Origin of the sequence: Haloarcula terrestris, from assembly GCF_031624315.1 — an archaeon.
Lineage (GTDB): Archaea > Halobacteriota > Halobacteria > Halobacteriales > Haloarculaceae > Haloarcula > Haloarcula terrestris.
The window spans coordinates 1-82366 of sequence record NZ_JAMQOM010000011.1 but is presented as its reverse complement, the minus strand read 5'-3'; the positions used below and the strand labels follow the sequence as shown (position 1 = coordinate 82366).

At 59.0% G+C, this 82366-nt stretch carries 86 protein-coding genes, 1 tRNA gene and 4 pseudogenes; 46 read left to right on the top strand and 45 right to left on the bottom strand.

The annotated features are described in order from the left end of the window. The 4 genes and pseudogenes from NDI54_RS18445 to NDI54_RS18430 all read left to right on the top strand — a co-directional run. A pseudogene (locus NDI54_RS18445) lies at positions 1-95 on the top strand (IS5/IS1182 family transposase); the annotation flags it as partial. 183 nt (positions 96-278) lie between these two features. Then, positions 279-572 (top strand): hypothetical protein, encoded by a 294-nt coding sequence (locus NDI54_RS18440; RefSeq protein WP_138246840.1) that lies wholly within the window; start codon positions 279-281, stop codon positions 570-572. Positions 573-643: 71 nt separating this feature from the next. Further along, positions 644-1318 (top strand): MarR family transcriptional regulator, encoded by a 675-nt coding sequence (locus tag NDI54_RS18435; protein ID WP_138246839.1) that lies wholly within the window; start codon positions 644-646, stop codon positions 1316-1318. 203 nt (positions 1319-1521) lie between these two features. Next, complete coding sequence (locus NDI54_RS18430) at positions 1522-1845, top strand: hypothetical protein (protein WP_138246838.1); 324 nt, start codon at positions 1522-1524, stop codon at positions 1843-1845. Positions 1846-2207: 362 nt separating this feature from the next. Here NDI54_RS18430 and NDI54_RS18425 read toward each other — a convergent pair whose 3' ends face one another. The 5 genes from NDI54_RS18425 to NDI54_RS18405 form a co-directional block, all read right to left on the bottom strand. After that, positions 2208-3485 (bottom strand): Cdc6/Cdc18 family protein, encoded by a 1278-nt coding sequence (locus tag NDI54_RS18425; protein ID WP_121571058.1) that lies wholly within the window; start codon positions 3483-3485, stop codon positions 2208-2210. Between the two features lie 1186 nt (positions 3486-4671). Continuing rightward, on the bottom strand, positions 4672-6837 hold the full coding sequence (locus NDI54_RS18420) for a type B DNA-directed DNA polymerase (RefSeq protein ID WP_310897869.1): 2166 nt from the start codon (positions 6835-6837) through the stop codon (positions 4672-4674). 2 nt (positions 6838-6839) lie between these two features. Beyond that, the gene (locus tag NDI54_RS18415; protein ID WP_136718530.1) at positions 6840-7145 is read right to left on the bottom strand and encodes a hypothetical protein; all 306 of its coding nucleotides are present in this window, start codon (positions 7143-7145) and stop codon (positions 6840-6842) included. A gap of 2 nt (positions 7146-7147) precedes the next feature. Next, entirely contained in the window at positions 7148-8092 is a 945-nt protein-coding gene (locus tag NDI54_RS18410) for a hypothetical protein (protein WP_406600206.1), read from the bottom strand. A gap of 230 nt (positions 8093-8322) precedes the next feature. Next, positions 8323-9402: a hypothetical protein gene (locus NDI54_RS18405; RefSeq protein WP_310897868.1), complete on the bottom strand. Its 1080-nt coding sequence runs from the start codon at positions 9400-9402 to the stop codon at positions 8323-8325. Between NDI54_RS18405 and NDI54_RS18400 the strand changes: the two genes are divergently transcribed. Continuing rightward, complete coding sequence (locus NDI54_RS18400; protein WP_310897867.1) at positions 9377-10066, top strand: SOS response-associated peptidase; 690 nt, start codon at positions 9377-9379, stop codon at positions 10064-10066. The genes NDI54_RS18405 and NDI54_RS18400 overlap by 26 nt on opposite strands. Before the next feature lie 15 nt (positions 10067-10081). Here NDI54_RS18400 and NDI54_RS18395 read toward each other — a convergent pair whose 3' ends face one another. Then, positions 10082-11110 (bottom strand): Cdc6/Cdc18 family protein, encoded by a 1029-nt coding sequence (locus tag NDI54_RS18395; RefSeq protein WP_310897866.1) that lies wholly within the window; start codon positions 11108-11110, stop codon positions 10082-10084. A 671-nt stretch (positions 11111-11781) separates the two neighbouring features. On the opposite strand from NDI54_RS18395, the gene NDI54_RS18390 reads away from it, so the two are divergent. The 6 genes from NDI54_RS18390 (at position 11782) to NDI54_RS18365 (ending at position 22652) form a co-directional block, all read left to right on the top strand. Continuing rightward, on the top strand, positions 11782-15066 hold the full coding sequence (locus NDI54_RS18390) for an Eco57I restriction-modification methylase domain-containing protein (RefSeq protein WP_310897865.1): 3285 nt from the start codon (positions 11782-11784) through the stop codon (positions 15064-15066). Between the two features lie 319 nt (positions 15067-15385). Continuing rightward, a complete protein-coding gene (locus NDI54_RS18385; protein ID WP_310897864.1) occupies positions 15386-16168 on the top strand; it encodes a hypothetical protein in 783 nt (260 codons plus the stop codon). A 153-nt stretch (positions 16169-16321) separates the two neighbouring features. Next, positions 16322-18907, top strand: a complete 2586-nt coding sequence (locus NDI54_RS18380) for a PD-(D/E)XK nuclease family protein (protein ID WP_310897863.1) — start codon at positions 16322-16324, stop codon at positions 18905-18907. After that, positions 18904-21753, top strand: coding sequence for a UvrD-helicase domain-containing protein (locus tag NDI54_RS18375; protein ID WP_310897862.1), 2850 nt, complete (start codon positions 18904-18906; stop codon positions 21751-21753). The genes NDI54_RS18380 and NDI54_RS18375 overlap by 4 nt, the downstream gene beginning before the upstream one ends. Positions 21754-21790: 37 nt before the next feature. Then, positions 21791-22225, top strand: coding sequence for a TRAM domain-containing protein (locus NDI54_RS21475; protein WP_406600205.1), 435 nt, complete (start codon positions 21791-21793; stop codon positions 22223-22225). A gap of 154 nt (positions 22226-22379) precedes the next feature. Continuing rightward, positions 22380-22652 (top strand): hypothetical protein, encoded by a 273-nt coding sequence (locus NDI54_RS18365; RefSeq protein WP_092635495.1) that lies wholly within the window; start codon positions 22380-22382, stop codon positions 22650-22652. A 76-nt stretch (positions 22653-22728) separates the two neighbouring features. On the opposite strand, the gene NDI54_RS18360 is transcribed toward NDI54_RS18365, so the two are convergent. Beyond that, positions 22729-23424, bottom strand: a complete 696-nt coding sequence (locus NDI54_RS18360; protein ID WP_310897860.1) for a hypothetical protein — start codon at positions 23422-23424, stop codon at positions 22729-22731. Continuing rightward, a complete protein-coding gene (locus NDI54_RS18355; protein ID WP_310897859.1) occupies positions 23421-24095 on the bottom strand; it encodes a helix-turn-helix domain-containing protein in 675 nt (224 codons plus the stop codon). Before NDI54_RS18355 ends, NDI54_RS18360 begins: the two co-directional genes overlap by 4 nt. Positions 24096-24588: 493 nt before the next feature. On the opposite strand from NDI54_RS18355, the gene NDI54_RS18350 reads away from it, so the two are divergent. The 7 genes from NDI54_RS18350 (at position 24589) to phaC (ending at position 30769) form a co-directional block, all read left to right on the top strand. After that, complete coding sequence (locus tag NDI54_RS18350; protein ID WP_310897858.1) at positions 24589-25461, top strand: ParA family protein; 873 nt, start codon at positions 24589-24591, stop codon at positions 25459-25461. Then, positions 25454-25939 carry a hypothetical protein gene (locus NDI54_RS18345; protein WP_310897857.1) on the top strand — a complete coding sequence of 162 codons (486 nt, stop codon included), beginning with the start codon at positions 25454-25456 and terminating at the stop codon, positions 25937-25939. The genes NDI54_RS18350 and NDI54_RS18345 overlap by 8 nt, the downstream gene beginning before the upstream one ends. Before the next feature lie 427 nt (positions 25940-26366). Then, positions 26367-26948 (top strand): DUF7342 family protein, encoded by a 582-nt coding sequence (locus tag NDI54_RS18340; RefSeq protein WP_142980819.1) that lies wholly within the window; start codon positions 26367-26369, stop codon positions 26946-26948. A 3-nt stretch (positions 26949-26951) separates the two neighbouring features. Next, positions 26952-27410: a hypothetical protein gene (locus NDI54_RS18335; protein ID WP_142980818.1), complete on the top strand. Its 459-nt coding sequence runs from the start codon at positions 26952-26954 to the stop codon at positions 27408-27410. Beyond that, positions 27407-28642, top strand: coding sequence for a tyrosine-type recombinase/integrase (locus NDI54_RS18330; protein ID WP_310897856.1), 1236 nt, complete (start codon positions 27407-27409; stop codon positions 28640-28642). Before NDI54_RS18335 ends, NDI54_RS18330 begins: the two co-directional genes overlap by 4 nt. A 139-nt stretch (positions 28643-28781) precedes the next feature. Next, on the top strand, positions 28782-29420 hold the full coding sequence (locus tag NDI54_RS18325; RefSeq protein ID WP_310897855.1) for a MaoC/PaaZ C-terminal domain-containing protein: 639 nt from the start codon (positions 28782-28784) through the stop codon (positions 29418-29420). A 26-nt stretch (positions 29421-29446) separates the two neighbouring features. Continuing rightward, entirely contained in the window at positions 29447-30769 is a 1323-nt protein-coding gene (gene phaC / locus NDI54_RS18320) for a class III poly(R)-hydroxyalkanoic acid synthase subunit PhaC (protein ID WP_310897854.1), read from the top strand. Positions 30770-30825: 56 nt separating this feature from the next. Here the strand turns inward: phaC and NDI54_RS18315 are convergent, their stop codons facing one another. From NDI54_RS18315 to NDI54_RS18305, 3 genes are all read right to left on the bottom strand, one after another. After that, positions 30826-31416, bottom strand: a complete 591-nt coding sequence (locus tag NDI54_RS18315; protein WP_310897853.1) for a cupredoxin domain-containing protein — start codon at positions 31414-31416, stop codon at positions 30826-30828. Between the two features lie 9 nt (positions 31417-31425). Beyond that, positions 31426-31794: an SHOCT domain-containing protein gene (locus NDI54_RS18310; protein WP_119712874.1), complete on the bottom strand. Its 369-nt coding sequence runs from the start codon at positions 31792-31794 to the stop codon at positions 31426-31428. 126 nt (positions 31795-31920) lie between these two features. After that, positions 31921-32142: a hypothetical protein gene (locus NDI54_RS18305; RefSeq protein WP_277524742.1), complete on the bottom strand. Its 222-nt coding sequence runs from the start codon at positions 32140-32142 to the stop codon at positions 31921-31923. A 502-nt stretch (positions 32143-32644) separates the two neighbouring features. On the opposite strand from NDI54_RS18305, the gene NDI54_RS18300 reads away from it, so the two are divergent. From NDI54_RS18300 to NDI54_RS18290, 3 genes are read left to right on the top strand one after another with little or no spacing between them, the layout of a single operon-like run. Next, positions 32645-33370, top strand: coding sequence for an ABC transporter ATP-binding protein (locus NDI54_RS18300; RefSeq protein ID WP_277524741.1), 726 nt, complete (start codon positions 32645-32647; stop codon positions 33368-33370). Next, the gene (locus NDI54_RS18295; RefSeq protein WP_119712877.1) at positions 33363-34100 is read left to right on the top strand and encodes an ABC transporter permease; all 738 of its coding nucleotides are present in this window, start codon (positions 33363-33365) and stop codon (positions 34098-34100) included. The genes NDI54_RS18300 and NDI54_RS18295 overlap by 8 nt, the downstream gene beginning before the upstream one ends. Further along, complete coding sequence (locus NDI54_RS18290; RefSeq protein WP_310897852.1) at positions 34097-34849, top strand: ABC transporter permease; 753 nt, start codon at positions 34097-34099, stop codon at positions 34847-34849. Before NDI54_RS18295 ends, NDI54_RS18290 begins: the two co-directional genes overlap by 4 nt. Before the next feature lie 78 nt (positions 34850-34927). Here NDI54_RS18290 and NDI54_RS18285 read toward each other — a convergent pair whose 3' ends face one another. The 6 genes from NDI54_RS18285 to NDI54_RS18260 form a co-directional block, all read right to left on the bottom strand. Continuing rightward, on the bottom strand, positions 34928-35677 hold the full coding sequence (locus NDI54_RS18285; protein WP_115819538.1) for a plastocyanin/azurin family copper-binding protein: 750 nt from the start codon (positions 35675-35677) through the stop codon (positions 34928-34930). 19 nt (positions 35678-35696) lie between these two features. Then, positions 35697-36005, bottom strand: coding sequence for a thioredoxin family protein (locus tag NDI54_RS18280; protein WP_310897851.1), 309 nt, complete (start codon positions 36003-36005; stop codon positions 35697-35699). A 123-nt stretch (positions 36006-36128) separates the two neighbouring features. Next, complete coding sequence (locus NDI54_RS18275; RefSeq protein WP_310897850.1) at positions 36129-36482, bottom strand: SHOCT domain-containing protein; 354 nt, start codon at positions 36480-36482, stop codon at positions 36129-36131. Between the two features lie 3 nt (positions 36483-36485). Next, a complete protein-coding gene (locus NDI54_RS18270; protein WP_310897849.1) occupies positions 36486-36902 on the bottom strand; it encodes a DUF302 domain-containing protein in 417 nt (138 codons plus the stop codon). A gap of 95 nt (positions 36903-36997) precedes the next feature. After that, positions 36998-37351: an SHOCT domain-containing protein gene (locus NDI54_RS18265; protein ID WP_310897848.1), complete on the bottom strand. Its 354-nt coding sequence runs from the start codon at positions 37349-37351 to the stop codon at positions 36998-37000. Between the two features lie 57 nt (positions 37352-37408). After that, a complete protein-coding gene (locus tag NDI54_RS18260; RefSeq protein WP_310897847.1) occupies positions 37409-37705 on the bottom strand; it encodes a hypothetical protein in 297 nt (98 codons plus the stop codon). A 325-nt stretch (positions 37706-38030) separates the two neighbouring features. Here NDI54_RS18260 and NDI54_RS18255 point away from each other — a divergent pair, with 325 nt between their 5' ends. Next, on the top strand, positions 38031-38774 hold the full coding sequence (locus NDI54_RS18255; protein ID WP_310897846.1) for a DUF4396 domain-containing protein: 744 nt from the start codon (positions 38031-38033) through the stop codon (positions 38772-38774). Positions 38775-38849: 75 nt separating this feature from the next. Here the strand turns inward: NDI54_RS18255 and NDI54_RS18250 are convergent, their stop codons facing one another. Continuing rightward, complete coding sequence (locus NDI54_RS18250; RefSeq protein WP_345784927.1) at positions 38850-39455, bottom strand: helix-turn-helix transcriptional regulator; 606 nt, start codon at positions 39453-39455, stop codon at positions 38850-38852. A gap of 334 nt (positions 39456-39789) precedes the next feature. Between NDI54_RS18250 and NDI54_RS18245 the strand changes: the two genes are divergently transcribed. Further along, on the top strand, positions 39790-40290 hold the full coding sequence (locus NDI54_RS18245) for a CBS domain-containing protein (protein ID WP_310897844.1): 501 nt from the start codon (positions 39790-39792) through the stop codon (positions 40288-40290). A gap of 35 nt (positions 40291-40325) precedes the next feature. Here the strand turns inward: NDI54_RS18245 and NDI54_RS18240 are convergent, their stop codons facing one another. Further along, positions 40326-41720 (bottom strand): permease, encoded by a 1395-nt coding sequence (locus NDI54_RS18240; protein ID WP_310897843.1) that lies wholly within the window; start codon positions 41718-41720, stop codon positions 40326-40328. Between the two features lie 322 nt (positions 41721-42042). Here NDI54_RS18240 and NDI54_RS18235 point away from each other — a divergent pair, with 322 nt between their 5' ends. Together NDI54_RS18235 and NDI54_RS18230 are read left to right on the top strand one after the other, a co-directional pair. After that, positions 42043-42342 (top strand): hypothetical protein, encoded by a 300-nt coding sequence (locus NDI54_RS18235; RefSeq protein ID WP_310897842.1) that lies wholly within the window; start codon positions 42043-42045, stop codon positions 42340-42342. 16 nt (positions 42343-42358) lie between these two features. Beyond that, positions 42359-43258 carry a universal stress protein gene (locus tag NDI54_RS18230; RefSeq protein WP_310897841.1) on the top strand — a complete coding sequence of 300 codons (900 nt, stop codon included), beginning with the start codon at positions 42359-42361 and terminating at the stop codon, positions 43256-43258. Between the two features lie 12 nt (positions 43259-43270). Here NDI54_RS18230 and NDI54_RS18225 read toward each other — a convergent pair whose 3' ends face one another. Genes NDI54_RS18225 through NDI54_RS18215 form a run of 3 tightly spaced genes read right to left on the bottom strand, consistent with a single transcriptional unit; the run spans position 43271 to position 44190 of the window. Further along, complete coding sequence (locus NDI54_RS18225) at positions 43271-43546, bottom strand: DUF7521 family protein (RefSeq protein WP_115819528.1); 276 nt, start codon at positions 43544-43546, stop codon at positions 43271-43273. A 3-nt stretch (positions 43547-43549) separates the two neighbouring features. Further along, entirely contained in the window at positions 43550-43837 is a 288-nt protein-coding gene (locus tag NDI54_RS18220) for a DUF7521 family protein (RefSeq protein WP_049983676.1), read from the bottom strand. Between the two features lie 2 nt (positions 43838-43839). Next, positions 43840-44190 (bottom strand): ArsR/SmtB family transcription factor, encoded by a 351-nt coding sequence (locus NDI54_RS18215; protein ID WP_220619862.1) that lies wholly within the window; start codon positions 44188-44190, stop codon positions 43840-43842. 116 nt (positions 44191-44306) lie between these two features. Between NDI54_RS18215 and NDI54_RS18210 the strand changes: the two genes are divergently transcribed. After that, positions 44307-44954, top strand: a complete 648-nt coding sequence (locus tag NDI54_RS18210) for a cupredoxin domain-containing protein (protein WP_310897840.1) — start codon at positions 44307-44309, stop codon at positions 44952-44954. 60 nt (positions 44955-45014) lie between these two features. Then, entirely contained in the window at positions 45015-45440 is a 426-nt protein-coding gene (locus NDI54_RS18205) for a hypothetical protein (RefSeq protein ID WP_310897839.1), read from the top strand. Here NDI54_RS18205 and NDI54_RS18200 read toward each other — a convergent pair. Next, a complete protein-coding gene (locus NDI54_RS18200) occupies positions 45433-45966 on the bottom strand; it encodes a hypothetical protein (protein WP_310897838.1) in 534 nt (177 codons plus the stop codon). The two genes, NDI54_RS18205 and NDI54_RS18200, sit on opposite strands and share 8 nt — an antisense overlap. 209 nt (positions 45967-46175) lie before the next feature. On the opposite strand from NDI54_RS18200, the gene NDI54_RS18195 reads away from it, so the two are divergent. The 5 genes and pseudogenes from NDI54_RS18195 to NDI54_RS18175 all read left to right on the top strand — a co-directional run bounded on the left by NDI54_RS18195 (position 46176) and on the right by NDI54_RS18175 (position 52342). Further along, positions 46176-46844 (top strand): S16 family serine protease, encoded by a 669-nt coding sequence (locus NDI54_RS18195; protein ID WP_310897837.1) that lies wholly within the window; start codon positions 46176-46178, stop codon positions 46842-46844. Positions 46845-46945: 101 nt separating this feature from the next. Then, positions 46946-49723, top strand: a complete 2778-nt coding sequence (gene acnA, locus NDI54_RS18190; RefSeq protein ID WP_310897836.1) for an aconitate hydratase AcnA — start codon at positions 46946-46948, stop codon at positions 49721-49723. 113 nt (positions 49724-49836) lie between these two features. Then, positions 49837-51006 (top strand): NAD(P)/FAD-dependent oxidoreductase, encoded by a 1170-nt coding sequence (locus NDI54_RS18185; protein ID WP_277524700.1) that lies wholly within the window; start codon positions 49837-49839, stop codon positions 51004-51006. Positions 51007-51101: 95 nt separating this feature from the next. Continuing rightward, a pseudogene (locus tag NDI54_RS18180) lies at positions 51102-51655 on the top strand (DoxX family membrane protein). Positions 51656-51661: 6 nt separating this feature from the next. After that, on the top strand, positions 51662-52342 hold the full coding sequence (locus tag NDI54_RS18175; RefSeq protein ID WP_199519517.1) for a methyltransferase family protein: 681 nt from the start codon (positions 51662-51664) through the stop codon (positions 52340-52342). A gap of 170 nt (positions 52343-52512) precedes the next feature. Here the strand turns inward: NDI54_RS18175 and NDI54_RS18170 are convergent, their stop codons facing one another. After that, the gene (locus NDI54_RS18170; RefSeq protein ID WP_115819522.1) at positions 52513-53847 is read right to left on the bottom strand and encodes a permease; all 1335 of its coding nucleotides are present in this window, start codon (positions 53845-53847) and stop codon (positions 52513-52515) included. Positions 53848-54028: 181 nt separating this feature from the next. Between NDI54_RS18170 and NDI54_RS18165 the strand changes: the two genes are divergently transcribed. The 4 genes from NDI54_RS18165 (at position 54029) to NDI54_RS18150 (ending at position 56585) form a co-directional block, all read left to right on the top strand. Continuing rightward, positions 54029-54328, top strand: a complete 300-nt coding sequence (locus NDI54_RS18165; RefSeq protein ID WP_310897835.1) for a hypothetical protein — start codon at positions 54029-54031, stop codon at positions 54326-54328. Continuing rightward, entirely contained in the window at positions 54325-54624 is a 300-nt protein-coding gene (locus NDI54_RS18160) for a hypothetical protein (protein WP_310897834.1), read from the top strand. Before NDI54_RS18165 ends, NDI54_RS18160 begins: the two co-directional genes overlap by 4 nt. Positions 54625-54716: 92 nt before the next feature. Then, positions 54717-56015, top strand: a complete 1299-nt coding sequence (locus tag NDI54_RS18155) for an APC family permease (RefSeq protein ID WP_310897833.1) — start codon at positions 54717-54719, stop codon at positions 56013-56015. A 57-nt stretch (positions 56016-56072) separates the two neighbouring features. Continuing rightward, complete coding sequence (locus NDI54_RS18150) at positions 56073-56585, top strand: metal-dependent hydrolase (protein WP_310897832.1); 513 nt, start codon at positions 56073-56075, stop codon at positions 56583-56585. Between the two features lie 23 nt (positions 56586-56608). Here NDI54_RS18150 and NDI54_RS18145 read toward each other — a convergent pair whose 3' ends face one another. The 7 genes from NDI54_RS18145 to NDI54_RS18115 form a co-directional block, all read right to left on the bottom strand. Then, complete coding sequence (locus NDI54_RS18145) at positions 56609-56989, bottom strand: plastocyanin/azurin family copper-binding protein (protein WP_310897831.1); 381 nt, start codon at positions 56987-56989, stop codon at positions 56609-56611. A 41-nt stretch (positions 56990-57030) separates the two neighbouring features. After that, a complete protein-coding gene (locus tag NDI54_RS18140) occupies positions 57031-57735 on the bottom strand; it encodes a DUF1405 domain-containing protein (RefSeq protein ID WP_310897830.1) in 705 nt (234 codons plus the stop codon). Between the two features lie 13 nt (positions 57736-57748). Further along, positions 57749-58207: a hypothetical protein gene (locus NDI54_RS18135; RefSeq protein ID WP_310897829.1), complete on the bottom strand. Its 459-nt coding sequence runs from the start codon at positions 58205-58207 to the stop codon at positions 57749-57751. 2 nt (positions 58208-58209) lie between these two features. Further along, positions 58210-59211 carry a DUF63 family protein gene (locus NDI54_RS18130; RefSeq protein ID WP_115819515.1) on the bottom strand — a complete coding sequence of 334 codons (1002 nt, stop codon included), beginning with the start codon at positions 59209-59211 and terminating at the stop codon, positions 58210-58212. After that, positions 59208-59432, bottom strand: a complete 225-nt coding sequence (locus NDI54_RS18125) for a DUF7123 family protein (protein WP_049983691.1) — start codon at positions 59430-59432, stop codon at positions 59208-59210. Before NDI54_RS18125 ends, NDI54_RS18130 begins: the two co-directional genes overlap by 4 nt. Positions 59433-59452: 20 nt before the next feature. Next, entirely contained in the window at positions 59453-62059 is a 2607-nt protein-coding gene (locus tag NDI54_RS18120; protein WP_115819514.1) for a heavy metal translocating P-type ATPase, read from the bottom strand. 160 nt (positions 62060-62219) lie between these two features. Beyond that, a complete protein-coding gene (locus tag NDI54_RS18115; RefSeq protein WP_115819513.1) occupies positions 62220-62810 on the bottom strand; it encodes an AsnC family transcriptional regulator in 591 nt (196 codons plus the stop codon). Positions 62811-62942: 132 nt separating this feature from the next. On the opposite strand from NDI54_RS18115, the gene NDI54_RS18110 reads away from it, so the two are divergent. The 4 genes from NDI54_RS18110 (at position 62943) to NDI54_RS18095 (ending at position 67356) form a co-directional block, all read left to right on the top strand. Continuing rightward, positions 62943-63140, top strand: coding sequence for a heavy-metal-associated domain-containing protein (locus NDI54_RS18110; RefSeq protein ID WP_115819795.1), 198 nt, complete (start codon positions 62943-62945; stop codon positions 63138-63140). A 123-nt stretch (positions 63141-63263) separates the two neighbouring features. Further along, positions 63264-65636 carry a copper-translocating P-type ATPase gene (locus NDI54_RS18105; RefSeq protein WP_115819512.1) on the top strand — a complete coding sequence of 791 codons (2373 nt, stop codon included), beginning with the start codon at positions 63264-63266 and terminating at the stop codon, positions 65634-65636. Between the two features lie 5 nt (positions 65637-65641). Next, positions 65642-66259, top strand: a complete 618-nt coding sequence (locus tag NDI54_RS18100; protein WP_092893792.1) for a methyltransferase family protein — start codon at positions 65642-65644, stop codon at positions 66257-66259. Continuing rightward, the gene (locus NDI54_RS18095; protein WP_058365807.1) at positions 66256-67356 is read left to right on the top strand and encodes a succinylglutamate desuccinylase/aspartoacylase family protein; all 1101 of its coding nucleotides are present in this window, start codon (positions 66256-66258) and stop codon (positions 67354-67356) included. Before NDI54_RS18100 ends, NDI54_RS18095 begins: the two co-directional genes overlap by 4 nt. A gap of 259 nt (positions 67357-67615) precedes the next feature. Here NDI54_RS18095 and NDI54_RS18090 read toward each other — a convergent pair whose 3' ends face one another. From NDI54_RS18090 to NDI54_RS18075, 4 genes are all read right to left on the bottom strand, one after another. Further along, complete coding sequence (locus tag NDI54_RS18090; protein ID WP_080508370.1) at positions 67616-68251, bottom strand: adenylate kinase; 636 nt, start codon at positions 68249-68251, stop codon at positions 67616-67618. A gap of 59 nt (positions 68252-68310) precedes the next feature. Further along, positions 68311-68811 carry a CBS domain-containing protein gene (locus NDI54_RS18085; RefSeq protein ID WP_058365806.1) on the bottom strand — a complete coding sequence of 167 codons (501 nt, stop codon included), beginning with the start codon at positions 68809-68811 and terminating at the stop codon, positions 68311-68313. Positions 68812-68990: 179 nt separating this feature from the next. Then, the gene (locus NDI54_RS18080; RefSeq protein WP_119713009.1) at positions 68991-69719 is read right to left on the bottom strand and encodes an SDR family NAD(P)-dependent oxidoreductase; all 729 of its coding nucleotides are present in this window, start codon (positions 69717-69719) and stop codon (positions 68991-68993) included. A gap of 72 nt (positions 69720-69791) precedes the next feature. Further along, the gene (locus NDI54_RS18075; RefSeq protein WP_177213397.1) at positions 69792-71264 is read right to left on the bottom strand and encodes an ABC1 kinase family protein; all 1473 of its coding nucleotides are present in this window, start codon (positions 71262-71264) and stop codon (positions 69792-69794) included. A 415-nt stretch (positions 71265-71679) separates the two neighbouring features. Here NDI54_RS18075 and NDI54_RS18070 point away from each other — a divergent pair, with 415 nt between their 5' ends. Then, a complete protein-coding gene (locus NDI54_RS18070) occupies positions 71680-72000 on the top strand; it encodes a YHS domain-containing protein (RefSeq protein ID WP_119712794.1) in 321 nt (106 codons plus the stop codon). 4 nt (positions 72001-72004) lie between these two features. On the opposite strand, the gene NDI54_RS18065 is transcribed toward NDI54_RS18070, so the two are convergent. Together NDI54_RS18065 and NDI54_RS18060 are read right to left on the bottom strand one after the other, a co-directional pair. Further along, positions 72005-72937: an alpha/beta fold hydrolase gene (locus tag NDI54_RS18065; protein WP_119712795.1), complete on the bottom strand. Its 933-nt coding sequence runs from the start codon at positions 72935-72937 to the stop codon at positions 72005-72007. Between the two features lie 133 nt (positions 72938-73070). Next, entirely contained in the window at positions 73071-73346 is a 276-nt protein-coding gene (locus tag NDI54_RS18060; protein ID WP_119712796.1) for a hypothetical protein, read from the bottom strand. Between the two features lie 336 nt (positions 73347-73682). On the opposite strand from NDI54_RS18060, the gene NDI54_RS18055 reads away from it, so the two are divergent. Next, complete coding sequence (locus NDI54_RS18055; RefSeq protein ID WP_119712797.1) at positions 73683-74366, top strand: NAD(P)-dependent oxidoreductase; 684 nt, start codon at positions 73683-73685, stop codon at positions 74364-74366. A gap of 55 nt (positions 74367-74421) precedes the next feature. On the opposite strand, the gene NDI54_RS18050 is transcribed toward NDI54_RS18055, so the two are convergent. After that, positions 74422-74697 carry a DUF7521 family protein gene (locus NDI54_RS18050; RefSeq protein ID WP_310897828.1) on the bottom strand — a complete coding sequence of 92 codons (276 nt, stop codon included), beginning with the start codon at positions 74695-74697 and terminating at the stop codon, positions 74422-74424. Positions 74698-74700: 3 nt separating this feature from the next. Continuing rightward, the gene (locus NDI54_RS18045) at positions 74701-75051 is read right to left on the bottom strand and encodes an ArsR/SmtB family transcription factor (RefSeq protein ID WP_144927678.1); all 351 of its coding nucleotides are present in this window, start codon (positions 75049-75051) and stop codon (positions 74701-74703) included. A gap of 111 nt (positions 75052-75162) precedes the next feature. On the opposite strand from NDI54_RS18045, the gene NDI54_RS18040 reads away from it, so the two are divergent. Together NDI54_RS18040 and NDI54_RS18035 are read left to right on the top strand one after the other, a co-directional pair. After that, positions 75163-75729, top strand: a complete 567-nt coding sequence (locus NDI54_RS18040) for a DoxX family protein (RefSeq protein ID WP_220581175.1) — start codon at positions 75163-75165, stop codon at positions 75727-75729. Between the two features lie 30 nt (positions 75730-75759). Further along, on the top strand, positions 75760-76149 hold the full coding sequence (locus NDI54_RS18035) for an SHOCT domain-containing protein (protein ID WP_220581174.1): 390 nt from the start codon (positions 75760-75762) through the stop codon (positions 76147-76149). 118 nt (positions 76150-76267) lie between these two features. Here the strand turns inward: NDI54_RS18035 and NDI54_RS18030 are convergent. Beyond that, positions 76268-76547 (bottom strand): annotated as a pseudogene (locus NDI54_RS18030) (PadR family transcriptional regulator). A 361-nt stretch (positions 76548-76908) separates the two neighbouring features. Between NDI54_RS18030 and NDI54_RS18025 the strand changes: the two are divergent. Beyond that, entirely contained in the window at positions 76909-79284 is a 2376-nt protein-coding gene (locus NDI54_RS18025; RefSeq protein ID WP_310897827.1) for a heavy metal translocating P-type ATPase, read from the top strand. A 63-nt stretch (positions 79285-79347) separates the two neighbouring features. Here NDI54_RS18025 and NDI54_RS18020 read toward each other — a convergent pair whose 3' ends face one another. The 4 genes from NDI54_RS18020 to NDI54_RS18005 all read right to left on the bottom strand — a co-directional run bounded on the left by NDI54_RS18020 (position 79348) and on the right by NDI54_RS18005 (position 81460). Continuing rightward, positions 79348-79530 carry a hypothetical protein gene (locus NDI54_RS18020; protein ID WP_227262400.1) on the bottom strand — a complete coding sequence of 61 codons (183 nt, stop codon included), beginning with the start codon at positions 79528-79530 and terminating at the stop codon, positions 79348-79350. Between the two features lie 55 nt (positions 79531-79585). Then, on the bottom strand, positions 79586-80446 hold the full coding sequence (locus tag NDI54_RS18015) for a hypothetical protein (protein WP_310897826.1): 861 nt from the start codon (positions 80444-80446) through the stop codon (positions 79586-79588). A 479-nt stretch (positions 80447-80925) separates the two neighbouring features. Further along, the gene (locus NDI54_RS18010; RefSeq protein ID WP_310897825.1) at positions 80926-81345 is read right to left on the bottom strand and encodes a hypothetical protein; all 420 of its coding nucleotides are present in this window, start codon (positions 81343-81345) and stop codon (positions 80926-80928) included. Between the two features lie 40 nt (positions 81346-81385). Further along, positions 81386-81460: transfer RNA gene (locus NDI54_RS18005), tRNA-Glu, on the bottom strand. A 98-nt stretch (positions 81461-81558) separates the two neighbouring features. Here NDI54_RS18005 and NDI54_RS18000 point away from each other — a divergent pair. Then, a complete protein-coding gene (locus NDI54_RS18000; RefSeq protein WP_310897824.1) occupies positions 81559-82122 on the top strand; it encodes a plastocyanin/azurin family copper-binding protein in 564 nt (187 codons plus the stop codon). 138 nt (positions 82123-82260) lie between these two features. Here NDI54_RS18000 and NDI54_RS17995 read toward each other — a convergent pair. Continuing rightward, a pseudogene (locus NDI54_RS17995) lies at positions 82261-82366 on the bottom strand (IS5/IS1182 family transposase); the annotation flags it as partial.

The following is an 82366-nucleotide window of genomic DNA, read 5'->3' as shown; positions in this document are numbered from 1 at the left end:
GTGCCGTGCGTGCGCGAAGCTGGTGGCTCGAATTCCGTGAAATCATCCTCAAAGCCACCGTCTACAACCTTCGTCGGAGCGTCCGATATCCGTGAAATCCAGCGCAGTGTATCGAAACTACAGAGCCTATTTTTTGTTTTGAGGATGCGCGAGTGGTGGAGTTCGGAAACACACGGTCGTGCCACGACCGAGACGGACGTTCGAATCGTCCCTCGCGCACTCGGAGTACAGCTGTCGAACATCTGGCCCGTGAGACGCCCCTCAACGGAGATGAAAATATGGCAGTATCCAATACCACCGACCCAGAATCGACGACAATTGCCGTCGTGACGATTCGAATCCCCTGCGGCGCAGATAGGGACCTCGTCACTGACGCTGAGAAGCGTCTCTCGCGGCCCGAAACTATCGATGACGTCACGATTGACGAATTGGATAGTATCGAGCCACAGCTGTCGGCAACACTCATTACCGTCGAAATTACGGTCCGGTGGACTACGGCGATTGGCGAGGAGGAGATTAGAGACAGACTGGCTGGTGTCTCGGGACTTGAGTCAGTCAGACGGATTGCATAGGCCGTTCAGAACGGCATAGCCGAAAGTGTAGTAATCTATTTGACTGTTACCATAATATTGGTAATTATTAGATGTACGAACCGTTTGATGAGACTGCTGCTAGAGTGTTGCTCGCAGTCAATCCTGGGGATTCGATCCGAACGGTAGCCCAACATCTCCACATCCCCTACGAAACGGTTCGACAAGCAGTCAATCAACTAGAGGATGCAGGGTATCTTCGATATGATGACGGACTGTTCGTGACCGACGATCGCGTCCGTAATGCGGCACAAGACCTGCTGGCCACGAGTGGCGGCGTGAACCCACCGTCCATCGAAGAGGCGTACGTACTCCCACAGTTCGGTGACTGGCCGTTCGCGTTCACGCGGATCGACGCCGTCTACGTGTGGACTCAGGGCGGCTACCAAGTCGGTCGCGAGCCCGACGACTACCCGCTCTTTCTTGCTGTCCGTGAGAAGGACGTCGACGCCTGGCAGCGTTTTTTCGAACAATTTGGAATCCCAACAGGATTTGAGCGTCGACCGGAGGACTCGTTTGAAGGCCCTCTCCAAATCGTCCTCGACGAGCGTTCCGTGCTCAACCCCGACCACGTCGAAGGATATCCAGTCATCTCTCGGCTCGAGACGATAGCGTTCATGCAGGAGCATTATGCGACGTTTCAGTCAGCACTCGCTATGCTCGATCGCATGTACGACGATCTCGATCTCGACGTTTCCTACCGTGAGTCAGAAAGAGAATGGTCGTGAGTTTCACAGCACCAATTGCGTTCTCGACCTCCGCTACGGTGAGGTTTAATTGATTGCCGTTGGTTTGACATCGACAGCGCCCCCGGTTGCTATTTGTGAATAGTTTGCTATTCATACTCTTCAGCCCGCGACGAGCCGATACCTGATTAACCAACAAATCTATGCCGATACGCGCTTTGTTGGTTAACACGAGGCGACCGCTGATGTCCTACGAGCCACCGACGCCGCCGGCGGAACTCCCGACAGACCTCGTCAATACGCTCAACGAGTCCTCTTCTGAGCAGCTCCAGCACGTTGCCCGCTACGCTGAAGAGCTAGCTGAGCACAAAGCTCGCGAGGCACGTCTCGAAGATGACTCAGATGAAAACGAGATTGAAGAACGCCCCGACGATCTTCCGGACGACGTCCCGGCGAAGGCCACGATCACGATCAAGGAGATTAACGACAACCGCTACTACTACTGGCAGTGGCGAGAAGGCGAAAAAGTTCGTTCCCAGTATAAAGGCCCCGTCAGTCCCGACGAATAGACGGTAGTGAACTGGGGCCGGGGTGTGTCGAGCGAAATTAGTAGCGTAGCAGAGGACACCCCCCAGAATGTGAATGGGTTCAACCCACCCCACACCCCTCAGTGTGAATGGGTCCGGTCAGCCCAGACAGGTAAAACGCGAAGAGAAGATACCCACCCCACGTTTCCGTCGTAACTGGAGGTCCATAGAAGGAATGCGGCCACAGTTGAGGGGATCACACCCCCCACGTTTCCGTCGTTTCCTCACCCGGCCAAAGTCGATTAGTGGAAGTAGAAGACGACCTCGGATCACCCACCCCACGTGCCCGACGTGTCGAGAGATACACTCGTGACCAGGGGTGTGGTCAGCGACCGAAACGGGAGCTAGGCCAAGTCCTCCAACCGGCTGTCCCGAAGGACAGATTTCAACACGATACCCGTGTCCTGAACCAACCGATGTTCGAGATAACTGCCTTCACCCCGGCCACCACCGGTCCGAGTTGATTCAACGACACCGAGGAACGCCTGCTCTTTCAACAGCTCATAGACGCGGTGCTCGCTGAGAGTCTTCGCATCGGCCTTCTCTGTCGTCGCTTGATACCGTTCGTAAATCCGGTTGGTAGAGAATCCATCCTCGTTCGGATTCTCTTCGGTGAGCAGCGCGAGCGAATAGAGGATGAATTTGACCTGGGTCGTCGATCCACGGAGAAGCTCCTCGAACCGATCGATTTCAGCCCACTCCTGAGCATCACGAACGTGTTCCTCAACGACTGTGTCGACGTTTTCTCGTTCGGCTAGTTCGCCGGCGTGACGAAGAATTTCGATGGCCTTTCTGGCGTCACCGTGTTCTTGAGCGGCTAGTGCCGCCGTCAGCGGGATCACATCATCCGAGAGAACGCCATCGTGGAACGCGTCCCGTCGGTGCTTCATAATCTCGCGCAGTTGATTCGCATCGTAGGGCTGGAAGACGAACTCCTCCTCGCGAAGACTCGACTTGACGCGTTCGTTCAGCTGGTCGCGATACTCGATCTTGTTGCTGACGGCGATGACGCCCAGGTGGCAATCCGCTTTCCCCGATTCGCGAGCCCGCGAGAGCTGCATAAGAATATCATCGTCATCGAGTCGGTCCACCTCGTCGAGAATGATGATGACTGACTCGTAGGCAGTATCCAGAATCTCCCAGAGATAGTCGTAGTATTCACCGCTGCCAATCCCTGCGCGTGGAATATCGAAGTCAGTCTCGTCCGTCTCGTTGAGTGAACGAGTTACCGTCCTCGCGACGCGTGTCTGTGTGTTGTGCTGCGCACAGTCGACGTAGACCGTGCCGACGGACACACCGTTCGACTCCGCGGCTCGCCGTGCTCGCTCGGTGACGTGACGGGCAACGAGCGACTTCCCGGTTCCCGTTTTGCCGTAAATAATCACGTTGTTGGGTGGATCACCACGAACGATCGGCCTGAGTTCAGCAGCAACGGCCTTGATCTCGCCATCCCGGCCGACGATACGGCCGCTTTCAGGGACGTGGCCAACCTTCAGCAGTTCCTTTCGAGCGAAAATATTGGCTCGGTCGGGATCGTCTTCATCAAAGTCAAAGAGAGGATCGTCAGCGGGATCCTCGTAGCGGCCGTCGAAGTCAGAGAGTTGGGACGGTTCCTCAGCCATCAATATCAGACATCGCGGATGGGACCTACTTAATGATTTGGCTACCTCGACCAGAGTGTAAATCGGGCTATGGTCGTCTTCTGATGTTTTGTCGCTGGCGTATCATCCTCACAAAGAGTCGAGTCGGTCCCGAGTGAAATCGGATTCGGAGCGAGAGTTACCGACGCAGACCGGCACCCCCAATCCAGAGTGAAAACGCCAGACTGGAGCGGGTTTGACACACCCCCGGTCAAGAGTGAATAGCCCTCCACCCGGTGAGCAAAGTACTTGGTTGAGACGACACCCCCCGTCCAGAGTGTATCTCCCGGACCGTGTAATCAATCATTTCTATGAGAGGATACATCGGCACTGGGCGTCTGACGCACGGCAGACACCCCTCGTCCAGAGTGAAAGCGCCGGTGTGACGAGCTGGAGTGGAGTGTGAACCTCGAGTGAGGGTGACGAGCGTTCATCGGCACCCCCTGTCAAGAGTGAAGACGCAGGTCAGATCTCCAGCCGAAGCAAAGCAGGGTACAATCGGAACTGTCGGGATTGAGTATCTTGATTCCGATTGATGAGGGAGATCGGGAGATACCAATCCCGATTTCGGCTTTGATGCCGGTTCGCTGGTTGGCGAATAGTCAGAATGACGATTGTTCCTTCAACGTCTCATAATACGCGGACGATGGAATCGAACCCCCACACCCCTCGTCCAGAGTGAAACGCTACGAGAGTACCTCGGTTGACCCGGCGGAAACCACACGACGAGTTGGCTGGGAAGTGCCGAAATCACAAGACGTGAGACGAGTATCCCTCGAACAGCAGTCGTCACACAGTCGAAGACCCTCCAAACATACCAACTTGCATAGTATTACCTAGAAGTTTTATTACTACCTACCTCCTACCACTCTCCAAGTGCATTCAGCACAGGGAAGAGGACGAAGGCGGCATTCGTCCGGATGGTTTCGAACCGCTACTCGTGTTTGCTGTTCCATTTCTTCCGTGTTCTCTCGTCTCAGGCAGTCTTACCGTGATTCTTGTTGAGCTTCTCCCACGAGAACCCCCGTTTCCCGTGGACCTCACCCCACTCTCTTGATTGGTTTTCACTCTGGACGAGGGGTGTGTGGGCGAAGTATTCTCTCCAGGTCCGTTCCGTGTCTCCACTCAGCATTAACCAACAAACCTCCCGATACTTCGATAGTGTTGGTTAACTTCTTCCAATCTCAGTGAAGGCGGTCAAGTCCGTTTCCCGAATTTCCGCGATCTCGCGTTGAATCTCCGTCCGATCCCAGCCAAGCGGTGACAGCACACTCTCGACAGCTCTGACGAGTTGTGTCTCGTAGTACGACGCATCGTACGACTCTACCTCTTCGTGGGCCAACGCGACCCGCTCTCGCGAGCTCTTCTCGTCGTTGACGACCACGTACTCGATGTCCTGTCCCGGGTGGATAGCGAGGTCCTGGTTCCGAGCCCGCTTCAGCGCCGCCACGTTCTGCGTGTTCTGCGTGTATCCTTCCAGCGGCTTGGAGACACGATTCCGTTCGACGAGCTGCTCGACCGGCACCGTCCCAGCGTGGAGGCGCTTGATTGCGTCCTGGAGACAGTCGAGTACGGTGTCCGGAGATTGAGTCGCATCGAGACGGTCGAGACAGTCCCGCTGGACGTCCTCGATGAACGGCGGGGTTGAGCGCTGCCGGGCTTCGATGCCTCTGACCTTGAAGTCGTCGTCGCCGGCGACCTTGCCGAAGTACTTCGTCAGCGCGCCGGCGTCGCTCTCGCGCTGCGGGACGAACGCCACCCAGTCGTACTGAGCTTCGTGTTCGAGCCGAATCTCGACGCGTTCCGTGATCTCCGTCGCGAGCGTCTCGAAGTCCTCGCGGTCCTCGTCGTCGACGTCGGGGTCCGGGGTCACCCAGATGGAGTCGACGATGCCGTGGACGACCCGCCAGCCGCCAGCTTCCAGTCGCTGTTTCGCCGTCAGCAGAATTTCGCGAGCGAACGCGTTGATCGCCTCGTGGCACTCGATGCGACCGAACTTCGCGTTGCTGAACCCCTGATAGCCGAAGCAGGCGACGAGGATCCACTTCAGCGCTCCCGACCGTCCCTCGAGTTCCGCCAGCCGGTCCTCGTCGGGGTCGTCCCGTTCCTTCTCGCGACGGATGGCCGCCTTGATCTCGTCGCGAGCGTCGATGATCGGCTGTAGCACGTCGACGAGGTAGCCCCGGTCGTCGCAGATCGAGTATCCGAGGCCGGGGACGTCGTCGCGGTCGCTGTGGCAGCTACACCGGATGACGTCCGGCGAGACGTTCCGGGTACAGATGATGTTCGGATACAACGAGGAGAAGTCGAGTTCGTGGACGTTCTCGTGGAGGCCGACCTCGGGTGCGAAGATGAAGCCGCCGCGGTCGGCGTCGTGGAGCGTCCCCATTGGCTTGTAGAACTCGTGGCGCCACGAGTTCCACGGCACGAGGACACCGCGGTCGTGGGCCTCACAGATCTGGATGGCAGTGAGGACGTTCCCGATCGACGCCCACGCGAGCTCCTGGACGGGCTTGTTCGAGCGCGACACGAGGTCGAGGACGCCCTCGAGGTTCGTCTCCCCGTAGAAGAACGTGTTCGATTCGTCGATGATCGCCCGGCCGGGCACGTTGTACCGTGCCGGCGAGTGGCCGACGCGACCATAGCTCGAGTACGTCGACCGGCTCGCGAGCTGCTGGTAGTCGACGTCCGGCCACCGACTCAGCGAGAAGTCGTCGACGCCGGCGTCCGTCGCCATCTCGTACAGGGTCGGGACGATCTCGCTCGTCGAGCAGACCAGGACGTCCGGATCGTGCGCGTCGAGCGCCCTCTGGACGGCGGTCAGGAGATCCGTCGGCGAGCCGGTAACAGTATCGCCGGCGACGGTCAGCTCGCCGTAGACGTCGTTGCTCGTTTCGGTCACCGGGACGCTGAGCCGGAGCGTCGACAGCTCGCTCGCCGGCATCGGATCGGCGCCGGTCTCCAGACAGTACCGGAACTCTCGCGAGAAGTCCACGTTGAAACAGGCGAGATCCCCGACTGGATAGGCCGACAGTTGACGCGCTTGCCGGGCGAGTGGGGTGACGCGGTCGATGTGGGCGACGTCGACGGCGAGAACGGCCTCCTCGTCTCGTCGAAAGCCGGGGCGTCGCGCAACCATCTCGGTCGCGACGACATCCGGGTGCTGGTCGTACACCGACTGGAGTGTCGTGAGGTCGAGGTCGGCATCAGGGTCGCGAGCGGCGACGTAGAAGCGTGGGGTGTAGTCATCGCGCTCGGTCGCGACGGCGCCGTCAGTGGTTGCCTCCCACTCCAGAACGCGGCCATCGTCTAGGAAGTCGATACTGAACGGCATCGTCACGGGTCCGAGTCTGGTGGGGCACTCTCTTGGTCATCGCGTGCTGCTACCGCGGCTTCGAGCTCTTCGAGGCGTTCCTCGTGGTCGTCGAGGCGGGCCTCCTGTTCGAGATCGATGCTGAGCAGCGCCGGCAGCAGCGGGTTCTGGTGGTTCAATAGCCCGCTCGCGTCGGCGTGCTCGCGGGCGTACTCGAACAGCCGGTCGAAGCGCGGCTGGTCGCGACGCCGCAGTGCCCGGCGGAACTCCGCCCACCGCTCTTCGATGGCCCGGAGTGCATCTCGGTACGTCGGGTTTGTGCGCCCCATCGCTATCGCCCTCCTGTCCCGGTTGCGGTCCACGCATCGAGCAGGGGATCCGCGGTGGCCGCGACCGTCTCACCGTCAGCTGTGACGCCCGTCCCGACGCCCTCCGGAGTCGGCGTCGACGGCGCCGGCGTCGTCGGCTCCATGCCGACCTGCGTGGCGCGTGCCGCGAGCAGCTGCCGCCAGTACGCGAACGTCGTCTGGTAGTACGCGCCGTCGTCGACGGGATAGACGAGCGTCTCGAAGTCTTTGCCGACGACCCGTGGCCCCATCCGAGTCTGCTCGCACTCCAGGTGATGGTCGGCGACCGTCGCGACTGACTCGGTGAATTCGTTTCGTTCGTTTCGCGTAACGAGCACCGGGATGTCGTACCCCTCGGCGTAGGTTGCCAACTGAGCGAGAGTTCGAGCCTGAAGGGTTCCCGCGTGGGTTTCGCCGAGGGTATCGTCGGCGCGGTACTGGGCGTCGACGGCCGGCGCGACGATGAGGGCGGGGGTGTGGGGCGACGTGTCCTCGTCACGACTTGGTTCCCCTCGACCGGCCGCCCCGGCGTCAGTGGTAGACATCTGGATCGACTTGTTCACTGCCGGCGGGAGATCACAGACGGCGCCGTAGTGCTGGTAGGCGGTGAATCCGCGGGCGACGTGAATTCGGTTGAGCAACCGTTGACTGGGCGCGATCTGGGCGAGTGTCGTCGTCGTCGCGTGACCATTTGCGTCGACCCAGAAGGCGGGCCCGTCGTGCAGGAGGAGATGGTCGAGTACGAGCGACTGCAGGATCGGGACGCCGCGGCCTCCCTCGACGTCGAGCAGCGTGATGCCGTCGCCGAGTGACGGCAACAACATCTCGTCCGTAGTCGGATCGGCCTGGTCAGCAAGGGACCGATTGCGGTCAGCGCCCCGTGTCGGCTGGTCCACCGCCAATCGGTTCGACGTTGAGTGTTCTCCCATACTCGAATAGAGGTCCACATTCCCGATAAGCCGCAGCGTGTCGCTTCCGCGTTTCAGGGAAGGCACGAGACAGATACTGACCCTGACTCAGCCGTCGAGTTTCCCGGGTCAATCGATTGTTTCCAAGAACGTTTCCAGGATATCCATAGTACCTGCTGACGAATACTCAGTTGTAGTGGGTATTGAGAGAGGCTCTTTTTTGGTACTTATTCGGGTCCATGATCGGTGATTCATTTCGAGTGATAGCAGTCGTTGGGGAGAATGGGCATGGCTCCGTAGTATTCCAGTGTTTCCCTTAGTGATTGGTACTGGGTTGAGATTAGTTCGCTCATTGCCTCCCCTGCTTTCCGGATATGCTCGTTTCGATTCCCTGCCCCAAAGTCGTACTCCGCGTGCTTCTTGTATTCGTGTAGAAGCTTTTCGACTTGGAAATCGGGGACTCTGGTGTCTGACGTTATAACCGGCGCATTCGTTACCTGAGTCCTCTCTCGCTTTTTCTCCGTGAGGGTGTAATAGTGATATTCGCCGTCGCGCTCTACGACTTTCAGGCCATTCTCTGCTATTTCGGGGTCCATCCACAATATTTCGCCTTGGAAGTCCCCACCTGTGTATTCGGCTACGAAAACCTCTCGCAGCCAGATTGTGAGCTGTTGAGGATCGACTTCAGCCCAGTTCCGAGATATGTCTGAAAGCATTTTCTCCATCTCAGGAGACCCCTTGACCTCGTCTACGTAGGCCCTTTTCTCCGAACGGATTTCTTGGATCTTCTCGCCTATGTTTTCAAGTAGCTGATTTAGATCGTGCGGTGCTTGCTCATCTAAATGATGCTCCAAAAAATGATCCTTCAACGTAGTCGAGACTTCATCTGGGTAGGGCCTGAAACCATAACCTGCGAGCTCAGCAACAAGTGATTCGGTACCTCCGTCGGCACCAAGCGGTGAGGAGGCCCTGTAAGATGGCAGGTTATTGAGCCAAGGTTCCAGAACTTGTTCACGAATGTCGTTCGTGTGCCGTATCCTAACCCTGGTCCGGATATCCTTTCTCAAAGTCCAGTAGGTTGCGCCTGCTATCGAGAGTGTAGCTAATATCCCGCCGATGGTGAGAACGGTTTCTAGAGACACCATCTTTGTGACTCCTGTTCTTTCCCTGGTGATTAGAAGCTTGTTCACAAAATTCAGCTCAACTGAACAGCCCTCATCATCAATTGGAACTATATGAGATTTGTTGCGACGACGTGATTTCTGTGCGACCACGTTGAAGATGCTTCCCTCCGAACTCCTCGATATGTGTGGCCGAAACTCGCTCTTCATCGACCAAGCAGACCTTGAGGCCCGCTTCGATGCCGAGGTCGTCGCGGACGGAGGCTATACACCCCGATACAACATCGCGCCTGGCGACGACCTCCACATCGTCACGAACGAGGCTCCAGACGAGATCGACGCCTACCACTGGGGACTGATTCCGTTCTGGGCGGATGAGCCCGAGGAGGGTATCATCAATGCTCGCTCCAAGACTGCCGACGAGAAACGCGTCTTCGAGCGGGCGTGGGAATCACGTCCCTGCCTCGTCCCCTCGTCAGGGTTCTACGAATGGAAATCGCCGAACGGCGGGTCGAAGCAGCCCTACCGGATTTACCGGGAGGACGACTCCGCGTTCGCGATGGCTGGGCTCTGGGACGTCTGGGAGGGCGACAACGAGACGATCTCGTGCGTCACGATTCTCACGACGGAGCCGAACGACTTGATGAACTCAATCCACGATCGGATGCCGGTCGTCCTCCCACAGGACGCTGAGTCCGACTGGCTCACCGCAGACCCGGACACCCGCAAGGAACTGTGCCAGCCGTATCCAAAGGACGATCTGGACGCCTACGAGATCTCGACGCGGGTCAACACCCCCGGCAACGACGATCCCCAGGTCATCGAGCCGCTGGACCACGAGCAATCGGGCCTCGGTGAGTTCAGTTCGGGATAGCTGACGGCGCCACGGTCACTGCATCGGCGATGCAGCTGCCGAATCGACGAGCGAGTACTCTCGATCCCGGCTCGTGCCCTCCGCCTCGAGGAGGTTGTACTGCTCCATCTTCGAGAGGTACGTTCGGATAGTCCGTTTCGTCCGTGGGTCATCGACGTCCTCGGAATAGCGTTCGTGGATCTCGCTCGGCCCGACCGGCCCGTGCTCGCGAACGATGTCGTAGACGACGCGCTGGTGCGGCGTGAGCGAGTCGAGGCTCTTCTGCTTGATCTGGGCCCGAGCATCCTCGGCGGCATCCAGGAGAATATCGTCGGTGATGCGCTCGTGGTTCTCGCGATCGGCCTTGCCGGCGGCTGTTCGGAGGATGCCGATTGCGAGGCGGGCGTCGCCGGCGGCCGCGTCGGCGATCCGGTAGAGCTGGTCGTCGGTGATGACGTCCTCATCGAGGCCCCACTTCGCCCGCGCACTCAGGATGTCGTACAGCTGCTCGTCGTGGTACTTGTCCATCCGGACGTGTTCGCTGGAGCGCAGGCGGCTCACGAGGCGGTCGTCGACGCGGCTGAACAGCTCCTCTTCCTTGTTCGCGATACAGATGATCGCGAACTGCGGGAGGCTGTGGAGGTCGTAGATGACGCTGGGGTCTTCGAGCTGGTCGACCTCGTCGAGGATGACGACGGTTCGCGGGCCGTCATGCTGCTGGAGGCGATCGACGAGTTCGTCGTGGGGCGTCGACTGCCGGTGGATGTCGATGGTCGCGCCGAGGTCGTCGAGGATCTGGTAGAGCGTCCGAAATCGGGTGTAGTTACGCCAGCAGTTGACGTAGATGGCCTCGACGTCGAGGACCTCTTCTCGAAGTCGTTCCGTGACGAACTTCGAGATGCACGTCTTCCCGGTTCCGCTGGGTCCGGTGACGATAGCGGTGTCGGCGGGTTCTCCGTTCGTGATGGGCTCGAGAACGCTGGAGAGGTGGTTGACCTCGGCGTCGCGATGCTCAACTTCCCGAGGAACGAACCCCGCACGGAGAACGCGAGCATCGCGGATCATCTATATCTGGTAGACTGCTTTTCTGGCTAGTACTAAAAACGTGACCGGGGTGTTTCCGGAAAGTACTATTCAATCTCAGTTCAATCCGAGTTTGACCACGCTGTGATGCGGTTCGTTTTGAGGAAACCAAGCATTTCCGGAAACACCTGAGGTCGAACGTAATGTGGCGTTTGGCAAGGCAATGCCACGTCAATCATACCCCAGTGCTTCAAAAAACCGCGATATCATAGTCGCTGTCTTGTACGTGACGAGCATCTGGTTGCCGGAATTGTACTTTTCAGCAAACCAGTCCACGACATCATACAGTAGCTGTGCTTCGGCTTTGTATGTCGAGTCCATTCAAAATCGTACTCTCCGTCCGGGGACAGGACGACGGGGGAGACGTGTCCGATACGATAGCAACGGGAATTCAGTGTTCCGGTCGGTTGAACTACGGTTCAGGGGCGGCGAAAATTGTTTCATTGTCGAGAGCGACACGGTCATGTCAGAGGTGCCACAATACCCCACCTCAAATACCAGTAATTTACCCAACACGACAAATTTTTTAATAGCGGCCAAGGGGATGGACAATGGCGCCGTGACTGGTTAAGGGATAGAACAAAGTATCCTGTATAAGAAAGAACCCAATATCCTTGCCGACTAATCAGCACTCTCTCTTCGACGCGGACCTAGTGGATGAGTACTTACAGCAACAGGAAGTCGAACGCCCAGTCGATACCGACGACATTGTTGATGCCGTGGAAGGCTGGACGGGAACGAGCACGTCACTCACTGAGCGCAACCTGCAGCAATCGTTCGTAAGTGACATTTTCAGCGATGTACTTGGATACACTCGACCGCGCGGCAGCGCCGGTGAATTCCAGCTCCTCCCTGAATCACTCTCCGAAGGCGGTGACGGGTTCCCCGACGTTCTACTCGGTCACTTCGAACAGGACGACGGGGATCTCACTGAAGACGTCAGGAAAGTCGTCGGTGAGCTGAAAGACCCGGGGACGGACCTCGATAAAGTCGATCCGTCGCGCCTCAAATCACCGGTGGAGCAGGCATTCGAGTACGCGATCACGAACGGTCTGTCCGTTCGGTGGGTTGTCGCGTCGAACATGGAAGTAGTCAGGTTGTACCACCACGGCAGTATCGACCACTACGAGGAGTGGGAGATCGACGAGTTCCTTGACGCCGACGGTGAGTTGACCGAGACGTTCTGGGAATTCTACTTCATTATGCACCGACGGTTCCTAATCGGTGAGGATGCCGATTCGGACATCGAGGACCTCATGGCGCAGAACCTGTCCGAACGGTTGGAACTCACCGAGGACTTCTACCAATTCTACCGGGAAGCTGTGGAGGACGTGTACGAGGAAATTATCAACGAAGCCCCGGAACTCGGCGAATCCAGCGACGGGCAACTTGCCGCGATTCAAGCCGCTCAAACCCTGATACACCGCGGTCTCGTAATTTGCTTCTTCTCAGACCACCCGTCCGGACTACTCCCGGACGACCTGCTTGAGGACGTCGTCAGCACCGGCGCGACACTCCCGACGCTGGACGACCGGAAAATCTACCCGCTCATTCAGGATATGTTCAGAGTCATCGACACTGGGAGCCCGGACGAGTACCCGTACGATATCTTCGGGTACGACGGCGGGTTGTTCGAGGAGGACGAAGTGCTGCAGTCAGTGACCCTCCCGGACGAGTTGTTCACTCGGGAATACGAGATCGGGGATACGACGATTAACGGCGTGTACGGGTTCTACGAGTACGACTTCCACCAAGACCTGAATGAGCACGTTCTCGGCCGTATCTTCGAGGAGAGCGTGGGTGATATCGAGCAGGTGCGAGCGAACCTCGCAGAAGGCGAATCGAACCCGTTCAGCGGTGACCGAGGGGACTATGGCCTGTACTTCACGCGGGAGGGTCTCACCGAGTACGTCGCCGAGCACGCGATACAGGACCTTCTACAGGACAAGCGCGCGAAGATTCGGGACGAGTTAGACCTTGAGAACGGGGAGATGGAGATGGAGAACCCCGACAAGGAATTCCTTGAAGCCTACCTGAAGGAAATTGTCAACATCCGAATCGCGGACATAGCGTGCGGGTCCGGTGCGTTCCTGGTGTCCTGTTTCAACCACTTGAGCCGTGAGGCGCGTCGAGTGCACGAGAAGCTCCGATCCGCGAAGGTAGCAGCAGCCGGTTCGGACGGACCGGTACAGGTGCCGCTTGAATCGTTCGAAAAGCGGGAAATCGAGATTCTGGACAAGTGCCTGCACGGGAACGACCTACTACAGGAAGCGATTGAAATCTCGAAACTCTCCGTGTGGCTACGCTCAGCGCGGAAGAACACGTCACTCGGTATGCTCACCGGGAATTTCGCGTCACAGGACGCGCTCGCCGGGGAAATCCAATTCGAAGACATCGATGAAACGGCCGGGTTCGGCGAGTTCGACCTGATAATCGGGAATCCGCCGTGGGGCGGGCAAGTAAGCCCCGAAGCGGCCGAATGGGTTGACGATGAGTTCGGTGACGAGTTCGACGTCGAGAACATGGACACGTACGAGTTGTTCATCCTCACCGCGTGCAAGTACCTAGACGACGGTGGCCGGTTAGCGTACGTTCTCCCGAAAACCCTGCTCCGGTCCGAGAAGGCTGAAATCCGGCAGCACCTGCTCGATAACTACGAATTCGAACGATTCCACATCATGGGCGCGGACTGGTTCGGAAGTGATATCCGCATGTCCACGGTGACGATGCAGCTCAAGAACACCGAGCCGAGCGACGACAACACGTTCCGGTCGATGACTCTCGTCGATGAAGACCGTCGGAAAGCGATTGAAGGTGAGTTGAGCCTATCGCAGCTGGAGTCAGCGTACGCGTTCGACATCCCGCAGAGCCGATGCATCGAGTCCGGGGAGATCGAGCCGTTTCGGTACGTTGAGGACGACGAGCTCCTCGAAACGATGGAAGACAATTCGATACCGGTCGGTGCGTTCTGTGAGTCGCACCGTGGCGTCGAGTTGAATAAGGCTGGGCACGTCATCAAGTGCCCGGCGTGCGGGAAGTGGATTGCCCCGCCGCGCGGTCGAGACCCGGACACGGAGAAGACGTGCAACTACTGTGACGTCGTGTTCGAGTATCAGGACCGAACAGCCGAGGAGTACCTGATTAGCGACGACCCGGACGACGGTGACGTGCCGTACATGGACGGTGATTCGTTCGATGCACGGTACGACGAACTAGAGTTGAAGGGTCTCGACTTAGGGTACGATGGCGTCAATTACAAAGACCAGTCCGTGTACGACGGGGATAAGCTGTTCATCCGGGAAGCCGGCGTAGGGTTGTCGGTCGCGTTCCACGACGACACGGTGTACTGTCCGCGGTCGGTGTACGTGTATAAGATCCGCTCCGACCAGGGTGACATGCTGGACTGGTACGTGGACGTCGATCTTGACAACGAGGACGAGGAGTACGAGGGGAAATGGACCGACCCGGAGAACGTCCCGAGCGGTCTCGACACGACGACGTACCACAAGTTCCTACTCGGGTTGATGAACTCCCGTGTGCTGCATTACTACATGTTCAAGCGTAGCGGGGAGATTGACGCCGCAGAGGCGTTCGCTAATATGCGGCAGACGGACATCAGGGAACTCCCGGTCCCGGTGGCGAAACTCTCCGAAGAAGACGGGCGTGAGAGGGCAGAAGAGATTGCTGATTGCGTCGATACGATGTTCGATGACGGCGAGTTAGGTGACACTACGGATTGGAAGATCGACCGGTTGCTAATGGAGTTGTACGGCCTGGATCCGGGGAAACTCGTGTACATCAACTCGCAGATGGGGCTCGGTGCGTATCACAAGAAGATGCAGGAGCTGTACCCGGATGGGAAGCCACCGGCACCGGAACGGAAGCAGGACGTGACGTTGAACGTGGACGCCGCGGAAGCGGCCGAAGCGGACGATTAGACGAGACGCGGCTACTCTTTGGGGACGAGATCCGCGTGTCGGAATTCGACGGGGAGCACGTCACCGTCTACGCTCCGCACACGGTATGTGAACCGGTCCGAGTCACGCCCGGTCTCTCGGTCTAAGTTATCGGAGAAACGGTCTACAACCTCGCAGCGGACGCCGTGGAAGCGACTGTCCGGGTCATCTGGGCCGAGGTGAACGCGGACAGAGTCGCCCGGGTCGTACGGGTCCGACGCTGGTTGCGGGATATCCTCCATTCCTTACCATCGAGTACCACGACCACCCATTTATTATCAACGAGTGAGCGTTAACCAGTATGTTCGACCGTCTACGCGACTATATCCCTCAAATCAGCCTAACAGCGTTACAAGTCACGCTCACTGAGAAACTCGTATTCTGGGAGTCGAACACCACCACGGAAGTGCAGACCGACGACCTGCAGGACAGTGTCGAACGTCAAAGCAAACCAATCGTGAAGAGCCGACGGAAAGAAATCGAGTCGAAGAGTGGCCGCGGAACCACGTTCGACATTCTCACAATCCAGTTGGAGAACCTCGGGGAAGGCGTCGCACAGAACCTGTATGTCCGCCCGACACTTGTCGTTAGCTACGACCCGGACCCCGGGGAGGGGACGCCTATCGACATCGAGGACGCGTGTTTCCTCACTTCGGACGATAACGGGTTCGAGATTCTCCCGCGGTACTTCCCGTTGAATCGGACCGAAGGGGACCAGTTCGAGAACGATTCACGGGAAGGTGGAGTGTTAAGTCCGAACGAAGGTCGGGTTGAGTTCAGCACGCAAGTCGAGTTCGAGGAGGTATTCCACGGTGAGGAGGGGCGAGCGGAGTACGTCCAGTCGCCCGTGTTTGAGACGATGCAGCGACTGTACGACGCCGGAATTCGGTACGTTTCGTTCCAGCTGCATGTGCTGTACACGGACGTGAATGAGAACGTGTACGCGGAGCAGGTAATGGGGAAGCCGGGAGAAATCACGGGTGGGGTGACGCTGGAGGACATCACCGAGTTTCGGTTCTCGTCGGAGTCATCAGATCACAAGTTGCATCGCCGGGTTGAGGAGACGTTCAAGTACCCGCCGTGAATTGTCGGCGGTGTTTGTGAGGGTTGAGTCCTCCATTCATACAGAACGACGCGTCGGCGTAGAGGTATCACAACCGTCGTTCTTAAGCTGTACTTTTCCAAAGTCTGATCTAACTGACAAAGATTTAACCGACATCACTGACTGTCTCTGAGCGTGCCATTTCCCCGCGCCAAATCGCCAGGCCAACTCTACGAAGAGGTTCAATCGTACGACCGGGTGATCACTCCGGATGGGCCGCTTGCAAGTGCTCTCAACCGCCACCTCGATCGTTCGCATCTCGGTCCGTTCGCGATCCCACCACGCCGACTTGCAGTTGGTCGACGCCAAGAGTCCGAGGACCGTCTCGCTTTCCTCGGTATGCTTGATCACGAGGACCTCTCCTGGAAGCGCTGTGCATACGCGGTTGGGAATATCCTCCAGTGTTGGGAACACCGAGGGTCACACGACGCTATCTTCGAGTACGACGGCTACGTCGACGATGCCACCGAACGAGCTGTGGAGCGAATCGCGGAACTCGAGACCGCCTCGATGAAGCTCACAAACGAGACCATCGATCCGAATCTCGACGTGGTCGTCGTCGAGCCGGCGATGCTCACCCAGCTCGAACGAGCGTATCTGCCTGCCGAGTACGACACGGTCGACCTCTTCGCTGATACCGAGTTCGAGCTTCCGCCGTTCCGTATACACGATTCGCCGACTGCGATCGTCGAAACCGTCGTCGATTCCGTCGATGACGAGAACGCTGATAACGTCGGGATTGTTCTCGACCAGGAAAGCGAGTATTCACCGCTTATCGAGTCCGCGCTCGAAGCGGCCGATATCCCGTTTTTCGGCGGGCCGGGATTCACAGATCGCAGCGAACACCGGTTGTTCCTCCACCTCCTCCGGACCGCCCACCGGGGGACTGATACCCGAATAAGCGAGATCCGGTCGCTGTTGACGGTCTTCGATTGTGACGTCGTCGACGCTGACACAAACAAGCGACTGCACGAGCTTGACGATGGAGATCTCAAGTGGCTGATCGACTTCTGCCACGATGTCCAAGAGTACACGTTCTCGGATGCTCTTTCAGTGTTTGAACGCCACGCCGGCGACACGATGGATGCCTTCCGGGAGGAACTGGAGACACTCACCATCGCGGACGAATCCATCACGGAAGCGCGCCTCGACGATTTGTCGTTCTATCTCCAGACCTACGAGGTGCCGGTCGATCGAGAGAACGAGGGTGTCTTGCTCGCCGATGCGAAATCAGCGTCGTACGTGGGTCGTGAGGTTGTCTTCTACCTAGGGCTTGACGACCGCTGGACCCACTCGGCCCCACGTCGTCCGTGGGTCGACCAGGACGCCCAGTTTACACGGAATCTTAAGAGCTTCCAGCTGCTGTTGCAGAGCGGCAGCCAGCAACACTATCTCGTCCAAGATGCGACCGGCGGATCACCCGTTACGCCGTGCCTGTACTTCGAAGAGCTCCTCGAACCGGAGTACGACCGCTTCTCCGATCTACCTTCGACAAGTCATCAGATCGAAACCGCAGCACGAGCTGGTGACGGATTCGAGAACGAACCTGTCGGTGTGACTTCCGACCCGGTCGAGACGATCAGCAAGTCGAGTCTCAACACCTACGTGAACTCACCGCGAGACTACTACTTCAGCCGGATAGTCGACGGTCCGGAGAAGGCGTATCTCACCGAGGGCAACCTGCTCCACGACTTCGCGGAGTTCTACGTCAACCATCCGGACGAGATTGACGAAGAGACACTCTCGGAGGTCGTCGAACTTATGCTCGAGGACGTCCGTCCGCTGGTTCGCTCCGTCGACGAACGGACCCGGCGCACTGAATATCGTGCGAGCCTCGAAACGATCGTCTCATATCTTGACGCGAACCAGCCGACCGAGGGCGCGTTTCTGACGCCGTCCAGTGGGGGTAATAATGCCGTCGCTGCTCACTTCGGTCGCGATGTCGACTCTCCCGTGACTGAACGTCGGTTTACTGACGAAGAACTGGGAATCAACGGAATGATCGACCTCGTTCAGTCGCAGCAAGAACTGCTCGACTACAAGAGTGGCAGCGAGAGCAGCGCCACCTCAATCGTCAAACACGCCGCGATTGACGAGCCGACAGACGAGCCTGACTTTCAGGCAGCACTCTATCTCACCTATTGGCGATCACAACGTCCGGGTGACCAACTCTCGTTCACTTTCTTCTACGTCACCGAGCTCGTCGACGACGTGATCGCCGGCGACGCTGACATCGACGACGCGTTGACGACTGTAACATACTACCCTGAATCGCTCACCGAGCACGTGCAACGTGAGGAGTTCTTCGAGTATCTCCGTGAGGAGGGGGCACAGAAGTGCCAAAAGATCCTCTCGAAGATCGAATATCAGACATACGCCGCGCTCTTCGATGCTGCGCCGCTTGTCGAGACGACTGACAGCGACGAACTCATCGACTCCGAGTTCGGAGAGACGATGATTGACCGGCTCGAAGCCGAGATTGGCGAGTACAAGTACGTGACAACAGGGAGCAAGCAGGTGATGAGAGCAATCGTCGACCGACAGAAGGGTGCATTCTTCAAGAGTGATCTCGATGCGTTCGAATCGTTTGTCGACGAGCGACTGGCGGAACTCAACCGACGCCGCACTGTCGACGAGGAATTCCCCATCGAGGGGCTTGCCGACGAGACGAACTACCGACGGGTAGACAATCGTGACCTTCTCTTAGAGGGTGAACAATGAGCGGTGCCGACCCAAACCCGGAGCAACGCGACCTCATTGAGGCGACCGATGGCCTCTATCTCGTTGACGCGGGTGCTGGCACCGGGAAGACGTTCACCGTTACCCGGCGATACGCAAACATTGTCGCCCAAGATGGCGTCGATCCCGAAGACGTGCTGTTGGTGACCTTTACGAACAACGCGGCCGAGGAGATGCGGGAACGGATAGTGCGTCACAGCGAGTACGGGATGCGGGAGCTCGCGAACGCGCCGATCCAAACGTTCCACTCGCTGTCACACGACTTGCTCGACGAATACGGACACGACGCACCGATGTCCCTCGGGATTGATGAGACGATCACTGGCTCGACACGGATTATCGAAGACGAAATCATCGAACAGGCGCTGTTTCGTGAGTTCATCGGCCAGTTCATCGATAATCACCCAGAGTATGACGAGTTCTTCACGGCACTGTCGGAGACGTCGGAGCTACTCGATCTGATCAAGGAACTGTCCGCAAAAGGTGTGTTCCCCACTGCGGATGGCTGGTACCGGGACAGCGAGTCACACCTCGATGGGGACTTTGAGGCGTTCGAGACGCTGTTCACCGACCGGAATGAACCACGGAACGGCGGGAGCAAGCAATCGAAGCTTCGAAAGAAGCTCTATCAGTATGGTGAAGACAAGACGTATCTCCCGGAGGCGCCCGCAAAGTGGGACATCCGCGGCGATGGCAAGCAAGCCCCGGCGGACCTCGTCGAACGCGTCTTCGAGGAGGACCGAACGGCTCTCAAGCGGTTCGTCCACGACGTGTATCACGCCTATCTTGAGTTCGCGCTTCGGCGGAACTACCTGAATTTCGGGTTCCTTCAGCTGTTCGCGTTCGTGCTTCTGTGTGAGGATCACGACCTCCGAGAGCAGCTGGGGTACGAGTACGTGATGGTCGACGAGTTCCAGGACTCCAGTGAGATCCAGTTCAAACTCACGCTGCTGCTTGCCGGCACGAACAACATCTGCGTGGTCGGCGACTGGAAACAGAGCATCTACAGTTTCCAGTACGCGGACGTCGACAATATCCGCGAGTTCGACGATCGGCTCGAACGATTTACCGCGGAGCTGAATCGGGACGTAGATCGAGTCACGTTCCAGACGACGCCGGTTGACGACAAGCAGCTGACGCGGAATTACCGATCGACACAGTCCATCTTGGACTTCTCTACCCACGCGCTGACTGCCCGTGCGACAAAGAACGAATCTCTGGATGCGGAGGCTATCTCCGAGCAGGTTACACCACTGACTGCCGATACAGATCGAGATGATAGCTACATCGAGGCGCTCACGAGTGAGGACGAACACGAGGCCATTCTCGCGAAGATCGACGCAATCGTCGACAACGATGATTACGCCGTCGAAGGCGACGACGGCACGTATCGCGCTCCGGAGTACGGCGACATCGCTGTGTTGACGCGAACCCGCGATTTCGGTCGGGATCTGCTCGATACGGCGAGTAAGTTCGGTCTGCCGATGGCCTACGAGGGTGGGATCGAGGTCTTCCGGACCGACGCCGCGAAGCTGGTGTTAGCGTGGTTGCGTATCCTCGAACGTGACGCTGAACGCGGGTGGGCACTCGTCCTCGAAGAGGCTGGCTACACGATTGACGAGACGAAGACGATCATCGAGCGTGAGGCATATCCCGAAGCTATGGTCGCATTCCGAGAGGATCTACGGGATTTGGAGACGTTCGGCGGCGTCGCCCGACGCGTGTTCGAACAGTACGGCCATTCCGGCCCGACCGCAGACGTCGTTCTCGACACTATTCAGTCGGTTCACGGGACGACGACGTTCACCCGTGGAGAGCTGATCCGATTCATCGAGGAGGCGATTGCTGATGGGAGTACACACGACGTCGACGCCGGGGCTGGGACGAACGCGGTGACTGTCCAAACGATCCACGCGACGAAAGGGCTCGAATACCCAATCGTCATCCTCGCAAATATGAACGCGAACAAATTCCCGTCTTCCGGTGGCAGCGGAAGCGATATCGCCTACACCGACCCGATTGGCCTCCGTCAGCGGAAGGTGTACTCAGAGGACGCACACGGCGTTCCACACGTCTACGACGACTGGAAGACTGACGTTCTTAATCGCTGCCTCCCCCAGAACTACGACGAGGAGCGTCGGCTTCTCTATGTGGCTGTCACGCGTGCTGAGAGCCACCTCGTCTTGACTGGCGGTACTGACCCAAATTCGTTCCTCGATTCACTCCCCGTTGATGTCGAAGATATCGACCCCGATCTATCTGCGTTCGACCCAGAACCCGGCGAGCATTCGACCTACACGGTCGATATTCCGGGGCCTGATGGACCGGCAAGCTACTCACCACACACCTTCATCGATGACGCAGTCTTCGAAGGGAATACCGGCGGCCGAGGAATAGAGTTCGGGTCAGACGTCCACGAGTTTGCGGAACGGTATGTTCTCGGTGAAGCAGTCGAAACCGGCGATAACCATGACAAAGAGCACGTCAAGGCGTTACTCGACTCACTCGAGGGTGAGACGAGAGCCGAGATCGATGCGTTCCTTCCGCTTACCGTCGACGGCGAGAAGGTAACGATCGGCGGCATCATCGACTTGCTCCACGTGACATCTGACCGTGTTGAGATCATCGACTACAAAACCGATCTCACAACGCACGCAGAAGATGAATACCAGAAACAGCTCAGTATCTACTACCATGTCGTCGCCGACCAATATCCAGAGCGGTCGGTTACTGCGTCTATTTTCTACACCGATGATGGCACTCGGCACAATATTACCCCTCTCGATAAGTCGGCTCTTCGAGAGCTAGTGGTAACACATAGTGTTTAAATTACTTGTCTCGTGGATACTGAGCACTAGAAACTCAATGGTCGAAATCCCCAACTCCCTTCGCTCTCTGTTCAGTGCTCCAATTAACGAGCAGGATGGGACGTACATAGTGGAGGTCCCATCGAGCGAAATCGACTTTGAAGCGTTGTCAGCTGACGAAACGTATCGCGTAGCGATTCTGGAATCTCCTGTCTCGACGGAGTCGTCAGTACAACAGGAGTCACAGAGAGCACCTTCTCGTGAGACTGCGAGCCATTCTTCCTCAGGACCTCCCGTGGAGGAAGGCGAAGTACGTGATGTGACCATCGAGACAGTCGGCGATCAGGGCGATGGTATCGCAAAAGTCGAACGGGGCTACGTCGTGATCGTTGCCGGCACTCACCCCGGCGACGAGCCAACCGTCGAAATTGAACAAGTTCAGGAGAATGTCGCGTTTGCGAGCATTGTCGATAGCGATCCACGAGCATTCTAACTGCTGTTCTTTCTGTGGATCAATCTGCTTCTCGGTAAACCATCGGTGTGAGAAGGCTCTGTTCGAGTTTGTCTGATGGAGGTGGTTCTGAAAGTCATGTTCGCCTCTCCGTTCGTTCACGATGTCACAACCTTCCAATGCCGAAATTCAATCTATGACAAAGGAACCGATTGAGGTACTCGACGACTTGGCCGACCAGGTCGCCGATGAGTTCGAGGCGTATAGACAGCCGGACGAATTCAAGGATGTCTCGCTCGTGATCGAGAACAGCGACGAGGAACATCCGACGCTGATCGTCCACGTCGATAGGGAGGATGCGGAGTCCTTAGCCGACCGTATTGATGAGTTCCTCCGCGAGCACGGTGCTCGTACTGAACGGGAACGACATTCAGCTACGGACGTCCGTGTGTTAGCGACGGTCGACTGACACCGCTCCTCCAATTTTTTGACTGACTGCAAGCACCGCTGAAGGCCCTATCTTCACTTCCGAACAAGGGGGCGCTTCAGCTCAGGTAGTCAATCTGTGCAGACAGATACTCTTGGAGAGCGGTGACCGTTTCTTCTGAGACAGCTGAGGCCCCGAAGTCACTCCGAAATCCGTGTTTGAGTTCGTCACTCTCCAAGATCTCCAGACCACGCTCAAGTTGCTCCCGGAGCTCATCGTCGTCCCCTCGCCGCAGGTGGGGTGTGACAGCGTCGAGGTCGATCTCTTCAGCCACTGCCAAGACGTCCCGAAGATCCGTTTCTCGGCCGCTGTGGAGCTTTGCAGCCACGAGGACTGCCCCATCGATGACTCTAGCCGTCGTCGTCACTGTGCCCCCGCTCACCTCCTGTTGGTGGCTGTGGTCGTACAGGTAGTCGAACGACCACTGTGCCTCGGTCTGACGACACCCGAGTCCGTTCACCAAGAGGTCGAAGCCGATCGGCTGTTGCGGCGTGAGCCGCTTTTCGTACTCGATCACCTCTGTATCGTAGAACCACTCCTTGGCGTGGCTGTCCGTTTCCTCGAAGTTCCGACGTTCGAGGAATTCGACGAAGTCAGCTTTGGAGTCCGGCGCGACGACGATATCGAGATCCGTGGAGAAGCGAGCATTGAACGCTGAGACAGCGTACCCGCCGACGAGAACGTACTCGTGGCCCTCTTGGGTGAGCTCCTCGAGCAGTTCTATGAGCGCGTCACTTCGGTTGTTGAAGCTCATGGCTGTGCCCGTTCGGTCTCTCGATACGTGACGCCGAGGTCGAGGTCCTCGTACATCCGGTCGAGCATCGCGAGCGCCGACTGGAACTGGGCGTAGTTCTCACGCATATACTCGATCGTCTCTGCTCTCGGTATCACCGGGTACCCCTCGACGTGCTCGATGTCGAGGGACGGCCCTGGCTCGAGGACGATCTGTAGCGCTCCGTCCAGCTCGTGACGGGGCTGTCGTTCGAATGCGGTCGGGAGGTCGAACGACTCGAAAAACGCCTCCCAAGCGTCGACGTCCTGCTCACGAACAGCGAGGAATAGTGGATAGTCGTTGGGCTCGCGACCGACCTGATAGCCGCCCTGGGTCCACACGTAGACGGCGTCGATCCGTGTGAATGCGAACGGCCAGTCACCGAACTGCGGGATGACGTAGGCCTCCTCGATGGAGGGTGGACTGACGCCGGCGCTGGCAGCGACGAGCTCGAGCGCTGCGTCGTGTACGCGCTCGTCGACTACAGTGAGGCCGTCGTCATAGGAAACGTAGCCTGCGTCTTCCAGCCGATTGACGGCCTGTCTCACCGTCTCGTACGGCGTGTGGAGGTGTTGGGCGACACGGCGGATGGAGTAACCACTCTCGATAGCGAGGATGACCTGCGCCGCGGTGTCGTCGAGAACCTCATACATCTGGTAGTTACCAATAATCCGGTAACAGTTAAAAGTCTTACTAGAGGACGGGGTAGAACGGCTCTGTCTGAGTTCTATCACTCAGCACCTCCTATTGAATGACTGAAGAATGTAGATCTCATAGCCAATCTGCATAATGTGGATAATGTAGATAATGCAAATTGGGCTTCTTCAATTGGTTCGTGTGGGTGGCAAAGATTGCGATGAATACGTATGTAATGCTGATAATCTAAATTATGTAGATTGCGTAGGGTCGACGGTGATTATGACAATTGGGATAGTGCCAACAATCTAGGTAATGTACAAAATGTAGGTTGTGTAGATGGCGTACGCAATCTGTCTGACACAGAATTAAGGTGGACGAGCTTCATTGACCGCGTATGACCAGTGCGAAACTTACATTATCGACAAAACTCGCGCAACCTTCAATATCTACCCAATGTACATTACCTACAAAATGTACAAAATCCGCTTCTTACGGTGGTGCTGAGCTATGAGTGCTGACGAGTTTGAAGGGCTCCCCGGAGCAGCTGTCTCGTTGCTCAAGGGAGGGGTAGGGAAATCCACGATCGCGCTCAACATCGCTGATCGACTCGCTGCTCGTGGCCATGAGACGGTACTATTGGATCTGGATAAGGACGGGCACATGACGACCCAGTTGGGGTACGACGATGCGTACGACCGAGATGCGGACCTCGGTGACGCCCTTATCGATGGTGAGGACCCCGAAGACCTGCTTATCGAGACGGACTTCGGCGTTCACCTACTCCCGTCGAGTAACGAGCTCGAGAACGTCGAGACGAGGCTGAAGGACGAACGGTTCGCAGACGTGAAGCTTCGACGGAACGTCGTCGATCCGCTCATTCAAAACGGATACGACTACGTGATAATTGATGCCGCAGGCGGCCGTGGGAAACTCTCTGATAATGCCCTCATCGCCGTCCAGCGCGTCATCATCCCGCTGATTCCGCGTGCTGGCTCGATCAACGGCCTCAATAAAATGATTGAACGCCAGATCTCCCCAATCCGGCAGAATATCGGGTTAGATATCCTCGCAGTAACTCCGAATATGATTCGTGAAACGATGGGACAACGCAACGAGCATCGGACTCTCGTTGAAAATCTCAACCGAGAGTTCGGTTCGTTCGTGCCTGAGTACGCTCGTGTGGACCCGGAGATCTTTGATGCCCTCGATGATTCGGGACGCACTATCGATAGTATTCCGAAGCCAGGGATTCGCGAACGGACCGCAATTTCCCGCGCCTTCAAGCAAGGAATGCCGGTCTCGGAGTTCGACGAAGATTGCGACCAGATCCCGAATTTCGACCACTTAGCGGACCTCGTGGAGGAACACAGCCATGCCTAATGAGGACGACCGTTTCGGGGACGTCGCTGAACAGCTCAAACAAACGGAGGAAAGAGCCGAATCGGATGACGACGAACGTACTGACACTCAGGATGAACCGCAACCGGATGAAGAGATAATTCCTGAGGACACAGAGTCGGAGACTGAGTCCATTCCTGAGCAGGATGAGGAGGATGTGGACGAATCCACCGGTGGACCGGCCTTCTCCTTTGACGAGACCGATATGCACGGCTTCTATGTCCGGGAGGAGACGTGGAATGGCGTCACCCGGATGCGATCCTCGGTAACTGCGGCGTGCTCTATGTTTGATGTTCCTGAATTTGAGGGAAGAGAGTTTCAAGATGCGTGTCTCCGGGTAATTGCGGACCACGGTGATGAGGTCGCCCTCCAGATCCTCCGGGAGCGTGGTATCGAAGCCGATGAGGAACGTGTCCAGGAAGTTGTGGAGATGCTGAGCGAGCAAGCTACGAACGACTAACATTGGATTTGGCTGATTTTCCTCACCATTCAGATTTCGTGCGCATTGTACATTATGCAGATTGTGTAGCAAGCCATCTGCTTGCAGTCTCGCGATTATTCTCGGAACCGGGTCCGAACGGCGGTCGCGGTTTTGGTATAGCGGTATATGATTTATGCCGTTGACTAAATCCGAATTTCGGGGGATAGAACCCTTCTATCATAGGAAAAATGGTTATGAGACTTCTGTCATCGGTGGTCCTGATTACGCCGGTAATCACGACCACTTTGAAGTGCCCCGCCGCCGTCGGTGAAGCACGAATGCTGCAACCCCCTCACAACGGCGCTTCCCCCGGGGTAGAGCCGACAAGACCGGGCTCCGAGTTTGCTCTGACTCTCCTCAGCCGAGGTCGAGGCGATGGCGAAGAAGCGCATTCGATATAGGACTAATGACCTCAATCTATATTAAGACACAGTCCGAAGGGTGTTGTATGACCGAAGACGAATCGAACTCCGAGGGCCTGATGGAACGCCAGACCACGGGTGAAGACCGCGTGCGGATGGTTGCTCGGCAGCTGTCGGAGCCACAGACAGCCAACTGGATCGCCTCCGAAGCGGGCTGGTCACACGAACCAACTAAGCGCGTCCTCGAGCGACTCGTCGACGACGGCGTCCTCCACCGTGACGAAAGCGGTACTCACACGACGTATTACCCTGATTATCGCCGCCAAGCGATGCAGGAGGCGATGCGCCTTCGAGACAGCGGACACACTGTCGAGGAGCTTACGGACCGGCTCGCCGATATGAAGACCCAGATCCGCGACTGGGAGGACGAATTCGGCGTCGAGTTACCGAACCAGCTTCGCGGAACGCTCGCTGACGAGTCCCTTGACGGTGACGAGGAAGACCGTCGCCGTGAGATTGCCCGCGAGTGGGAGCACCTTCAGCGTCGTATCCAGATCGTTGGCTTTGCCATCCGCGAATGGGACTTCCTCGCTCCGACGACAGAGTCTGCCGAGGCCAGCAGCTAACGGATGTCGGTCCCGCATCCAGGTGGTGACCCGAACGCGAACCTCTACGCCCAATTGAAGCGGGACGTCCTCGACCGTGTCCCCCAGATCACGGCCGTCGAGTACGTTCCTGACGATATCGAGGCCAAGCAGCTACGGGCGGTTTTTGATCCAGCCCGTCTGGATCCCCCGACAGGCCCTGATTCGCCGGAACTGACCGTCAAGTGGTATCGACAGGCCCCTCACGATTGGTTCCGTATCAACTACACCGATCCGAACACGGGCTTTCACGCCGGCTGGCACCAAGACGAGGACCATCCCGATCTCGGACGGGCGCATTTCCAGTACTCTGCCGCCAATACGGAGGACCGCTGTGGGATCACATTTGAACACGAGACTCCTTCCCTGATCCTCTGGGAAATCGTCGAAGCACTCCTCGAGGATGTTCGTCTGACTTACCAGTACGCGAACGAAGAACCATGACTCCCCGAGAACGCTCCGATCAGTCACTCGCGAGTTCCTTCGAGCGCTATCTCCAGGACAAGGGGAAAGGCCGCGGTGGCGACGGCGGGAACTATCGACGAAACGCTGCACGCGAGCTCGAGCGGTTCGTCAAGTGGGCCGCTGGCGACCGCGGCGACGACTGGATCGGGATCGTCCCCGATGACGTCGACCGCGAACCCACCTTCGAAGATCTCGACGAACGCGTGTTCCGGGAGTACGCCCGGCATCTCGGTGGAGATCGGGGACTCAAGCAGAACACGGTACAAACCTATTACCGCTATATCTCTGCCTGGTGTGGGTGGTGCGTCAACGAGGGATATCTCGAGGCGCATTACGCGCAGCGGGCCAGTGCGATGGCGCCGCTGCCGGAGGACGACGGCCGCAAGCCCGGCGACCAGCAGGCCTGGACGTCTGAACAGCGCCACGCCCTCACCCGCCACGTCGACGAACGGGCCCGCGACGCCGTCGAGGCGTACACGATACTTCCGGAGGATACTGACCCCCTCGACAAGCAGCGAAGACGCTACGCGGCGCTGAAGGCGGCTCGTGACCGGGCGCTGGTGTTCGTCCTCGCGTACACCGCCGTCCGCGTCGGCGAACTCCTCCGGGACCCGAATGACCCGCGCCGACGCGGTGTTCGCTGGGAGGACATCTCCCTTGACGACGGGAGTATGGACGTCTACCGGAAGAAACAGCAGTGGGACGCCGCCAGTCTTCCCGACCCGGTGATCTCGCCGCTCCGGAGCTACCGCCAGCTGATGGACCCACCGACGGAGCGGTGGCCGGTGTTTCCAACGTTCGACCAACGGACGCTCGCAGGGCTCGTCCGGGAAGAGCTAGCCGAACGAGGGGAACGCTCAGAAGCAATTATTGAACGCCGTGAAGAATACGCTCGCGACCTCCTGCTGGCGCTCGATTGGGACATTCGGCCGCCGTCGATCACGACCGATGGTGCACGGTCGATTCTCCAACGACTCACCAAGGAGGGGGAGGTCGACATCGTCCACCCGAAACACGACTACCTCGCTCCTCACGGCGGTCGACGAGGCATGGGAGAGGTCCTCGTCAGAGCATTCGGCTACACGGTCGCAGCTCGATATCTCGACAACTCGGAGGAGATGGTCCGCGAGCGCTATTCCCACATCGAGGCAGGCGAACTTGGAGACGTGGCGACTGAAGCTCTCAACGAGGTTGACCACATAGGGAAGTGATCGCCTTCTACAGTTGCTCTCGATTGGTGCTGCGAGCGACACGTACGTTGATAGGGAGTGGACACGTTATTCTCTAGCAGACCGACTGAACGATTCCGACCCCGGCCGTCCGTGAACGAGCCATCAATTCAGCGTACCCATGCCAGTTGACCCCGTGTGTGGGATGGAAATTCCACCCGAATCTGCCGAAGCGACAACCGAGTACGAAGGTGAGTCGTTCCACTTCTGCTCGAACGACTGCCAAGCGTTGTTCGATAGCGCTCCCGAGAAGTACGTCGAGACGCCCCATCCACATCTCGTCGAGGCGAGTGGAGCCATTCTCCCTCGCCTGCCATATGGCCGGGCAAAAGGCGAGTTCGATATCGAAATCGAAGATCCCACGTCGCTCCAGGAGGGCGACAGCGTTCGCTTCTCGAAGGAGATCACGGACGACGACGTCCGGAAGTTCGCCGAAGCGACCAGCGACACGAACGCCCTCCACCTCAACGACGCGTTCGCGGAGAAGACACGGTTCGGCCACCGGATCGTCCACGGGACACTCGTCTCCGGACTCATCAGCGCCGCCCTCGCGTGTTTTCCCGGCCTCACGATCTACATCTCGCAGAATCTCGAGTTTCGACGCCCGGTCGACATCGGCGAGTCACTGACGGCTCAATGCAAGATCGTCGACGAACTCGAAGGCGACCGGTATCGGCTCACGACGCGCATCGAAAACGACGCTGGTGAGATAGTCCTCGATGGAACAGCGACAGTGCTGATCGACCCCCTCCCGGAGTGACTCGTCCGTACAGCTAGATTAAGATCATGAATCCGTTCACAGTCCCACTGGAGATCCAACGCAGAATGCTCGCCCAGGGAACGGACGCCGCCGAGAAGATGCGCCTACTTCCGGATCGGCTCGAAGATCTCGCCTCCTTTGAGGTCGGTCAGACTCCAAGTGAGGTCAGTTACTCCGAGAACAAACTCGATCTTCTCCACTACGAGTCACTCACAGACGTCCCGCACAACACGCCCCTCCTCGTCGTCTATGCGTTGATCAACCGTCCCTACATCCTCGACCTCCAGCCCGACAAGAGCGTCGTTCGCCGATTCCTCGAAGACGGCTTCGACGTCTACCTCATCGACTGGGGCGAACCGTCTCGGCTCGACGCGTCGTTGACGTTGGGCGACTACGTGAATCGGTACATCGACAACTGCGCCGACGTCGTCCGTGAGCGCACCGGAACGGACGAAATCAACGTGCTCGGCTACTGCATGGGTGGGACACTGAGTACGATGTACGCGGCGCTACACCCGGAGAAGGTCCGTAATCTCGGCCTCATGGCGACGGGATTGTATTTCGACGATACGGGTGGTATCCTCGAGCAATGGGGAAGCGAGGAGTACTTCGATCCAGGAGCGATCACCGAGACGTACGGAAACGTCCCGGCGGAGTTTCTCGCGACGGGGTTCGCTCAGATGAATCCCATCGAGAATTACGCCGGGAAGTACACCATCCTGTTCGACAACCTCGAGGACAAGACTGCCGTCGAGAACTTCGGCCGAATGGAACGCTGGGTACGTGATGGGGTCGACGTCGCGGGGGAAGCCTATCGACAGTTCATCGAAGATATCTACCAGGAAAACGCCCTCTACCGGAACGAACTCGTGCTGGATGGCGCCCCCGTCGACATCGAGAATCTCACGATGCCGGTCTTACAGATCATCGGCTCGTTCGACCACCTCATCCCGCCGGACGCGAGTAAACCATTCATGGACACTATCCCAAGCGAAGACACCGACATCTACGAGTTTCCGACCGGTCACGTCGGGATGGCCGTCTCGGGCAAGGCCCACGCGGAGCTGTGGCCCCGCGTGGCGACGTGGTTTCGAGAGCGGTCGGTGACCTCGACCAAAGGAACGGATACACCCGGCGGGAGCGATGTTCCAGAAGGAGCTGACCAGGAACAGTCGTTGCAGAAGCTCGACGGCATCGGACCAGCGTACGAGGAGCGTCTTCATGACGCCGGGATTTCTACGGTGAGTCAACTCGCAGCCGCGGATCCGGCCGCGCTCGCTGAGCGACTGGGTATCAGTGGCTCACGAGTGTCGTCGTGGATCCAGCAAGCCCAACAGCTCTCCAGCTAGTTCGCTCCCCGCGCTGTTTCCCGGACAGTTTCCCCGGTGACATCTACGACGGATCCCTATGTGATGACGATGCCACCGTCGATTTCCATGTACGGGTGTCCATAGCCACAGTAGGTCAGGCAACTCAGCGTGTAATCGCCCCGTTGCGTCGCCCCTAACTGTCGAACGATGGGTCTGGTGGCATTTTGCGGAAGTGCAACCGGGTGCATCATCATTCCACCGCCCATGTGAACCTGTCCGGAGGGCATGATCGCGAGGCTATGATCTGGGTACTGCTCGTTCGCTTCTTCGAGTAGCTCGTGGAAGTCGCCGTCGGCCGGGTCCGGGATGCGTTCCGCGTTTCGTTCTTCGAGGGCCTCGTGGTCGGGGAGGGCGTCTCGAATCGACGCCGGGAGGGATTGGACGGCCTGACTCGCGAGCGTGTTGAACGATACGACACGGAGAACATCGTTCCGTTGCAGTCTGATGCGGTCCTGTTCCTCGCCGGAGTCGTCGACGATGATGAAGCCCCAGTGATACGCGCCGACGTAGATCGTTCGATCGACCCCGCCGCTGCTTCCCGGGAGATTGCCGACGCAGCCCGCTAAACCTGCGATGCCGGCTCCGAGCGCAGTGAGAAACTCGCGTCGCTGTACTGTCGGGGACATGATTGCAGACTACTGCGACTCCTCGCGGGTGAGTTTCGCACGCCGTTCTTCGAACTCCTCGTCGGAGAGATCCCCTCGTGCGTACGCTACTCGGAGCTCTTCGAGTGCCCTATCAGTGGTTAGCGACGACCCGACCCCACCGACGAGGCCGCGATAGAGGAGGTAGCCGATGCCGACGAGGACGACGAGCCAGACGAGCATCATCCCGACGCCCCACAGTGGCGAGAGGCCGCCGGCCGTGCCGCCGCCCCACCACCAGCCCATCATTCCCATCATTGGAGCGGCGAAAACCATCATTAACATCGGAAACAGGACGACCACTGCGAGGACGATTAGGACGATTCGGAGCAGCCCGTCGGACGTGCGCTCTGTCGACATGGGTAACCACTACTGACTTCGCCGGCTGCATTCATAAAGTTGGACGACCAGAACTGCTCTATTGGTAGTTCCTGGGCGGGGTGGCGGCCAATACGTCGCTCCGTGTCTTGCTTGGGGTGAGCGCACTCAGCAGCAGTGGGGGTCGTCAGGCGACCACTCGCACGCGTCGCCAGCCGTCAAGTTGTTTTCGTCCACGTAGGTCGAGAGACACGCGTAGTTGCAGAAGTAGGTCGCCGACCCGCAGTCGTCGGTACAGTCGCGCACACAGATCGGGTCGTGGTCGAAGATACGCGATCCGCAGTACGCACAGGCCTCGTCGACGTCGGGAAGTTCGACGGTTGTAAACATACCTGCGCTACGGGCACGAGCCAAAAACGCATTTCGTCAGCCGACCATGCATATACGTTGCTTCCGGGCTGTCCGCGGCGGAGGCGTGAGACGGAGCGACTAGAATTCGACCGCTCCGATCATCGGTTCGCCGACACACTTCGGGCAGACATCGGTGTCGTATTCCGCCATACAGTGTCGGTGGCAGGAGACCCCGCAGTGCTCGCAGACGAACACCTCGTCGTCGCTAGCGCATTCCGAGTCACAGATGTAGCACTGAACCATGGATACTCGAACGTTGGCTCGCAAACCGCATCAACGCTATGCTCGGCGCCTGATAGATGTCTGATTTTCATGACGGCTACCGCCCAAGTCTATCCCTGTTTGGAGACAAAATGAATGCCAAATCGTTGGCTATCCATTGCTCTCTTCGAAATACAACCCAATCTCCGGGTTCTTCGACGGGGTCAACTTTCGATTCCTAACAACAATTCGATTGAATGAGTAGAACGTCTTTCTACGTATGGAAACGACCACGGCACCCACGGAGACGGTCGGTGAGAGTAAGACGCTCGTTCGAGGCAACGCCCTCGAGAAAACCTACGGGTCACGACTCCCGTTGGGACGGTCGACGCCCGTTCTCACCGGTGCGGATATCGAGGTCCGTGCCGGCGAGATCGTCGGCATCGTCGGCGAGAATGGGTCGGGGAAGTCGACGCTGATGAAGATCCTCGTCGGCGTCCTTGATCACGATGTGGGCACGGTTGAACGGACTGGGACCATCGGCTGGTGTCCGCAGGAGCCCCTGCTCTACGATCGGTTGACCGTCTCAGAAACGTTCCGACTGTTCGGCGCGGGGTACGGGATGAGTCGCGAGGAGATCGACGCGGCGAAACGGCGACTGGCGGACGAACTCGACTTCGAACGGTACCTCGATTACCGAGTTGACCAGCTCAGCGGCGGGAACCGACAGAAGGTCAACCTCAGCATCGCGTTGATGCACGACCCGGACGTTCTCATGCTCGACGAACCCTACACCGGGTTCGACTGGGAGACCTACCTGCGGTTTTGGGACATGGCTCAGGACCTCGCAGACGACGGCACTGCTGTCGTCATGATCTCTCACCTCATCGAGGAACGAAGCCGTCTCGACCGCGTCTTCGAGGTGCGGGATGGTCTGGTCCACGACGTGACCGACGAAGAGACCGTGAGCGAACTCAGGAGCGACCGGGAGGGAGACGATGAATAGGTTCGCCGTGGGCGTTCGATCAAACGTTAGGACGTTCCTCAGGACGCCCCTGAACGTGGTCCTCGCGCTGGTGCTGCCGCTCGTGGTCATCGAGGGGTGGGGACAGGCGATGGCGGGGCTACCGTCGATGCCGACCGTCGAGGCGATTCCGCTCGATCTCGGGCGCGTACTCGGCGCGATCTTCGGCGTCGCCATCATCGCCGGGCTGATGGGGCTAGTCCAGATGATCAGTGCCCGGGAGGCCGACCGACGGCTCGTCCAGACCGGGTACTCGCCGAGGACGTTACTTGCGACGCGGCTGGCGACTCTCGCGGGTGTCACGATTGTCGTCGCAGGGGTGAACTTCGGGGTCCTCTGGCTGACCGTCGAACCCGAGGCACCGCTGCTCGTGTTCGCGTTCCTCGCGCTCGCGGGCGTCGTCTACGCCTTCCTCGGTGCGCTCGTCGGCGCAGTGCTTCCGCGGCTGTTCGAGGGGTCGCTCGTCGTCGTGTTCCTCGCGATGATGGACGCGTTCCTCAGTGGCGACAGCCCGCTCGCCGCGGATGTCCCCGACTTCGTCCAGTACTTCCCGCTGTATCATCCGAAAGAACTTCTCCAGTCGGCCGTCTTCGATGGCACGTTCGCGGCGGGCGACCTCGCCTTTGTTGGCGGATACGTTCTCGTGTTGCTCGTCCTCGTGACTGCCGTATTCGGTGCGACGATGCGCACGTCTGGGGGGTGGTCAGCGTGAATCGAACGGCCACGGCGTTCGGTATCGGGCTCCGGGAACACGCCCGCAACTACGTCCTCGTGGCGCTCTTGGTGATCCTCCCAGTGTCGTTCATCACGCTCGCCTTCGCGGTCACCCAGGACGTCCAAATGCCAGTCCGGACGCTCGTCGACGGCGAGACGACGACCGTGATGCGAGGGATGCCCGAGGTCCACGGCGTGATCATGACACCGATCACGAGCTCGTTTATCGCTGGCCTGGCCGGCCTGTTCCTGATGCGCGAGGCGAGAGATACGGACGGCCGCCTCGCGGTCGTCGGCTATCGCGCCCGCCAGGTTATCACCGCACGGTTCGGCGTCCTCGCCGTGATCACGCTTGTCGTTGTCGGCGTCTCCGTCGGCGTGATGCTCGTTGACTTCCAGCCCGAACAGCTGTGGGGGTTCGTCGCCGCAATGGTTGTCCTTTCAGTTACCTACGGACTTATTGGGATGCTCGTCGGCGCCGTCTTCAACCGTCTGGCCGGCCTGTGGATCATGTTGATTCTCCCGATGATCGATATCGGGCTCTTCCAGGACCCGCTGTTCGTCCAGTCGGAGCCCGAGTGGTGGATGAAACTCTTCCCCGGGTATCATCCTGTCCGGGTGATGGTCGATACCGGACTCACGACGGACCTTGATACTGCTATGTCGCTCGGTTGGGGATTCGGCTACCTCCTATTCGTCGGACTCCTCGCTATTTGGGTGTACTACCAAGGAACTCGAACGACGTGACGACACAATCGAAAGAGGGCGACCTCCGTAGACGGACGAATTTACAGACGTCTCCCCGAAGGGGTTTGTTGACTCACCTCACAGATATCGGTCGTCTTGCCTGTCGTCCAACCGTTCACGACGCTGCTGGAACTCTTCTTCGTCGATCTCGCCTCGTGCGTAACGGCGTTGGAGGGTTTCCATCGCGGACGTATCACTCCGGGAAGGAGCGTCACCTCGACCCAGTGCCCAGTAGAGGAGTCCACCGATCAGTCCCAGCATTCCGAGTGCCCCGCCGATGAAGGGGACGCCGCCCCACCCGCCCCTCGATCCGCCCATCATGCCGCCGCCGGGACCCATCATGCCGCCATCGGTACTTCCGCTGCCCTCGACGTCCGAGCCGACGGCGACGGCGCCGTTCTGGACTATCGTCTCGCTGTCGGGGACCTCGCCGTCCGGGATCGGGCTGTCTTCAGCTGGACCGCCAGGGCTACCGACGACGATACGACCGACCATGCCGACCGTCTTGTGCGGGATACAGTAATAGTCGTACGTGCCGGGCGCCTCGAACGTGTGCTCGAAGCTCCCCTGCGAGATGGTCCCGCTGTCGAAGGCGGTGCCGTCGGCGGGAACGCGGTCCGGATAGGCCGTCGCCGAGTGGGCTCCGGCTGCGATCTCGAAGCGGACGGTCGTGCCGGGTTCGACGTGGAGTCCGATCGGGTCGAAGTAGTTGTTGCCCATCTTCACGACGGGCGTTTCCTGTGCGGCGACTGGTTGGGTGAATCCCGCACTCGTGACTGTGCTGGCACCGAGCGCTCCTAGGAACTGGCGTCTACTGTAGTCTGTCATTGTAGCTGGTTGGCTGCTGTTATCCACGGATGATGCTGGCGAGCCGGTTCGCGAGTCCGGGCGATTGCTGGCCGGCGCTCTCGATGGCAGCGTCCAGTTCGTCCCGGTCGACGATGCCGATGAACTCGTCAGTCCGCTCCCCGTTCGCATACACGAGCGTCGTTGGCGTCTTTCGGACACCGTACTCCTCGGCCGTCTCCAGATCGGTCTGGATGTCGACCTCTCGGAACTCGACATCCGGATACGCATCTTCGATGCCCTCGTTTTTCTCTCGCTGCGTTGCGCACGCTCCACAGGTCACCTGCGTGAACAGGATAACTTCCGTCATAGTAGCTAGTATGGTCTTGTGCTTTTAGCACATTTCTATCCACATCCGAAAGCTGTGAGGATCACAGATTTCGGATTCCAAGGAGGCGGACGTGAGTAACGCCGGAGGTTGGTGGTCGGACCGTCACTCCGAGCGTTCGAGCTTGTTCCGACGCGCCTCGAACTCTTCCTCGGTGAGATCTCCGCGGGCGTATGCCATACGCAGCTCCTCCATTGCGGGATTCCGCGACGACTGCGATGCCGTCACGCGACGGAAGACGAGATATCCGCCACCAAGCAGGAGGAGGAGGAAGACCAGCTGGACGAGCATCCCGACGAGTGGCCACCAGCCGCTGGTGGTCCCGCCGTAGCCCATCATTCCACCGTATCCCATCATCCCGCCGAATCCCATCCCCATCGTGAGCAAGGGGAGGACAATGATCGCCCCGAGGATGAGGAGGACGATGGTTGTGGTGTCGAGTTGGTTTGATGATGTCATGGTTCAGATTTCCGTCGATGATTCGAGTTCGTCCGCGACACTGACGAGAACGCGTTCGAACCGGTCGTGGACCTCGTTCGCGATCGAGTCGAGTGCCTCGTTGTCGGCGATGCCGACGAGCTGTTGTGGGTCGACGGCACTCACCATGACCTCGCCGTCGTCGGTTTCGTAGACGATGACGTTACACGGGAGGAGTGCGCCGAGTTCGATCTCTTCGTTCAGGCCCTCGTGTGCCAGCCCCGGGTTGCACGCACCGAGGATGCGGTACTGTCGAAACTCCTCGCCGAGTTTCTCCTCGAGCGTCGCTTGGACGTCGATGTCACAGAGGACGCCGAATCCTTCGTCTTTGAGCGCCGCAATCGTCGTGTCGACGACGTCGTCGAACTCACCGGTGACTGAAGTCTGTATTGTGTATTCCATGAAGTATCATACCCCGTCTACGGGGTTAACGGTTGGGTGCCGCAACGGCGAGCGTTGGAAGTGTGGTGCACCGGTTGGAACAGCAGCGGTTCCGGTCATCCGGTACGTTCGAGCTGTTTTCGCTGTCGATCGAATTCGTCGTCCGAGAGCTCCCCGCGGGCGTAGCGCTCACGGAGTACCGACAGCGACTGCTCTTCGGTCCCACCGGATCCTCGGTTGAGGAGCGCATAGACGAGGTAGAGCGGGACGGCGATGAGGAGCCCCATCCAGAGGAGACCCCAGAGCCCCATCGCTCCGCCGAAGAGGCCCCAGTCACCCCCCATCATGCCGCCGCCGTAGCTCCCGCCGCCGTGGGCAGCAGCTGTTCCAGTCGCTGCGACCAGCAGTGGGACGGCGAGTAGCGCGAATCGACGAGCAGTGCGTCCGATGTGTGTAGTGAGTTGCGTCATTATCTTGCGTTGGTGAATCGTGGTATTCGGTCGAAGCGATCGAAACGGTCAGGGCCGTCAGCAGTGGCCCTGTCCGTACATCCCGCCGTTGTAGTCGTCGTCAGCCATGTCCTGGGCCATCTCGTCGACGGTCACACCCATGTGCGACTCCATCCACTCGACGCTACCCGGGCCCATGTGCTCAGTCATCTGCGCCTCCATCCAGGCCGCCCAGTCATCGGCGGTAGCATTGTCAGTGGGTGCACCGTCTGTGGTCGTGTCGGTGCCGTGTGCGCTGACCACGGGAGCGGCGAACGCGAGTCCGACGATCGCGAGCGCCACGAGCAGCCAGCCGCCGAGTTTGAAGTTGGTCATTGTCTTTCTCCTCGGTTAGTCGTAGAACCGCTCGGGAGTTATCTACGTGGGTGTGAATTCGCGTAGGAGAACGTTCGAGAACGTGTATAGGGCGTTCTAATCGTTTTTCAGGATGTGGAACGTTCATCCCCATCGAATTCACCGGACCTGGGCGGCCGCCTCGAATGTCTCCAGTTCGCGGCGGGGCCGACTCTGACGGTGGGGCTTGCTTTGGAATGTTAACCACAACTCCCGAAAGTATTCCTCCCCTATCAGTGCCTGTACCGGGCCATCGATTGGCTGACGGGAGTATCCTGCTCCGTACCGCGCACCACTTCCAGTGACCATGCCACTCAACGGACTCCTCACACAAATCGAACACGCGCTCGCACCGGTTCGTCACGTCATGAAACCGATTTTGTCGGACCCGCTCGTGATGGGTGTCTGGGCACTGTTCGTCGTCGCGTCCGTGGGCACCCTCTGGTGGGACATCCGCGAGCGGAATCAGGCGCTGCCATCGCTGATGAAAGGTGTCTGGACGCTGGTCGTCCTCTACTCCGGCCCGTTCGGCCTGGCCATCTACTGGTACTCTGGACGCAGCCAGATTAGTCACGACTCGCTCTGGCGGCGCGGGTTCCGCTCGACCGCTCACTGTTATTCGGGCTGTGGGGCTGGCGAAGTACTCGGGTTCGCGCTCCTCGCGGGCCTGCTCGCACTCCAGAGTACGCTCCTCGTCGCTGCAGGAACGTTCGCGCTCGCGTACCTGTTCGGGTACGCGCTCACCGTCGGGCCGTTGATGCAGGAGGGCGTCGGCTTCGGCGAGGCGATGCTCGACGCTCTCTACAGCGAGACGCCGAGCATCACCATCATGGAGATCGCGGCTATCGGAACAGACCTGCTGATCGCCAGTCAGGCCCACATCTCTGATCTCCTGTTCTGGGGAGCGCTGGCGTTTTCGCTATCAGTCGGGTTCGTCTTTGCGTACCCGGTCAACGCCATCCTCGTCTACTTCGGCGTGAAGGAGGGGATGAAGAACCCCGCCGAGATGGGGCAAAGTCAGTCGACGGGGCAGGTACAGGCTGCCGATTAAACACGCGATCCAGTCGCAGACTGCGAGACGGCAGCGTTGGCTGGCGAACCCACTGCTGTCTGAGTGCGATACCGGCTAGGATTCGTGGGTCTGACGCAGATCTTCGCTCGGGTAGATTCGATACGTCCGCCCCTGACGTTCGCGGTATAGCAAGCCACGCTTCTCGAGTGCGCTGACCGTCTGGCTCACCTTGCTCTTCGAGAAATCCGACCGATCCCGGAGTTCGATTTGCGTGATGCCCGGCGAGGAGAGAACTGGTTCGAGGATGCGGCGTTCGTCGTCCGGCAACAGGTCCAGTATGCGGGCCCGAGGCTGAGTTTCTGGATTGATGCCGTTACCTGGTTGAGCGGTCTGGGTCGACGGTTCGGATTCGAAATCAGAGCGTTCCTGGTCGATTTGATCCGAGACATCGCTCCCTTGTCGATCGACCGCCTCCGTGCTGGTGACGTCGTCGCGAACCATCAGATATCCTCCGCCGATGACGACCGAGACGAGGATGGTTCCGAGGACGTACCAGAGCGGATTCGTGCCGTGAACTGCTCCCATCGAGGTTCCCATCATCGACCCCATCTGCTCGAACGCTTGCTGTTGCTGGTACGCTTGCCAGCTGAGCACACCGCCGATGATGAGGACAGCAGCGACCAGGCCACCGACTACCGTATCGGCTCGCCGTCGATTCATCCATCCCGCCTCGGTGTGTCGTGGCATCCGTTCATGAGTGACAGTTGGCGAGACATTGCTGTAGCAGTTGTGATTGGTGTTGGCGGACTTATTGAGAGACACTCTTCAACTGGCACAGATAATTATTTTACAAGTCGGTTTCGTAGTGACACTGGTTGTCGCGGCCGGTATGCTTCCCGTACTGTACACGCTTCGGTGGGCCGTAGTTCGTCCCTGTTCCTTATGTGTACAGGGATGACAGAGCTATCAACTGGCGGATAGCGACCGGACGTGAGGCATCCACGGTGACCTGCCATTACTAAGATATTTCCCGGTATGAATCGTACCGGCTAGTATGGGAACTAGGCCCACGGACCTCCGGATGGATATCGGGCGAATCGCAGATGAGTCGGTTGCCCGTGTCGCCCCCGATGCCACGGTCGCCGAGATCGCGCACACGATGATCTCTCAATCGCGGTGTGCGAGGTATGTAGTGGTGGAAGAGGCCGATCAGCTCGCCGGGATCATCACTGATCGGGACCTGATCGCTGACCTACTCACCGAGGAGAGTGAGTTCAGTGTGCTCGCTGCCGAGACGAGCGGAGACAACATACGAGCCAATGACATTATGACGCGTGACCCTCTCACCGTATCAGCAGATGCTGAGATCCCAAAAGTGCTCAGAGAGATGGACGATGCTGGTGCTCGACACGTCCCGGTCATTGAAGACGAGAGCGTCGTCGGTATGATCACCTTGGATGATCTAATTACGCACGTCGCAGGCGAGAGCGCACATGTTTCAGCACAGATGGATAACGTAGCGGGTATCATCCGCACGGAGTCCACGCACGATTGAAACACACATTTGGTGTCTCAGAGCGCCTAGTGATGCTAATGGCTCTGGGAATCTCCAGATTCTGAGACTTGCGGGTGCTGATGTGCAAATTCGGATGGGTGCTTCTCGAATGATCGCTTGCAGGCGTTCGAGCAGAAGTAGTAGGTCTCACCGTCGTAAGAAACGCTCGGGCCGTCCTCGTCCGTCCGCATCCCGCAGACCGGGTCGCGATATTGCCCCGGCGCACCGAGGCCGCGACGGTAGACGTACAGCAGGAATCCCGAGAGGGCGAACGCGATCAAGTTGAGGTAGAACGTGTAATCAAGCTTGAAATAGGTTTGATCGGAGGCGGTCTGCGCGCCGGCTAGGTTCGGCACGATGTCGAGCGCGTCGAAGAGCAGTTCCATCAGGAACCCTGAGAACGCCATCGTGACGAAAAAGACGCCGAGGATGTAGGCCATCACCTTCCAGCCGTAGTACTTGCGGTAGACGTTGAGGACGGGGATAGTGATGAGGTCGGCGTAGACGAACGCGATGACCCCGGCGAAGCTCACCCCGCCGCCCCAGAGCGCCACCGCGAACGGGACGTTGCCGATGCTCCCGACGAAGCTGATGACGGCGATGGCCACACCCATCAGGGCGTTCTCCGCGCTGAAGAGCAGCCCATCTCCCTGGAGGAAGAGCGTGTTCCAGACCCACTGGGGGACGAAGACGATGACGAAGCCCGAGATGAGAAAGCCCGCGATGACGTCCTTCCAGATCATCGACCACTCTTTGCGGTACTGGTTGCCGATTTTGTACCAGCCACCCCACGAGAGCAACTCGTCGCGCCAGCCGCCGCTGCTCGCCATTTCCTGTTCATAGGTCTCCAGACAGCCCGCCGAGCAGAACTTCAGCGTCTCGCCGCCGTCGGTCACGAGCGAGAACTCATCCTTACCTTCCATGCCACAGGTCGGGTCCTCGGTGACGCCAGCCGCGCTATCTCGTTCGTTCAACTCCTCCCGGACGCGATCGAAGAGGTTCTCGGGAAGCGTCAAATGGACGATGACCGCCATCACAGCGATGAGGATCAGCCCGCCGAGCAGCTCGGCGACGAGGAACTCCCAGCCAAGCAGGATGAGGATCATCAGCCCGAGCTCGACGATGAGGTTCGTCGAGGCGAACATGAATGCGAGGAAATTCACCGTGTGCGCTCCCTTCTTGAACAGCCCCTTCCCGATGGCGACCGCACCGAAGCTACACCCACTGCTCGCAGCGCCGAACACTGTTGCCTTCGTGAGACCACTCAGGTTTCCCTCTCCGAGCACCTGTGCCATTCGCTCTTTGGAGACGTAGACCTGGACGAGACTCGTGATGACGAGCCCCATGATGATGGCCCAAGCTGCTGTCCAGAGGAAGCCGACGCCGATTCGTAGCGACTCGAGAATTCCGTCGACGAGGGCGGCTTGCATATATAGACTATCACAGCCATCTACTTTGTTAATTGCGCTTAGGAAACGGTGGTGTTTCGACGGAGTAATTCTTGGATTCAAAAGTACCTATGGCTATTAGCTGTGGTCAACCCCGCGAGAACTGCGTTCGCGCTCAATAGTGGCTGCGCGTCACTGATTCGGTTCGCTGGCTGTTGTTCGTTCTTTTGACATAGAAGTCTGACCAAGATGAGCGTTGTACTGCTGTTTCTCCCACTATATTCCCGTGCCATGTCTCCAGAGTGACTCTCCCTTTCGAATTGTAAGAGAAACCCGATTGAATGAGGGGAGCGTATCTCTAGTTATGAGCACGACGACCACTCATCAGGACACGTACGATCCGGAATCCACGACCAGTGTGATGCGCCTCAATGCGCTGGCCCTGGCGGGCGCAGCAGCAGTCGTCTCTGCCATCGTGATGCTCCTCCTCGGTGTCTTCGGAGCGATCGGCGTCTACGAGGGAGCTGTCGAGGCGATGGAGCAGTGGCACCTGTTCTTCGAGCCGACCGTCGTCGGAACGGTAGCTGGCATGGTCGAAGCAGCGGTGATCAGCTTCGCCCTTGCGTATGCTCTCGCCTGGCTGTACAATACCCTCGCACGGTAACTCGGAGAATCAAACCATGTACACAGATATTCTCATCCCAACCGATGGCAGCGATAACGTCGAGCCGGCAATCCAGTACGGACTTGATCTCGCTCGTCGATACGATGCAACCGTCCACGCGCTCCACGTCGTCGATAGTTCGCCGATCGAGCGAAAGCTGGATCTGACCGCGCTGGAAACCGATCTGGAGACACTCCCGGACACATGGTATGAGGCTGGCGATGCCGCCACCCAGCAGATCGCAACTCGAGCTGCAGAACATGGCCTCGATGCGATAACTGAGGTTCGCCGTGGCATTCCAGCGCGTGAAATTCGTTCCTACATCACTGATACCGGGATCGACCTCGTCTGTATGGGAACCCGAGGACACACCGGTCTCGACCGAGTCCTGCTCGGCAGTGTAACGACCCGACTCGTCCGTACTGTCGATATCCCCGTGCTCACTGTCAAAGCAAAGCAGGCGCTATCAGAACCCGGAATGCGGGGAGGCTTTGAGACTATTCTCGTCCCGACTGACGGGAGTAAGCCCGCACGAGAGGCAGTCACGCACGCTCTTGATTTGGCTCGGACGTACGATGCGACACTTCATGTCCTCTACGTTGTGGATAGAGGTGCCTACGCGTCTCGTCCGGGATGGACGTGGGACGAACTGCAGCAAGTACTGGAGCAAAACGGAGAGACTGTCGTCGAAGATGTCCAGTCCCGGGCAACTGCCGACGGTGTTTCAGTCGCTGCTGAGATCACCCACGGTGTTCCTCATCAGGCAATCGGAGATTACTGCGATCAACACGGAATCGACCTCGTCGTGATGGGAACACACGGACGGTCCAGCCTTTCACGACGGATCATCGGAAGTGTGACCGAACGGGTTCTTCGGAACTCGGACGAGCCAGTATTGACCATTCGAGGAGTATAGCCGTGGCTCGAGCTACCGGCGAAGCGAGATGAGAAGCACCACGAATCCGAGACCGATGGCGACCGATTCGATGATGTGGACAAGGGCGAGATCAAGCCCCCCGAACTCGAACAGTACTCCTTCGATGAACACACCGAGGGTAATAATTCCAAAGCCAACTGCAGCGTTTCTCATATAGTACGTCCCTGTTCGTCGATACGCCTCGAAACTGTAGTACGTGATCAGAATACCGAGGGCAAGGACAGCCAAGCGGACGGCCACGAGAACGGCTGTTGTCGTATCCACCATTAGTCAGTCCTCCAGTTTCTGCGGGTCACGTCCGTATAGAGCGTAGAGGATCGTGAGCATACCAATCGCGACGATGGTTGTTGCCACCGTTCCCGCATTATGTAAGGTCAGGCCAACCACGTCGAACAAGATTCCTTCGACGATCGCGCCGAAGCTGATAATGGCGAACCCGACCGCGAGGTACAGCATCGATTGACTGTTGCTACGTCGGTACCCTCGATAGGCCTGATAGGCGATCACGAATCCCAGAACCATTGTGACGAGCTTTGCGACGATGAGTCCGGGGTGCATGGTTATTCGGTCCTCATTGTGTTCCACAACCGGGCAAATCTGTCGGGCGCGTCTTCTCGAAGTTCGATACGGACGTCGAATCCTGATTCGAGGAGCTGGACCTCGACGCGGTCGAGTTGGGCTTCGTATTCGCTGTAATGATGACCGTCGGGATCAACGTGCGTTCGCTCGATAAGCAGATCGTACTCCAGTAACGTGTTGACCCGTCTGGAAACTGTCGAGACTGACATGTCACACTCTTCGCTGAGTTCCTTGGCGGACAGCTGTTTTCGGCGAGTCGCCTCGAGGATCGCGCGTGCATAGTCGTCGTCAAGGATTTCGAGAATCCCCGAGATGTCTCGCTCCTCACTCACAGTCCGTGTTGTTGTGGGTGGGTATATAAAGGAACGCCGATTTGCTGACCCAGCAAATCTGCTTTCCGGACTATATGCCCAGACCGTGTAGGTTCACCTGTAAGGTGACCGATGCCATGACCGATTCACTCACGCGTCGACGGATGCTCCAGCTGACTAGCGGTGCGGCAGTCGTTGGGCTTGCCGGGTGCACTGGAACGCAGAACAACGACGGCGGAGCGACGAACGGAACGCCGACCGAGAGTGGCCACGACGACGGCGGCACGGAGTCCGGTCACAGCGACGACGAGGATGGCCACGACGAAGCAGTCGGGGCACCGTCCGATACGGCCGAGGTGCGGATGATCACCGAGGACGGGGGCTACCACTTCGAGCCCCACGTCGTGCGGGTGAACGTCGGGGGAACGGTCACCTGGAACAACGAGAGTGGGAGTCACTCGACGACCGCCTACCACCCCGACAACGACCAGCCCCAGCTCGTCCCCGACGGCGCAGCCGCGTGGGACAGCGGCATCGTCTCCGAGCAGGGTGCGACGTTCGAACACACCTTCGAGACCGAGGGTGTCTACCACTACTACTGTACGCCCCACGAGAGCCTCGGGATGATCGGTAGCGTCATCGTCGGCGAGCCGGACCCCCACGAGCAGGTCGCACTCGAAGAGACGCCGGCCGACAAGCCCGAGCGCGTCCGCGAGAAGCTCGAAGAACTCAATGGGATGATTCGGACGGCACTCGGCGACGACCACGAAGAGGACAGCCAGTAGACCCACATAGCTTTCCCACCGTAGCAAGCACTTCTCATCAGGACGGAGGAGCGTCGACGGATGGGTATTTCAACACAGCACCAAGATCGACCACTCGCGCTCTGGGCACTCATCGCGACGATTGGTGTGCTCGGTGTGTCGGGACTCGCCGGCGGCGGCCAGTTCATCCTCGCTCCCTCGGGGCGTCTTATTGGAATCTCGCCGACGCTTCTGGCTGGTTTCCCGTTCGATAGCTATCTGGTTCCCGGTCTCATCCTCTTCAGTATCCTCGGTGTGTTCCCGCTGGTCGTCGTGTGGGGTCTCTACCGTCGAAAACGATGGGCGTGGCCGGCGGCTATCGCCGTCGGCGTCGCGCTCGTCGTCTGGGTCCTCGTCGAAGGGGTCGTCATCGGATTCGGGAAACGGTTGCAGTATCCCCACCTCATCCAGGGTGTGGTGATCGTCGGTCTTGCAGTACTTCCCTCTGTTCGAGCGGCTCTCAGATGAGCACGTTGTACCCGACGTGGGCGAACGCGAGGGCGAGATACCCGAGCACGAGCGCCGCCAGGGTTCGTCGAGAGAGTGATGGGAACCCGATGTCGTCGGAGCCGTGAATCCGCTCCCCGAGTGCGTACGCGAACCGCCCGGCGAGTAACGCGAACGGCAGGTGGACGAACACCAGCGGGAGCACGAGCGAGTCGAACTGGACTGTCGCCTCCAGCCGCGACAGGTACTCGAGTTTGAGCACGAGTTCGAGGAGCGCAACGGTCAGCCCGGAAGCCACGGTCGCGAGCAACCCCTCGGTCTTCGAGAGGAGCTGGCCTCGCCAGTAACTCCAGCCGTAGAAGACGAGTATCAATGGGACGAACCGGACAAATGCCTCCTCGACGAGTCCGACCAGAAGTGTCCAGGTCGCGACGGTCGTCACTCCGAGCAAGAGAAGTTCGAACTGGTAGGCGATCCACACGCCAACCCCGGTCACGACGCTGCTCACGCCCACGAGCCCGACCAGTGACCGATACTGGAGCGTCATGAGTGGTGACGAGACAGTGTCTATACGTCAGCGCGCACCGAAATAGGCGTACCCGTTCGAAACGCGTACACGAAGAGCATTTATTACTGCACCCCTGTTACATGGTACCACGGGAACCCAGCGTAGCCACGCACCATACTGCTATGCCCACCGATGACTCCGCGTCCGTCTCTCGCCCGTCCGATACGGAAAGAGACGTTGTAGGGCGAGTGGAAGAGACGATTCTGTCACGGCGGGGGTTCCTCGCAGGACTCGGCCTGGGGAGCGTCGGCGGCGCTGGGGTGGTTCTCGGTCTAACGCGAGCGGGGGAGGGTTTTCAGTCGCTGGCGACGCTTGCGGGTGGGGCCACGCTTCCCGCCCCAACGCGCTACTACCTTCCAGCGGTCGACAGCTTCGGTGACGGTCTCATCGTCCCGTTCGAGGTGGAGTTCACCGACGGGGAGGGTGAGCTGTTCGTGAACCTGAACGGGATCGAAATCCGTCACGACCTCCAGCTCGCGCTCCGAGAGGCGAGGGAGACGGCCACACGTCTCACAGGGGGGTCGCTCACCAACACGGCGACGCACGTCACGTTCGAGCCCCCCGCCTCTGGTGTACTCGCACTCCGCGGGAAGAGCTGGGAGGCCGGTCTCACCGTCGCACTCGTCGCCAGCTTCCGTCAGGAGTCACTCTCACAGGAGACGCTCATCACGGGGATCGTCGACGACGAGGGCACGTTGCTCCCCGTCGGCGGGATCGAGACGAAAGCCCGCGCGGCGCGAGCAGTCGGCGCACGGGAGCTGATCGTCCCGGCGGGCGAACCGACGGACGTGGCTGTTCAAGGGTTCCGAATCGTCGAATCTCCCTCGATTACAGATGCACTCGACCGGATTCTGTGACCGGAGTGCCCCACGGCCGACGAAATCCATGGGAGCGATGATCCAGTCGTCAGATCGCCCACGGGAAACGATTCAAGAGCCGGGGCGCCGTAGCTCAGGGTATGGCCGAAACCGATCCTTTCGACGCGATACGCGAGTTCGAGTTCGACGGAGATGCCTATCGGATGGCGGACCTCACCGCCCTCGAAGAGGCGGGACTCTGTGAACTGGACCGTCTCCCGGTCAGCATCCGTGTCCTCCTCGAATCCGTCCTCCGGAACGTCGACGGCGACACGATCTCCGCCGAGGACGTTCGAAACGTCGCGTCGTGGCAACCTGACGTGCCGGACGTCGAACTCCCGTTCACTCCCTCACGAGTCGTTCTTCAGGACCTCACCGGTGTCCCTGCCGTCGTCGACCTCGCCGCGCTCCGATCAGCGGTTGACCGGAAAGGCAAGGATCCCGCGATCGTCGAGCCAGAGATTCCAATTGACCTCGTGATCGACCACAGCGTCCAGGTCGACTATTTCGGCTCCGAGGATGCCTACGAGAAGAACGTCGAACTGGAGTACGAGCGCAACGGCGAACGCTATCGCGCCCTCAAGTGGGCACAGCAGGCGTTCGACGACTTCCGCGTCGTCCCGCCGGGCACCGGTATCGTCCACCAGGTGAACCTCGAATACCTCGGGCAGGTCGTTCACGCCCGCGAGCGGAACGGCGAGAACTGGCTCCTCCCCGACACGCTCGTCGGCACGGACAGCCACACGCCGATGATCGGTGGCATCGGCGTCGTCGGCTGGGGCGTCGGTGGCATCGAGGCCGAAGCCGCGATGCTCGGCCAGCCCATCACAATGAAGCTTCCCGAAGTCGTCGGGGTCCGCCTTACCGGAGAACTCCCCGAGGGTGCAACTGCGACTGACCTCGTGCTTCACGTCACCGAACAGCTTCGCGAGGTTGGCGTCGTCGATCGCTTCGTCGAGTTCTTCGGTCCCGGCGTGGCGAACCTCACGGTCCCCGACCGGGCCACTATCGCGAACATGGCCCCCGAGCAGGGATCGACAATCTCGATGTTCGGCGTCGACGAAGCGACGCTCGACTACCTCGAACTCACGGGTCGTGACGAGGAGCACATCGAACTCGTTCGCGAATATCTCGACGCACAGGGACTGTTCGGCGAGCAGAACCCCGAGTACACGGAGACGGTCGAGCTCAATCTCTCGACGATCACGCCGAGTCTCGCGGGACCAAAGCGACCCCAGGATCGTGTCCCGATGGACGATATGAAGACCCACTTCCGGGGGCTGGTCCACGGCGAGTTCGAAGACGAACTCGACGAACTCGACGAGGACGCGCTCACCCGCTGGCTGGGAGAGAGCAGCGTCGCCGCCGACCGCCCCGACGCCGACCTCCCGGAACCGGACGTGGGCGAACTAAACGACACGGTCGAGGTGGATCTTGACGGCGAAACAACCGAAATCAGGCATGGGAGCGTCGTCGTCAGCGCCATCACCAGCTGTACGAACACGTCGAACCCCTCGGTGATGCTCGCCGCAGGCCTGCTCGCCCGCAACGCCGTCGAGTGCGGCCTGGATGTCCCCGAGTACGTCAAGACTAGTCTCGCGCCCGGGAGCCGCGTCGTCACCGAATACCTCGAAGCCTCGGGATTACTGCCGTATCTCGAAGACCTCGGCTACAACGTCGTCGGCTACGGCTGTACGACCTGCATCGGGAACGCCGGGCCACTCCCCGAACCCATCGAGCGCGCCATCGACGCCGAGGACCTCTGGACGGCGAGCGTCCTCTCGGGCAATCGGAACTTCGAGGCGCGCATCCACCCGAAGGTCAGAGCGAACTACCTCGCCAGTCCGCCGCTGGTGGTCGCTTACGGGCTGGCCGGTCGGATGGACATCGACCTCGAAACGGACCCACTCGGGACGGACGATAACGGGGACCCGGTCTACCTCGCCGACATCTGGCCGGACGCCGACGAAATCCACACGGCGATCCATGAGAGCGTGGACGCTTCGATGTTCGAGGAGAAGTACGCCGAAGTGTTCGAGGGTGACGAACGGTGGGAGGCACTCGACGCGCCGACCGGTGACGTCTACGAGTGGGACGATTCTTCGACGTACATCCGCGAGCCGCCCTTTTTCAAGGACTTCCCGCTGGAGGAGCCCGGTGTCAGCGACATCGCCGACGCTCGCACCCTGATGCTGCTCGGGGACACCGTCACCACCGACCACATCAGCCCGGCCGGACCGTTCTCTCGGGAGCAGCCCGCCGGCGAGTGGCTCGTCGACCAGGGTGTCGAACCTCACGAGTTCAACACCTACGGTGCCCGCCGGGGCAACCACGAGGTGATGATGCGCGGCACCTTCGCCAACGTTCGCATCGAGAACGAGATGCTCGACGACGTCGAGGGCGGCTACACGATTCACCAGCCGACGGGCGAGCAGACGACCGTCTTCGAGGCGAGCCGCCGCTATCGGGAAGATGATACGCCGCTGGTGGTGTTCGCCGGCGAAGAACTCGGCACCGGGTCGAGCCGCGATTGGGCCGCAAAAGGGACTGACCTCTTGGGCGTTCGCGCAACCATCGCGGAGAGCTACGAGCGCATCTTCCGTGACAACCTCGTCGGCATGGGTGTCCTCCCGCTGCAGTTCGCTGACGGTGACTCGTGGGAATCCCTCGGTCTCGACGGGTCGGCGCGGATTGAGATTCGTGGATTGGACGACGGCCTAGACGTGAACGACGAGTTGACCGTCGTCGCAGAGCGGGACGACGGCTCAAGAGTCGAGTTCCCGGTCACGGCACAAGTTGGGACGCCCGCAGCCGTTCGATACGTTGAGAACGGCGGAATCCTGCATCTAGTACTCCGCCGACTGCTCACCGAGGACTAATAAGGGGCAACTATCCTGAGTGACAAATGGTATTAGAGACAACTACTTCACGATCTGAAAGTTTCCGCTCTCGCTCACAGCAGTCGTCTGAACCGTTACCGCGAATCCAACGCGTGGCAGTACTCGGTGGGGCAGTCGGCGGTCTCGCCGCTGCTGAAGGCTTTTCCAAGCGAGGTTTCGAAGTAGACCTTTTCGAACGTCAGTCGTACGACGACAAACGAGTCAACTGTGGGGAAGCGATGACGGCCGTCTCGAAGATTCCACTCCGTTCGATGTCGGCGAATGGGTTCGTCAATGCTCTTCCGGAGTTACGTGTGGATATCTACGACGGAACGACATCCAGCAGACAGCACACCGGGAGTGGGAGATTCCCGGCCTCCGATACGTACATCACCGACCGAAACATCGTTGAACGACGATGGTCCGAACGCCTCGCTGAAAAGGGCGTTTCGATTCACGAAAACCACCAGATCACGAAGGCGGAGTTCCGGACGTTGGCCGATAAATACGACCTCTTGGTCGACGCGACTGGCCAACCGTCGATTACCAGCAAAGTTCGAGGGAGAACGGACGAGTACGCGGGTCGGATGATCGCCCTCAATGCTGACGTGGAGGGCGACTTTTCAGATCTCTACCCGAATAGCCAGATCGTTCTTGAGGGCTATACCGGGTACGCGTGGGCGTTCTCGAAATCGCCCGAGCGGGCAAACGTCGGCATCGGGTGGACTGAGAGCGAACGCCCAGCCGATTACATAGCCGCATTTGAGGCGGCGTGTGAACGAAACGGCTGGCCGATACCATCTCGGAGTCAGACGAATATCGCTATCATCCCCGAAGGACCGAGTCTCGATCCTGCGCTGACCTATCTACCTGAGTGGCCCGTCGTTCGTGTCGGGGATGCGGCTGGACTCGCGAATCGGCTGACCGGGAAGGGGATCTCGCAAGCAATTCAGTCGTCGTATCTCGCAGCCAAGTTGACGGCGGAGGGAAGCCTTCAGGAGTATCCAGACCGACTCTATCGGACGATGAAAGGGGAGTACCTGCTCGCCCGGATTATGCGGCACCTCGTCGAGACGCGTCAGATGACCGTTCTCGGTGATGCCGTCCAAGTGGTGTCTGGAATCGACATCGAAGACATCGATCGATCCCCACGGGCGGTTCTTCGTCGCTTCTTGGGGCATCCACGGGTGGCTGCTCGGATCTTCTCCAACCCGGCTGTAATCAAGCAGACGTATGCCGCCGTCACAGACGCCTGGGAATACGATACTATTCAGCCAGTATGACGGTATCGGAGAGATCACCCCGAAAAGGGCTCTCTATTCCGGTATGGCGAGATCCCAACGCGATTTTATAACACCTTCCCGGGAATTAGCACGATATGGCATCTCAAGAAGTTCAATTAGAAAGTACGATCGGGGGGTTCACCGCAAGCGGTCGACTACACACGTTGAGTGTCTGGTTTATCTTTGCGCTTCGGTTGATGATGGGACTGGCGTTCTTCCAGAGTGGTCTCGACAAGGTCCTCTCGGGAAGTTTTAGTGCCGGTGGATATCTCACCGGGGCCGTTCCGAATAGCGGGAGTCCACTCGCTGATCTGTTCGTCGCGATGGGGAACACGCCGTGGTTTGTTGACTTCGTGAACGTTGCAGTACCGTGGGGAGAGCTGCTTATCGGCCTCGGGTTGTTGTTCGGTGCCCTCACTCGGCTCGCTGCGTTCTGGGGGGCATTTATGATGCTCATGTTCTATTTCGGCAACTGGGATGTCACACATGGCTACATCAACGGTGATTTCGCGTACATGCTCGTGTTCCTCTCAGTCGCCGCGTTCGGTGCGGGACGGATACTCGGCCTTACGCGTACATTGAACAGTACGAGGTTGGTGGAGTGCCGCTTGTCGAACGGCATCCCTGGACTCAGTATCTACTCGGGTAAGTAAGCGTGTCATCAATAGATACCACTATTACGAATCCCGGTGCTTGGGGCCTCGCGATTATCTTCATTGTCGTCGTTTCTTGGTTCTTCTATCGGTACTTCGCTCCTGACAGCTGGCGGGAGTGGGTCGGCGCAGGAGTGGTACAGGCGTTCATCATCGCATTATATGCGGAGATGTACGGGTTTCCACTGACGATCTATCTGCTGGTCCGGTTTTTCGGTCTGGACCGCGAGTACGTCAGTACCAATCTCTGGTCTACACTGATCGGGTTTGGCGAAACGGGTATGTTCGTATCAATGCTCCTCGGCTACGCTGTGGCGTTTGTCGGCATCGGCCTGTTTGCTCAGGGATGGCGACAAGTCTATCGTGCCCGACAGGACGACCGACTGGTCACAGACGGGCTTTACAGGTACGTCCGCCATCCACAATACACCGGTCTGTTCATCGCTCTGTTTGGCGAGGGCATCATTCACTGGCCGACAATCTTCTCTGTCGCTCTATTTCCGTTCGTCGTTGTGATTTTTACGTGGCTTGCACGGAGAGAAGAGCGTGATATGATCGATACATTCGGTGAGGACTACCGCACTTATCAGCGCAAAGTGCCGATGTTTATCCCCCGCTGGGAGCAGTGGCGCGATCTCGTGGCTGAGTCTCGTAGCAGCAGTGACGATCTCAAAGACCCATGACTTCGACGAGACCGCTCTGGAATGAATGGTATTCGTATCGAAACTGTGGTTGGGCAGTGGAAGGGAGTCAGGGATTAATTGCCCGACACCGTAGATGTTCCTTGTCTGTGTCGTCGAATTATTGATAGACGAAATTCAGATTGTGAACTACGTGAGCAGGTAGATACCCGTCAGTCCGTCATTGCCGCATGTCTCTCGTCACCGCGTTCCCCACCAGCCACCGAATCCTGTTTGTGGAGCCAGTAGAGGAACGCGAAGAACGCCGTCGCGAGGACGTTCAACACGAGCTTGTAGTTGAGCTCGATGGACACTTCGGCGATCTGCGCGGAGGCTCGTGAGGGGATGAGGCCCAGGCCCAGGAACAGGAAGTGGACCACGAACCCGGCGATAACGGCGGTGACGAAGATCATCAGACTGAGTACCGCCGCGAAGGTCGTCCCGTAGTACTCGTCGTAGGCTTTCATGATCGGCGGGACGATGAGGTCCGCGAAGATGTACGAGAGCACCGACCCGAAGGGGAGCCCGCGCGTCCAGAGGACGGTCCCGAACGGGACGTTCCCGACCGAACAGACGAAGGTGACGACGCCGATGATCGCACCCAGCGCGGCCGTCCAGAGGACGTACACCGGCAAACCGAATACGGCGCCAGAGAAGACGCTCGTCCAGACGGCTTCGGGGATGAACCCGGCAATGAGGCCGGCGAAAATGAACCCGATAGCGATCTCGTCCCACAGCATCGCCCACTCCTTCCACTGTTTGTCCGCGAGCGATTTCCACCCGGACCACGAGGTCGCCTTTTCCGGAATCGACGTGTTCGCTTCCTCCGGGTCGAAGGAGTCCTTGCAGGACTGCGAGCAGAAGTAATACGTCTGGCCCTCGTGCTCGATGGAGTAGTCGGTTTCCTCAGGGTCGACCTCCATTCCACAGACCGGGTCTTGGACAGTAATGCCCTCGTCGTCGGTGACGTTCTCGCGTGCTTCGTCGAGGATCTTGTCGGGGACGACGTAGACGAAGCCAACCGACATCAGGCCGATGAGGAGCAGGCCACCGACCACGTCGGCCAGCAGGAACTCCCAGCCCAGCAGCAGCCAGATGACGATGCCGATTTCGATGACGAGATTCGTCGAGGCAAACTGGAACGCCGCCAGCGCCGCCGCAGCCGACGCCCCCTTCTTGTAGAGGTTCTTCGCCGTGGCGATGGCCGAGTACGAACACGACGAGGAGACGAACCCGAAGAACGTCGCGAGGCCGATGGAGCGAGGCCCGTGTCCCTCGAGCAGCTCCGAAATCTGCTGGGTCGAGACCCACGCCTCGACGCCGCCGGCGATGGCGAACCCGATGACGAGCGCCCACCAGGTGATCCACGCCATCGCGGCGGTCGTCGTCGCGGCCTGCCTCGTGCTCTCCACGAAAAACGTCCCGAGCGGTTTTGTCGTCGTGACGATGCCGATGGCGACGGTGATTACGGCGATAACCGAGAGGATCGCGTAATCTGATCTGTCCATTGTCTTGGTGGCCTACATCTAGGGGCTCCTCTCCTAATGCGGTTGTGGCTACATCTGTGGGATATTTCGTTTGTGAGCCTTTGGATACCAGCATCACAACCCTAGCAGAATTTAGAATCAAGGGGTATGCCACTTCGGGTGCGGAGTAATTGACTTGTGGCTGGCTGGGGAGGATAGTCGTATGCTTACGTCCTACAGCGAACTTCTCGTGACGGGTATCATTCTCGCGAGCACCGTGTACACGGTGAGTAAAACGCCCGCTGTCTGGCACCAGTACGAGGGAATATATGGACACCTACTCGTTGGCGTACCGCTCGTTGGGCTACTGTTCGGGATCGCCCATCTCGGGATGCTCACACCGCTTCCGCATGGCCTGCTCGCTGCAGTTGAAACCGGAGCTCTCCTTAGTCTCGTGGCCGTACTCGGCGCACTCGGATACATTCACCCGCGACTTGGGTATTCTGGAGGAGAATCCCGATGACTACGCTCCTCTTCTCGTTACTCTCGGCAGTCGTCGCTAGTGGGCTTGCGTCCCTTTGTTACATCCTGCTCTACGGGGACACTGTGTTGGTGATTCAGCGGCCGTTCTTTTTCAGAATCGGCGTTGGAGCGCTCTGTGCTGCCGTCCTCGGGGCGAGTGCGGTAGTGGTCGGCTGGGTTCCGACACATCTTCTTCACGCTATCTTCGCAGTATCAATCGCTGCGGCGGTCCGGACAGTCCATAACGGTCTCCATCCGGACACTGAAGCGTGGTTCTACTCGCTCTTCGGAACCTGAGCATCGAAGCAGACGATTTCTACTCCCCGGGCTGAGGTGGTTTGGATTCGTAACGACAAGAAGCCTAAAGATGGCATCCCAACGGAGAGACGATGAGCGAGAAGCTGGGCCGTCTCGGTGCAGTCTCGATTGCGCTCGGGGGTATGATCGGGGGTGGGATCTTCGCCGTACTTGGCGTCGTTGCGGAAATGTCGGGGCCTGCGGCGTGGCTCGCCTTTACCGGCGGCGGTGTCGTCGCGTTCTGCGCTGGCTACTCGTACGTTCGTCTCCAGCGGCTTGGCGACGTGTCCGGCGGCTCGGTCAGTTTCTTACAGGAGTTCGGTGAGTCGACGACGGTCGCTGGGATGGTCGGTTGGACGCTTCTGTTCGGCTATATCGGGTCGATGGGAATGTACGCGTTCGCGTTCGGTAGTTTTGCGACGAAACTCCTCGGCGTCGAAACAGCCCTCGGGGTTCCACTCCGCCCCGTCGTGTCGGTTCTCAGCGTCCTGGGGTTTGTACTACTGAACGTCCTCGGTGCCCGGGCGAGTGGCGTGACCGAGGTGCTCCTCGTCGCGGCAAAGGTTGGGATTCTCCTCATTTTCGGTGTGTGGGGGTTCTATTTTGGAGCGCGGACAGGACAGCTGACGACCGGGTTCTCCTCCGTCGCGACGGGCGGGTTGCTCATGTCCGCTGCCCTCTCGTTCGTCGCCTTTCAGGGCTGGCAGCTACTCTTTTACGACGAGGGAAGTCTTCGGAACGCTCGGACGACCATTCCGCAGGCGATCTATCTCTCAATTCCCGTGTCTCTCGGGCTGTACGTCCTCGTGGCAGTCGTCACGACGGGTCTGCTTCGGCCCGAAACGATCGCCGCGAACCCCGAGGTGTCACTCGCCATCGCGGCCGAACCGTTCATGGGGCAGATGGGGTTCATCCTCATTTCCGTGGCGGCGCTGTTCTCGACTGGGAGCGCGATCAACGCCACGCTGTTCTCGGCGGCCCACTTTGCGACGGGAATGCTTGAAGACGACCTACTTCCCGACCGGATCGGAGATGCCGATGCCGACGGTGCTCCGACGCGAACACTTCTCATCTTGGGCCTGATAACGGCCGCGTTCACTGCCTACGGTAGTCTTCAGGGAATCACGTCGTTCGCGTCGCTTGCCTTCATCACCGTCTTTGGGTCGATGAGTTTCCTCGCGTTCAGGCATCGAGCGGGGCTTCGCACAGGTATCCTCCCCGCCGTCGGCGTGGTGGGTGCAGTACTGTTCTTCCCGTCGTTAGTGTACCACCTCGCCGTGATGGAACCCGCCGTCTTCAGTGTGGTCCTCGTTGTGACGGTCGTCCTCCTGGGACTGGAGATTCTCTACTTCGAGCGCGAGACTATTCGCTCCGAAATCGATGGCGTGTGATGCTGACGGGGCAGCAGTGCGTGAACGGTTTACGTAACCTGGACAATATTGTCGAGTGTGCTCTTTTGGGTCCACGCTGCAGTCGCGTATCTCGTTTACCGAGGCATTTCTGGTGGTTCTACTGACCGATGTGACGATGTCCCGATCATCGCCCTGTTCGGAGGTGCGTTGCTCCCGGATCTCGTCGATAAACCACTCGCGTTTGTACTTCCATCGCTCCCGAGTCGGTCGGTCGCGCACTCGGTGTTCGCCGCGGCACTCGTCGTCCTGATTGTATTCTACGGCACGAAACACAGAGACCGGTGGGAGGTCGGCGCGGCGTACGCGCTCGGATATGGATCACACCTCGCTGCGGACCTCGTGGATTACCTGTTCGTCCCCGAGGAGACGCTACTGTTTCTGTTCTGGCCGGTCGTAACTGACTATCACCACGTCGAGACGATCGGAGATCTGCTCGCGCTGTTGTCTCCGACCCCGTATGTACTCGGGCAAACCGTCGTCACGGTACTGGGGCTCTGGCTATGGATAGCTGATGGAATGCCGGGATACCCATCGACCCACCGTCAGTGATCGGGTGAGGTCGACTCTCGTGGTCATTCGACGATGACACGTCCGACCATCCCGCTTTCCTCGTGTGGCAGGCAGAAATACTGGTACGTCCCCGTGACGTCGAACGTGTAACTGTAGGTTTCGCCCCGTTCGAGAAACCCTCTCGCTGACGTACTCTGCCGGACAGCCTGCTCGGACTCGTAGCCGCCGCTTGCGAAGTACGACGCCTCGTCGGGAATCCCTTCTCCGTATGCCGATGCGGTATGGGGGACTCCACTCTCGTTCACCCAGGTGACCTGCTGACCGGGGTCGATTGCGACGTCAGCCGGATCGAATCGGAGGTCGCCCGTCATCGTGACCGTCGGGCCCGACGGGCCGCTACCTCCGAGACAGCCAGCAATCGCGGTTGCCCCGACTGCTAGCACACTCCGGCTCCGGCGAAGTACCGACCGTCGTGAATAGCCGTTCATCGGCGCACCCCTCGTGCGGAGGACCTCTCAGTTGTTTCGAGCTTCTTCACCCGTGTCGCCAGTGCGAGAAACGTCGCGGCGAGCGTCAGCGTCACGGCTGCGGCCGCTGCGAGGTCGTGCGCTCGCACCGAGTGATCGAGTGCGCCGTTGACGAGTTCGGCCCGCAGAAACGTGTGGTGGAACTCTCCGACGAGCGGCGCGAAGTAGTCCACGAGGTCGTTGAGGCCGTACCAGACGGTGGCGACAGCGACCGCACCGACCGAGAACTCGGCGTAGCGATAGATCAGGAACGACTGGAGGCTCATCGCGAGATGGCTCACGATGAGGAACCAGTAGAGCCAGGGTTCGATACCGCCCGGCCCGTTGAGAACCAGCTGGACGAACGGCGTCCAGAGCCCGAGTTTGATATTGCCGAAGAAGGCGAGCATGTGGAGCCACTCGACGTCGTAGTCCAGTTTCCACGCGGCGAGACTGAGCGCGACGAACAGCGTCGCGGCGGGGCTATCGGGGACGAACGGCCACATCACTATCGGGGTTTGGGTTAGCTGGAAGCGGTAGTACCAGAAGCCGAACGCCGTTCCGGCGAGATTGATCACAACGATAATCCAGGCGTACCGAAGTGCAAGGTCCTCAACGCGCTGGGGGAGTGGGGCAAGGTAGCTGGGCAGCCGATTCGTGGTCGCTGTAGGTGCGGATGTCATTCGTTTCGCCGAATTACATCCCTGTGCTGTCGTTTCGTCGGTTCGCCATAATCACGCCGCTGATCAACATCAGGACTGCGAGCGCGACCATTCCGAGGTCCCAGCCCATCCCGGCAGTCATCGACGACCCCATGCCGCCGCTCATCCCGCCGTTCATACCGGACCCCATCCCGCTACCCATTCCCCAGTTCACACTCCCGGTGACGCCGACCAGCGCCTGGTTGAGCAACATCACGAGCGAGTAGCCGATCATCAGGGGACCACTCGCGTTCCCGAGCCGATCCGCATAGGGCGTCAGCAGAACGACGCCGTGGACGACCACGACGACGCCGAGGAGCGCCATGAGGAGCCCGCTGTTCGAGCCCATCATCCCGGTGCCACCTGTCGCGGAGAGCAGCGAGTAGACTCCCGAGACGAGTGCGATTGCCGCGCCGTACTGTCGTGTCGTACCGTTTGTGTTCATCGTCTCCATTGTCAGACTCCGAGCATCATCCGAAGCGATCCACGGACGCCCATCGGGAGCCCAATCGCTCCGATGAAGAACGTCATGAGCCACCACCAGGTGTGGTTCATTTCGTCTTTCGCGTCCGCGAGGTACCACACGATACCGCCGGTCACGAGGAGTTTGAGGACGAACGTCGACCCCGAGAAGCCGGTCGCCTGGTACACGAGATTCGTCACGACCAGCTTGGGTGAATAGCCGAGGAACGTGACGCCGATGAGATTCTGCGCCGCATCCCACATCTGGCCGAAGACGGCCAGCAGGAACAACGGGTGTCGAAGGTGTGCGACATCGACGAGACTCGCTCCCCAGTAGTAGAGCGCGGTCACACCGAGGGCGATCCCCGTCGTCGCGACCGGCACCCACACGCGGAGTGGAGCCGACGTCGAGAGCCCGTGCCAGAGCGCCCACCCGACGGCACCGATCGCCCAGACCGTTCCAACGAGACCGACTATCGACGGGATGGACCCGATATTCCGGTTACGCGCGAGTGCGCCGACGCCGAGTGAGAGGACGGTGACGGCGGTGACGACGAAGTAGATCGACGGCGTGATGAACAGCACGGCGTAGTCACCGAGCAGGCCGATATCCTCGAGGGCGCGCATCGCTCCGCCAGCAACGATGATTGGCGCGAACCCGTACGCGAGTCGAGCGTCGTACGTGACATCGAGGGAGTCGAGATACGCTCGGAGCCCGGGGAGACTGTACACGACGGCCGCGAGGTACGTCACCGTGTTCACGGCGTTGTATCCGCGGACGGCCCGTATTCCCTCGTGCGTGACTGGCTGGCCGGCAGCGTCAGCGACGACCGGGCCCCAGAGATACTGCCAGACGAATCGGTCGTAGACGAGCGTCGGGAATGCGAGGAGTGCTGCACCGACGAGGACGACCGGGGCGAGCAGATACAGGACCCACCACTCCCGAGTTCCAGTGGCGGGGAGGGCGGATCCGACGCGGCGAGTGACGGTGCTCACGACTCGCTCACCTCCAGTCGCCACGTCGTGCTTTTCGAGCGTCCCCACTGTTCGAGCGACACGTCGGTGAGGTCGTCCTGGAGCTGGCTCAGATACTGTGCGACGGCTTTCGGCGATCCGTCGAGGTCGCTGGCGATATCCCGAGCCCGAAGGTACGTGGGCTCAGTATCGGCCGTCTCGACGAGGTACGCGTGCACCGTGCGGCGGGAAATAGAGGACATGGAGCAAGTGGCTTTGGCGTTCAGCGGAGTTTCCCGAGCAGTTTGTAGTCGTGATCGGGGGTGTACCGTCGGAACAGCAGGCTGTTCGACAGCACCGACACGCTGGAGAACGCCATCGCACCGGCAGCGAGCACCGGTTGGAGTAGGCCCAGCGACGCCAGCGGGATCATCGCGGTGTTGTACCCGAGCGCCCAGACGAGGTTCTGCTTGATCTTCGCGAGCGTCGCGTCCGAGATGCGGATGGCCTTCACGACGTCGAGGGGGTCGTCGCGCATCAGCGTCACGTCCGCCGCCTCAATGGCCACGTCCGTCCCCGAGCCGATGGCCGTCCCCACGTACGCGACGGCGAGGGCGGGCGCATCGTTGACGCCGTCGCCCACCATCATCGCCTTCCGGCCTTCGTCCTGAATGCTCTCGACGGCATCGGATTTGTCCTCGGGGAGAACCCCCGCGCGGACGTTCTCGGGAGCGATGCCGACCTGCTCGGCGACCGCGCGGGCGGTCCGCTCGTTGTCGCCGGTGATCATCATCACGTCGACACCACGTTCTTGGAGCTGACTTATAGCGTCCTTCGCGCTCTCTTTGATTGTGTCGGCATCGGCGACCACACCCACGAGTTCGCCCTCGTAGGCGACGAGCATTGCCGTCTTCCCCTCGTTCTCGAGGCGCTCCATCGTGTCCTGCGCGGGCGAGGGGTCGATATCGTTGTCACGGAGGAGCTTCCGATTCCCGACCAGGACCTCACTGTTGCCGACAGTCGCTCTGATGCCGTGGCCGGGGACGTTCTCGAAGTGGTCCGGGTCGCTCACGTCGATCCCCCGTTCTTCGGCGCCGTCGACAATGGCACGGGCGAGCGGGTGTTCGCTCGCATGTTCGGCCGTGGCCGCGAGCCGCAGGACATCCTCCTCACCGAGACGGTCACGAGCGGTCAGTTGGCCACCATCTGCAGCAGTATCGCCGCCATCCGTGAGAGGCTGTCCGTCACCGTCGAACACGACGATGTCGGTGAGCTCCATTTCGCCTTTCGTCAACGTCCCTGTCTTGTCGAAGACGACCGTGTCGACGTCCTTCGCTCGTTCGAGGATGTCACCGCCCTTGAACAGGACGCCGTTCTGTGCACCGATAGTCGTCCCGACCATCGTCGCGGCAGGCGTCGCAAGGCCCAGCGCACAGGGACAGGCGATCAGTACGGCCGACGCGAACACGATGATCGAGAACTCGAAGACGGTGACGGTCCCTCCAGCGATTGCAGGTCCACCTGCCACGGCACCCCACAGCGGGAGCCACTCGACGAAGCTCGCGAGCGCTCCGGGGAACAAGTACCAGACGACACCCCAGAGAACGGCGTTGGCGATGACTGCCGGCACGAAATACGCCGAGATGCGGTCGGCGAGGTTCTGGATGTCGGGCTGGCGCGACTGGGCGTCCTTGACCGTCTGAACGATCTGCTGAAGCGCCGTGTCCTTCCCGACCTTCGTCGCCTCCACGACGAGCACGCCGTTCTCGTTGATAGTCGAGCCGACGACCTCGTCACCCTCGCTCTTCTCGACGGGGACAGACTCGCCGGTGACCATCGACTCGTCGACCGCTGACTGGCCATCGACGACGACCCCGTCGGTCGGAATCTGCTCGCCAGGCCGAACCTTCATCCGATCGCCGACCTCGACGTCCTCAAGTGGGATCTCCTCCTCGTTGCCGGCCTCATCGACGACGGTGGCCGTCTCGGCCTCCATCTCCAGCAGCTTGCGGAGCGCCTCGCCGGCTTGGCCCTTCGAGCGGGCTTCAAGGTAGTTCCCGAGGGTGATGAACACGAGGATGAGCGCGGCGGTGTCGAAGTACAGGCCGCCCGCGATGAGCCCTGAGAGGACTGCGACAGAGTAGACGTACGCAGTGGTCGAGCCCAGCGCGATCAGGACGTCCATGTTGGCGCGCTTGTTGTTCACCAGCGCATTGTACGAGTTCTTGTAGAACGGCCAACCGAGCACCAGCTGGACGGGCGTCGCCAGCAGGAACTCTGCCCAGCCGAACTCGATTCCGAGAATGGTCTCCGGGAGGACGCCACCGCCGAGGAGGAACTTCTCGGCGAGGAAAAAGAGGAGAGGTGCCGACAGCACCGCACCAAACAGGGTCAGTCGAAGCTGCTTACGGATTTCAGCCTGTCGCGCGGCGTCGCGCGCGTCCTCGCCAGAGTCGCTGTCGTCGCCGTCCTCTCGGACGGGCGAGTAGCCCGCGCTCTCGATGGCATCGTAGAGTGCATCCAGCGACGTGTCCGCGGGGTTGTACCGGACCTGGGCTTCGTCGGTGGCGAAGTTCGCCTCGGCCGCGATGACACCGGGTGTGTTCTCTAGGGCAGTCTCATTGGTCTGTACACAGTTGGCACAGGTCATATCGGAGATGCCGATGGTCACTGTGTCAGACACTGCACCATACCCGGCATCTTCGATCGCCTCGTATATCTCTTCGAGCGATACCTCGTCAGGATCGTACTCGACGGAGCCTTCATCCGTGGCGAAGTTCGCGTTCGCCTCAACGACGCCGTCGAAGGACTCTAGCGCGTCGCCAACTGTCGCCGAACAGTTAGCACAGGTCATCCCTGTGATGTCGAGATGTGCAGTTCGCGTTCCCATTCTTGCCCTATACTACGTAGTCCTTCCTTAGTGCAGTTACTGTTTCGAAACCAGTGTTTTAGACCAGTATAGAATTTAGATTCAAAGGCCTAGTTCCGTTCCACTACCGAAGGATGCCAATATCGACTTCGCCGATCTGGAGCGGAAATCGCGGCTACAACTAGACTCCGTCTTCGAGACGTTGATACTGGTCTTCGAAGCGGCCACGGCACGACGGACAACAGAAGTGATAGATGTCTCCGTCGATTCGAGCGGATTCGCCCTCGCTATCGACCGTATTCCCACACTCGGCGCACGTGATTGCGAACTCGGTGCCGTCGAGTGAGGGTGTCCATTCGAGGTCGTCGACGAGCGTCACCGAGTACTCCGTTGATGGCGCGTCTTCGAGGAGACCCTCGACCCACCGGCGAACGTTCTGTCCTTCCGCACGACCGTAGAACCATATTTTCCCCTCGGCAGTGACGAAGAGGTGTTCGATACCATCCGCGTCGTGGAGCCGGCTTCGAAGTGACTCGATGGCAGCGGTATCGTTTTCGAGCTGGACGAACACCGGAACGCCAGCTCGCAGTTGTGCGCGATTCACGTCGACGGTGAAGCCGTTGATGATGTCGGCCTCCTCTAACCGTTTCACGCGGTCTGATACGGCTGGCCCCGAGAGATCCACCTCCTCACCGATGCTGCTGAACGGGCGTCGCGCGTCCTCTGCTAGTAGCGAGAGGATCTCCATGTCTGTCTCGTCTAAATCACGCATATCTCCCCATTGAACCCCCGAACCACAATATTGTTTCCCAGCGCCAAGATTTGAATGCCATCCCACTTCCAAGATAGACTTTGGATTCGAAGCAGAAACTGACAAAGATTCCCCTCCCGTATGTACCAGTGTATGACGCAGACCATCACTGTCGAAGGAATGACGTGCGGTCACTGTGAACAGACAGTCGAAGACGCGCTTCGAGAAGTGAGCGGCGTGACCGACGCGACTGCCGATCGCGAGGCCAAACAGGCGAGCGTCGATGGCGATGCTGACGTCACGTCACTCGTTCAAGCCGTCGAGGACGCTGGATACACCGCCCACGCCTGAGAACCGCCGGAACGTACGTCCACAAGTGCCCCGCCGTTCTCGTTCGACACCGGCCCTCTTGACGGTACCGCGCCGTATCAGGGTCTGGACAGCATAATAAGGGACGGCACCAATACCCACGCCATGAGCAACAATCCAGACCACGAGACATCCGAAAATCCCTCTAAAGAGGGGCACCCCTCGCATCAATCCGAAGGACCCGTCTACTGTTGTCGAATTTGCCGATTGAAAGCAGAGTCGGAACCACGAGCATCAGCCCACGCGTCATCCGAGCCGGAGTCCAAACTCCCGAAGGACGACACTCACACTGCGGCAGACGCCACCACGGAGTCCGAATCCACGGACGAACACGCACATAACGACCACGAAGCCGAACACGCGCACCGCCACGCTGCGGCCGAGCACGCTCACTCTACAGAAGCAGAGCACGTACACGACGAGCACGACCATGGTGGTAACGCCCACGAGAAGGGACACGGGGGTGGAAACGGGGATCACAGCGATCACACGGATCACTCAGGCCACGAGGCGATGTTTCGGCGGCGGTTCTGGGTGTCGCTCGTCCTCTCGATTCCGGTCATCGTCTTCAGCGAATTCATTCAGGACGTCTTCGGCTATACGGCCCCTACGTTCCCCGGGAGTACGTGGATAACGCCGGTACTTGCGGTCGTGATCTTCGCGTACGGTGGCGTGCCCTTCCTCTCGATGGCCCGGACGGAACTGAAAAACCGCGAGCCGGGGATGATGATGCTCATCTCGCTGGCGATATCGGTGGCGTTCGTCTACTCGATCGCGAGTCTGTTTCTCGAAGGGACGACACCGTTTTTCTGGGAACTCGTCACGCTGATCGACATCATGCTGCTGGGCCACTGGGTGGAGATGCGGTCGGTCCGGGCGGCCTCGGGGGCGCTGGACGAACTCGCGAAGCTCATGCCCGATACCGCCGAGCGTATCACCGAGAGTGGAGATACCGAGGAAGTGCCCGTCTCCGAACTCGGCGAGGACGATGTCGTGCTCGTTCGCCCGGGCGCGAGCGTGCCTGCCGACGGCGAAGTCGTCGAGGGCGAGTCGTCCGTTGACGAGTCGATGATTACCGGCGAATCCAGACCAGTTGGGAAGGAGCCCGGATCAGAGGTGGTCGCCGGGACGGTCAACCAGGACGGGAGTCTCCGCGTCAAAATCACGAAGACCGGCGACGAGACGACGCTGGCGGGCATCATGCGACTGGTCGACGAGGCCCAGCAGTCCAAATCTCGAACCCAGTTGCTCGCCGACAAGGCAGCTGGCTGGCTGTTCTATATTGCACTCGGCGTCGCGGCGATTACTGCCGTCGCGTGGGTCGTCGCGGTCGGGTACAACATCACCGTCCTCGAGCGCGTCGTGACGGTCCTGGTCATCGCGTGTCCCCACGCACTTGGACTTGCCGTCCCGCTCGTGGTCGCGATCAACACTTCCACGGCTGCCCAAAACGGGATGCTCATCCGCGACCGCATCGCCATGGAGGAATCTCGAAATCTGGACACGGTGATGTTTGACAAGACCGGGACCCTCACGAAGGGCGAACAGGGCGTCGTCGGTGTTGAGACGGCAGGCGACTGGACTGAAGAGCGAGCATTCGAAGTCGCCGCTGGTGTCGAGGGTGACTCCGAGCATATGATCGCTCGCGCCATCCGAGACGCCGCCGAGGAACGGGATATCCAGCGAGCGAAGGTTTCGAACTTTGAGAATTTCCGCGGTCTCGGCGTCAGAGCCACTGTGGACGGCGAGACGGTTCATATCGGTGGACCGAACCTGATTGAGAAATTCGGTATCGAGCGGTCCAACGAAATCGCTGCCTTCGCGGAGGAAGCTGGCTCGAACGCAGAGACGGTTATCTACCTGGTTCACGACGAATCCGAAGTTGTCGCAGCATTCGCGCTGGCGGACGTTATTCGGGAAGAAAGCCGGCAGGCCATCGAGGCGCTACACGCGATGGATATCGAGGTGGCGATGCTGACCGGTGACTCGGAGGACGTCGCACGGGCTGTCTCGGAGGAACTCGGCATCGACCAGTACTTCGCGGAGGTACTCCCCGACGAAAAGGACACGAAAGTCGAAGCGCTCCAGTCCGAGGGGAAACTGGTCGCGATGGTCGGCGACGGCGTCAACGACGCGCCGGCGCTCACGCGAGCAGATGTCGGTATTGCCATCGGTTCAGGGACCGACGTCGCCATCGAGTCGGGCGATATCATCCTCGTCGACAACAATCCCCTGGATGTCGTCCGTCTCATCAAGCTCTCGAAGGCGAGCTACCGGAAGATGCAGGAGAATCTGGTCTGGGCGACCGGCTACAACGTCTTCGCGCTCCCACTCGCTGCCGGAGTCCTCGCGCCTATCGGTATCCTGCTGTCGCCGGCGATCGGCGCGGTGTTCATGTCTCTCTCGACAATCATCGTCGCTATCAACGCCCGTCGTCTCCGCAGCGCCGATATTTCCGTGCCCGACATTGGTGCGTGATCCCTATGGCACTCCAGGCGACACAGACATTGTTCAGCGTCAGTCTCCTATCCGGGGGACTCCTACTGGGTGGCCTCCTTGCCACCATCGTCAGTCCGACATTCCGGTTCTGGCCGCACGGGACGCGGAACTGGACGTTCTGGGTCAGCTGGACAGCCTGGACGCTATACGTCGTGGGTCTGGTCGGCATTGCATACCTCGACTGGTGGCACTGGTACGAACCACCGGTGGTGGTGCAACTCGTCAGTGTGCTTGTTTTCGTAGCAGGCACAGCGCTGTCTATCTGGGCGATGTGGACACTCGGATTCTGGGAGAGCAGTGGTCTCGAAGGCCACCTTCAAACTGAGGGACCGTATCGCTTCTCTCGCAATCCACAGTACGTGGGGTTCATCACCATGCTCGCCAGCGGAGGCCTCCTCGCAGGTTCGATTCAAACGGTCATTCTCGCTATCGGTGGAATCGTGTGGTTCCTGCTCGCACCACTCGCCGAAGAGCCGTGGCTCCGCGAGCAGTACGGGGGCGAATACGAGTCATACTGCGAGGCGGTTCCACGATTCCTTGGTAAACCCAGTAGACGTGCAGCGCAGACACATTCAGAGCAGTCCGAGAGTGATTCTCAATGACTGGATCCGCGACACAACCGATTGAGGTCGGCGGCCGAACCATCTCACCCGGAGAGAAGCGCCAGTTCCGCTATTCGGTGGGAACAAGTTTCCACGGCGACCCGATCGACATTCCGGTCACGGTCGTCAACGGAGAGAATGATGGCCCGGCGATGTTCCTCAGTGCTGCCGTGCACGGCGACGAACTGAACGGCATCAAGATCGTCCAAGAGGTCGCAGAAACCTACGGTCCCCCGGACATCCACGGGGCACTCGTCTGCCTCCACGTACTGAACGTCCCGGGATTCATGGCCCAACAGCGCTACATCCCGATCTATGACGAGGACCTCAACCGGTCGTTCCCCGGGAATCCACAGGGAACGATGGCGAAACGTCTCGCCCATACTATCTTCGAGGAATTCGTCTCGAAGTGCGACCTAGGGCTGGATTTCCACACCTCGACGCGCAACAGGACGACAATGTATCACGTTCGGGCAGATATGCGCGACTCTGACGTCGAACGCATCGCCCGTGCATTCGGAACGAGCGTGATTCTCGACGGTGAAGGCTCAAACGGGACGCTCCGAAAGGCAGCATCGAAGACGGGGGTTCCGACCGTAACTGTGGAGATGGGGCGCGCCCACCGGTTCCAATCGACGCATCTCGAACGCGCCCTTCACTGCGTGGCGAGTGTCCTCGCTGAACATGAGGTTCTGCCAGACCGGCCGGTCTCTTGGCCTGGGTGGACGCGTGTGGTCGCACGCGACGGTGAGAAGACGTGGCTTCGTGCTGCCACCGGCGGACTCGTCGATATGAAGTGGGGCCCACAGCCGCTCGTCGAGGACGGGGAGCAGCTGTTCACTATCTCCGATCACTTCAAAGATGAGGTCGAAGTCGTTCGTGCACCGTCAACTGGCCTCGTCGTCGGTGTACTCGAGAACGCAGTCGCGTACCCGGGGCATCCGCTGTGTCACTTCGTGAGCGTCGACGAAACGACCGCAGACATCATCCGGGACGACATCGAGCGGGGTGAGTTCGATGTCTACCGTGAGGGTGGTTTCCAGCGGCCGGAATATGGTGAGAGCGGTGAGTATGAAGGACGAGATCCGCTCTCTTGACGGGCCAGCGTCTGCTGACAGGCTCTTCATCGGTTCGAAGAGCCCCCCATAATTGCCTACTGGATCGTTCTTCGGCCAATAACCGTTCCAAGTTCTAATTCGTACGGTATGATGGTCGGCTTTTATCGAACATCGTCGAGATCACCTCAGCAAGATCGTGCCCTCTCAACTACAGACTCGCCGGGTACCAGTGTGTAAAATGTACAGATCTGCTAGGTGATGCCCGGTATAGTAACGCTCACCCCAACTTTTTCGCGACCTATTGCGCGTTTTCAACCGCTTTCCTTACGTCAACCCAGACTTCATCAGGAGACTGTTTTCCGTCGACACGTTCCAGTTGACCTCGTTCTTCGTAGTATTCAATAACTGGTTCAGTGGTCTCACGAAATACACGTAGACGTTCACGGACTGTCTCCTCGGTATCGTCATCCCGCTGCTCAAGTCGTCTTTCAACTTCAGGATCTTCAGGCGGACTATATTTTATATGATAAGTGTCCCCTGTTTTTGGGTCTATACGGCGACCCGTGAGTCGTTGAACAAGTTCCTCCTCGTCTACGTCAAGATATAGAATAACGTCAACGTCGGTCATATTATTGAGTTCCTCAGCCTGTTCTACGTTGCGGGGATACCCATCCAGAACAAAGCCATTGACTTGCGATAGAGCCTCTTTAACGAGCAGAGTGACAACCTCGTCCGGAACAAGCTCACCTTGATCCATATATGTGCGCGGGACATCATACTCTGATTCAAATTCTGAAATATCCCTGTCCTTATTTGCCCGAAGGAGCTCCCCGGTAGTGATATGCTTTACATTAAACTCCTCAGAAGCCTTTCTACTCTGCGTCCCCTTTCCTGCGCCTGGTCCACCGAGGATTAGAATCCGTGGTTCGGCCATGTCTCTCTTTTGATGTCAGTCACGAAAAAGACACGTATCGAGAGTCTCAGATGCGGAGGTTACTTTCTCTGGGACTCTGACCGGATGATCCCGGAGAGATTGTCCATCTGTGCGGAGACATGGGCAGCTTCTCCCGCGAGGTGAGTGATGAGATCGTCAAGGGTGACGATCCCCACAACTGAGCCATCTTCGACAACGGGAACATGGCGGGCAGCCGCCTCGTTCATTTGTCGCAGTACCCTCGGTACCTCCGCCTCAGGCGTTACGGTGAGGGGGTCGGAGGTCATCACATCTCCGGCGGTTATGTTGGATTCGCTCTGATCCGTTGCGAGAACGTTGAACTCACTATCTGGCGTGAGGAGCGCGCCAATCAAATCTCGATCTGTAATGATGCCCACGAGCTGGTCGTTTTCTTCCACAACGACGTAGCGGGCACATTTGGTTTGCGCGACCATCGTTTGGGCGACCTCTGCTACCGACGTATCCGGAATAACGCGACCAACTGACTCGTCGGCGATACTCCCAACACGTAGTGTGAGATCGGATCGATTCTGTTCCATACTGGGGGATTGGTTAGAGAGACTAAATAATATGGCGGCAGTTCCTCACTTCATAGAAGCATCTCAGGGAGTTACGGTGCTTGCCTTCGGTAGATAGTAGCACGTTTTGCGCTGCTACTATCCGACTGGTCTCCCGCGTAATGTTGGAACCAAGTGTGGTGAATGTGCGACCGTAGTTACTAGTGGGCAGTCCAGCCTCCGTCGACAGGAATGTTTGTGCCTGTGATGTACGTCGCCTCATCAGAGGCGAGAAACATCGCAATGCCGCCGATCTCCTCGGGTTCGGCCACTCGCTGCATGGGTGTCTCGTCTCGGACGAACTCGTAGAACTGTTCCTGGTCGAGGTAGTCGTCTGTCATCGGCGTTTCAACGAATCCAGGGCAGATACTATTGACACGTATCCCTTCTGTGGCGTAGTCGATGGCGAGCTCTCGTGTGAAATTCACGACACCACCTTTTGCTGCCGAATAGGCAGGTGATCCAGGACCACCAACGAGGCCATAAATCGACGCGACATTAATGATGCACCCCTCACTGTCTTTGAGATACGGGATCGCCGCTCGCGAGCCGTACATAACCCCTGTGAGATTAATTTGAATGACCGTATCCCACTCTTCGAGCGACATTTCTTCGATGGACCCTACTTGGCCAATTCCAGCGTTGTTTACGATTGCGTCAAGCTGTCCGTATTCGTCAACCGTACTGTTGACGAGGGTCTCTACCTGCTCATACTCCGTGACGTCACATTGGTGGAATTCACAGCCGAGTTCTTCGGCAGTCTCTCGGCCGGTTTCTTCCGTGCGACCTGCGATAACGACTTCGGCTCCGTAATCAATGTACTTCGAAGCAATTGCTTTGCCGATCCCGGTTGCACCACCAGTGATGATCGCAACTTTATCTTTGAGCATATCAGGTACTTCGCATAGACGCCACAAAATAGTTTGAGGCGTCGTGGGGGTACTCCGTATTCGAGATACCAGTTATCGACGCTGTTGCCTTGATGAATGAATGAATAAAATGGTGAAGCCGAGTGCGACGACGATCCCAACAGTAGCAGAGATCTGACTTACGGATAATGCGAGACCACTCGCTACAAATGTTCCTCCTGCGAGGATGGCGTACCCGATCGAACGAGTCTGCCGTCGTTGGCTCTGTGCGATCTCCTGAGGTATCACTGTGCGTTCCTGTTCTCGTGCGTCCAGTTCACGATCCAATTTCGTGGGTAGCCGGAGGAGGGCCCAGAGGGAGGTTTCGATGTCGGACTGAGCTTCGGCGAGTTTCATCCGGGCTGCTCGCTGGAGGAAGCCGTGTTCACGGAGGAACGCCTGCGCAGCTGCGAGGATATTGAACTCGGGATCGAGCTGTCTAAGAACACCTTCACCGATCGATCCCACCCGAATGACTAACATCACGTCTGGCGGGATACGAAACGGAAACTCTCGGAGCATTCCGACGACCACGTCGATTATCTGCTGCCAGTTCACATCACCACTCCCTTCGAGGTCATCGATAACTAACTCGAGAACGTGGCCGACGGCGGCCCTGTCGGCGTCGGGATCGAGTGCACCAAGGGCGACAAGTTCGTCGATGATGGATTCGACATCCCGGTTGACAGCGGCCAGATAGAGGTTGATCACGCTCGCTTGCATCGCCGGCGTGAACCGACCGCTCATCCCGAAGTCGTAGAATACGATGCGGCCATCATCGTCGACAGCGAGATTTCCAGGATGGGGATCGCCGTGGTACACACCGTGATCGAGTCCCATCGTGAAGTAGGCATTCGCCACTCGTCGGGCGACGTTCTCCGGATCGTAGCCCTTCGCTTCGAGTTCCTCGAGGTCAGTAACCTTCGTTCCCTCGGCGTACTCCATGGTGAGGACACGTTCGGAGCAGACGTCACGAAATACGCGTGGGATCGTAACGGTCTCATTCTCGTCGGCAGCGAAATTTTCCCGAATCTCCTCCATCATCTGGGCCTCTCGCTCGAAGTCCAGTTCCTCCAGAATGATGCGCTCAAAGTCGTCCGCCATGTTCCGGAGTGAGAAACTGAACCGATCAGGTGCGAGAAACAGTGCAAGGGGAACGAGGCGACGAATAATGCGCAGATCGGTCTCGATGAGGTCCTTGATTCCGGGGCGTCTTACTTTCACGACCACCTGTTTTCCCTGATAGGTCGCCCGATAGACCTGTGCTAGCGATCCGCCGGCGATGGGTTCGGGATCGAAGTCGTCGTACGAGTGATACCCGACGTCTTCGGCGAGAGCCGGAATCATCTCTCGATACGGACCCGCCGGGATCGCATCTTGGAGCACTGCGAACTCCTCCGCGTACACTTGCGGAACGAGATCTGGGCGCGTCGAGAGAACTTGGCCGATCTTTACGAACGTCGGCCCAAGGTTGAGCATCGCCTCCCGTAGACGGCGGGCACGCTGCTCGTGCTGGTCCCGTGGCACAGTGCGTGACCCACCGACGATCAGAAACCGATGCCGATCACGGAGAAAGCGTAGGATGAACGGGGTGAACGTCCCAAGAATACGAATTAGACGGAGAAGAAATCGAACCATGGGCGTTGTCATAGAGTTCTTCCGACGGCCCTTAATACGTGCCCGTCGACCTACTTCGAAATACCCAATCGGCTTGGAGACGGATCTGTGAACAGAATGCCGAGGGATCCCGTCTGCGGTATGCAACTCAGAGTTGACGAAGCGGTAGCTTCAGTCCGGCACGACCAGGTGACGTACTATCTCTGTAGCGAAGAATGTCGACAGCGCTTCGAGAAACAGCCCGCAGTATACACCGAGTAGGGAGCCTACGCACAGTAGCAAATGGCCGACTGACGTTTATGGAAGGGCGAGGCGTACTGCCAGTATGCCAGTTGAGCCGGTCTGCGGTATGGAAGCCAGCGACTCAAGCGAAATCACCGCCGATTTCGAGGGGACGACGTTCTACTTCTGTTCGTCCGACTGTCGTGATTTCTTCGAAGAGCACCCGAAGCGATTCGTCGACGAGCCACGACCCCACCTCTGTGATGCGAGTGGCGTAATGGTACCGCGCTTGCACTACGGCCGCGCCGTCGGTGAGTTCAACCTGACGGTCGCCGACCCGGAATTGCTGAGCGTCGGTCTCGAGGACGACACCGACCTTCAGTTCGATCTCGAACGGGCGAATAAAGCTGCAGAACGATCCTGATTCCTTAGCGAACTTCGGATACTTCGCTACCGTTTTCGTCGACCGATTCTCGAACCGTCATTTCCAAATCCCGGTCCTCTCGAACCGTCTTGATGAGTGCTTCAAGCAGACTGTTATACGCATTCGGGCGCTCTATCATAGCGACGTGACCGGTACGCTGTAGCCTGCAGAAAACGCTCTCGGGAATCCGCCTCGCGGTTCCGCGTGCCACCTCGATGGGAACAATACCGTCGGCTGGTCCGTGGATGACGAGCGTTGGGGCATCGACTCGCTCAATATCGGGGCGACCGTCGTACCCCCAGAAGGCCTCGGTGACAGTCGTCCACGCTGAGCGACGGTGGGGAAGCGGGTTCGATTGCAGGAAGTCCTCAACCACGACCGATGGCGTCTCCTCGTGGAAGCCGACGCTGTAGGCTAACTGCCGGATGAGCGCGTCGTTCGCGGGTATCTTATAGAGTCGGAGTGCCAGAAATAGTCGCAAAAGCGGTTTCTCCCCCGCGGGGGTGAGATCATGATCGCCCCCTGCGTGTAACACGAGCCCGGCTGTGGGATGGCGCTTCGCGTACTCGATAGCGAGGGCGGTACCGTAACTGTGGCCGTGGATGATCGGATTCGTGATACCGAGTTCATCAAGGAGATTCAGGAGGTCAGCTACATGCCCGGAGAGGGACTGCTCCTGCCGCATGGTCGAGTTTCCGTTGCCGGCGAGCGCATACGTGACCAACTCGTGGGGCCCCTCGAACGCGTCTAGTTGTGGATACGGGTTCCAAAGCGACCCGAGACCACCGTGGACGAACACGATCGCCGGGTCCGGCCCGGGGAGGTGAAGCGTCTCCAGTTCAACTGATTCCGACACCGGAACGGGTGTCGGTTCAGGAAGCGTTTCGGAAACGTCGTCGAACCGGACGTATCCCGGTGGAAAAGATGGTGACGCCATACTGAGTTAGAGATACCCCCTGCGGTGGTGTCGAATAGACGGTCCATCTGAGAGCCTGCTCCGAGGATCGTCTCGGTGGACACTAACCATCCTTGACAGTTATCGGTTGAGGGCGATTGTCTGGATGACCGGGTTACCCGTCATCGTGGATCTCATGCCGATTCCAGAGCAGGGCGAACAACCCGCCCATGAGATATCCTGCAACTAACGCGATCATGAGGCCGGCACCAGCCAGAGAGAGGTCGAAATCGACCGTGTCCTCGTACTCAACGAAGTTGGTCCGGGCGACAGTGGCGACCGCTGTTTCAGAGACGCCCGAGACGACGAATCCGATCCATGCAGCGTGCGACGCTGCGAAGATGGCACCGAATATGAGTCCTGCCCGGTTGGCGGAGATTTCCTCGCTCATGGTTCCGCCTCTCCTATCGAGTCATGAGCTGGTCGCTCTTCAGGGGCGGTTTCATCAGCGAACAAACCCAGCATGTCTGTCATACTTGTAGCACCGGCTACGGTCGCCTATTTCACTACGATTGTGGTTTCGATACTGGCATGACAGAACACCTCTCGTTAGAATGTGAAACCGATCCGTGGCTGTAGTGACGATGACCCCAACCTGTCGAATCAAATTTCGGAGTTCTCTGGTAATCGAGCGTCCAGAGCGAACGCTCGGTCGTCCTTTAGAATTGTAAGCGTAATCGACTGAAACGAGGGGAACGACAACCAACATGAAAACGTAGGTGACCATATGGAACTGGCACTCTTCGGTGCGACAGGCGGGACCGGACGTGAACTGACGGCACAAGCGACCGAAGTGAATCACTCGATTCGCGCGCTCACTCGAAGCCCTGCAAAACTCCCACCGAACCAGGCAGTCACCGCCGTAGAGGGGGATGTACTCGATCCGGACGCGGTCGAAGCCACCGTAAACGGATCAGATGCGGTCATCTGTCTTCTCGGTCGAACGTCGGACAATCCCTCCGACGTGGTCTCTCGCGGGACCGCGAACATTATCGATGCAATGCAGGAACGGGGGATCGAACGCCTGGTCGTCCTGACATCGATGGGGTTAGGATCGAGCGTCCAGCAGGTTCCGTGGTACGTCCGCCTTGCGAACGTGACGGTGCTCTATGACCTGATGGCCGACAAAGCCAGACAGGAGGAACTCGTCGCTGGGAGCGGTCTCGACTGGACGATCGTCCGCCCCGGCGGTCTTACAGATGGACCCAAAACCGGGGAGTACGAACACGGCGTCGACATTGACGCCACGGCTGGTCCGATTTCACGCGCTGACGTTGCGGACTTCCTCCTTGAGATCCTTCAGACGGACTCCTATCTCCGTGACGTGCCAGTCGTAACGACGAACCAGAGCGTTGACGCCGAATTCCTCTGGGACCAAGTCACGGCTGTCGCGCAACGTCTACGAGGATGAGTGAATAACCGTCTCACTAATTCACGATTCCAAGATACTTTGCTGAATCGGGAATTCAGGGGTTCGGCGCATAGAGCGCGTACAAGATAGAAAGCATTCCCGCCGCCGCGACTAGTGCAGCCACGAGACCTGCCTGGAAGATTGACACCTGGAGCAGTTCGAATAGAACTCCTTCGAGGAGTCCACCGAGGCCAATTAGTGCGAACCCAAAGGCGACGTAGAGCATCAGCTGTGTTCCGTGGCGTTGGTAGCCGCGATAGGCTTGGTACGCGATAACCAGAGCCAACGCGGTCATGAACAACTTGGCGATGACGAATAATGTGTGTTCCATGAATCAGTCTCCCCGCATGTTTTCAAAGATGGAGGTGATCCGGTCCGCGGGATCCGGCCGGACATCGATCTGGATGTCAAACCCCTCGTCTTGGAGGAGGACTTCGATACGTTCGAGACGTGCCTCATACTCCCGATAGTGCCGACCAGCGGGATCGACGTGCGTGTACTCTTCGAGAAGTCCTTGCTCGACGAGTGTGTTGACGCGACGAGAGACGGTTGGGCGTGACATATCGCATTCCTCGCTGAGTTCTTTTGCAGAGAGTCGGTCCGTGTTCGTCGCCACGAGAATATCGCGAGCGTACTCGTCGTCGAGTGTGGCAAAGACGGCTGGTGGGCTCAACTCCTCAGTCACACTCGCATACTCGTCCTAGTGGGGTAAAATAGCCGCCCGGTTTTCTGACTCAGAACACTGGCTCACCGGTATATCGTCTCTCCCTGCCTACACTCACTCGGTGAAGTAACAATGTCTACGATTCCCTCTGGAGTCAACCAGCTAGAGAGCAAGGTCGGCGGACTGACCATCGGTGGTCGTGTCCACAGCCTGAGCGCATGGTTCGTGCTCGCGCTACGGCTCATGATGGGCTACGCGTTTGCGTACTCGGGATTCACGAAGATCGTTGCCGCCGAGCCGTTCTCGGCGGGTGGCTATCTGGCGAACGTCGCGGCGACCAACGGCAACCCCCTCGCGGGTATGTTCGCGTGGATGGGGTCGACCCCGTGGTTCGTCGAGTTCGCGAACGTCGCTGTCCCGTGGGGCGAGCTGTTCATCGGTCTCGGACTGCTCGTCGGTGCCGTCGTCCGCCTCGCGGCGTTCTTCGGCGCGCTCATGATGCTCATGTTCTACTTCGGGAACTGGGACATCGCCCACGGCGTCATCAACGGTGACTTCGCGTACATGCTCGTGTTCCTCGCGGTTGCGGCGTTCGGTGCGGGCCGCATCCTCGGGCTCGACCAGTACATCGAACAGTACGAGGTCGGCGGCGAGGCGCTCGTCGAGCGCTACCCCGTCCTCGAGTACATCCTCGGCTAACCACGCCGAACCATTTCAGGAGAAATACACATGACAAACTCAATTCAACCACGCGGTACTCGATCCCTCGGACTGATCGTCGTCGGTGCGCTGACGGTCGCGGTTATCGGGGGTATGGCCCTGACGCACGCAGCCGTCCCGGATGCGGTGATGTGGGACTGGCACTACGGAATGTGGGACGACGGCCACATGACCGGCTGGGGACTATGGGGATGGGGGATGATGCTGTTCGGCCTCCTCTGGATGGCCCTCATCATCGGTCTTCCCATCTATCTCGTCTACTGGCTGGTGGCTCGATCTCAGACTGACGGACCCGCCGAGGATAGAGCCCTCGTGGCTCTCCGTGAGCAGTACGCCCGCGGTGAGATCGACGACGAAGAATTCGAACGCCGCCGTGGCCGCCTCACGGCGAATCGCTGACGTACGTCGCTCCCGAAGAGGAGAGCTACTACCGACATCATCCGAGATGGAAATCACGCCCATCGCGGATTTTCAGATGATTCATAGACAATGGAGTAGCTGATCTGTACGAGAGAACCTACACAGGCGCAGACTCACCAATCTCGATGTACTGACGTTCCCACTCACGGCGGGCTTCGATTTCACGGCGGCCGCGCCGCGTGAGCGTCTAGACGTTCGTCTGTCGGTCTTTCTCGCCTTTCTTGACGAGCGTATCGAGATTCGGGTAAAGTCGCCCGTGATGGATCCCCTTCTGGTAGTAGTCTTCGGATTCCTGCTTGATGGCGAGGCCGTGAGAATCTTAGAGGCCGGCGATCACATACAAGATGTCCCCGCTGGAACCCAGTTAGGTCGTGCATCGTTTGTTCCCTATTTTTGAGGGGTGGCATATGTTCTCTCTGGTCCTCAAAGGCGGAGATTTGGACCAAGAGTATCTACTAGTGTACTCGTCACCGAATAGCGTTTAATATCGAGGCATCCGTATCTCCGGTAATGGCCCTTCGGACGAGGTCGCCCTTGAGGTTCCGTGGCTGTACTCGGCGCGCTGTCAGCAGGTGGTAATCAATTGTGTCTTCATCTCAATCACTATCTCCCCCGTGCGCGCTTTGTGGTAGGGCTGTCACTGACGATCAAGTCGTGGGTGAGGATGACATCGACTTTTGCTGTGTTGGATGCCGAAACGTCCATCGAGTGCTCGGTGGTGATGGGGTTCACAGTCAGATGGCCTCGACAGATGGCACTATACATGAATCCGGAACTAAAGCGGGCGAACGCGAGGCAGATCCGCGTCCAACGGGGACTGAGGAACGAGCCTTCTTCCAGGTCGACGGGATGCACTGTGCGACGTGTGAAGCGTTTCTGGAATCGATTGCTGAAGGCTGCGAGGGCGTCACTGACGCCGCGGCGAGTTACGTCACCGAGACGATCCGAATCACATACGACCCTGACCGCGTCTCGAAGGGTACTCTCTGTGATACCCTGAGTACACTCGGCTATTCGGCAACCCCCCGTGCTGGAGGGAGTGATGACGCACCGACTATAATCGGACAGTCGCGCCGGTCGGACGAGCTGAATGAACGAGGAATTGACGAGGTGCTGGGATTCCGTTACGCTGTTGGCGTCATTTTCGGGACGTTCATGCTCCTCCCGTATGCGGTCCTCCTCTATCCGGCGCAGCTCTCGTCGTTCTTTGGTGAGGGGACGCTGGATATGTTCGCGAGTGCGTCCGGGATCGGCGGTGGAGATGGCCTGTTGATCCTGCCGCTCTTTCTCGTTCTGACAGGGGTGGTTCTGTTGTTCACCGGCCTGCCGTTGTTACAGGGTGCGTATGTCAGTCTGAAGATGCGACAGCCGAACACAGACCTGCTTGTCGCACTCCCCATCGTGAGTGCCTACGTGTACAGTACGATCGCCTTTCTCCTCGGTCGGATCGATGTGTTCTACGACCTCACGATTGTGGTTGCCGCGAGTGTGGTGGCTGCCATCTTCTACGAATCACTGAGCAAGCAGCGAGCGATGGATCGCCTGACTAATCTCACTATCTCCCACGTCACCGAAGCCAGGCGGTATGGCGCCGATGGGACGACGACGATGGTCGACGTACACGGTCTGGAACCCGGGGAACGGGTTCTCGTCCGTGAGGGCGAACGCATCCCAGTCGATGGTGTTCTCGCTGAGGGTGAGTGCACGGTCGATGAAGCGATCGTGACGGGCGAGTCGCTCCCGGTATCGAAACAAGCTGGGGACGAGGTCGTCGGCGGGGCGGTCGTCACAAATGGGGCTGCTGTCCTCACGGTGAGCGATGAGACAACCAGTAGTATCGATCGCCTCATCACCTCTGTCTGGAATCTCCAGAGTGGGGATCACGGCGTCCAGCGGCAGGCCGATAGGCTCGCGTCAGTCATCATCCCGGCCGTCGTCGGTGGGGCGGTACTCGCTGGATTGGGGTCGCTTCTGGTTGGGACTGGCATTCCCGTCGCCGTCCTGACGGCGCTGGTGGTTCTCTTGGTTGGATGTCCGTGGGCACTTGGCCTGGCAACCCCGCTCTCGGTGGCAACCAGTATCGAACAAGCGGTAGAGCGGGGCATCGTCATCTTCGACGAGACCGTCTTCGAGCGCCTTCGGAACGTCGATGTCGTCGTCTTCGACAAAACGGGGACTCTCACGACCGGCCAGATGGATGTCCTCGAGGCGGATGCACCGTCGGATCTGCTTGCAATCGTCGCGGCCCTCGAACAGCGAGCATCCCACCCAGCGGCCGACGCAATCGTGAATACGTTTGCACAAAGGAATCAGGAGGGCGATCGCTCGAGAGCCGATGGGGGGGTTGCCGATGGCAGTGACCACGAGCACGCAGAGGACATCACTGAATTCACGAGCCATGCGACCGGCGTGGAAGGAGTCGTCGAAGATACGCGCGTTCTCGTCGGGAACCTCGATCTCTTCGCAGAACTGGGGTGGTCGGTGAGCGAACAGATCGAGACGCGTGCCGCAGAGGCACGAACGGCCGGTCACCTTCCGGTCGTCGTTGGTCGTGACGGTCGTGCAGAGGGCGTCATCGTCGTGGGCGACGAACCACGCCCGAGTTGGGATGACACACTCACGCAACTGAGTGACCGTGATATCGAGATCATCGTTCTGACTGGTGATGACGAGGCTGCTACTGACTTTCTCGACAGCCATCCTGCCGTCGATCACGTGTTCGCGGGGGTCCCGCCGGCAGGCAAGACCGCGACGATCCGGCGGTTACAGTCTCGTGGGCAGGTTACGATGGTCGGTGATGGGACGAACGATGCCCCGGCCCTAGCGACAGCAGACTTGGGAATCTCCCTCGGTGGTGGGACGGCACTCGCGTCCGATGCCGCGGATATTTCTATCGTCGATGATGACCTCGCAGCGGTGGGGACGACGTTCGACCTCGCAGATGCAGCTCGTCGGCGTGTCAAACAGAACAACGGGCTAGCGCTGCTCTATAATGGGGTCACGATGCCACTCGCAGCGACGGGGTTGCTGAATCCGGTGTTCGCGATGGGTGCGGTCGTGGCGACCGGCGGTCTCCTCGCAGCGAATTCGTTTCGAGACCTACTTCACGAGTAGCGGCTCCCACTCCGCGAAGCGGCAGATACCTGCTGTAACCGGGTGAAGACGGGTCCTATCGCTTCAGTCGAGCAATTCGAAGGCACTGAGGCCCGCGTACCCGACCGCAAAGCCCGCAACGATGATGCCTCCGGAGAGGACTTGGTAGAACGGCGTTGACGGGAGGAAGCCGGTCGCGAGGGTGCCGACAACGATTAATACTGCTGCCAGTCCCAAAAACACGTACTGTCGACGTTTCCTCTTCATATCTTGAGATATTCGTCCACCCTAAGGACCGTGTTCTCACGGCAGATCCGTCATCTCAGTCGGCGGGGATGATGGCGGCCGATTGATCGGGCTGTCGGGCTGCTTGGACCGAGTAGATCAGGCTCCCAGTGAAGAGGACGAAGCTTCCTACGATGAATACTGCACTGAGCGGCGAGGCCGAATCGACGAACACCCAGTAGAGGGGGGCGGCAATCGATGGCCCGGCAGCAAGTACCGCGATCTTCGCGACGAGTGGCCCGCAGCACCCACAGGTACACGTCCCGACGATTGCAGCACTTCCGGCGGTCCCTTCGGTCATGCCGGCTCGTTCCTCGACGCGCCAGTGACGGGCGATGAGAGCGGCGTTTAACCCGATGAGTGCGCTCAGCATCCCGACGACGATGACCTGACCGGGCGACACGGCCAGGAAGAACGGGATATGTATGAACGGAAGATGCGGAATCGCGATTTCGAGCGTCGGCCACGATACCAGCTGATAGATTGCGGGCAGAACGACGACCGTCACTTCCTCAGGGAAGCCTTCCTCGGGGAACAACGAGAGGTACCCCGTTATCGAGACGAAAAAGAGGGCTAATACGACACCGACGCCGATGCCGAAGCGACGCGCAACCGGATCACGCATGACTGCGCGAATGACACTCCCTGCGTCCTTCCAGACGACATAACCGACCAGGATTGGCGTGCCGAGGACGATTGCGTACCCGAGTGGATGCGTATCGCTTGCCAGTCCTGGAAGGAGGTAGGGGTACGAGATCCACAATCCCATGAGGATGCCGAGGAACGTGTACCGTGGTCGGGATGGCCAGCGGAGCCACCCGACGACGAAGCTCGCGACCATGATGCCCAAACCACTCAGCAGGGCCAGTGGCTGATACCACGCTCGGGGGAACGGCATCGAACTCGCAGTATATGTCGGATCTGGGGAGAGCCCTTCGAAGAGTACGGCTCCGAGTGCAGTGATAGCGATACCGGCGAACACGCCGTACAGAGCGGTTGTCGCCGTGATCCGATCTGTCCGTTTGAGAAGGATGAATCCACCGAGAATAACGGCACCAACGAAAGCAATAATTACACCGTGTCCTTGCGAGAGTCCACCGCTTCCGGTTGTACCGTGGGCAGACGCGACGGGAACCTGAGTGAGCGTACCAATCGCGGCGAGAAGTACAGAGAGAGGCCGAATAGATCCGATTCGAGAGGTCTGTCCACGGGAGGGGTCCCCACGTGGTTGACGCTCTTCTGGTGACATTATTCTGTCTTGGACAGGGAGCCACTTCTACCTGACTGATTCACCTCTCATATTCTGGATTTGACTGTCGTTGGCTCATGCTGTGTGTGGAAATATCCTCCTCCGAAAGTATGACCGGCACGGTGAATTCACTCGCCGTCCAGAAACACGAGGAACTGTATGTGCTTGAGGAACCAGACCGGAAGAACGGCCCCAACTCCTGCAGCGAGTAGGAGACTATTCGATGCCGTCCACACGATCTGTCCAAGTACGGTTCCAATAATCAAGACGCCGTTGTATGCAATCGCATTCACCGCTAAATCGCCTTTCGACTCAGGCCGGGGCCACTTGATGAGACTGAACTCGACCGCTGACGTCCGGCCGGAAGCTACTGCGACAAGAAGTCCGAGTAAGCCGGATACAAACCATTCGAGTACAGCCGGTGGCCAGCTATATACGACCGTGGCGGCGGCAAGAACAAACAGACACGGGCTAGTGATTGTACCGATCTCTACGGAGAGATAGCGGGTCAAAATGTGTTCCTCGGTCTCTTGTTGTGCGATGGCCATCTGTGACAGTTATGAGTAGAGCAGTGGAATGGATCAGGGATGCTCCGTCGAGGATTTGAACCCCGGTCCTCGACGAGAGATGCCGAGATGATTGGCCGAGCTACACCAACGGAGCATTTCTAACTTGGGGCCTCAGTACTTCAAATACGACCGGTGTCCTACTCAGTGGGAATCCGCCGTTTCCCCTTATGTTGGGGTCTTTGATACTGTGGTATGGAGCGTCGACAGATTCTCAAGACGGCTGGAATTCTGGCTACAGGTGGCGTGACTGGTCTCGCCGGATGTAGTAGTTCGGGGAACGGAGATGGTGGCGGTGAGCCGACCACGACTGAACCGCAGGAGACAGCTGGTGGGTCTGGAGACTCGAATACCGTCATGATGGTAACCGAAGGGAGCGAGTACTATTTCGATCCCATCGGTCTGTTCATCGAATCTGGGGAAACTGTGACATTCGAAATCCAGAGCGGGAGCCACTCGGCAACCGCCTACAAAGAGGGAACGAGCTCAGCATCAGTTACCCGGATTCCCGAAAGCGCAGAAACGTTCAATAGCGAAACGCTGAGTGAACAGGGCGCAACGTACGAGCACACGTTCGAGACCACAGGGACGTACGATTACTTCTGTATCCCGCACAAGACCCTGGGGATGGTCGGCCGGATCGTCGTCGGCGAACCCGGCGGTCCCGCGGAGGGGAGTATGCCGCCGGACGGAGACGTTCCCGAAAGCCAGACCATCGTCGATCAAGGCAGCGTCTCGTACAGCTCGTTCTCCGGGTAGGCGGCCGCGTATACTGCGAGCTGTGCGCTCTGGAATCGCTTGTACACCATATGGCCGACATTGACTAGGCTTCGGACCTACAGGAATCTATGTGGCACCCGATTACTGCCGGTTTCCGAGGGTGTCATAGAACTCTTCTCACACCGTGATGATCGTGCTTCCCGGATTGTCTCCGCGTTCGTAGTTGGTGATTGCGACGACGAGGCGAAGGCACAGAGCGAGGAACACCTGCGCTCGTGCGTGG

Excerpts from the sequence above, each read along its gene's own strand:
- NDI54_RS18440 (WP_138246840.1), top strand. The coding sequence starts at position 279 with ATGGCAGTATCCAATACCACCGACCCAGAATCGACGACAATTGCCGTC.
- NDI54_RS18435 (WP_138246839.1), top strand. The coding sequence starts at position 644 with ATGTACGAACCGTTTGATGAGACTGCTGCTAGAGTGTTGCTCGCAGTC.
- NDI54_RS18430 (WP_138246838.1), top strand. The coding sequence starts at position 1,522 with ATGTCCTACGAGCCACCGACGCCGCCGGCGGAACTCCCGACAGACCTC.
- NDI54_RS18425 (WP_121571058.1), bottom strand. The coding sequence starts at position 3,485 with ATGGCTGAGGAACCGTCCCAACTCTCTGACTTCGACGGCCGCTACGAG.
- NDI54_RS18420 (WP_310897869.1), bottom strand. The coding sequence starts at position 6,837 with ATGCCGTTCAGTATCGACTTCCTAGACGATGGCCGCGTTCTGGAGTGG.
- NDI54_RS18415 (WP_136718530.1), bottom strand. The coding sequence starts at position 7,145 with ATGGGGCGCACAAACCCGACGTACCGAGATGCACTCCGGGCCATCGAA.
- NDI54_RS18410 (WP_406600206.1), bottom strand. The coding sequence starts at position 8,092 with ATGGGAGAACACTCAACGTCGAACCGATTGGCGGTGGACCAGCCGACA.
- NDI54_RS18400 (WP_310897867.1), top strand. The coding sequence starts at position 9,377 with ATGTGTGGCCGAAACTCGCTCTTCATCGACCAAGCAGACCTTGAGGCC.
- NDI54_RS18405 (WP_310897868.1), bottom strand. The coding sequence starts at position 9,402 with ATGAAGAGCGAGTTTCGGCCACACATATCGAGGAGTTCGGAGGGAAGC.
- NDI54_RS18395 (WP_310897866.1), bottom strand. The coding sequence starts at position 11,110 with ATGATCCGCGATGCTCGCGTTCTCCGTGCGGGGTTCGTTCCTCGGGAA.
- NDI54_RS18385 (WP_310897864.1), top strand. The coding sequence starts at position 15,386 with ATGTTCGACCGTCTACGCGACTATATCCCTCAAATCAGCCTAACAGCG.
- NDI54_RS18375 (WP_310897862.1), top strand. The coding sequence starts at position 18,904 with ATGAGCGGTGCCGACCCAAACCCGGAGCAACGCGACCTCATTGAGGCG.
- NDI54_RS21475 (WP_406600205.1), top strand. The coding sequence starts at position 21,791 with ATGGTCGAAATCCCCAACTCCCTTCGCTCTCTGTTCAGTGCTCCAATT.
- NDI54_RS18365 (WP_092635495.1), top strand. The coding sequence starts at position 22,380 with ATGACAAAGGAACCGATTGAGGTACTCGACGACTTGGCCGACCAGGTC.
- NDI54_RS18360 (WP_310897860.1), bottom strand. The coding sequence starts at position 23,424 with ATGAGCTTCAACAACCGAAGTGACGCGCTCATAGAACTGCTCGAGGAG.
- NDI54_RS18355 (WP_310897859.1), bottom strand. The coding sequence starts at position 24,095 with ATGTATGAGGTTCTCGACGACACCGCGGCGCAGGTCATCCTCGCTATC.
- NDI54_RS18350 (WP_310897858.1), top strand. The coding sequence starts at position 24,589 with ATGAGTGCTGACGAGTTTGAAGGGCTCCCCGGAGCAGCTGTCTCGTTG.
- NDI54_RS18345 (WP_310897857.1), top strand. The coding sequence starts at position 25,454 with ATGCCTAATGAGGACGACCGTTTCGGGGACGTCGCTGAACAGCTCAAA.
- NDI54_RS18340 (WP_142980819.1), top strand. The coding sequence starts at position 26,367 with ATGACCTCAATCTATATTAAGACACAGTCCGAAGGGTGTTGTATGACC.
- NDI54_RS18335 (WP_142980818.1), top strand. The coding sequence starts at position 26,952 with ATGTCGGTCCCGCATCCAGGTGGTGACCCGAACGCGAACCTCTACGCC.
- NDI54_RS18330 (WP_310897856.1), top strand. The coding sequence starts at position 27,407 with ATGACTCCCCGAGAACGCTCCGATCAGTCACTCGCGAGTTCCTTCGAG.
- NDI54_RS18325 (WP_310897855.1), top strand. The coding sequence starts at position 28,782 with ATGCCAGTTGACCCCGTGTGTGGGATGGAAATTCCACCCGAATCTGCC.
- phaC (WP_310897854.1), top strand. The coding sequence starts at position 29,447 with ATGAATCCGTTCACAGTCCCACTGGAGATCCAACGCAGAATGCTCGCC.
- NDI54_RS18315 (WP_310897853.1), bottom strand. The coding sequence starts at position 31,416 with ATGTCCCCGACAGTACAGCGACGCGAGTTTCTCACTGCGCTCGGAGCC.
- NDI54_RS18310 (WP_119712874.1), bottom strand. The coding sequence starts at position 31,794 with ATGTCGACAGAGCGCACGTCCGACGGGCTGCTCCGAATCGTCCTAATC.
- NDI54_RS18305 (WP_277524742.1), bottom strand. The coding sequence starts at position 32,142 with ATGTTTACAACCGTCGAACTTCCCGACGTCGACGAGGCCTGTGCGTAC.
- NDI54_RS18300 (WP_277524741.1), top strand. The coding sequence starts at position 32,645 with ATGGAAACGACCACGGCACCCACGGAGACGGTCGGTGAGAGTAAGACG.
- NDI54_RS18295 (WP_119712877.1), top strand. The coding sequence starts at position 33,363 with ATGAATAGGTTCGCCGTGGGCGTTCGATCAAACGTTAGGACGTTCCTC.
- NDI54_RS18285 (WP_115819538.1), bottom strand. The coding sequence starts at position 35,677 with ATGACAGACTACAGTAGACGCCAGTTCCTAGGAGCGCTCGGTGCCAGC.
- NDI54_RS18280 (WP_310897851.1), bottom strand. The coding sequence starts at position 36,005 with ATGACGGAAGTTATCCTGTTCACGCAGGTGACCTGTGGAGCGTGCGCA.
- NDI54_RS18275 (WP_310897850.1), bottom strand. The coding sequence starts at position 36,482 with ATGACATCATCAAACCAACTCGACACCACAACCATCGTCCTCCTCATC.
- NDI54_RS18270 (WP_310897849.1), bottom strand. The coding sequence starts at position 36,902 with ATGGAATACACAATACAGACTTCAGTCACCGGTGAGTTCGACGACGTC.
- NDI54_RS18265 (WP_310897848.1), bottom strand. The coding sequence starts at position 37,351 with ATGACGCAACTCACTACACACATCGGACGCACTGCTCGTCGATTCGCG.
- NDI54_RS18260 (WP_310897847.1), bottom strand. The coding sequence starts at position 37,705 with ATGACCAACTTCAAACTCGGCGGCTGGCTGCTCGTGGCGCTCGCGATC.
- NDI54_RS18255 (WP_310897846.1), top strand. The coding sequence starts at position 38,031 with ATGCCACTCAACGGACTCCTCACACAAATCGAACACGCGCTCGCACCG.
- NDI54_RS18250 (WP_345784927.1), bottom strand. The coding sequence starts at position 39,455 with ATGAATCGACGGCGAGCCGATACGGTAGTCGGTGGCCTGGTCGCTGCT.
- NDI54_RS18245 (WP_310897844.1), top strand. The coding sequence starts at position 39,790 with ATGGGAACTAGGCCCACGGACCTCCGGATGGATATCGGGCGAATCGCA.
- NDI54_RS18240 (WP_310897843.1), bottom strand. The coding sequence starts at position 41,720 with ATGCAAGCCGCCCTCGTCGACGGAATTCTCGAGTCGCTACGAATCGGC.
- NDI54_RS18235 (WP_310897842.1), top strand. The coding sequence starts at position 42,043 with ATGAGCACGACGACCACTCATCAGGACACGTACGATCCGGAATCCACG.
- NDI54_RS18230 (WP_310897841.1), top strand. The coding sequence starts at position 42,359 with ATGTACACAGATATTCTCATCCCAACCGATGGCAGCGATAACGTCGAG.
- NDI54_RS18225 (WP_115819528.1), bottom strand. The coding sequence starts at position 43,546 with ATGGTGGATACGACAACAGCCGTTCTCGTGGCCGTCCGCTTGGCTGTC.
- NDI54_RS18220 (WP_049983676.1), bottom strand. The coding sequence starts at position 43,837 with ATGCACCCCGGACTCATCGTCGCAAAGCTCGTCACAATGGTTCTGGGA.
- NDI54_RS18210 (WP_310897840.1), top strand. The coding sequence starts at position 44,307 with ATGACCGATTCACTCACGCGTCGACGGATGCTCCAGCTGACTAGCGGT.
- NDI54_RS18205 (WP_310897839.1), top strand. The coding sequence starts at position 45,015 with ATGGGTATTTCAACACAGCACCAAGATCGACCACTCGCGCTCTGGGCA.
- NDI54_RS18200 (WP_310897838.1), bottom strand. The coding sequence starts at position 45,966 with ATGACGCTCCAGTATCGGTCACTGGTCGGGCTCGTGGGCGTGAGCAGC.
- acnA (WP_310897836.1), top strand. The coding sequence starts at position 46,946 with ATGGCCGAAACCGATCCTTTCGACGCGATACGCGAGTTCGAGTTCGAC.
- NDI54_RS18170 (WP_115819522.1), bottom strand. The coding sequence starts at position 53,847 with ATGGACAGATCAGATTACGCGATCCTCTCGGTTATCGCCGTAATCACC.
- NDI54_RS18165 (WP_310897835.1), top strand. The coding sequence starts at position 54,029 with ATGCTTACGTCCTACAGCGAACTTCTCGTGACGGGTATCATTCTCGCG.
- NDI54_RS18160 (WP_310897834.1), top strand. The coding sequence starts at position 54,325 with ATGACTACGCTCCTCTTCTCGTTACTCTCGGCAGTCGTCGCTAGTGGG.
- NDI54_RS18155 (WP_310897833.1), top strand. The coding sequence starts at position 54,717 with ATGAGCGAGAAGCTGGGCCGTCTCGGTGCAGTCTCGATTGCGCTCGGG.
- NDI54_RS18140 (WP_310897830.1), bottom strand. The coding sequence starts at position 57,735 with ATGACATCCGCACCTACAGCGACCACGAATCGGCTGCCCAGCTACCTT.
- NDI54_RS18135 (WP_310897829.1), bottom strand. The coding sequence starts at position 58,207 with ATGGAGACGATGAACACAAACGGTACGACACGACAGTACGGCGCGGCA.
- NDI54_RS18125 (WP_049983691.1), bottom strand. The coding sequence starts at position 59,432 with ATGTCCTCTATTTCCCGCCGCACGGTGCACGCGTACCTCGTCGAGACG.
- NDI54_RS18120 (WP_115819514.1), bottom strand. The coding sequence starts at position 62,059 with ATGGGAACGCGAACTGCACATCTCGACATCACAGGGATGACCTGTGCT.
- NDI54_RS18115 (WP_115819513.1), bottom strand. The coding sequence starts at position 62,810 with ATGCGTGATTTAGACGAGACAGACATGGAGATCCTCTCGCTACTAGCA.
- NDI54_RS18110 (WP_115819795.1), top strand. The coding sequence starts at position 62,943 with ATGACGCAGACCATCACTGTCGAAGGAATGACGTGCGGTCACTGTGAA.
- NDI54_RS18105 (WP_115819512.1), top strand. The coding sequence starts at position 63,264 with ATGAGCAACAATCCAGACCACGAGACATCCGAAAATCCCTCTAAAGAG.
- NDI54_RS18100 (WP_092893792.1), top strand. The coding sequence starts at position 65,642 with ATGGCACTCCAGGCGACACAGACATTGTTCAGCGTCAGTCTCCTATCC.
- NDI54_RS18095 (WP_058365807.1), top strand. The coding sequence starts at position 66,256 with ATGACTGGATCCGCGACACAACCGATTGAGGTCGGCGGCCGAACCATC.
- NDI54_RS18090 (WP_080508370.1), bottom strand. The coding sequence starts at position 68,251 with ATGGCCGAACCACGGATTCTAATCCTCGGTGGACCAGGCGCAGGAAAG.
- NDI54_RS18085 (WP_058365806.1), bottom strand. The coding sequence starts at position 68,811 with ATGGAACAGAATCGATCCGATCTCACACTACGTGTTGGGAGTATCGCC.
- NDI54_RS18080 (WP_119713009.1), bottom strand. The coding sequence starts at position 69,719 with ATGCTCAAAGATAAAGTTGCGATCATCACTGGTGGTGCAACCGGGATC.
- NDI54_RS18070 (WP_119712794.1), top strand. The coding sequence starts at position 71,680 with ATGCCAGTTGAGCCGGTCTGCGGTATGGAAGCCAGCGACTCAAGCGAA.
- NDI54_RS18065 (WP_119712795.1), bottom strand. The coding sequence starts at position 72,937 with ATGGCGTCACCATCTTTTCCACCGGGATACGTCCGGTTCGACGACGTT.
- NDI54_RS18060 (WP_119712796.1), bottom strand. The coding sequence starts at position 73,346 with ATGAGCGAGGAAATCTCCGCCAACCGGGCAGGACTCATATTCGGTGCC.
- NDI54_RS18055 (WP_119712797.1), top strand. The coding sequence starts at position 73,683 with ATGGAACTGGCACTCTTCGGTGCGACAGGCGGGACCGGACGTGAACTG.
- NDI54_RS18050 (WP_310897828.1), bottom strand. The coding sequence starts at position 74,697 with ATGGAACACACATTATTCGTCATCGCCAAGTTGTTCATGACCGCGTTG.
- NDI54_RS18040 (WP_220581175.1), top strand. The coding sequence starts at position 75,163 with ATGTCTACGATTCCCTCTGGAGTCAACCAGCTAGAGAGCAAGGTCGGC.
- NDI54_RS18035 (WP_220581174.1), top strand. The coding sequence starts at position 75,760 with ATGACAAACTCAATTCAACCACGCGGTACTCGATCCCTCGGACTGATC.
- NDI54_RS18025 (WP_310897827.1), top strand. The coding sequence starts at position 76,909 with ATGGCCTCGACAGATGGCACTATACATGAATCCGGAACTAAAGCGGGC.
- NDI54_RS18020 (WP_227262400.1), bottom strand. The coding sequence starts at position 79,530 with ATGAAGAGGAAACGTCGACAGTACGTGTTTTTGGGACTGGCAGCAGTA.
- NDI54_RS18015 (WP_310897826.1), bottom strand. The coding sequence starts at position 80,446 with ATGCCGTTCCCCCGAGCGTGGTATCAGCCACTGGCCCTGCTGAGTGGT.
- NDI54_RS18010 (WP_310897825.1), bottom strand. The coding sequence starts at position 81,345 with ATGGCCATCGCACAACAAGAGACCGAGGAACACATTTTGACCCGCTAT.
- NDI54_RS18000 (WP_310897824.1), top strand. The coding sequence starts at position 81,559 with ATGGAGCGTCGACAGATTCTCAAGACGGCTGGAATTCTGGCTACAGGT.